We start from the raw sequence: 115,343 nt of genomic DNA, 5'->3' as shown, positions 1-115,343 counted from the left end.
CCATTACCTAGTTAAATGGGACAACACCTCTAGTTTTGAAATCGAAGGTAAAAAAGAACTGTTAGACTGCTCCACTTGTGCTTGTTCCATTGGAGGCAGAATATCAGTGATAAATCAGTTCAAAACTTTGTTGAAGAATAGAAACAAAAACAGTAATTATTCAAAGCAATTAATCCTCTACATTTGATTCTTTATTTAATCTCTTTGCTTTGCCAGACACAGTACAAAGAAATTTACAGGAATATGCAAATATCAATGGATTTTTGGAACGGATCATTCCATTTTTCCAGAAACATTTGTACAAGTCAGAAGAAGTATCTTTCGACTTTGTTGCAATAAAAAGCAAATTGTTATAATTTTGTTCCCTCTATTCTAATTCAATGAAAAATTTCAATCACATTATTGCAAGCTGTCTTCTTGTTTTCGTCATATCGTGTAAAACAGCAGCTCCGGTTTCAAAAACTTCTATTCAGGATGCACCTTATCACAACCTTGGGCGTGATGGAAAAATATATGCAGCGTTTTATCAGCAAAGGGCAGCAGAATATGAAGCACTTTGCCTGCAGGCATATAATATTGCAAAACTCCGTTTGGATGAAGCTTTGGCGCAAAAATCAGGAAAACCTTTAGCCATTATTTCAGATATTGACGAAACTTTCCTGGATAATTCATATTACGCGGTTGAGCGTGCAAAAATGGGTAAGGATTATGACCAAAAAACGTGGGAAGAATGGACAGCCAAAGGCATTGCCAAACCACTTACCGGTTCTCAGGAATTTTATCAGTATGCTGCAAGCAAGGGCATACAGGTTTTCTATGTGACTAACCGTATGGAGCAGGAGCGTACAGGAACGCTGAAAAACTTAAAACAATTCAATTTCCCTCTTCAAAATGACACGAACCTTATCCTTCGGTCAAAAGAAAGCAGTAAGGAAAACCGACGAAAAGATATTGCTAAAAATTATGACATCGTTTTGCTGTTAGGTGATAATCTTGCTGATTTCTCCGACCTGTTTGACAAAAAATCAGAAACGGAACGTTCTGCAGCAGTGAAAAATTCGGCAAAAGATTTTGGTAAAAAATTCATTATTATTCCGAATGTTGGTTACGGTGACTGGGAATCCTCATTCTATAACTACAAATACGATTATACCGAACAAAAGAAAGACTCTATGATGTATGATGCGGTGAAGACTACTCCTTAACATAAGATGATCTAGTATCATAAAGTGTTTCATCAGAATTCGCACAAGATCAAATATAAGAGTTAGAAAATAATCCTCTCAAGCTCACCAAAAACTCACAAAGTATTGTGAGTTTTTTATATCTTATCTCATCATACAGCAGACCTGAATCAAATTAAATCATGAAATACGGTTTTCCGCAGGCACTATTCAAAGAATTGATTTATTTTTGATAAAAAAAGGAAAAAGATCCATTCTTCAGTAATTTCCCTGATGGGAAAATAAGCAAAGTTTATGAAAATCCTCCACACCGCAGACTGGCATATTGGTCAGCTCTTTCACGAATATGACCGCACTTATGAACACCAGCAGTTTCTGGACTGGATGATACAGGTTTTGCAGACAGAGGAAATAGATGTTTTGCTCGTGAGCGGAGATATTTTTGATATTTCCAATCCGGCGGCAGCTTCGATAAAGATGTTTTATACATTCCTGAATCAGGCGACTAAAGCAAATCCCAATCTGCAGATCATTATTACAGCCGGCAATCACGACTCCGCCTCACGATTGGAAGCTCCAAAACCATTGCTGGAATCATCCAAAGTTCACATCATAGGATTGATAGAAAAAAATACTGAAGGCTGTGTAGACTATGAAAAACTAACAATTCCTATCGTGGACGGTTCCGGAGAGACTATAGCCTGGTGTCTTGCTATTCCTTTTCTACGAATGGGAGATTATCCTACTATACCGGACTGTACAAATCCTTATACTGAAGGAGTTGCTGCATTATACCAAGAAGCGTTTGAATATGCCCATCAGAAAAAGCAGGACGGGCAGCCCATTATTGCCATGGGGCATCTCCATACCAGTAATGCAGAAAAAACTGATATGGATGATTCGGAAAGACCTATTATGGGCGGTGTGGAATGTGTTTCTGCTTCAGCTTTTCATGAGGATATTAAATATGTGGCCCTGGGACATATCCACAAGGCACAACGAATCGGCGGTAAAGAGCACATCCGTTATTCCGGAAGTCCGCTACCCATGTCCTTTTCAGAGCTAGCCTATAAACATCAGGTCATCGTTTTTGAACTGAATGAGGAGATCAGCAACCTCAAATCCATAGAAATCCCGGTATTTGTTCCTCTTCAAAGAATTCCGGCAACCCATCAGCCCCTGCATGAAGTACTCGCTTTATTAGAACAGTTACCTGCAGCAGACAACGATTTAGAAACAACGCCTTACCTTAAAGTAAATGTGCTGCTCGAAAGTCCGGAACCGGGTTTACGCCACAAGATAGAAACCGCATTAATCGGTAAAAAAGTAAGGTTAGCAAAAATTGATTCAAAATATCCAGCTTCAAAAGAGAAAACCAACGAATTTATTACTCAGGAAAAACTGAATGAACTGCAGCCATTAGATGTATTTTCCAATATTTATCAATCCAGATACAATACCGAAGTTCCCGAAGAGATCCTGCGTTTGTTTCAGCAGGCTGCCCAGGAAGTAAACCAAAAAGAAGAATAAGATGAAGATCATAGCCATACGCACGAAAAACCTGGCCTCTCTGGAAGGAAATACGGAAATTGACTTTACAGCGGAACCTTTATCCTCTGCCGGAATTTTTGCCATTACAGGGGCTACAGGTGCCGGTAAATCGACTTTACTGGATGCTCTTTGCCTTGCATTGTATGGTAAAACACCCCGATATCTGCAGGCTAAAGAAATGGGGATAGAAATCTATGATGTTCAGGGAAGTACTATCAGCCAGGGAGATGTGCGTGGTATTCTCCGGGACGGGACCGCAGAGGGTCTTGCCGAAGTAGAATTTATAGGGATCGACGGTCAGCAATACCGCGCCACCTGGAGTGTAAGACGGGCCAGAAATAAGGCGGAGGGCAGCATACAATCCGATTCAGTGCTGTTAAAAAATATGACTTCCAATTTTGATATTCCAGGAAAAAAAGCGGAAACATATAAAGAAATAGAACGGCTGGTAGGATTGAATTTTGAACAGTTTACCCGTTCGGTTTTGCTAGCACAAGGTGATTTCACTGCTTTTATGAAAGCGAATAAGGATGAAAAATCTTCGCTGCTTGAAAAACTGACAGGTACTCATATTTACTCTGAAATTTCAAAAAAGATTTTTGAAAAATATAAGTATGAGGAACAGCAGCTGCGTGACCTCAACATTCGTAAGGAAGGAATCATTACTCTTAATGAAGAAGAAATAACTGCTCTGCAAACGGAACAGGCTCATCTGGAAGCTCAAATTACAGCACTGGACAAAGAGCTCGAAATTCTCACCAAAGAGATCAACTGGCATGAACAGCTGGCTGAATTACAGATCGGCCGGAATGAAGCCCAAATAAGCTTGCAACAGGCTACTGAAGTACAAACACAAGCCATCCAGCGTAAACAGAAACTGTTTCAGGCAGAACAGGCACAAAAAGCAAGAACCTGGACGGATGCTTTACGGTATACCCAAAAACAGCAGGCAGAGAAAATAAAAGCATTAGAAATAGTAAAAGAAAGTATTTTAAAACTTCATCTGAAACAAGAAGGACTTGAAAAAGAATTGCTTGCTTCGGAAGAAGAACTTTTAGCCAAAAACAAACTGCTGAATGATGCTCTTCCTCTATTGGAGGAGGCTAAAAAGCTGGAAACCCTGCTTTCTGAAAAAACAGTTCAGCTCACAAAAGCTAAGGAAGAATTTGAAAATGCCTCTGCAAAAAACAGCATGCATCAGCAAACTTTAACGGATCAAAAAACGAAATTATCAACTCTTTCAGCAGACATAAAAATACTTGAAGACTGGAAAAAAGACAATTCAGACCGCAGTGCTATTGCTGAAAACAGGGATGTGATCATCTCTAAGCTTCAGGATGCCCAAAAGCTGCTGGATTCTTTACTGGCATCTGCAACAATTTCTGAAGAATTGCAGCAAAAAATCAAGTCTAAGGAAGCTGAAAAAACAGGTTTAGAGGTCAGTCTGAAATCGTATCAGAAAGAATGGGAAGCCCTAAAAAGCAAGTATGATGTTCAATCAAAGGAGCTTCTTTTACTCCCAATAGAAGCTTTACAGCTGGATAAATCCAACACTGATCAGGCAGTACATCGTACCATCCAGGCACAGGCTCACTGGCAGTTGCTGTACAGTCTTCTGACGGATTTCAAGGCTTTAGAGCAAAAACAGATACAGGATCAGACGGATTATCAATCCAAACAGGAGAATTTTAACCAAATCACTGAAAGATTATCGATAGAAAATACACAAAAAGAAACGTCTGCAAAGCTATTGCAGCAGGCCCGTCTGGCAGCTTCTGAGAATGTAGAAATGCTTAGAGAAGGACTTGTTGATCACGAACCCTGCCCTGTATGTGGAAGTGAAAATCATCCTTACGCCTTACACAATCCGCAACTCGAAAATGTTCTGTCTACCCTGGAAACTACACATCAAGCGAATGAAAATACTCATGTAACCACATTGCGACTTCACAGCAGTTTAAACCAGGAATGTAAAAGTCTTCAGCAGACCATCCAAAAACAACAGGAAGACCTCAACAGTAAGCGTGCGAGCATTGATCTTAAAAAACAGGAATGGGAAAAGTTTGATATAGCCCAAATCATCAGCAATATTCCGGATTCTGAGAAAGCAGAACAGATGGAGAAACAGCTTCAGGAGCTTACCCTCAAACAAAATGATCTGCAAAACAAAATACAGGAGCATTCCAAACAGAAATTACAGCTGGAAGCAGATAAAACAAAACTGGAAGAATTAAAGGAACATATTGACAGTATTACTAATCAAATAAAGGATAATACGAATGCCCTAACTTTATACCTCGAGCAGCAAACTGCCACGATAAAGGAACAGGAAAGAGGATCATCGGCTCTTGGCGAAATTGAAAAAATGCTTAGTCCATATTTTGTAAGTCCGGACTGGATGGAAAAATGGAAAGCAGCTCCTGCTCCGTTCATCGACCGTATTAGTACATTTTCTAAAAAATGGAAAGAAAGCATTGAAGAACTGGAGCGTCATAACCGTCAGCATGATATTATTTCTGCTACGGTGAAAGAACTTGAGACTCAAGCTGAAAATATGGGGAAAGATGTTGCTGAAAAAGCAGAGCACTACAATTCTCAACATAAAACATATCAGGAACTGCAGGATCAGCGAAAGATGATCTTTGAAGGGAAAGCAGCAGCAGATATTGAGCTGCAATTCAAAAAAGAAGTTACGGAAGTACAGCAAAAAGTTGAAACCTTTACAACTGAAAAACAGCAATTAAGCATTGACAGCACCAAAGCAAATACCCAAAAAGATGAACTGCTGGCAGCATTAACCACTTTAGAAAATGATGCATTAGGTGCTGTGAATACAATACAGAAATGGCTTGATGATTACAACCAGAAGTATCATCAACATTTAACCCAGGACGAACTCTACCAATTACTTTCGCTCAGCAGCGACTGGATCGATACGGAACGAACTGCATTACAAACCATTGACGAAGAAGTAACTAAAGCAGCCTCTATCCATAAGGAAAGAACCCAGCTTTTAGAATCACACAAGCAAAAAGTCATTTCCGAAAGGTCTTTATCTGATCTTACGGAATTACACCGTACCACAAAATCTGATACTGAAGAAAGAAAACGCATCAAAGGGGAAATCAACTTTAAACTTCAGCAGGATGAAGCTAATAAAGGGAAAATCGGTGATTTGCTGAAAAGCATCACCGCGCAGTTATCGATTACGGAAAACTGGGGCAAGCTCAATGATATCATAGGTTCCGCCGATGGTAAAAAGTTCCGGCAAATCGCCCAGGAATATACACTGGACGCCTTATTAGGATATGCGAATATTCATCTCGAAATACTGACCAACCGATATACTATTGAACGTATTCCTTCTACGCTTGGACTTCAGGTCGTGGATCAGGATATGGGCGGTGAAGTGCGAACCGTATATTCACTTTCGGGCGGAGAGTCTTTCCTGATCTCTCTGGCATTGGCTTTAGGACTTGCTTCCCTTTCTTCCAGCCGTATGAAGGTAGAATCTTTATTTATCGATGAAGGTTTTGGCTCTTTAGATCCGGCTACGCTCAATATCGCTATGGACGCGCTGGAAAGACTTCATAATCAGGGACGGAAAGTTGGGGTAATTTCTCATGTTCAGGAAATGACCGAACGTATCCCGGTGCAGATCAGGGTAAGCAAAATGGCTAGTGGAAGAAGTAAAGTGGAAGTTGTAGGGAATTATTAATCATTGGCTTTCGTAACATATTATCGTGTTGAATAACATTTTTGACAGAATGGAATATTCCATCATCTCTTTTAGATTCAAAAGTGATTGAAAAATCTTCTTAACGGGTAAAATAATAGCGTTTGCCTGCATTTTCAATCATTACGGTATCTCTTTTCTTCGTCGATTTTAATTCTTTATTAAATATATAAGGTTCTTCTGATGTCATAGAGATTTCACCGTACGCAGTGGAAAACACTTTATATTTCTTTTCTTTTACATGGTTTAATTTTACAGTCAAATATGTTTTTTTATCTATGAAACTATGCAGGACGCCCACCTTTGCACGGATAGTGTCAGACCCATCAATCAAGTCATAGTATTCACGGTAAGAATCGTTGTCGCTACCGACCAGTTTATACATTACGAATGAGCTCGCAGGGCACGAGCACAACAGCATACAGCTTCCTATAAACAAGACAATTTTCAAACTTTTTTTCATAGAGATCGGTTATTATTTTTTAATCATCTTATAAAAATAAAAAAACCGCTATAAATATACAGCGGTTTTCAAATTATACTTTAAAAATTTTATTTCAGTTGATAAGAGCTTCCATTCCATAGATAGGTTTTGGAAGACCGTTTCTTCTTTTCTCTGTCACGGTCGTCTCTTTCCATTTCCTCCATTTTAAAGATAAAAGCATTGGGAATTCCTCCTTTATCATTGGGAAATATGAATTCTTCACTGTGATAATAGACATCTGCATCCCCTACATTCATCAATTGAGGAAGGGCAATCATTTTTTTATCTTTAAAAAGAACATACTGGCTATACCCCGCAATACCGCAGGCCTCACCGGAAACTGTCGCTCTGAGGGTCATTTCAACATTCTGCAGTTTATGATTGCTTTCTATGACGAAACTTCCAAAGCTAAGTTCTTCGCCTCTTCCGGTATCAAAGGAAACCTCATCGATCAGCGTATTTCCTTCTAGCACTTTTATCGCAGCAATATTTTGTTGAAAACTTTCATTGAATTTTTTATCTTTCCGATCAATTGTTTTTGTCAGTCCGAAAAGGAAATCATATCCGTTTTTATTCCGGTAGCCTACACAAAGATTGGCGCCCCAGACATAACCTTCAGATGTTAAATCTCCTTTTTGGTAAGAAACCTTGTACCAGTTGGCCCGTCTTTCTCCTAACTTCAAAATAGTTTCATCCTGTTTTAGAACCAGCACCTGCTGATTGGTTTGTAAAGAATCAAGGATTTGGGAATTCACATTCGGTTCCTTTCTTACTCTGGTCCAATCGGTAAAAATCTTCTGTGTCTTATTTTCTTCAAAATTAAAAACTCCGTTAGAATAAGCCATTTCCTCTTCCTGTGCCGAAAAAAACTGCAGCATGCATATAAAAAGAACAGTCAGTAAAGCTCTCATATCTGTAGTTTTGTTGATTATTTTTCCAGCAGTAAGCTTACCCACTCTTCACGCTGTAATTGTTTTTTCAACTCCAGACCGCTTTCTTTGCATACTTCCAGAATATCATCCACATCAAAGAAACATAATCCGGAAAGCAATAGTTGTCCACCAGCATTTAAAACAGAAACATAGGTCGGAATATCAGAGATTAAAATATTTCGGTTGATATTCGCCAAAATAATATCAAAATTTTCTTTTCCTAAGTTTTCAGCAGTACCCAGCTCAATATCTAATGACACATTGTTTCTTCCTGCATTTTCTTTTGAGTTTTCAACAGACCATTCATCAATATCAATAGCTTTAACATCTCCTGCGCCCTGCTGTTTTGCATAAATCGCCAGTACGGATGTTCCACATCCCATATCCAGGACTTTTTTACCGTTAAAATCAATATCCATCATCTGCTGGATCATCAAATGGGTCGTTGGATGATGCCCTGTCCCGAAAGACATTTTAGGTTGGATCACAATTTCGTGCATTCCCGGAACGGATTCATGAAATTCTGCTCTGATCAGTACTTTATCATCAATATTGATTGGAGAGAAATTCTTTTCCCATTCTTCATTCCAGTTGATGTTCGGCATTTCCTGGAATGAATATTCAATTTTCACATTTTCATTTTCAAAAATCGAAAGGGCTTTAAGCTCATCTTCTTTGAATAAGTCCTTCTGGATATAGCCTAAAATTCCCTCAATTTCTTCTGTAAAACTGTCAAAACCGATTTCGATAAGCTCTGCCATTAATATATCACTCCAAGGTTGCTGTGGAGAAACCTTAAAATTGAATTCTAAATAATTTTGCATGTGAATAATTTGTTGCAAAAATAAGGAAAAGCGGACTAAAGCCCGCTTTCATTCTTGTAAAAGTTAGTGTAAATGTTACGGATTCGTAGAGAAAATAGAAGCATTCGCTATTAAAGCTCTTCTGTTCATTTTCAGGATATCTCTTACCCATTCTGCAAAATCTTCCGGCTGAAGAACTTTGTCCGGGTTTCCGTCTGTAAGTCCTCCCTGAATACTCATATCGGAAGCAATGGTACTTGGCGTTAAGGTGATAACACGGATGTTTTGTTTTCTCCATTCTGCCATCATCGACTGTGATAAGGAAACCACCGCCGCTTTTGAAGCTGCATATGCAGACATATTCGGACCGCCTTTTAATCCTGCTGTTGAGGAAACATTCACAATATCTCCTTCTCCTTTTGCTTTCATGAATGGATATACTGCTTTTGCAGCATAATACACTCCGAAAAGGTTGGTTTTAATCACCTGCTCCCATGTTTCAGAAGACATTTCTTCAATGCTTCCAAAATCTCCTATTCCTGCGTTATTGATCAGGATATCTACGCCGCCCAATTCTTCTCCCAGAGATTCAATTCCTTTTTTTACTTCAGCTTCATCATCAACGTTAAATACAGCATATACTGCATTCACACCCAGGTTTTTGATCTCTTCGACCGTGTGTTTAAGGTTTTCTTCGTTCCTTCCTGTTATCGCGATATGGACTCCTTCATTAGCCAATGCCAACGCTACTGCTTTACCAAGACCTCTTCCACCACCTGTTACAATGGCATTTTTTCCGCTTATATTCATAATGATTGTTCTTTTTTCGTGGTACAAATTTACGAAAGAACATTTTTATAGTGGGTGGAAATTCCGTATTTAATAGTTTTTTAATGATTGAATGAATTTGACTTTTTGGTTCAAATTTTTATAACCACAGATTTCTCTGATTTACACAGATGAATATGTTAATCGTTTGCACATGATGCTTATTAAAAACCGAGATTGCTTCGTTCCTCGCAATGACAGGGGCGTGATATCTATATACGTCTGTAAAAAAAGTCTGCCCCCTTTCTAAAGAGGCAGACTTTGGGTATTGGTTGTGAATTTAAAAAAAAAACGTTATTTATTTTTTAACTGATCAGGAATATTGGTTGTGATAAAGCCTATTCCCTGCTTTTTCAGTGCTTCGTAAACCGGAAGATCATTTACCGTCCATGAGTTGGTGATCAGACCCAATGCTTTTGCTTCAGCGATCCAGGTTGGATTTTTCTCAAAAATACTGTAGTGGTAGTCTAATCCATCCAGTCCTTCACTTTTAATCTGTGCCGGAGACAATTCCCCGTTCAGGTACTGAACTTTAAATTTAGGCTCCACTCTTTTAATCTCTTTGCAGATATGTAAGCTGAATGAAATGAATTCACTCTGAGATTCCAGCTTCATGTCTTTGATCATTTTGATGGTTTTCTGAACGATCTCGCTTTCTTTTTCCTGAGATTTAATCGGCTTAACTTCTACAATAAGTTTTACAGAAGGATCTTTTTTGCCTTGTTTTAAATAGTCTTTTAGGGTAGGAAAGTTCTCACCGTTTGATAATTTTAATTTTTCCAGGTCTTTAAAATTGGTTTCAGAGATTTCCATGTCTCCGTGGTGTTCATCATGATTGATCACTAAAACACCATCTTTAGTCATCCTTACATCGAATTCTGATCCATAAATTTTTAATTTCTGGGCATTTTCCAATGACTTAATCGAATTTTCCGTTGTAGGAGGCTGCGTTTGCCAATAGCCTCTGTGTGCGATAATCTGGGTTTGTGCCTTCATGAGTACTGTACTTAAAACTGCTAACCCTAAGATAAAATTTTTCATAATAATTTAGATAATTAAAATATAAAAGTCTTGCGACCGTTTGATAAAGGTACTATTTAATTGTTAAAAGCTATACTTTGCTCCAATCTGAATCTGATAAGGATTCCCTGATAAAGGGGCTAAACCATTGGCATTTTTCACATATTCAAACTGTTTGGTATCCTGATTGAATTTTGTGACTCTGTACAACGCTACGTTACCGTATGATTTGTTAACCCCCCATTCTTTATTAAGAAGGTTGGCCACGTTGAAGATATCTACAGAAAGTTCAAATGCTCCTATTTTATCAAATTTGATTTTTTTCGCGACACGTACATCCCAAACTCCGTAGAATCCGTTTTTGCCACCGTTACGTTCTGCAATTTTATTGTTATAATCCGTGATATAATCTTTTAAAGCTTTACCTACATCCGGATCGCTAAGCAGCGCCTGTGTAAGATTCGGGAAGATATAGGCTAAATCGTTGGAATCCACAAAATCTCCATTGACGTTCCCTCCTGTTGTTAAAGAGAAACGTGTTCCTCCAATCCCTGAATATCGAAGTCCTACAGTAAATCCTGCAATGGTAGGCGAGTTTCCGTAAAGCACTACTTTATTTCTGAACTGGCTGTCAGAATAGCTCATTCTTAAATCTCTCGGATCACTCTGAACCGGAGTAGAAAGGGTTGCAGAGTTTGCTACATTTCCGTTGTATGAAGTATTGTCTTTGATATCAGACCACGTATAACTTGCTGTGATTTCCCCATCTTTCCAATATCTGTAACTCGTGTCCACTACAAATGAATATTGATTCACTTTACCATCACTCACCAATTCCAGTACTCTTCCAAAGTTTTTATTAATTCTGCCTTCTTTCCAATCGATACTCACACTTTTATTAGCATCATTATTGATGATCGTAGATGCGGGTACATACACCCCTCTTCCTCCTTCATTAGCCAACGTGAAATACGGGTTGGCCACCATGTTTCTGTCGTAGTAGAAGTAATTATTTCTTCCCAATGCCATATATCCTGCGATTCCGGCTCTGAATCTTTCATTAAAGAAGTGAGTATACGATATATTCGCTTTATAAACGATTGGAATCTTTGCATCTTTTCCTGTGTAATTGATGGTCGGAATCTGATATTGTGAAAGGGTAGGAACCGTTCCGTAATCATTTCTGTACCCAGGGAAATCAGGAGTCAGTCCAATTTTACCGGGGTTCACATCTACTGTTGCCAAATGTTTCCCGTCAAAAACAAGGTTATTAATCACCATATAATTGTTGATATCGGAAGAGAATACTCCCGCACCAAATTTTAAGAAATCTTTATTTCCTTCATTGATATTCCAGTCAAACTGAAATCTCGGCTGAATCACAAAAGATTTGATCTGATTATCGGTTCTGATCCCCATTTCGTCAAAAAGCTTTTGATTGAATTCAGCTTTCGGGTATCCTCCGTAATCAAGTCTTAATCCGGCCATAAAGTCAAGACCTTTTGCTATTTTAGCTTGAAGCTGTCCATATACTCCTGCATTCCAGATACTGGATTTTACAGACGGATCATCCATCAAAGGCACTTCTCTGTAAAATCGGTAAGGGGTAAGATTGGCAAAATTCGTCATCCCCTGAAACTGAAATCTTCCGTTCACTTCACTTCCGTAAATCGATTTGGATCTGGTATACATCAGGTCTGCTCCAAACGTATATTTAATTTTGTCTGTGTTGTAGTATAAATTATCTACTACCTGGAATACATTATTTCGGAAACCTTCCTGACCAAAACGATGTCCTCCGATCTGGATATTGGTAGCTCCAACACTGGATAGAACCCCTTCAACCACAGCTCTTGGTACAGGTTTACCCAATTCATTATTCTGATAACTGTCCTGGAAAGTGTATAAATACTGTGCTTTTAATTCATTCGTGATGTTTGACTTCACATTCGTTCTTAATGTTAAGAGTAGGCTGTTATCCAGGTTTTTATCATTCCCGTAAGATTCGAAGAAATTAATCGCCGTATTATCTACCAATCCGTTTTTATTCAGATCATACGTGAAATTATTTCTTAACGTCAATAAGTTTTTTTCGTTGATCTGCCAGTCCAAACGAAGGAACCCAGCATCTGAATTTCTTACTTTATCAAAACTTCCAAACTGCGGAGTATTTCCTACCCCATATTTTGATCTTGCAATATCTAAAAACTGATTAAGCGTCTGCGTGGTTGTATTAAGTCTTTTCTCATCATCTGTAGATTTGATATCTGCAATCTGCAACGGTCTTGAATCTAACTGGTGATCCCAGGCTACAAAGAAGTGTAATTTATTTTTAATGATCGGACCTCCTAATGAAAATCCAAACTGAGAAGTAGAGAAATCGTTCTGTCTTTTGTTTCCTCTGATATCATACGGACTGGAAAGCCAGTTGGTTCTTAAATATTCCCAGGCGCTTCCTGAAAATTTATTCGTTCCGGATTTGGTCACCGCACTTACGGTACCCCCACCGCTTCTTCCCAGTGTGACATCATACTGGTTGGTGGTGATTTTAAATTCACGTACGGCTTCAATGGAAATAGAAAAAGGCGCCCCACTTCTGCTGGTGGTAGACCCTGCTGATGTGGGATTTTTTGCAGTCATCCCGTCAATCGTAAAGTTGGTAGAAGAACCTAACTGCCCGGATAAATTACCTCCTTTTCCACTTAGAGGAGACAATTCTGTAAGGTTGGCAAAATTTCTTCCGTTCACGGGAAGCATACTGATGTTTTTGGCAGAAATAGCGGTTGCTGCTCCCAGGTTTCCGATCTTATTTTTCAGATTTCCGGTTACCACTACTTCGTCAATAAGTTTTGCTCCATTTCCCAAACTTACGTTTACAGTTACCTGATCTCCAAAGTTGACATTATATCCTTCTTTTTTCTCATCATTTACCATCACCGTGTAAGGCCCGCCAAGAGGAATTTCTTTGAAAATATATTCTCCTTTTGAGTTGGTTTCAGTCTCGGTTTTGAAGCCTGTAGACTCATTCACAATCGTTACTTTCACTTTTTCCTGGGCCGTGCTTCCCAAACCGGTCACTTTTCCGACAATGGATGCCTGAGTGGTCTGTGCATAAGCCATCGTCCCAAGTCCTAAAAACAATAATCCCAATACAATCTTTACTTTTTTCATTTTCTTCAAATTAGCTTGGCAAAGGTATCCAGACATTGAGTGTTTGCTATTTAAGAGAATTTTAACAATTATTGAATTAAATGCAAACGTTATGTTAACGTATTGTCAATATCAATTTTATCTTCTGTTGAATCAATTCATTAAAGGGTATTACGTGTTTTTAATGTTCTGGAAATATTTAATTCTCTTATTTTTTAAATGGAATTACTTTAACTATTTTTGCTAAAAAGATAGAAAAGCAATGTCTGAAAACATTCAACAAAAGATAGAAAAGCTTCGTGAAGAGCTCCATCAGCATAACTACAATTATTATATCCTGGATGAAGCCAGCATTTCAGACTTCGAGTTTGATACGCTGTTGAAAGAGCTGCAGGAACTTGAAGCACAGTATCCTGAATTTCATGACGACAACTCTCCTACGCTGCGTGTAGGAGGTGCTGTTACCAAAAATTTCCCTACCATTCAGCATAAGTTCAGAATGTATTCTCTGGATAATTCTTATGACTTTGAGGATCTTGAAGACTGGGAGAAAAGAATTATCAAAACCATTGATGATCCTGTAGAGTTTGTTGCTGAGCTGAAATATGACGGTGCTTCTATTTCTATCTTGTATGAAAACGGAAAACTGGTACAGGCTGTTACCCGAGGGGACGGTTTTCAGGGGGATGAAATTACGCCTAATGTGCGTACCATTTCAGATATTCCTTTAACTCTAAAAGGAGATTTTCCGTCTCATTTTTTCATGCGTGGTGAGATTTATCTTACCAGAAAAAATTTCGATAAACTTAATAAACTTCGTGAGGAGGAAGGTTTGGATCCGTTCATGAATCCAAGAAATACCGCCAGTGGAAGTTTAAAAATGCAGGACAGCGCGGAGGTAAGAAAACGTTCCCTGTCATCTGTGTTATATCAGTACATTTCAGAGGAGGTTCCGGCAGAAACGCATTGGGAACTCCTTCAGAAAGCTCAGGGGTGGGGTTTTAAGACTTCCCAGCAGGCGAAACTTTGCCGCACACTGGATGAGGTAAAGGAATTCATCAGTTTTTGGGATGTGGAACGTCATAATCTCCCTTTTGAGATTGACGGAATCGTTTTGAAAGTAAATTCTTTACAACAACAGAGACAGCTTGGATATACGGCAAAATCACCGCGTTGGGCCATGGCTTATAAGTTTAAAGCTGAAAAGGTGGAAACTGAGCTGAAAAGTGTTTCTTACCAGGTAGGAAGAACCGGAGCCATCACACCTGTCGCCAATCTGAAACCCGTTCTGCTAGCCGGAACAATTGTAAAAAGAGCTTCCCTGCATAATGAAGATATCATCAAAAAACTGGGTTTACATGAACATGATTTTGTGTTTGTGGAAAAAGGAGGTGAAATTATTCCCAAAATAGTTGATGTCAATAAAGAAAAACGAACTTCTGACAGTAAAGCAATCGAATACATCAAAAACTGCCCGGAATGTGGAACAGAGCTCGTAAAAATCATAGATCAGGCGATCCATTTCTGTCCAAATGAATTGCACTGTCCACCTCAGGTTGTAGGAAGAATGATTCATTATGTTTCAAGAAAGGCTTTAAATATCGATAATCTGGGAAGCGAGACAATTGAACAGCTGTACCGTGAAAAACTGATTGAAAATCCAGCCGATTTTTATACGTTGACCAAAGAACAGATCCTTCCATTGGAAAGAATGGCAGAAAAATCTGCTCAAAATATTATTTCAGGAATTGAAAAATCCAAGGAAATTCCTTTCGAAAAAGTACTGTACGGAATTGGGATCAAACATGTGGGAGAAACGGTTGCGAAGAAACTGGTTAAAAATTTCGCAACGATTGATGAGCTGAAAGAGGCCACTGTAGAAGAACTCTGCCAGGTGGAAGATATCGGAGCTAAAATTGCCTTCAGTATTGTTGAATTCTTTAAAAATTCTGAAAATATTTTAATGATTGAACGTCTGAAATCTTATGGAGTTCAACTGGAAAAAGGAGAAAGCACGAATGAAGTTTTATCCAATGTTCTGGAAGGAAAAACCTTCCTTTTCACCGGAAAACTATCGCTGTTTACCAGAGAATCAGCGGAAGAAATGGTGGAAAAACATGGCGGAAAGAATATTTCTGCGGTTTCTAAAAACCTTAATTTCCTTGTGGTGGGTGAAAAAGCCGGAAGCAAACTGAAAAAAGCACAGGATATCGGAACGATTGAAATCCTTGATGAGCAGCAGTTTCTGGATCTGATAGAAAAGCAGTAAAAAAGTCCGAAATCTGAGATTAATAAATACATGCAGGCTGTGAAAATTTCACAGCCCTTTTTTGTTTGAATATTCAATTATCAATTTTAATATTCAATACAAAATCAAAAATTAATTAAACATATCACAACAATACAAGGCTTAAATCCCAAAATACAAGCTTAAAATTAAATATCTTTAATAATAATTATTTTTTGTACATTTAGCAAAACTAAATATCACTAAACCATGAAAAACATTTACTTTTTTGTGCTATTCTTAGCACATCTTGCATTAAATGCGCAGAATATAACCATTCCTGACGCGCATTTTAAAGCTAAATTACTTTCCGCTAGCCCTACCAACGAGGTTGCCCAAAACCTCAGCGGCGCCTGGACTACCATTGATACCAATAATGATGGGGAAATACAGGTTTCGGAGGCAGCTAACATTAGTGACATCTCTATTTATAATCCCGGTATTTCTACCTATTACATTCAGTCTATTGAAGGAGTGAAATCATTTCCCAATCTAAAATATCTTACGGTATCAGATTGTCCGCTGCTTACTTCCGTAGATGTCAGCGGAATGCCCAAACTGGCTCTGGTAAATTTCGACAATAATGTAACCATGTCTTCTGCCAATTTTACGGGATGTCCCATCCTTGAAAACATCAGTGTGAGAAATGCCAATATTGTTCACCTTGATATTTCCAATCTTCCAAAAATGAATAATTTAAACTGTAGCAGCGGAAAAATACAGACCATTAATTATTCAGGAAGTAGCACTATAAAGTATTTATCTTGTGATTACAATGAGATGACCAGTATCGATGTAAGTTCACTGCCTGATCTTTACAGGTTCAGTATTATCGGAAATTCATTAACAAGCCTAAATGTAAGCAACCGTACCCAGCTTGAAAGACTTTCATGCTCGGCCAATCAGCTTACTTCAATTAATCTTCAAAATACTCCGAAACTTGAATATATTGAGGCAAGTTATAATAACTTATCTGGCCTTGATCTCAGTCAGAGTCCGAAATTAAACTATTTAAGGATTATCAATAACCAAATCACCACTATTAATTTTTCAGCAGTTCCTTTATTGAAAACCTTGATGATCAGTGATAACCTATTGACTTCAGCAGATATATCCAATAATCCACTGCTTGTCTATCCCAATTTTCAGAATAATAATCTGGAGACTTTGTTCTTGAAAAACAATAAAGTTCAAAGTCTCAACTACGCAAACAACCCGAATATTCATTATATATGCTGCGATGATGCTGAAATGAGCCAGATCATAAGCAGTAATACCGGTTATGGTTACAACAATGTAACAGTTAATTCCTATTGTTCATTCACACCCGGCGGGACTTTTTATACGGTTCAGGGAACTACAAAATATGACAGCAATGCCAACGGATGTGATGTTAATGACATCAGTAAGGCATTTCAGAAATTCACTATCGTTGGGTCTGGAACTACAGGAAGTATCATCGCTGACGCTTCAGGATCATATTCAATTCCTGTACAGGCAGGCTCTCATATCATCACACCGATTCTTGAAAACCCAACTTATTTCAATATTTCACCTACAGGATTCACAGCCAATTTCCCAGCACAAGCAAGTCCGATGAACCAAAATTTTTGTCTTATTGCAAATGGTACGCATAATGATCTGGAAATTATAACTATTCCGGTGACACAGGCTGCACCAGGCTTTAATAGCAAATACAAAATTATTTATAAAAACAAAGGAACAACAACACAGTCTGGAACAATTGTACTGAATTTTGATGATAATGTGATGGATTATCTTAATTCAACCACTGCTCCAACTTCACAGGCTACAGGTGCTTTAGATTGGAATTTTATCAGTCTCCTTCCTTTTGAAACGAGAGAAATCACCGTAACCTTTACATTGAATACCCCAACACAGGTTCCCCCTTTGCAGGGAGGCGATATTCTGCAGTATACGACTCAAATCAATGGTGCAGTCGATGAAACACCTGCGGACAATACATTTGTTCTGAATCAAACATTGGTTAATTCTTTTGATCCCAATGATAAAACATGTCTGGAAGGAACAACCATCAGCCAGACTCAGATCGGAGACTATGTTCATTATCTGATCAGGTTTGAAAACACAGGAAGCGCCAATGCTCAAAATATTGTGGTAAAAGATGTAATTGATGCTGCAAAATTTGATGTGGCTACCTTAAGACCGCTGGATGCCAGCCATAATTTTGTAACAAGAGTGACGAACAATAATGTGGTAGAATTTATTTTTGAGAATATCCAGCTGCCATTTGATGATGCCCACAATGATGGATATATTTCTTTCAAAATCAAAACAAAATCTATCTTAACCCCTGGTGACAGTTTCAGCAATACGGCTAATATCTATTTTGATTATAATGCTCCAATCATCACGAATACTTACACCACAACAGTAAGAGGGGTATTGGCTACCTCAGAAACCAAGACAAATAAAGATCAGCTGAGTGTTTATCCCAATCCTGTACAGGAAGTATTGTATATCAAATCAAAAGACGCAGTGACAAGAGCTGAAATATATGATGCAACCGGAAGGATTATAAAGACTTCCGCAGTAAAAGACAATGCTCTATCAGTTTCAGAACTGGCAAAAGGAAACTATATCATCAAATTATTTACGAAAGATGAAGCAACTGCACAGAAATTTATAAAGAAATAATAGTATTTCCCAATAGTAAAAGAGACTGTCCTGTAATATGACAGTCTCTTTTTTATTTTACGAACCAGATAAGTAATATCTCATTTCTCTATTCCCCATTAAACATTTTCAAAAGATGATCTACTGCACCTTCAGCATGTATCAGATTGGTATTATCCAGTGTAGCTGCTGTCATTTCTGAAGCTCGTTTAAGCATATTTTTTTCATACTGTTTAAGGGCTTCTTTGATGGTCCTGAATTTTTGATCTGCTAAACATTCAGCGAGCTCAAAGGCATCCTGCATGGCCATATTTACCCCTTCTCCTGCATACGGAGGCATTACATGGGCAGCATCCCCAAGCAGGGTAAGATCCGATTGTGTTTCCCAAGCCTGATCAAGCGGATAATAGTATTGCGGCCGTGGAATGATTACAACGTTTTCACTTTCAAATAATTCATTCCACCGTTTGTCCCAAGTATGAAATTCATTTTTAAACCATTCAAAAACCTGTTCTTTTTTACTAAAATCAATTCCTGATTCCCGCACCCAGTTTTCATCTACATTACAACCCGTATAAAAAGTGAGCGTTCCGTCTCCTTTTATACTGAGCAATAATGATTTACTTTCATCCAATGCAAATATTTTACCTCCGTTAGCCCATTTAAAAATCTCCAGAGCATTGATTTCTGCATTCGCAATATTACCCTCAACCATCGTTACGCCGGAATAGACAGGTTGTATCCCGGTAAGATAAGAGCGTATTTTTGAACGCGCTCCTTCTGCTCCGATTACGAGATCTGCATAATAAGATTTATTGTTTTTACAATGCAAGAGCCAGCCGTTATCTTTCTTTTCCATGGAAATAAAATGACTGTCCCACACTACAGTGTCCGGCTGCAAAGATTCTAAAAGTATTTTCCGAAGCGGAGATCTGTCAATTTCCGGTCGGTCTTCAGAATGGGAATTCAGCAAAGAATGTTCATCCAAATACACTTTAAAATCTTTATCCAGAATCTTCAGCTTTCCTGCATCGGGACGATAATTGGCGGTAAATCCTTCCATCAGGCCTGCTCTTCTCAGTGCTTCAAGTCCGGATTCCTCATGAAGATCCAATGTCGCTCCCTGAACTCTTACATTTTTATGGGCATCACGTTCATATACTTTCACATCTGCACCTTTCATCTGCAGTAATCTGGCAAGGGTAAGTCCTCCAGGCCCGCCTCCTACGATTGCAATTTTTTTATGTTCTATTACCATAATGTTGAAATTATGGGACAAAATTACTTTTTAGGCAGCACGGAAAATTGTATAAATCGGTCGTTTTTATTTTGATTGAGTTCTTTAGGCAGAAAACCTGAGAGTTTTTTTATTTCTTTAATGAAATGGGACTGGTCGCTGAAGTTCTGTTCCGGAAATAATTTTCCTTCTTTAATGTGTCCGAAAGAGGCTCTGAAACGGAGAATTCCACAATAGGATTTTAAGGAAATCCCAAACTGTTTATTGAAATAACGGTTGATCTGTCTTTCGCTCCAGATGACTTTTTCAGATAATTCTTTTACACTGAGCGCACCTCTTGATGAATAAATCAATTGGAAAAGCTTACGTTTTCTTTCATCCATTTTTTGAATCAGAAACTGTTCCTGAATTTTTTCTGATGCTTTTTGACAAAATTTATCAAAATCATTAAAATCCTCAACAGAAAAACCCCAGAAATCAGAAGGGAGATTCTTCGCTCCATTTACAAGATCTGAAACCGATTCATGGAGGATATATTCTGCAGCCAGTACATTGAAACTCACCGCAAAAATTTTAGTCTTTTCAGCAAGAATAATCTGCTCGGGATGGGTGCCAATTCCTAATAAAACAATATGAAACGGATCTCTATCCGACTGGGAAAAGATTACATCTATCCTGCCGTCGGGGAGCAATACTACTTCTTTATCACCTGAAGGATTATCCAGCATCCAGAAGCTTTCGATGAAATCTGAAAGTAATCTATTGGGTTGCTCGCTCCTGTAAACAAGATCTTCCACAATAATAATTTTAATTGAAAACCAATATCGTATAAGGTTCGTTAGGCAGGTCTTTTTTCGGGGAAACCAATCTGATTCTGGATTTTTGTTTTACATAATCGATATAAGTCTCACCACCGAATATTTTACCGGTACCGGATGGTTTATACCCTACCTTTTTTACGGTTTCCTCATATTGGTCGTATTCCTTTTTATCCTTAAACTCCAGCTGGATCATATTTTGGGAAGGATCATTTTTATATTCGAACTTTCCGATTTTATATTGAAAATCCGGACTGTCGTATTCATTCAGAAGGAATTCATTACTTTCTGTTTTGTCGTAGAAAGTGTAATCCTGCTTTTTAATTTCCTGTTTAAAAGTGGACATATCAACCGTATTGAATTTCTGAAGCTCTTCAATTGTAAAATGCTGCCCAAAACACATCATATACGATGTACTACTTAATAAAACCGTTAAAAATAATCTAAACCTCATCATGAATTATGTTTGTCTTTTTGAATTTTGGTGACTCTGGAAAATCCAAATCACTTTTCATTCAGCCATTCTTCAATATCCTGATTGGCTTTATCTTCCGTAAGATACACTGCATTTTTACAGTCTTCTCCAGCCTGGAAAACCCGGTCATCATAAGAAGTATGAGAAACAGAATCGTGCTGATTCTGAGGCATTTCAACATCTAAAAAGTTATGGATTTCCGCAATAATCCTGGGATCCTGCAATTGAGTAATTCGGTTTAATAAATCAGTTTTTAATTCTGATGTTTTCATCGTGGGTGAATTTATTCTAAATATAGAAAATTGTATTGGAAATCAGCTTAATTTTACCGCTGAAATACTATAAATAATTTTTTACAGCTTCTGCTGTTCCTTTATTGTATTGATATAATCGCTTAACTGATCACTTTTAATCTCAATATCCGCAGGAATTCCTTTTCCCACTTCCTTATATAGGTATTTGGTACGGTCGATTAATGTTCCGGTAGTAAGTACCAGAAAAGCGTTATCCGGCAGCCTGAAATCAGAATTGTCAGACGTTAATCCCGTCGTATTACATCCGACAATTTTAACGTTTTTCTGTCCTCTGAAACTTGCCACTACAAATTCTCCGGAACTTGCTGTTACTTTGTTCGTTAAAATATAGATTGGTTTGTTTTTATTTTTGATCACAATATCCGGAACCGGGATCGCATCTATTTTCCGTTTTCCGAAATAGATTCCATCTTTTTTGCTGTTAAAAAAGCTTATATCTCCTGCACTATCGCTGGAGCCAGAGGTATTATCACGATCTAAAAAAGGCCGGATTGCTTTTAACATGGGCGAAAACATTCCTCCTTCATTATTTCTAAGATCGATAATCCATAATTTGGGATTACTTTGATCCAGTTTTTTTACTTTATCATAAAATGTCTGTACATATTCATTCCAGTCATCCTGGTTAAGATTTCCGATGGCAGGTACTGTTATATATGCCATTGTATGATCAATCAGGCTGTCTTTTGGATACGGAAACGGAGCTCCTACCTCTTTAAATCTTTTCAAATAATCCACAATAACTTCAGGCTCGTACAGTTTGGAATGATGATCTCCTAAGTTCCCAAGAATATCCCTGATGATGGGATACGTTTCCCTTACCGTCTTTTTTTCGCCGGCCTGCTTCAGATATTTTTTTCGTATTGTCGTCCAGTCGATTGTTTTTTTATTCACGGAATTTTGCTCCATCAGCTGAATGGCTTTTTCAACATAGGAAACAGGGGTTTCCTGAGAGAGAAGTCTGCCTGTAAAAAGAAATAAACTGAATACTACGGTTATTAGAATTCTTTTCATAAAATCATTGTTTTTAAAGAATCTAAAAGTAGCTATAATATATGAAAGTTAAATTTATTAATTTAAAACCATTGAAAAGTGCTTGTTTTTGATTATTTACAGTCAGACAACAAGTATTAATGTACTCTGAAAGCTTCAGAAATACCCAACATTATTATATTTGAGATTTTACTTGAATAAAAATGCACTGCTTTCATAGATTCTTAGGGACATATTGATAAAGCCCAAAGATAATTTTTTGTTTTTAAACCGATGATACAGGCAGTATGAAATAAAAAGTACTTCCTTGATTTAAGGAACTCTCAACTCCAATTTCTCCGTGCTGCTTTTCAATAAAGTTTTTTGAAATCGCCAGCCCAAGCCCGGTTCCGTTCTGGTGCTCCCCGGGAACCTGAAAATAGCGGTCGAAGATCTGACGGTGGTATTTTTCATCAATTCCGCTTCCTGTGTCTGAAATACTGAATTTCACAAATGAATCCTTTTTTTCAACCACAATCCTGATTTTTTCATCCTGAAAAGAATGTTTGACAGCATTACTCAGGAAATTATTCATCACCCAGACTGTTTTGTCAAAATCAGCTGCAATAAGATCATTATCCTCCAATTGATAGTCTGCCTGGATAGAAATATTTTTCTGTTCCGCTAATTTTTCTACATTTTTTATCGCAGTCTGTACGATGTTTTTGGGCGAGCAGCTTTCAATATTCAGACGGATATTTCCTGTTTCAACCTGTGAAAGATTTAGCAGTTCTCCTGTAATATCCAACAACCGCTGTCCATCTTCATTAATACTTTTCAGCAATTCTTGCTGCTGGTCGTTCAGTGCTCCGAATTTTTGATTTCCTAATAACTGGACACCCATTTTTATAGCAGAAATCGGAGTTTTCAGTTCATGGGAAATGGTGGCAATAAAATTAGTTTTTGCAAAATCCAGTTCTTTAAAAGGCGTGATATTTCGTAAAAGGATTACTTTTCCAATATATTTTTTTTCCTTCTCACCCGTTTTTGTAATGTTGATCGGAACAATTTCCTGTTCAAAATAATTCTCTTTGTTATCGCTCACAATTTTAATCGGTTCTTTTACCGGATGATCAATGTTTTTGAGAAGTTCTCTTATTAAATCATTATTAACAGCCACTTCATGAGCAGTTTTCCCAATGATTTCTTCCTTCCGTAGATTGGTGATCTTCAAGGCTTCATCATTGATCATGTAGATAAAATGATTTTCATCAAGGCCAATTACAGCATCATGCATATTGTTAACCAATGTTTCGATCCTTTTTTTATCCATCAACTGGGTAGAAAGGGTGCTGCTTTCGTATTCCTGGAGTTTTTCTGCCATCACATTGAAAGAAGAAGCAAGATCGTTGAATTCCTCACTGCCTTTGAAATGAACCCTTTGATTATAATTCTTATCTGCAATCTGTTTAATACTGAATGTCAACTGGTTGATTGGTTCAGCAATCGTCTGTGGCAAATTAAACAGCAAAATAAAAGCAATTAAAAAACAGACCGTTCCTAAGCTTACAATCCAAAAAGTGGCATTCTCCGCAGTAATGATCGCAATATCACTTTTTCGTTCAATCCCTTTCATATTCAGAGACATGATCCTTACGAGATCTTCGCGGATCAGTTTTTCTTTTTCATGTGTAGGCTCCTGGATATAGCTGTTAAAATGCAGGTCTAAATTCTGGGTAACTTCTTTTTCACCAAATTCGGTGAGATTTTTTTCCTGCAGCGCATTATTTTTTCTAAAATCTGCTATCGCAACCGTACTGTCTGTTCCTATTTTATCTAAGGCAAGCAGCATATTTTTAGAAAACTCCAAACTGTTGTAGTTAGCGGTAAGAATCTTCTCCGTATCTGATTTCAGTTTATTGATATAGACAGAGCCGATTACTGAAAGCAGCACAATCAGGAAAAATAAGAGGCCTACGCCTAAGGTGAGTTTTGTTTTAAGTTTCATCACTTTTAAGATAAAATAATAATATCAATCTGTCTTTCGTTCAACCGGTTCATTAAGGTATAAATCCAGCTGTACCCGGAGATGCGCTGCCAGAACTTAGAATGGGGTTTTCCAATACAGACCGTTGTTATATTATGTTCAACCACATAGTCCAGAATTCCTTTGTGGACGCTGTTTTCTTTGATCCGCACAACCTTCGCCCCCAATTCCTGTGCTAAATTAAAATTATTAATCAAATACCGCTGTTTATCAAGGGCTATTTTTTCAGGATTCTCCGAAGACCTCTGAATGTACAGCACCGTCCACGGACTGTTATAATAGCTTGCCAGACGGGCGGTTTTACGGATGATATTTTTTGCTATTTTCTCATTGCTGCTGATGCAGGCCAGAAATTTTACAGGCTTAAAATTTTCGGTTTTAATCTCTGTCTCTACCTTTTTTTCAACATGAGTTGCCACTTCTTTTAAAGCCAGCTCACGGAGCTGCAGAATATGTCCGCTCTGGAAAAAATTTGCCAATGCGGTCTGGATTTTCTCTTTTTTATAAATTTTCCCCTCTTTAAGCCTGGTGAGAAGCTCATCGGCTGTTAAATCTATATTCACCACCTCATCAGCAAGAGCCAGGATTTTATCCGGTACTCGTTCTGTAACTTCAATCCCGGTGATTTTTTTCACTTCTTCATTCAGACTTTCAATATGCTGAATATTCATCGCACTGATGACATTGATCCCATTATCCAGAATCTCCAGCACATCCTGCCATCTTTTTTTATTTTTTGAACCTTCCACATTCGTGTGGGCAAGCTCGTCTACCAAAACAACTTCCGGATGCTCATTGATAATACTCTGAACATCCATTTCTTCAAGGTTTTTCCCTTTATAAAAAACGGATCTTCTGGCAATCTCAGGAATTCCGTCCACCAATGCCACTGTTTCTTCCCTTCCGTGGGTTTCGATATAACCGATCTTTACATCAATGCCGTTTCGCAGCAAAGCATGAGCTTCCTGAAGCATACGGAACGTTTTTCCGACACCGGCACTCATCCCGATATAGATTTTAAATTTTCCTTTCCGGGATTTCTGGATCAGTTCTAAAAAATGCTTTGCTGATGACATTGGTTTTATTCTTTTTAATTGTATTTTACCCTGAAACATTTCAGATTTTTAAAACTTTGGAGGTTAGGTTTATTTTTTTTAAAACCACAAAAGTCACAAAAGAGGTCTGTAAAATTTAAAACCACTTTAGTTTATTTAAGTTTAAATGTTTGAAAACAAAGGTACACGTAAGCAAAAACTTTGTGATCTTGTGGTTTACATTGCTGCAACCACAGATTTCTCGGATTTACACAGATGATTATGTTATATTCGCTTACATCTTATTTAGCCTGCTGTTATAATGAATAAAGAATCTTTTATTTTTTTTTAAACTTATTTGATCTTTAATGAACTTCTATTCACAGATCTATTCAACTTATGTGCTAAAAACTTTGTGCCTTTTGTGGTTTATAATATACTTTTTACATGATATTCTAAAACCACGCAGCAAGGCTGGTCGTGATAAAAAAGTTTCCCTGCTTCATCTGATCATTTTTCACGAAAATGGCATCCTTAGAAGTAAATCCTCTCGCCTCTGTACGGAATACCACATTTTTCATTACGGCATAATCAACATTGAAAGAATATCCAAAAGTCTGAAACCCATTCGGTGTTTTTGTACTGATGATCACTCCGTTTTTATCATCGTAATATTCCAGTCTTCCTGCTAGAGCCCATCGGCTGTCTAATTGATATTTCATCAAAACATTCGGGCTGTACCAGATATTATACTGGTCGCTGCCTTTTAATTTCTGTTCTGCTCCGATATCCAAACCTACAATGGTGGAAAATCGATCCGTCAGTTGAAAAGTCCCATATAAATCATGGAAATACCGCATTCTTTTTTCTTCTTTTGTTTTGTCATTCCCTATAAAAGAACTGCTGTTCAGGGTAATCTTATCATTCGGTTTATAGGTTAGCTGGTGTCCGAAAGACATACTTTGATTCCCTTCTGTTTTGGCAATCCGCTGCCATCCGTTTAGGAGGAGTGCACTCAGAAACCATTTTCCATTATCTGAAGTGTAGGAAATCTTTGCTCCCGTTTCAAAATACGGGGAATTTTCGGCCGCCAAACTTCTGGTAAGGTTGTAATTATCTTTTCCGATAGCACTTTCCCAACCGATATGGGAAGGCATTATCCCTGCATCGATCCATAGATTTTTAGTTTTGGAGATCTTAATTCCTATATTCGCCTCATTTACATATTGTAATCCATTTTGTTCTGCAGCCATATTATCCTGGGCATACGCACCGGCCATCAGCGCAAAATTCGCCCGGAGGTTTTCATCTTGGTAGGCTGCTTTTACCAAGCCAAGGTTTAGATTCACTTCATTATGTCTGTTATAAGAGTATAAAAAATTTTGACGGAGATGATTACCCGGCTCATCAAAATCATAGGTGTAAAAAAGCTCTGCATACGCAGAAAAAGTAAATTTATGATTTGTTTTTAATGAATCTGAAGACTGAGCTTTTGGAAGAAAAATCCCCAACATGATCCCAACAATGATGTATTTTTTCATAATAAATTTCGGTTATTTTAACTGGTCCAGCGCTATGTTCAATTGCAGTACATTCACTTTGGCAGGACCAAAAAGTTCTATAAGAGGTTTTGAAGTATGGGATGCAATAAGCTGTTCTACTTTTTCTTCTGAAAGGCTTCTCTCTTTCGCAATTCTTTTTGCCTGGTACAAAGCGCCTGCCTCAGAAATATCCGGATCTAATCCGCTTCCGCTTGCGGTAACCAATTCTACGGGAACTTCAGTACCGCTCATTTCCGGATGCTGCATTTTTAAGGTATCTATTCTCTTTTGTACGAGGTCCAGGTATTCTTTATTGCTGGGTCCTTTGTTGCTTCCTCCGCTTCCTGCGGCATTATAATCCACGTTAGATGGTCTGCCGTGGAAATATTTTGGAGATTTAAAATCCTGGCCGATATTGGCATAAAATTTTTGCCCGTTATGGGTAATGATTTCAGCATTTCCCTGGGTTGGTAATACTTTTGATCCGGCATACACAACGAACAGATAAACACCTACAACAGCCAGCATAACAAGGGTCAGCCTGAATGCTGATACAATATAATTTTTCATTTTTTTAATTTTAAAAGAATAAACTGATGAATAAATCGATGAGTTTTATTCCAATGAAAGGAACAATAACTCCTCCTAAACCATAGATCAACAGGTTTCTTCTCAACAGTGCACTTGCACCAATCGGTTTGTAAGCAACCCCTTTTAGCGCCAGCGGAATCAGGAAAGGAATAATAATCGCATTAAAAATAATAGCTGATAAAATGGCCGATTCCGGACTATGGAGATTCATGATATTCAGTTTCTGAAGCGCGGGAACAAACGTGATGAACAGTGCGGGAATAATGGCAAAATATTTGGCAACGTCATTCGCAATACTGAATGTAGTAAGCGTTCCTCGGGTCATCAGCAATTGTTTTCCAATCTCAACGATTTCAATAAGCTTCGTAGGATCATTATCCAGATCCACCATGTTTCCTGCTTCTTTAGCAGCCTGTGTTCCGCTGTTCATCGCTACCCCTACATCGGCCTGTGCAAGAGCCGGAGCATCATTCGTACCATCACCCATCATCGCCACAAGTTTTCCTTCCTGCTGCTCTTTCTTGATGTAATTCATTTTATCTTCGGGTTTGGCTTCCGCAATAAAATCATCTACTCCTGCTTTTTCAGCGATAAATTTGGCGGTTAGAGGGTTGTCACCTGTTACCATTACGGTTTTAACACCCATTTTTCTCAACCTTTGGAAACGCTCCTGAATTCCGGTTTTTATAATATCCTGAAGTTCAATAACGCCCCATACTTTTTCATTCACAGAAACCACTAACGGGGTTCCTCCATTTTGGGATATCTGGGTCACAGCCTCCTGAGTTTCCTGCGGGAAAGTATTTCCGGCTTTCTCAGTTAATTTTTTAATGGTGTCATAAGCTCCTTTTCTTATCCTTGTGTCTTCAAAATCGATTCCTGAGGTTCTGGTTTCAGCTGAAAAATCAATGTATGCAGGATTGGGAACAAGCAGATCTTCTGATTTAAGCTGGCTGAGTTCTATAATGGATTTTCCTTCCGGAGTTTCATCGGCTACTGAACTTAGGGCAGAAGCTCTAATGAAATCATCCATTTTGATATTTTCCGAAGGGTGAAACTGTGTTGCTTTACGGTTTCCGATGGTAATTGTTCCGGTTTTATCCAAAAGCAATACATCAATATCTCCGGCAGTTTCAACGGCTTTCCCGCTTTTGGTGATGACATTGGCTCTCAATGCTCTGTCCATTCCCGCAATTCCGATTGCAGACAGCAAACCTCCAATCGTTGTCGGGATCAAACAAACGAAAAGTGATATAAACGACGCAATAGTGATGGGGGTCTGCGCATAATCTGCAAAAGGTTTTAAGGTAACAGTAACGATCACAAACGTAAGGGTAAATCCTGCCAACAGGATCGTTAAAGCAATCTCATTCGGTGTTTTCTGTCTTGAAGCTCCTTCTACAAGGGCGATCATTTTATCCAGAAAAGATTCTCCGGGTTTTGTGGTTACTTTTACTTTTATTCTGTCGGAAAGCACTTTGGTACCGCCGGTTACAGAACTTTTATCCCCACCAGACTCTCTGATGACAGGAGCACTTTCTCCGGTAATGGCAGACTCATCAATGGTTGCCAGTCCTTCGATGATTTCTCCGTCCATCGGGATCTGATCTCCGGTTTCACAAAGGAAGATATCACCCAGTTTCATTTCGGCAGACATCTTTAATGTGGTTTCTACCTGAAATCCGGGTTTATTATCCACCACTAATTTGGCAGGAGTTTCTTCACGGGTTTTTCTCAGGGTATCTGCCTGCGCTTTTCCTCTTGCTTCTGCAATAGCTTCTGCAAAATTGGCAAACAAAACGGTGAAAAATAAAATGATAAATACTAAAAAGTTATAGGCAAAGCTTCCCTGCGACGTATCGCCGGACAGACTGAAAAGACTTACTATTAACATCACCACAGTTCCTACTTCTACCAGAAACATGACGGGATTTTTAAACATAATTTTCGGATTCAGCTTTACAAAAGACTGTTTGACAGCTTCGTTGACCAAATCTCTTTGAAATAATGTCTGTGACTGATTTTTCATTTTTTGAATGAGTTTAATTTTTAATTTTTTAAACGTAAAAAGGGATCGTGAATAGCACTTTTCTTTTTAATGGTTTAAGCAATTTTTATGAGTTATTTAGAAAAATATTGAAGCTGTTCTGCAATCGGACCTAATGTAAGCGCCGGGAAGAAAGAGAGGGCAGCAATAAGGAGAATAACGGCCAGCGTCATAAATCCAAAAGTTGCCGTATCCGTTTTCAGCGTTCCTGAACTCTCCGGAATATATTTTTTCTGGGCCAGTAAACCTGCAATAGCAACAGGACCGATAATCGGGATGAATCTTGACAATAAAAGAACAATTCCTGTAGAGATATTCCACCACGGGGTATTGTCACCCAATCCTTCGAAACCGGAACCGTTGTTGGCTGAAGAAGATGTAAATTCATACAGCATTTCACTGAATCCGTGGAATCCCGGGTTGTTTAGGGTTTTAGCTCCCAATTCAGGCATATAAGCGGTTAAAGCTGTTCCTACCAGAATTAAAAAAGGATGGAATAAAGCAACAATCATGGCTATTTTCATCTCTTTGGCTTCGATCTTTTTGCCTAAAAACTCCGGTGTCCTTCCTACCATCAATCCGCTAATAAAAACTGCCAGAATGATGAAGATGAAGTAATTCAGGATTCCCACTCCGCAGCCGCCGTAAAAGCAGTTGATCATCATCGCAAGAAGCTGGTTCATCCCAGAAAGAGGCATTGTGCTATCATGCATCGCGTTGACTGATCCTGTAGAGATGACAGTGGTGGCAATACTCCAATATCCTGAAGCAGCACTTCCAAACCGGATTTCTTTACCTTCCATGGCACCCAGATGGCTGTCTGCTCCCATCTGTGTAATCAAAGGGTTTCCATTGGATTCATTTATGATATTGGGAACTGCAAGGGCAAGGAAACCAATCGTCATAACGACAAATATGGTCCAGGAAAGTTTTCTTTTTTTCAGGTAAAATCCTAACGCAAAAACCATCGCAAACGGAATGATCATTTGGGTGACCATCTCGGTCATATTGGTCATATAGTTTGGATTTTCAAGCGGATGGGCAGAGTTGGCTCCAAAAAATCCACCACCGTTGGTTCCTAAATGTTTGATTGCTACGAATGCGGCAACAGGACCTCTGGAAACATCAGATTTATGGCCTTCCAGTGTCGTGATGTGATCTTTTCCTTCAAAAGTCATGGGAGTACCATTCGCAGAAAGGATAAAAGCCACCACAATACTGATCGGAACCAGGATTCTGATCATAGATTTAGTGAAAAAGTCATAAAAATTCCCCAGTTCGGTGGTTGTTTTATCTTTAAATGCTTTGAAAAGCACAGCCATAGCAGCCATTCCCGTTGCTGCGGTTACAAACTGCAGAAACATTAAGTAGAGCTGGCTTAAATAACTTACTCCTGTCTCACCGGAATAGTGCTGCAAATTACAGTTGACTAAAAATGATATGGCGGTATTAAAAGCAAGGTCAGGTGACATATCAAGGTTTCCATCAGGATTTAAAGGAAGCCAGGACTGATTTAACAGGATAAAAAATCCGATAACAAACCAGACCAGATTGATCGTCAGCATCGCAGACATATTCTGCTTCCAGGTCATCTGACGGTTGGGATTGATTCCTGAAATTTTGTAAATAATATTTTCAACAGGCTGAAAAACCGAATCTAAGAAGGTCTTTTTATACCCGTACACATTAGCGATATATTTACCTAAAAATAAACCAATTACTAATGTGATGACGAACATCGCTATGATGCCTAAAATTTCTGTATTCATGAGGGTTTAAAATTTTTCAGGTTTTATTAAAACATAACAGATATACACAAAGGCAAGGATGGAAAGGAAAAATAAACTCCACATAATTTATATTGTATCAAAAAATTCAACAGATTTATATAAAAGCCAAAACATCACTGCTACAAGCAGGATTAAACATATAAGCATCATATCTTTATAATTAAGGTTAATAGAGTGAACAGGACATACGATACGATCAGCAGGCTGAATCCTGCATGCTTCCGTTTTTTGAATGCATTTCTTGAAGTTGTCATTTTAAAATATTTTATTTAAACTCTATATGCCAAAAGAAAGTCCACTTCATTAAAGATAGAAACAACATACTGTTAATGAATAAATTACACAATTATCACAACAAGTATAAAAATACAAAAGCCTATCAAAATGATAGGCTCGTTATTAAAATGATAAGATGTATTTTATCTTAGTTCATATTCTTCCAGTTTGCGGTACAGCGTGGCAATGCCGATCTCCAGCAGTCTTGCAGCTTCTGCTTTGTTGCCCTTCGTGTATTGCAATACTTCTTGAATATGCTCCTTTTCCAGAGATTTGATGCTTAAAGAGTCTTTTTCAGCCGTTATTTTCTCAGAATATACAGGAAGGCTTTTAGCATCTAATGTATTGTTATCCATTAAAATGAGGCTTCTTTCTATGGTATTTCTCAACTCCCGGATGTTACCTTTCCAGTTGTTTTTTTCTAATATTTTATAATATTCCGTACTTACCTCAACAGAGGTTAAATGCAATTTTTGAGAAAAAATATCAATAAAGTTTTTAGCAAGTATTTTCAGATCTTCTTTTCTTTCTCTAAGCGGCGGAAGATTGATCTCAAAAACATTGAGTCTGAAGTAAAGATCTTCCCTGAAATGCCCCTGCTGGATTTCTTCTTCCAGGTTTCTGTTGGTAGCAGCAATCAATCTGAAATCGGATTTTGAAACCTTCGTCTCCCCCATTTTCATGAATTCTTTGGTCTCTAACACACGGAGAAGTTTTGCCTGCAGCTCGATCGGCATTTCTCCGATTTCATCTAAAAATAAGGTTCCGCCATCGGCTTCTTCTATCAATCCTTTTTTATCCTTCACAGCTCCTGTAAAAGATCCCTGCTTATGTCCGAAAAGTTCGCTTTCCAGAATTTCCTTGCTGAATGCGGAACAGTTGATGGCAACGAAATGATGTTTCCGTCTTTCACTTCCTTCATGGAGCGCATTGGCAAACACTTCCTTTCCGGTTCCTGTTTCACCTGTCAGAAGAACTGTAGCATCTGTCAATGCTACTTTTTCGGCCAGTTTTTTAGCCTGAAGAATGGCTGGAGAGTTTCCAATAATCTGATTGAAACCTTTCTGAGTACTGCCTTTTTGAATATACTTCGATTTGTTATCTTTTGCTTTTTCCAGCGCTTTGTATACGAGAGGAATGATCTTCTCGTTATCATCACCTTTGACCAGATAATCATAAGCGCCATTTTTCATGGCCTGGACAGCATCGGTAATATTCCCGAAAGCCGTCATCAGTATAATTTCCTGTAAAGGATATTTGGTTTTGATAGACTTCACCAGATCAACTCCAAAAGCATCGGGAAGACGGACATCGCTTAACACAACATCAAAGTCATACTGCTCCAGCATCGTCATAGCTGAGCGGGCTGTAGAAGCTTCTTTTACGTTAAAATTTTCTTGGGAAAGAATCATTCCTAATAGTTTCAGGAGCTTGATCTCATCATCGATGATCAGAATGTTTCCGGACATGGTATATTTTTTTGGAAAACCTGATGCAAACTTATATCATTTTACGCCTGCAACAAAATGATTATTCCTTTATTTTTTATGTCCTTTTAACTTGAAGCAAAAGGTATTCATGTTTTTTAAGTTTAAATGATTACATATAAGTTAAGTTCATATAATTTAAAAAATCAAAGATTTATTCATCGTGGGAACAAAATATGCTTAATGAGCATTGCATACAGTCCTTTACCATAATCATCTGTGCAAATCTGAGAAATCTGTGGTCCTGAAATTATAAAGAAATCCTGTTCACTGAAAATTCTAAAATATTTGCGAATCTGTCATGGTTCTTCGGACATCAGAAATGCCTTTGAATATGTATTCACTTTTTCAAATCATTACTATAGATTGAATAGTAAGAAAATCATAAAACATTCTTTTTTGATTCCTTACATTTGTATGGCATTCTGGATTGTAAAGAATGAAATGAGTTTATATATGATTGACAAAAAATATAAGGAGACAATACATACTGATAAAAACAACTACGAATACCTTACCATCATCCACGACGAAAATAATGTAAGAATTTACACGTTAAAAAACAGTCTGAAGGTTTTTCTTGCCCAAAATTTTGATGCCCCAAGGATACAGACCTACATTCCTGTAAAGACTGGAAGCAATAATGATCCGGCTGACAACACGGGTTTAGCTCATTATCTTGAACACATGATGTTTAAAGGTACTTCCAGAATGGGAACCCAAAACTGGGAGAAAGAAAAAGTGCTGATCGAACAGATTGAAGCACTCTATGAGCAGCATAAAGAAGAACAGGATCCTGAAAAAAAGAAAGAGATCTACAACAAAATAGACGAGATTTCTCAGGAAGCAAGTCAATATGCGATTGCCAATGAATATGATAAGGTGATTTCTTCTTTAGGCGCCACCGGAACCAATGCCCATACGTGGTTTGATGAAACGGTTTACAAAAACAATATCCCCAACAATGAGCTTGAAAAATGGCTGAAAGTGGAGAAAGAAAGATTTTCAGAGATTGTATTACGTCTGTTTCATACGGAACTGGAGTCTGTGTATGAGGAATTCAACAGAGCGCAGGATAATGATGCCAGACTGGTAAGCTATGAATTGATGGATGCTCTTTTTCCAACCCATCCTAACGGGCAGCAGACTACACTTGGAAAGCCTGAGCATCTTAAAAACCCTTCGATGAAGGCTATTCATAAATATTTTGACGAATATTATGTTCCCAATAATTATGCAATGGTATTGGTGGGAGATCTGGATTTTGAGGAGTCTATACAGCTTATTGACCAGTATTTCGGAAACCTGCCTTATAAAGAAATTCCGAAGAAAACACCAATTATTGAAAGCCCTATTACGGAAATCGTTGCAAGAACAGTACACAGCCCAACAACTCCAAGGGTTCAGCTGGCATGGCGAACGGAGAGCTACGGATCAAAAGAAGCAATACTAGCCGATATTACCGCCAATATTTTAAGCAACAGAGGGGAAGCCGGATTATTGGATCTTCATATTAACCAGACTCAAAAAATGCTTTGGGCGCAGGCTTTTTCTGTAGGATTAAAAGAATACGGATACTTTTCAATTGTGGCCGTTCCCAAAGAAGCCCAGACCATGGATGAAGCGAAAGAAATGGTTCTGGAACAGATCAAACTGGTAAAAAAAGGAGATTTTCCGGACTGGATGCTCCCTGCTATTATCAATGATTTCAAACTTCAGAGAATGAAAGCTCTTGAAACAGCGGAAGGCCTGGCCACCAACCTTTATGATACGTATATCAAAGGAAGAAGCTGGGAAGAGGAATTGAATGAAATGGATGAATATGCCACTTTTACCAAAGAAGATATCATCAATTTTGCAAATACTTTTTTCAAGAATAATTATGTAATTGTTTATAAGGAAAAAGGGATTAATGATAAATTATTAAGGGTAGAAAATCCGGGCATCACTCCTATTAAAATCAACCGTGATGCGCAGTCTGAGTTTTTACAGGAAGTCCTGTCTGAAAAAACAGAAGAGATCATCATCCCGGAATTCATCGATTATGACAAAGAAATAACGAAAGACATTGTTAAAGATAAGCAGCTGAGTTTCGTTAAAAACAGATACAACAATCTTGCACAGGTTTATTTCATTTTTCCTTTTGGAAGTGATCATGACAGGGAATTGGGACTTTCAACACAGGTTCTGCAGTATCTGGGAACGGAGAAGTTTTCTCCTGAGGATTTGAAGCAAGAATTCTTTAAAATTGGGGTAAGCAATGATTTCAAAACAACGAACAATCAACTTTTGATCTCATTAAGCGGATTGGAGGAAAATCTTGAAAAGGGAATCGAGCTGCTTCAGCACTGGATGTACAATGTGATGCCTGATCAGGAAATCTACAATCAGTTTGTAGAAACCATTCTGGAAAACCGGGAAGCGGTGAAAAAAGACAAAAACCGCATCATGACCGCCTTGACCAACTATACGAAATTGGGCAAATTTTCGCGTTTCACTGATGTTATTTCTACGGAAGAACTTACCAGCAGCCGTGTAGAAGTTTTCACAGACCGAATGAAAACCCTGTTAAAATATCCTTACCAACTGTTTTTCTATGGAAGAAATTTTGAAGATTTCAAAGGATATATCAGTAAATATGTGGAAACTGAAAGTCTTGAAATCCCTGAACCGAAAAAATATCCAGAGCCGGAGACTACAGGAAATGTATATTTTACAGACTACGACATGGTCCAGGTGGAAATGAGCAAAATCGGGAAAGGGAATGAAGTAAATCCCCGGAACTTTGGAAAAGTAAATGTTTTTAATGAATATTTCGGAAGAGGACTGTCGTCTATCGTCTTTCAGGAAATTCGTGAAAGTAAGAGTCTTGCCTATTCTGCCTATGTTTCTTATGCGGCCAATTCAGAATCGGGACACCCGGATTATGTAACGACGTATATTGGAACCCAGCCTGATAAGCTTCAGATTGCCGTCGATACCATGACGGAACTGATGAATGAGATGCCGGAAGTACCTATCCAGTTTGAGAATGCCAAATATGCAGCCCTGAAACAGATCGCGTCAGCCAGAATTACCAGAACCAATATATTTTTCAATACATTAAGACTGAAAAAGCTGGGTATTTATCATGATTTCAGGAAAGACATCTATGAGCAGATCCAAAGTCTGAATTTTGAAGATATCAAACAGTTTTACCAGACAGAAATCAAGCCTGTACATTTTAATACGGCCATTATCGGAAAAAAAGAAAACCTTGATATGGATGCTGTACGAAAAATGGGACCTTTTACAGAAGTAAGTCTGAAAGATATTTTCGGACATTAACTGATAAATCATTTATAAAATAAAAATTCGAGAACTGTTTCTCGAATTTTTTATTGATATCTGGAGAAAGAATCTTTCAGGATTTCTTTTGCGTTTTTTTCTATATTCTGATAGGAATAAAAGCCATAAATCGTATCAAAAGGTATGTCCTCAAAACGCCCCTGAATTCTTCTAATTTCATTCAGCGGAAGCGGAATCCTGTTGGGATAACTTCTCATCACCGCAAAATGTTTTAAAGAAGGAGACAGATACATGGTATCACCGATGAGTAATGTCCCTTTTTCACTCATCCATGGAATTTCAATGATACTGCTGCCATCAAAATGTCCGCCTATGTTGTGAAGCCGTAAGCTGTCCCAAAGTTCCTTTGTATCATCAGTCCAGTATTCTACGGAATTTCCACCGTTCATTACCCATTTCTGATCTTTTTCGTGGATTAAAATGTTGCAGCTGAAGGTTTCTGCCCACATTTTCATGATCGAATAGTAATGTGGATGTGAAATTGCAATGCTCTTTAATCCGCCTTTTGATTTAATAAACTCGATTACTCCTTCATCAAGTAAGGGAATACAGTCCCACATTATATTCCCGTTTTCAGAAATGATAAACAGTGCCCGCTGTCCTATAGAAAACCTGGGATTTACCGTAAATTCATAGAGATTATCATTTATTTTATTGATTTTTACACTGTGCTTTTCCAGAAGTTTTTCATGGGTAGTCCAAGATTGTCCGCTCTGAGGAACAGACTGTCTTTCATCTTCACAGATGATACAACTATTTTCAGTGTAATTTTCAGGATACTGTGTACCGCATTCTGCACACATTTTAAGAGTGTTGCTTTTCATAAAAATGTTTTATCTAAAATTACATAGATAAATACACCTATAAATTATTTTTTCAATAGAAACCATCTATATACAACGCCATGAAAATTTTCTCTGTTTTCAATGTCTAAACTTATTTATTGTGGAAATACAGCTGAAACATTCTGGATAATCTATCTGTAAACACAGACATTGAAGTACAGACTTTAAGAAATAAAAAAGAATCTATTTACATGGAACCGGAGAACAATGTAAATAGATTCTAAAAGATATGATTTAAAATTAAGGTAAGAATATATAATTTTACAGGCTCTATTGCCTACTTATTTTGCTGTCATTCTGAATGTAACGAAGTGAAATGAAGAATCTAATCTATAAAAGAGATTCCTCCTTCGTCGGAATGACATTACATGTAAAATTGTATATAATAGCCCTAATTACTTTATAATTTTCATCTCATCGATCAGCCATTTTGAATCGGCAAATTTATCAATGATGAAAAGGATATATTTGGTATCCACCATAATATTTCGGCTGAAACGCGGATCGTAATTGATATCACTCATCGTTCCCTCCCACTGTCTGTCGAAGTTCAGTCCTACCAAATTTCCGTTGGCATCCAGCGCCGGGCTTCCGGAGTTTCCACCTGTTGTATGGTTGGTAGCGGTAAATCCTACCGGAACATCACCTGTTTTGTCTTTATAGATTCCATAATCTTTCTTGTTGTAAAGATCGATCAGTTTTTTAGGAACATCAAATTCATAATCTCCCGGAACATATTTTTCAATAACTCCGGCTAAATGGGTTTGATACCCGTATGAAACTGCATCTCTAGGGGTAGAACCTTTTACTTTTCCATAGGTTACACGAAGAGTGGAATTGGCATCCGGGAAGAATTTACGGTCTTTATCTGTTTCCATCTGCTGTGCCATAAATTTCTTCTGCAAAGCATCTATCTTCGTCTGAAGAGCGGTAAACTGCGGATCAGCAATCTTCATATACGTTTCTTTCATGGAAACATACAGCTGATAAACAGGATCTTTCTTTAAGGTTTTTATTAATTTATCCTGATTAGAGAATGCTTTATCGATATCCGCGGTCAGAGAAGTTCCGTTTACATTGGTTCTTCCCGAAATGATAGAGTTTTTAGACATGTCTTCTATCACAGTAATATTCTGGGTTTCATTTTTATATTTATCAAATCCTGAAGGTAAAAACTGAGGAAGCGTTTTATTAGCATATAAAGCCAGTAATTTTGCAGTTACCTTAGCATCCAGTTCTGCACTGTAATCTTTGTAGAATGTCGTGAGTTTAGTTTTTAACGTTGTCAGCTCTTTTTCGTCCATTCTTCCGGCTTCTACAGAGGCTATATAATCGTAATAGTCACCTGCAAGCTTTAAGGTTTCTGCATTTTTAATAACTTCAGTGAAGTAAGCATTATTTAAAGCATAAGGTGCCTGATCATTATACAATTTATATAATTGGTCTAATGTCGATTTGATTTCATGATTTTTAGCCACCAGAGATCCTTCATACATTACTTTTTTCTCAACAGCATTGGATTTCTTCAATCCTTCTACTTCACCAATCCATTTTTTCCAGTAATTGGCTACTGATGCATATTTTGAAGCATATTTGATGCGTGTTTCGCTATCAGTACGCATTTTTTCGTCCAGTGTCTTCAGGGCTACCTCACGTACTGCAATTCTGGCAGGATCAATATCCGTCATGATCTTTTCTACTCCAACGGCAGGAAGATATTCTGTAGTTTTCCCCGGAAATCCGAATACAAAGGTGAAATCATTTTCTGTTTTATCCTTTATGGAAACCGGAAGATAATGTTTCGGAACGAAAGGAATATTGTCTTTTGAATATTCTGCAGGCTTATTGTTTTTGTCTGCATAAATTCTGAACATCGAAAAATCTCCGGTATGTCTTGGCCAAACCCAGTTGTCCGTATCACTTCCAAATTTCCCTATGCTCTGTGGCGGAGCTCCTACCAGACGAATATCTTTGTAGGTTTCAATGGTGTATGCATAATACTTGTTTCCATAGTACATCGGCTTTACGATAATCGACTGGAAAGGTTCTGTTTTCTGAGAATTTTTATAAATCTCAATATTTTTATTGATCTTTTTAGTCAGCTCAGGTTCCGTAAGGATTTCTGTGCCTTCTAAAATCTGATTACTAACTTCTTTGATATCAACAATAAAATCTACTTTCACTCCTGGATTAGGAAGTTCTCCTTCGGGATTTTTTGCCCAAAAACCATTCGATAAAAGGTCATTCTGCACTGTTGAATGGGCCTGAATCTGGCTGTAACCACAGTGGTGGTTGGTTAATAATAATCCTTTAGGCGAGATGATCTCTGCGGTACAACCGCCGTTAAACTGTACAACCGCATCTTTAATGCTTGGTTTCTGAGTGTTATAGATGTCTTTGGCAGAAATCTTCATTCCCAGGTCCTTCATTTCCTTTTCATTCAGCTCTGTAGGGATCCACATTCCTCCATATTGTTGTGCAAATGCCATGGCAGCCGGCAAAAGAAATACAGATAAAAGCATCTTTTTTGTCATAATCAAAATTTTGCTCCAATTTACAAAGAATATTAACATAAGTCCTTATGAAAGCCCATCGAAAATCGGGTTTTTACAATATTATGTACCGGAACAGAGGGAATTGAGAGATCGATTTGAGAAACAAGAATAAAGAGCAAAGAAACGAGATACAAGATACAAGATGCCAGACATCGGACATCAGACATCAGACATCAGACATCAGACTATTAACAGAGCCGTACAGGCTAAACACCAAATACCAAACACTAAAAACACTCAACCAATCCACTGGCTTAATTTTTGTTTCCTAATTGTCAGCCTGAAATTAATTAACATCACAAAATATTTGATTATGATAAAAAGCAAAATGTTTATTGCAGGAATTGCAGCTGCCGCATTTCTGTCTTCATGTACATCCAAAGAACAAGCTCCCGGCATAACTTCCGTTTCAAAACCGGATTCTACAGGAATGCAGACTGCATCTTCTGATACTTTATCAAAGGATAAAACAGTCGCTACCGGCGATAATTCTGAAAATTCACTGGACTGGAACGGAACTTATGAAGCAGTAGTTCCTTGTGCAGACTGCCCGGGTATTAAGACTTCCCTGACTCTGAATAAAGATAAAACTTTCAGTATTGCGGAAGAATATATCGACAGAAAATCCAAAAACCAGGATAAAGGTACTTTTGAATGGGATGCTACAGGCAGCTTTATTACTTTAAAAGGCAAAAGTGCCAAATACAAATATAAAGTAGGCGAAAACAAACTGATACAGCTTGATATGGACGGGAAAGAAATTGACGGTCCTAACAAAGATCTGTATGTTTTCAAGAAAAAATAAAGGCTCAGTCCTTTATTTTTTTATTTTAAAACTGATAAGCCGTTATTTTCGGATCACTGATCAGGCTCCTCATTAACGCTTCATGATTTTTATTTTCTCCTGTAAGTCTCCAGCGGATGGTTAAGCTGCCCTGTGTATACTGCTGGCCTATCATCATATACCTGAGATGGTGCTCTTTAAATTTAGCTTCGCAGTGACTGACATCTCCGGCATTGGATACGGATATCCTGTATTCTCTGATTTTGTGATGGTTGTCTATAAAATTCTGGAGATAGGTAAGGGAACTTAAGATAAAAAGGACGAGTGCTGTCCCCAGCATGGATAAATATACATACCCTGAACCTACCGCCATTCCTATTGATGCAGTAGCCCATATGGTGGTAGCGGTGGTAATTCCCTCAATTTTATTATCTCCTTTAAAGATTACTCCCGCGCCTAAAAAACCTATTCCTGTAATGATATTGGCTGCCAAACGATCCGGATTTCCCACTCCTATTTTGATAGAAAGAATGGTAAAAAGACAGGATCCGAAACACACTAAAATAAAGGTACGCAGCCCTGCGGATTTATTTCGGTATTCGCGTTCTGCACCGATCAGCAGGCCTAAGAATACGGAAATAACGATCAATAAAAGCTCATTCTGAACGGCGTAATGATCCTGTAAAAAATTCATTATATACATTTTAATCTTGAAATAAAATTACAACAAAAAATGTTATTCTATTTCTTTAGATGTTATGACTCTTAAAAAAGATCTTCGTTCCAGGCTAAAACCTTTATTAAACCTATCCGTTCTGCTTTTATCTAATCAAAAAACTTTCGTAATATTACAGTCTGAACAGCATAAAGAATAACTACGATGGTTCCTCTATTTTTTGCCACGAAGGAGAAATTCAGGGAGTGGCTGGAGCATAATCACCTTACCGAAAAAGAAGTAGTGGTAGGTTTCTATAAAAAAGGAAGCGGAAAACCATCAATGAACTGGTCTGAATCTGTAGATCAGGCGTTGTGTTTTGGATGGATAGACAGCACACGACGTTCTATAGATGATGAAAGCTATTCTAACCGGTTCACCCCTCGAAAACCCTCCAGCATCTGGAGTGCCATCAACATTAAAAAAGTTGAAGATCTCATGGAAGCTGGATTAATGAGACCTGAAGGCCAAAAAGCATTTGATCTGAGAAAAAAGGAAAAAACGGGGATCTATTCGCACGAAAAAGAAACCATTGCTCTTGATCCTGTTTATGAAGAACAGTTTAAAGCAGATCAAAAAGCCTGGAATTTTTTTGAAAAGCAGGCTCCTTCCTACCAAAAGATAGTGATCCATTGGATTGTGAGTACCAAACAGGAAAAAACCAGGATATCAAGGCTGGAAAAAGCCATTAGCGAAAGCGCGTCAGAAAAAAGGTTAACATTATAGAACCCCAAAATAACAGAAAATTAAAAAATAATATCAATACAGTTTTAGCATGGAGAAAGAAATTTTACATTTATGGATAGGAAGTTTTAGAAACGAGGAGGATTTTGATGATTTCATCGAAGAGGACGAAAGCTATTATATGGAAGAAGAGGATGATGGTCACTATGTTTCAAAATTTGCGGAATCTCAGGACACTCCGTGGATCGATTATGATTTTCTGGAAGCAGGTTTTGAGGATGGAAACAGAAGTCTCTACGAAAAGTTTGCCGATTATTCGTTTGCTGACCAATGGCTTCCGGCCGCGCAGAGAAGAATTAATGAACTTGATCTGAGTGTTGATATTAATGCTGTCGTTTTTGTAGGTAAAAAAGCAGTGCAACATCCTGTTACGGTGGAAGATGATTTCTTTTCATTATTCTACCTTGGTGAATTTGAATATGAAATCTAATATATTTAGGAGCTAAAAACTTTTATTGTTATTAATAAATGTTGGCTATCTCATTGAATTCCGGTGCAATGAATACTAATTTTATCATTCATTGCACCGGAAATCAGAAACAAATTACGCATAAAGATGATTTCCTTAAAGCCATAAAACCATCTATTGCGCAACGCCCTTCCTCATGATCATTTTAAATAAAAACATCACTTCTATTCCATGAATATTAACATAAACAACGGACAAGGTATTATCCGGATCATTGCATCCGGTATGGTTGAATGTTTAATGATACAAAGACCTGCTTTGGCAATCTGGCCTGATTTCCAGGGAAGTATCGGCGAATATTTTTCGGCTTCGGCTCATACCCAGGAAGAGAAAAAAAACTTTACTAATACCATTGATCACTTTCTGCTGCAGGGCAGCGAAGATCAAATTCTAAGCAGTATCCCTGATTTTATGGATCTTTTTGCCAATGGCGACTATGAAATCCGTTTTGGAGATATTGACCTGCAGAAAACAAAATTCCACAAATACCATATCTTTCACTATGACGGGGATCCTTCAAAAAAGGTATTCTATGGCAGTCTTTATCCTTATAGTGAATATGAAATATTTTACACCCTTCATTACAACCAGATTAATACAGATCGCGTGGACTTTTATAAGAAAATGATACAGGATGGTGCACGGCCAAAAGCTATTGTTTTCAGCAATCCCAAAAGTTTGCGTCACTATGTATTGGACGGACATCATAAAATAGAAGCCTATACTGCCCTTGGAATAGATGTTCCCACAGTTTTTATCACGACTGAAAACATCGAATCTATTTCTATTCCGGAAATGATGGATCTTATCTATCCTTTGCTGACGAATCATGAATTTGAACATCTCATTTCTATCAATCTGCCTGAATCATTAGATTTTTTAGCTAAACCTGAACTGACAGCTGTCATTGACAGAATCCTTCAGAATGAAAAAAAGATCAGTTATTACCTTAACCCTGTCTTTGTAAAATATAAAAATACAGCATGGCTGGATGAAAGGATGGACAATCTTAAAAAGAACATCCATCTATCCCAGCAAGGTGTCAAAATGTATGAATGTTCACTTCAAATGCACGTTAGGTGGAATCAAATTATAGTGACTCATGAAGCTGAAATCAACCACTGGATTAAAAATCTGATCATTCATTATCGTTCTCAGGATGAATAATGTTGAAATATCTGATTGATTATAAGAATAATAAAAAAACAATATTCCTTTTTACAATAGTAAAGCTTTTGAAAAAAACACAATTTCCCTCAATACAATCTATTTCCAAGTGGTTAAAAAGAAGCCTGCTAACTTTAGTTATTCTATTCCCGGCTACTTTTATGGAACTCTACTGGTCGATGGGACAACTGTCGGACCATACTTCCAGCAGCTGTTTAGAATGCAGTTTCTTTGAGGATGCATTTTTAATAGCATTGATGACCGGGATATTTTTAACGCTGCTGTTTTCTCTGCTTTCTTTAATTAAAAACCTTTTTATCAAAGCAGCTGCAAGCTTCATCATCATAGCTTCCGTATGGTTTTTCTGGAACTATACTCTGTTTGTTGAAAGAGAATCTTCCTGGAGCACGTATCTTTTCAGGGAAGAACTTTATATTACGGCTTACTTATCTTTTTTACCGGTTATTATCCTGAGCTGTGTTTCTATTTTCCTTCTCTATTTCCGCGAAATAAAAACTACATTTGTAAAAACCACCATATAAATACCCTTGAAAAAAATTATTACTTTATTCGTTGTATGCTTTCTTACAGCCTATTCATGTCATAAAAATGAAACAAATGGATCGCATCCAAAAACTGATACGATTACCAATACAACCACACCACAGACTCCACCAATCCAGGAGGCCGCGGAACAGATTTCCGGATTCCCGGCAACGGGTAAAAAAGCTTCTGATTTTGTTTCTGGTAGTTATGAAATACAATACGAAGCAGAAGGGGATCTCAACCAGGACGGACTTCCCGATCTGGCACTGGTAGTAAGAAAAAAAGCAGACACCTTAGCTGGCCGTACGATTTTAGTGATCTTAAAAAATCCCGATACCACCTACAAACTGGATAAAGTTTCAACAAAGGCGTTTCCTGATGAATACAATGGTGATGGCTACAAAATGCATGATCCGGAAGACATCAGCATCGAAAAAGGAGAACTCCATATCAATTTATACGACATCGGGCCTAACGGAAATCTGTTCTGTACATTTAAATACCTCAACAATACTCTTGTCCTTACTTACATTGAAACCTACAATATGGGAGCAGGAAGCCATCAGGCTTTGTATTATGAACCTATGAAAGGTAAATTTGTACAGGAAGTTACCCATACCATGGAAGAAGATGCGCCTACAACTTCTAAAACATTCTATCTGAAAAAAGAAAATTACCGGTTTGAAAGTGCTTCTCCGGACAACATTATACGGAAGGTTTACGGTTCTGTAGATGTTGAATAATCATTTTATCCCGTTTTTAAGCCTTTGAAAATTACACAAAAGGGTAATTGACTGAAAACTTATATTTTATAACCTTTGTTATGTATTCATGATGAATATATTATACAATTTATAATCTATAAAACTTACAGCCATGAAAACTTTTGAAACAAAACAGAAAAATGCAACACAAAGCAGTAATTTAGTAATGAAAAATCTGCTTTTCACAATCTTATTTTTACTAATTAATTCTTTTTCATTTGGCCAAGCCTCTGATGCTATACCACTCATTGGAGAAACCAAAAAAGTAGTGATTACAGTCTGCAGAATTGATGTAGGCTGGAACGGAAAAAAAGGGATCAACAATATATATGCAGCACCAAGTGGCTGGCAGATCTTAGAATTTAAACCTATCATAGTATCTAAAAGGCAGCGTGCAAGCTATACATTTGATCAGACTCCATCTAACACAGCCATATTAAATACTTCAACTATTGACAGCAAGTTCAGTGAGCTACAGGAAATGGCAGCTCAGGCAGGTAAGAAAGACAAATACGAAGGTAAAATCAATCAAATGAGAAATGATTATGAAAAATATTATAAGAAAATTGTCACCACACATTCACAAATTACAACTACAGGTTCTGTAAGGGGAAATAATGAAACACTTTCCAGAAAGCCCGGAAGGCTTTATTTAGACTTGGAAATAACTCTTGTTTATTATCCGGACAATGAAGAACAGTTCCAACGCTCAATAGAGGTGATAAAAGAAATGATTAAGAATGACCAATAAGATATCACACAAATTATGAAGATAAGAAGACTAAAACTAGTCTTCTTTTTTAGTCTTTAATATCTTTATTAAGTCAATTGTTATACTATTGTATTGGCAAAAAATAACATTTTGTTAAATAACCTTTATAAAAAAAACTCCGCCCAAGGGCGGAAGTTTATATTTTTACATAAAGAAATATGGAAACCAGAATTAATGTGCTTCCAGCCAGTTCTTCCCTACTCCAACTTCTACCAGTAATGGAACTTGTGTTTCGAGTGCTCTTTCCATTTCGGTTTTGATCAGTTTTGAAGCAGCTTCCACCTCATCAGCAGGAGCTTCAAAAATCAACTCGTCATGTACCTGAAGGAGCATTTTTGTTTTAAGATTCTGTGCATCCAGTTCTTTATCAATTTTAATCATCGCCAGCTTCACAACATCCGCAGCACTTCCCTGAACAGGAGCATTTACGGCATTCCTTTCTGCATGTCCCCGTACTACGAAATTATTGGAATTGATATCTTTTAAATGACGCTTTCTTCCTAAGATAGTTTCTACATAGCCTTGTTCACGGGCTTTGCTCACCTGGGCAGCCATATATTCTTTTAATTTCGGATAGGTTTCGAAATAAGCTTCGATCATCTGTTTGGCTTCTGTTCTGGACATTCCGGTCTGTTCTGCCAGAGCAAAAGCGCCCTGACCATAAATGATTCCGAAGTTAACCGTTTTAGCCTGTCCTCTCTGGGTTTTAGAAACTTCTTCCAACGGAATTTTAAATAGTTTTGCAGCAGTAGATGCATGAATATCTTCACCATCCTGGAAAGCTTTGATCATATTTTCTTCTCCTGAAATTTCAGCGATCAGACGAAGTTCGATCTGCGAGTAATCGGCAGAAATGATCTTTTTACCTTCTCCCGAAACAAAAGCTCCACGGATCTGCTGACCTCTCAGTGTTCTGATCGGAATGTTCTGCAGATTGGGGTTCACACTTGCCAAACGGCCTGTTGCGGCTGTTGTCTGTGAGAAATTGGTATGCACACGGCTGTCTGACTTATCAATCTGTGAAGGCAATGCATCTACATACGTTGATTTCAGCTTCTGATAAGTTCTGTATTCCAGGATATGCTTGATGATCTCGTGTTTGGACGACAGCTTCTGAAGAACATCTTCCGAAGTCGCGTATTGTCCGGTTTTGGTTTTTTTAGCTTTAGGATCCAGCTGCATTTTTTCAAACAGGATTTCACCTAACTGCTTGGGTGAATTCATATTGAATTCTTCTCCGGAAATTTCAAATATTTTTGATTCCAGCTGTCTGAGATCATTTTCAAGATCGATACTTTCCTGGGCCAGCCATTTTTCATCCAGAGAAATTCCTTCCAGCTCCATTTTAGCCAATACCTCCATCAGAGGCATTTCTATATTGAAGAAGAGGTCTTCTAAATTTTCTATTTTTAGTTGCGGGGCAAACAATTCGTATAGCTGAAAAGTGATATCAGCATCTTCTGCTGCATAATCGGTCTGTGTTCTTAGATCAGCATCTCTAAACGTCCCCCGGTTTTTTCCTTTTTTCCCGATGATTGTCTCAATGGAAACCGGTTTATAATTTAAATACACTTCTGAAAGATAATCCATTCCGTGCCTTCCGTCCGGATTCAGCAGGTAGTGGGCAATCATGGTGTCGAACATTGCTCCTTTTACGGTAATGTCATATTGTTTCAGGATTTTATAATCGAATTTTAAATTGTGGGCAATTTTCAGAAGGTCTTCTTTTTCGAAAAACGGTCTGAAAATTTCAAGCGTCTGCAACACTTCGCCCTTATCTTCTGAAAGAGGAATATAGTACGCGAGTCCTTTTTTATAAGAAAAGCTCATTCCTACCAGCTCAGCTTCCAATTCATTTAAGGAAGTGGTTTCGGTATCAAAACAGACTGCTTTTTGCTTCAGTAAATTATTAACCAAGATCTTCTGAGCCCTGGGATTATCTACAAACTGATACAGATGGTCGTTCTGTTCAATGGTTGATTTTGTAGAAGTTGCCTGATCCAGTTCTTCAAAGTTGGCAAAAAGGTCCAGCTGCATGGTTTTTCCTTTGATCTCCGTTGCGGTTGGAGTTTGGATGACCTCCACTTCACTTACTACGACTGTTTCTTTCGTCACCGCAAAGGCTCTGTAAAGATTTTCGTATAATCTGTTGAATTCTATTTCGTCAAAAACTTCTTTTGCTTTCTGAAAATCCGGAGTTTCAAGGTCATATTGTTCCTGATGAAATTCTACAGGGGCATCGCAAATAATGGTTGCTAATTTTTTAGATAAAATACCGCGTTCTGCCGAAGCTTCTATTTTTTCTTTAAGTTTTCCTTTTAGCTGATGTGTATTGGCCAGCAGATTTTCAATGCTTCCATATTCTTTCAGGAATTTCATTGCTGTTTTTTCTCCAACACCCTCCAATCCGGGAATATTGTCTACCGCATCTCCCATCATTGCCAGGAAATCAATCACCTGCTTAGGATCTTCAATCTCGTATTTTGCTTTTACTTCTTCTACGCCGAGAATTTCTATATCCCCTCCTTTTAATCCCGGTTTATAGATTTTAATATGCTCGGTCACCAATTGGGCAAAATCTTTATCCGGAGTAACCATGAATGTGGTATATCCTTCTTTTTCTGCTTTACAGGCAATGGTTCCTATAACATCATCCGCTTCATAGCCTTCTACTCCTAAAATAGGAATATGCATGGCTTCCAAAATTTTATGAATATAAGGAATGGCAATTTTGATGGCTTCCGGAGTTTCACTTCTGTTGGCTTTATAGGCTGCGAAATCATCTGTTCTTACACTTGCTTTTCCAACATCAAAGACTACTGCCAGATGGGATGGTTTTTCTCTCCTGATCAATTCAATCAAAGAATTGGTAAAACCAAAAATAGCAGAAGTATCCAATCCTTTGCTGGTAAGTCTAGGGTTTCTGATCAATGCATAATATCCTCTAAAGATCATCGCATAAGCATCGATGAGAAACAACCTTTTGTCTTGTGTTGCGTCCATATTTTCTATAATGAACAAAGATAAGAAAATAGGAATATTTCTGTTCTACATTTTGGGTTGAGAATCATAATGAAATGCATTTAGTTACAAAAAGCCATTAACAGGAGGCTACGGTTCTTTGCTGCTGATTATAATTTCTTTCTACATTACAGGAAACTTTCTTTTCTCTTGACGATTACTCTGCATCATCAGATAAAATAGAATCGTTCAACATATTCAGTCATTCTTTAATAAATGGCAGTTTCACCCATAAAAAAACAGAATAGTGTACTTGGGTGAGTATACTATTCTGTACCAATTTATTTTTACTAAGATGATGATTTCGAGATTTATTTACCTGGCCACATTCCTTCATAAGGAGCTGTTCCGTAGGTAATTTTTTCTGCGCTTATGATAAAGCTGATCAGCATATTATTGCTGTCGATTGCATCAAAGTCTACTTCATGCTGAATAACGTATCCGTTTTCCCAGTCCAACGTAATTAAAGTTCCTTCTTCGTGAGATTTATTGAATGTTATTTCTCCTTTTGTAGGTTTGTATTTTCCATTTAATAAACTTTCCAGGATATCTGATTTTTCAGTCGCTTCTACGGTAAGTTTAATGATTGCATTGGAAGGATCGGATGCTACTCTGCCTGAAACATCGGTAGATCTTGAAACGCTGTAATTCAGCTTTAATAATTTCTGTCCTTCTCCGCCATTGAATTTTAAGATTCCTCTTGAATTTGCTGCCATAATGGTAAATTTAATCGTTAATATTTTGTGATTTGGTGATTGATTCTTTAGCAAATATAGACCCCTTATTTGTCCTGTAAAAGTTTTACGATACAATTCTCAGTTTTTGTAGTAGTTCTACGATTTGTTGTAGTAATTCTACGACTTTAGATTTAAAAATATTCACAATTAATTAAAAATCAATATATTATAAACAATTAACAGGTGTTTAAAATACTCCATTTTTACACCAGACTGAGAAATACTAAGATATTTTAATCTGCTTTTTATTTCGTAACGGATCATGTATTGAAATATATATTCAAGAAAATTTCAGCCCTTTATTTTTCTGAAAGTTATACTTCAAAAAAATAGTGCACCTTAACGGATGCACTATTATACTAATTCATGGTACTAGGGATTGTACTTAGTTATTACGCTGTAGGCCACATTCCTTCATAAGGAGCAGTACCGTAATTGATTTTTTCAGCGCTTATGATAAAGCTGATCAGCATATTGTTGCTGTCGATTGCATCGAAATCTACTTCGTGCTGAATAACATATCCGTTTTCCCAGTTCAAAGTAATCAATGTTCCTTCTTCGTGAGATTTATTGAAAGTTACTTCTCCTTTTGTAGGCTTATATTTTCCATTTAATAAACTTTCCAGAATATCTGATTTCTCAGTAGCTTCTACGGTAAGTTTAATGATTGCATTGGAAGGGTCTGATGCTACTCTTCCTGATACATCAGTAGATCTTGAAACACTGTAGTTCAGCTTTAATAATTTCTGTCCTTCTCCGCCGTTGAATTTTAAGATTCCTCTTGAATTTGCTGCCATAATTGTAAATTTTAATCGTTACTGTTGTATAGTTTGGTGATTTATTCTTTAGCAAATATAGACGCCTTACCTGTCCTGTAAAAGTTTTAGAATACAATTCTCAGTTTTTGTAGTAGTTCTACGATTTCGTGTAGTAATTCTACTACTTTGGATTAAAATTTATATTATAAATAATTGTAAAGCAAAATATTACATTACAGAAAATTTAAATTATTTTACACTTACAAGAAAAATAATAATTTTCCTATTTTTCATTTTCTATTTCTGTCCATTCAATTTGTTTATCTTCCTTAACGATTTCTCCTGTTTTTGCATTCACTTTTGCTTCCAAGAAATACCACGACCTGTTTTGTTTATCATGTGTAGGATCTGTTTTGTATCCAAAATAATAGTACCCATTCTCAAAATAGTAAAAAAGTATATCTAATTCTTTAAATTCATTTTCATTATGATATTTGAGAAATAACATTTTCGCTTGATCAAATGTTACTTCTGATGAATTCTGCACTTCTATAAATTCTGTTGTATTCTCAAAAATTCTCATATCTTTTTGTTTTTTCTCTTTACATGAAACAATTAAAAAAGCTACCAAAAATAATATCCGTATATTCATATTCTATCCTTTAAAATCTTTTGATTCTTCTTTTATAATTTTATTTTTAGCAAGTGCACTTGCATGCTTTTTAGAAGTACTTACAAATGATTTTAAATCTTCTAATAAGCCCGCAGGAGCTTGCGTTGTATCAGGAATCCAATTTTTACCTCCTAAAAGCTGAGTTATCTTAAAAGGAAAAGCCTGCTGAATTGCTGTTTTAACAGCAGTTGTACATTGTTCACCCGTCCAAGGAAATACACTATATACTTTTAAGTGTTTGTATCTTTCCTCCCACCATATAATCATTTTATGAGCTTCACTTTCTTTAACATAAAATTCTATTGTATGCACTTCTCCATAAATTCCTGTTAATTGCCATTTTAATTTAATATAATCCAAAACCTGATTTAATTTAACATCAGTTGGTTTAATTCCTAATTTTTTTGCCACATTTTCGCCCCACCAAGGACGACCAGGAGAATCCATGTATGATGGACTAGCTAAATAAACGTCATCATCTTTATCTCCATCTTTATTAAAATCTACATCATAGTCTTTTTCAGAATATGTTCCTGGTCTATTATCTGGTCCATAATCAAAATACCGTTCTCCAATAGACATTGCAGAATGCCCAGCTAATCCCAAACTATTTACGGCCATTGTTTGTGCTTCATCCCACTGTTTTCCCCAAGCAGCTTTTGCAGCCTTGCCAAATGTATAATGTGAATGCGGAAGTTCAACTATTACCGTTATCAACACTTCTTTCTCATACAAAATAAGATAATCCCATGTATTTACCGGAAGATCCAGCTGCTCGTTTTTGTAGGTGCATTCCACAAACATTTCTAATTCATTTCCTTCAAGAGATTCGTTAAGCAATGCGCGGCTTGCTTCTCCCGTCGTCCATTCTACATATCCTTTACCACCCTTTATCGTTATGGTAGTGGATTCTTTTCCGGTATCTTTATCGGTAAGTTCCAGCTTATCATTCATCCATTTCAGATTATCCCATTCATAAACGGTGAAGTTCACTTTTTCACCATCCTTGATGTTCTGGGTCTGAATATGAAACCGAATGGTATCACCGATCACCGCTTCTTTAATAGGTTGATCTTTGGCATCCGTCCACCAACCTTTTATAAAAAATTTCCCAGCCGGAGGCTGATCCGGTTTTCCATGATTGGTTGTACTGGCCTTGAATGCATTATTTTCTCCGGCACTCATGGCTAAAGTATCATAGAAACCCGTAAAGTTCTCTTCCACTAATGTAGAAGAACCTCCTAATGCTATTCTTGTGATGGTTCCGCCAGCCATAATTAGTGAGATTTAGAGTTTTGTCCGCTGTTGTTATTAAATTCTCCCTGAGTATGCCAGTTGTTATTCCCTTGTACTGCTACTTCTTTAGTCTGGGCATTTTCTTTCATTTCTTTTGCCCTGGATTTTCTCTCACCTTGTGCTACTTCCATAATATTGGCCGCCATCAGACTGTAATCCAATACAGCATTCTGCGTCATCATTCCTCCTGCTACGCTGGTATGGTTCATTCCGGCACCTTCCGTAATATTCATTCCTGCATTGGATGTAATATTTTCACTCGCCGTAATATTGATATTTTTAGCATTGATATTGATCGTTTCCGGAGCCGTAATATTAATATTGCTTCCCGTAGTATCCAGGTGGATCTCGTTTCCGGATTTATCGGTGATGATGATGCTTTCATCTTCAGTAAAAACAATTCGGTGTCCGCTTCTGGTCTGGATGGATTTCACTCTGTTGTCTGCACCGCCTCCCAGGCCTACTCCCCCATGGAACATTCCGCCCATAACGAAAGGTCTGTCGGGGTGGCTGTGAACAAAATTCACCATCACCTGATCACCTACTTCAGGAACGGCTACATAGCCTCTGTTTTGGGTGATCTGATCGGTTCCTCCGGCGTCTGGACTCATTACACGAACATAGTGAGTCATATCATTTGTCTGCCAATCAAATCTCACCTGTACTCTTCCCTGTCCTTCCGGATCAGCATTGGAAACTACGGTTGCCATCTGAGATTCTGCCTTAGGCATTGTGAAATCCGGTCTCGGAAGAAATCCGGTATCAGCAGCAATAGCTTCAAATGTTCCTGAATAATGTCCTATCGTATCGATTTCGTGGGTAGTTTCCGTTACCATGATTCGGGTAAAATAAGACGTTTCATTGGAATCCTGCTTTCTCATCTGGATATCAACAATACATCCCGGATGTAGAAAAGGTACAGTAGTAGAACCTTCCACTGAAAACACATTGACGGCAGCACTTCCTGCCACACTTCGCTGCGAATGTTCTATATCGAGATGGGTAGCTCCTTTTATTGGTGCAACCTGTAATGCCGGTGTTTTAAAAATTTTATCATTATGTCCATAAGCCGTTTTTGCAAGATCGCCTACATGACTGATTGGTGTTGCTCCTGAGATCAGTTTTTCATTTTTACTGCTGTTGTAGCCGTAAAACTGCGGTTTGGTGTGTACTGCTTTCAGTTCAACTCTAATGTCGTTGGCATTGCTTCCATAAATCAGCCGTATAGGTTTGTTCTGTGGCGGAAGCTTGCCGAAATGAAGTACTTCACCATCATAATAAAACTGTTCCCCATAGGCTTCTGCCATTCTTGCCAAATAATTGTAATGGGTCTCATCGTACTGACTGCTGTAGATGATCTGCGAATAGTCATTGGTATCAATTCTTACATCAAAACGGCTACTGTCGATACCTTGTTTAATGACTTCTTCTGCAATTATTCCCATATTGACAGGCTGGGTACCTCCAAAACTTTGAATATGCGGTGCCCCATCCAGTAGAATAGTCGGGCTATACCCGGAAAGCACAATATTTCCAAGACTCATTTTTTCCTGACTGAAACCCACCTTGGTGATGATGCCCACAAAGTTTCTTTCCGGACTGTTTTCAACATCTTTATAGGAAATAACAGCGGTAAGGCGTTTTCCAAGAAATTTATTAGCTTCTTCCAGGGTGTGGGTCTGCCGGTCTCCCAAGGCATCATGCGCCAGTGTAAGCGTAAATTCATGGTGACGCTGTGCGCTCTGTTTGAGTTTAAAATGCTTGTAATATTTGATTACTTTTCCTTCTACTACTAAAGAAAGCTTCACCAGACGGTTGATTCCGGTGTGATGACTTTCTGAAACGCCGTCAGCATTTTGTGCCGGACGAAACGAAGGGGCTTTCGGTATATTTTGTGATTCTGTTTTCATATTCTCTGTGTTTGGATAGGTTAAATAATCTCTTAGTGTGTGGTGTGGTATTTTGTGGTGTTATCTTGCTTGTTTTATCGAACGGGAAAGTATTTTATTTTTTCTTAAAAGAAAATCAGGCATCAAATCCATCGGGAGATAGAAAGTACTTTCTCCTTTTTTCTCAAGCTCCTGTTCAATACCGGGATTCCATGCCAGTATTTTATCTACATCTACCTTAAGTTCTTCGGCAATGATATTGAGGTTAAACCCGGCATTGATATCCGTTTCCGAAAGGGATTCATCATTTTTTCGATTTCCACCTTCGGTAAAGAAAACGGTGTTCATACGCGAGCTGTTATAGTTGCTCAGAACGCTTGGCAGTTCTCCTGTGGCATAGCACGCGTTAAGGTATTTTTTTACGTGATTGATGGTTTCTCCGGGAAGATATTTGTAAAACTCATGATACTGAGACGAGCCTGCAGCCTGCATGGCTTTGGCGATATTCCCTTCTCCGCAATTATAGGCGGCCACTACGGTAACCCAGTTATTATATTTCTTATAGAGGTTGGCAAGAGAGATCACTGCTGTTTTTGTACTTTTATACAAATCATTACGGTTTTGTTCTGAAAGCCCATATTGGTTGGCATGTGCGGTCATAAACTGCCAAACCCCTACTGCTCCTGCTCCCGAAGTGATGTTTCTGTTAAAATGAGATTCAATTAAAGCCAGATTTCTCAGATGCCTTGGCAGCCCTTTTTGAACAAGGCTGTATTCTATAAAATCAACAATATCTTTATTAGCATTAATGATACTTTTGTATTTCCGGACACTTCCTTCTGAGGTATCCGAAGCTTCAAGAAACTGGGCATTCGCAAAAGTGACAGTTCCCATCAACAATAATCCTGTCAGGATATTTTTGAAAATAATTTTCATTTCCATTGGTTTATATTTAACAGTGAAAAGTTCATTCGCTGGTGGCCAATTCGCTTTTCACTTTTATATTACTCTACTTTCCAGCTTAGCTGTTCTTCTTCTGTATTCCAGTCTACCGAAATGGTCTGTCCGGCTTTTACTTCTTCCCTCACAATCATTTTGGAAATCGGTCTTGCAAGCTGTGCACGGATAACTCCCGAAATCTGTCTTGCCCCATATTTACTGCTGAATCCTCCCAATGCAAGATTTTTAACCGCTTCATCAGTTATTTTAAGGACAATCCCCAATCTCGTCAGTGAAGTGTGAAGTGATTTCAATTGGATGTTAAAGATTCTTTCTGCAATGGATTCTGTGATAGGTGCAAAAGGAATAATTTCCGTGATTCTGGCTAAAAATTCAGGCCTGAATCTTCCTGAATTAGACATAATCTGCATTAGTGAGGAGGACACAGGTACTTTTCCTTCTTCAAACTGTTTTACAATTTCCTCACTTCCGATATTGGAGGTGAATAAGATCAGAGCATTGCTGAAATCTCCTTCTTTACCGAGTTTATCATGCACTTTTCCTTCGTCCATGATCTGTAGAAACACATCAAAAACAGAATGGTGTGCTTTTTCAATTTCATCAAATAAAACTACGGTATAAGGTTGCTGTCTTATTTTGTTGACCAGCATTCCCCCTTCTTCATAGCCTACGTATCCCGGAGGCGCTCCGTATAACAATGCAGCAGAATGTTCTTCTTTAAATTCAGACATATCAAACCGTACCATTGCTTTTTCATCGTTGAAAAGAAGCTCTGCCATTGATTTCGCCAATTCTGTTTTTCCGGTACCGGTAGGGCCCAGAAGAAAGAATGATCCGATAGGCTGTCCGGGTTTATTAAGACCACTTCGGTTTTCAACAATGGCATCGGAAAGGATTTTTAAAGCGTGATCCTGGCCCACTACTCTATTCAGGAGAAGGGTTTCCATATTCAGGAGCTTTTCTTTTTCCTGAGCCTGGATCTTACCGATAGGAATATTGGTTTTTGCGGCCATCACGGCTGCCAGTTCCAGGCGGTCTACTTTTTCTCTTTTCTTTGAGGCATGCTGTACGAGTTCTGCATAGGTTTCTTCAATAATTTTCTGAATTTCCTCAACCGGCATTGAATTGTCGATCTGTGGCTGCTCACTCAGTGAACCCCATAAAATCGGACTGATTTTATCTCTCAGTAAGTTATAATTCCAGATCAGTTCATCGGCTTTGTCTTTTTCATCCAAATATTCTTCTTTGAGAATGGTTTCATAGATTTCTTTCCAGCTTTCAAGTTCTTTTTCAGAGAGTTCATCCAGCATTTTGATCGCTGCCATTGTTCTGTCTAACAAATCAATCGCCGCATCCGGTAATTTTTTCCCTTTTGCATATCTTTTTGCTAAACGCACACATTCTGGAAGCGCGGTTTTTTCCACTTCAATGCCGTGGTGTTTTTTATAGCCGTCTAAAAGAACATCGATCATTTTAACACATGTTTTTTCATCTGGCTCATGAACTGTCAACACTTCGAAACGTCTGTTAAAAGCCTGTTCCGGCTCGATGATTTTTCTGTATTCTTCCTGAGTGGTTGCACCGATTACGGTAATTTCACCTCTCGCCAATTCAGGTTTCAAAAGATTGGCAACGTTTCCGATGCTTCCTTTTGGATCCAGCAGGGTGTGAATTTCATCTATAAAAAGTATTGCTTTTTCAATTTTTTTGCATTCGTTGATGACCTTTTTCAGACGGTCTTCAATTTCTCCTTTATAAGAAGTTCCGGCAAGTAAAGCGCCAGTGTCGAGTTCTAAAAGGGTGCCGTTTTTAAGCATGTCAGGCACATTTCCTTTTATAATTTCAGTAGCAAAACCTTCTACCAATGCTGTTTTTCCTACACCGGGCTCACCGATGATAATGACATTCGGTTTGCTTCTTCGGCACAGGATTTCAACGAGCATCCTGAGTTCCTTGTCACGGCCTATAATATTCTCCAGATCGCCTTTTCTGGCCTGCGCAGTTCTGTCTACACAATAGCTTTTAATTGATGGAAATGATGAATCCGAGAAATCAGACCCATTTGAAAAGAGTGAAGCAAATTCACCATCTTCAGATGCATTGAACGGATTATCTTTTCTATATAAATTAAATATCTCGTGTTCTCTGAGCGGCAGGGATTTCAGTTGCTGCAATGAGAAAGCAACCTGCGGTTTTACAATAGCTGTCAGGATACAGATCGGAGTAATTTCGTCCAACCCCAATTTTAATCTTATATCATCAGCTTCTTCGATAATGGTATCCACGGCATCATCTTCTTTTATATCATCCGGAAGATGGGTGGTTTTAGGATAATCTTCAATGCGGACATCGGCCCATTCGTAGAAATATCCGGGGTCTTTATCTATATTTTTCAGAAATTCATTAAGCCCGATATCTTTATGCATTAAAGCCTGCAGAATATGCGGACCGCCATACGCGGCATTATAATTTTCCTTAGCGATCGACTGAGCAATGTGAAATAATTGTTTTACTGTCTCGTTGGTTACTAGTACTCCCATTTTAAAATTTTTCTCAAAAATTAATAATATATCTGATATTGGTGTATTTTCAGAATTCTGTCTTTTGTTATATTTTAAACAACATGATGATCTATAATCATATAAGATTTTATGTATACTAAGATATTAGTTTTTTTCCAATAATGTAAAGTATGTCTTTCAAATGTGACATAGTCTCTTTTTTGTCATAAAAAAGTGAATCGGAAACAGATATATTTTTTTCCTAATGGTAAAAAAAGACCGTCTTTTTTAGGGGACAGTCTTTTTTTATGAATGTTGATGATGTGTAGCGTATTACTACATATTTGGCCAGATTCCATCATAAGCAGAATTACCATAATTGATTTTTTCTGCACTTACCACAAAACTGATCAGCATACTGTTTTCATCTACCGCATCGAAATCCACTTCGTGCTGAATTACGTATCCGTTTTCCCAGCTTAGAGTGATTAATGTTCCTTCTTCATGAGATTTGTTGAAAGTAATTTCACCTGTAGTAGGCTTGTACTTTCCGTTGAGTAAACTTTCTAGAATGTCTGATTTTTCTGTAGCTTCTATGGTAAGCTTGATGAGTGCATTTGAAGGATCTGATGCTACACGTCCTGATACGTCAGTAGATCTTGATACGCTGTAATTCAGCTTTAATAATTTTTGTCCTTCGCTTCCGTTGAATTTTAAAATTCCTCTTGAATTTGCTGCCATGATAATAAATTTTAATCGTTATTATTATTTTGTTATTTGATGATTTCTATAGCAAATATAAAACGCGTTTTTTTTTCTCAAAAGCTTTTGAATATAAATTTTAAAATTTGTCGTAATTCTACGATTTGATGTCGTAATTCTACGATTATTGATTTTTAAAAACGATATAAAACACTCAATAACAACAATTTAAAATAATTCATCAACTGCAATTCTTGTGGTATATTTTACCCCAAAACGGAAAACAGAATATTTTATCCAGGCCTTTTTTATCATTCCATCTTCCAGAGTTATGGTATATGTTCCGTCATATTCTACAAGATCCGGAGCTTCTGATTTTGACAGATTCAACAGAAGATCTACCTCATCCGTGTAGTCTTCATCTTCGATAGTCTGTTGGATGATTACCGGGATATTTTCATCAGAAATTGATTGCCGGAAGTAGGATTTTCCATTTTTAAAGTCATTTCTTAGGCCCGCGAAATAAATCCTCAGGAACGTGTCTTGCTTCATCCGTTCGCTAAACAGTTTTTCATCGGATATGACATATTCAAAATCCTCAATATATCTGGATGCATAGGGGTCAGGGAAAAGATCGGCCAGTCTTTCTTTAGCTTTTCCGAAATTTTTAATGACTCCTGGTAAAAGGCTGATGTTGAGAATTTCACCTTTTGAATCTGTTGTGATCTGAAAAGGATGTAAGGATTGAATGCATTCGATGGCCAGACCGGACATCTTGCTCTCATTGTCAGTATAAAAATCTTCTTTCGAAAGATGAAAAATGTGAGTATCGAGATCCTTTTTCACCCATTGTAAAGTGATGCTGTACGCAATATCACTGCTTTTACTGTCGCCTTTTTCTTTTTCGTGAGTTTCTGTGATGGTAACACGGTATTTTCTTTCTTTATGTTCCGGAACAAAAGTAATCTCAGGATTCAGCGCAACTTTTTTGAAAGGTGCATCGTTTCTGCTGTTGTATTCCCGGATTTTATCCATTTCGGGGATTAACAGTTTTTTCCTTGGAATTAATTGATCATAAATATAATCTTCTTTTGCACAATACCGGTTGTGGTATTCTTTCAGGTATTGGGGGTTCTCAAGGTGTATTTCTTCAGCAATGCTTTCCAGCGTTTCTCCGGAAATGATGAAATGGATGATCATAGTTCAGTGTTAGTTTGGGCAGCAATCAATTTAGATCAATTTTCACTATTAATCTTTTTATTTGGTATAAATCTGTAGTACACTACTTTCTTGTGAATTCTAAATATTTATCTTCACATTGTGTGAAGTTTTCATATTCATTCATAGAATTTCCATAGTTCTGCACGGTGATTTTATCGTCAGCAAACCTCCCGCCCATCTTTCCCATTCCGATGGTGGTACTGCCGTCATCATTGATGGAGGTTTCTGCTTTTCCGGAAAGAATTATTTTGGTTTTATCGTAGATTTTGAATGTAAGCTTATGGTTAACTTCAGCAATGACAATGGAAAATCTTCCGTTTTCACAGTTTTCCGCTACAAACCGGCCTTCTATCTTGTTGACATTCTTTTGTGTTGCGTCAGTTTTAGAAGATACCGTTTGGCTATCTGGAACCGTTGTTTCCGTATTACTTTGTTGAAAAGATGCAGCGTTGTTTACGGAATCTTTTGGTGCCTTATTCTGGACAGCAGTAATGTTTGTGCTTTTTTTCGGCTGGGCGTTTGTATTTTTCTTACATGACATCAGGCAAACTGCCGATACCATTACCAGACTGAGAATATTTTTTCTACTCATAAACGCTTTATTTTTCATTTTAAATATACTCAAAAAAGCCGGACGAATAAGGGTTGTCCAGCTCATCTTTTTAGATTTTGGAGATGCTGCCATCTGCCTGTATTTTATATTTTCTGATGGTTTTCTTTTTGAAATCACTGTAATTCACCTCATAGATATCCACGGTAAGGTCTTCATTCACGGAAAACGACTGATAGGTTTTATTTTCCGGCATTGCATAGCCTACTGATTCCTGTGATACGATCTGATTTCCTCTAATGACAACCATTTCTTCGGAACTGGAGTCTCCGTCAAAACAAATAATATAAATTTTAAGGTTATTTTTCTGGCTGGAATGTAGTTGAAAAATCCTTTCGGGGGTACCTTCCAGCTTTGAAGACAGTTGAGTCATCAGCTCTCTGGATTTTCCTTCGTTCAGAAGCGGATATCTTTCAGCACATTCGGAACCTCCTTTTTGGATGCATAAAGTGGTGTATTTTTCAAAATCAAAAGGCAGGGCAACGAGTTCTGTACCGGCGTTTCCGGTTACAGATGCCATATTGGTTACAGCCTCGCTTCCCGTTGTAGTTCTTTCCAACACAGATTTTGTCTTGGACCTTTCTGTACAGCAGATCAGGAAAGCAAAAATGAATATAAAATGAGTTTTATAATACATGAATTCTGTTATTTGTTTTTAACCGTTTACTTTTATTAAACAGCAGATATTTTATTTCCCCTGTAAGGCTTTAAGCCTTGTTTCGGCAGCTTTTAGAACTTTAACATAAGCAACGTCCACCATCTTATTTCCTTCTTTCTTTTTGACATAATACCGTATGCCGCTTAGTCCGCTCATTTTTTGAACATTATACCAATTGGTTTCCTCAAATGCATCGCCGGCAAGGGCTATGAATCTTGTATAGCCTTCAATTGCCTTGGCTTTATCTTTGGTACAGCCTGATTTATCCAGATCAGGATCATGCCACAATCCCCAGGCAAAGGAACCTCTTTTATCGTTATACGCCTTGCTGTCTTTAAAGATGAAATCATCCGTCTTTTTATCATCTTTATCTTTACAGGACGCATAGAGATTTTCATAGGCTTTTTTGAAATACTTCAGACGGTCGTTATAACCGTTTAATCCACCATTGATGATCCTAGTAATGTAAATTAAATCATTAACATCTGCATTTTCATTGATTTTTTTAAGCTCTGTCCAGTACCATCCTGCCGATCTTACACTGTAAGGCAAAGCTTCCAGTTTCTTTTTATTATCTAATGATGAAGTGAAATCCTGGTTTTCATAATCTCCATATCTTTTGTAATTGCCGGCACCCGTCAGCTGGATAAGTCCTCTTCCTTTATAGCCTCCGTATGCAGTATCTGCAACATTTAGCTCAGCCGTATATTTAAAGTTTCCGGATTCGTGGATCAGCTGTGCCAGGAAATGAGATTTTCTGAGACAGGTATTGATTTTATAATCCGTCATGGTTTTATTCAGTGCTTCAAGATACGTTTTGGCTTTATCTTTAGCCACTCCAATCGATACAAGCACTTCTTCTGTAAGATCTTTTGTACAGTAGCAGGTTCCGGGTTTATTGGCCACCGGTTTTTGTGCCTGGAATCCGCTTAAACATTCGCATACTTTGGTTTGTCCAAGTTCTTTGGCGAGTTGTACAATGCTTTTTCCATTAAGTTCTGTAGCACTTTTGCAGAAATATTTATCGTCAAGGTATTCTGTACTGAATTCCCTTACGTCCATATGGATCCAGCTGAATGTATGGTCATACCTGGGATTTTTGTTTTTATCATACAGCAGATCAATAGGTTCTATCGAGAATTTATCTTTATCGGGCCATTCTTTTTGAGCTCCAAGGTATTTAACGAAGATGTTATCCCTCATATCCCTCAATTCTTTAAGGTTTTTATCCTGTGCACCTCTTATCGCCCAAGTTCCTTTACTGAACTGCATGTCTATTGCTTTACCCTGATGATTGGTCGTTGTATAGTTCTTAAAACGGCATCGGTATCCGGAGCTGAAGGAGTCTATCGTATAGGTTTTCTGAAGACTGAAATAATACTGCAGCGCTTTGAATCCAAATAAAAGTGACCTGTGAAGGCCAGGATATTCATATTTATGGAACGCCTCTGTTTTCGTAGTCGATTTATAGGTTCCTTTTCCGGTACCGTCACCAAAACCTTTGCAGTTATTGGTTTCTTTCGTTCCTCTGAGTTTACTGGTTGCTTCTTTTCCTTTTGTGCCGCAAGAGCATTTAATCTGTCCCCAAAAGGTGCTGCTGATATCAAATTTTGTAGAAAAATCATCAATGGCCCGCAGAACATTTCCACAAATCTTCCCTGTTTCAGGAACTTTCATATAATCTTTCTGGAATTGCTTGATCATTTTTTCCGTTCTGTCCGTAAATACATCTGTAGGAACATTCCCTCCAAAACCGGAAAGACGGATGTTAACTTCTCTGATGAGTTCGCTTTTATCTCCTTTTTTAATGCAGTATTTCCCGCCACAATCTACTGTATTCTCCTGGTCATTTACTTTAGTGGTTGCTTTACCGTCTGGTTTCTGAGGAGTTGGAGTCTGTTTAGGCTTTACCGTTCCGCTGGATTCTCCCCAATCCCAAAGTTCCTTGAACCAGTCGACTGCCTGATCTACCATTCCTTTTTCTTTGTTGGAAGGCTGCTTTTGTGCTGCTGGAGAGTCTTTAGCTTTCGGAGGGGTTTTTCCTGGGGCTGGAGACGGTGATGCCGGAGTTTTGGGCTGTACAGGAGGTTTATATTCAGGATTTTGAACGTTTACGTTGTCTGATGCGTGTTTTTTATCTGTATAATATTCTACAGTGACGTAAAATTCAAGTTCTTTATCCATTTCTCCTTTGGCCGCTTTTTGCACCATAGCTTTTGTCAGCAGAAATTCTACACTCGCCACGCCATTTGTACCTACTGTCCCTTCTTTTTTATCAACAAAAAGATTGCTACCATTGTGGCCTTCTCCTTTGGCATCATCTTCCCAGAGGGTAAACAGCAGTTTTTCACCGGCAAGATTTACACATTGGGCCTTGGCCACGAGTTTTTCCATGTAGCTGAAAACGGTCCCTTTTGTATCATCTACATACAGCAGTTCTACTTTATTAATTTTCGGAACAGCAGTTGGCTGAGGGGTAATATCTATCGTGGTTAATCCTTCTCCTTCAGGTTCATTAAGATAGGCCTCCAAACGGTAGGTATGTTTATAGGAAACTTCACCAAAGGTAAATGTTCCGTCGCCCTTTTTCTTGATATTGGTGGTAGTAAAACTTCCGTTAGAACGCTTTTTAAATAACTCCCAGGTAACCATTGCGGGATTTTTTTTCTCTTCAGGGGTACCGGGATACCATTCTGTAACGGTATAAACTGTCTTCTCGCCTACTTTGGGAGAAGGGTTTCCGGATATTTTTGAAACTCCTTGTTTTGTTGGCATCGTAGAAAATTTTAACAGTTAATAAGCGTCGATTTCACTTTCCTCGACAGATTCTTTAAAGTCATCCATTTTCACCAGAGGATTGATATGCTGTACCGTTTTACTGTCCGTATTCTGCACATTCTTCTTGCTCATCTGTCCGCGCTGCCCGTGATCCTTTATCGTAATTTTCCCGCCTGTTGTACACTGAAGCTCGGAAGCTTCCGTCACACAGCTTTTTCCCATGACTTTTACTTTTTCATAGGTTTTCTGCCACTTTCCTGCCGGAGCATAGGCACACGGCAAATATCCTCCTGCCGTTGGCTTAAGCTTGCATTTTCCAAAACTGGGACCTGGAGGATCAAATTGCAGATCATCTTCTGTTACGGCAAGATATTCTGCACTGCCTTCCGCATCATTCCAGTAGTGCTGTTGATGTGCCGTTACTTTATGCTTGGGAAACTGGTCGCCCTGATTACATTGGGACTTACCCTTTTGAACGACAAAATATTTGCCGTCCTGAGATGATGATTGATTTGACATACTTCATGATTTGGGTAATATCAAAGATAAAAAATTTCCTGTAATACATAAAAAAAGCAGAAATAAATTTCTGCTTTCTAGTATTATAAGTTGTTAATGTTTAGTATATTCCGGTTCTTCAACTGGCATCATCGTTGGCATAAAGTACTCGTTCAGCCAATAGAAAGTCTGTCCGTTTTGCTGGATTTTCACCGCTGGATCATTTCTATGGTTCAGCATTCTGTCTGCTAATACTTTGTAATATTTGAAATACGTTCTTACGGTTTCTTTATTAACGATTTTAGATTTTTTCCAGCCTTTCAGCTTGTATTTAGACATGGTTTCCTCTTCGGAATTATCAAAACCTGTACTCATTCCTACCGAATAAGACATTGGAAGCTCATACAATTCCGATTTATCCAGAAATTTGATCGTAGGATTGTATTTTTTCAAAATACTTACATATTCCTTGATCGCTGCTGACTGGCTGAAGCTTACTTTTTCAGCATCGGTTTTTTGATAAATTTCGGTGTAGAATGCTTTAAGATTATCATATTCTACTTCAGAAATCAGGATTCCCTTTTCAATACCCGGTTTATAATCTTTCAAATCTTTTGGAATATAACCTTTTACCAGGAATGGGTTTCCATAGTTTATCAACTGGGCAGCAATTCCTGCCGGTACAGGGTTGGTAAGACCCGGATACAGATATTTGTATTTCATATCTACATCTGTTCTTCCCGCTCCTACTGTAGAATGGAAATATTCATTCAATGATTTATCAATAGTCTGGTTATCTAAAGTCACCTGAGCAATCAGGCTGTCCACCGATTTTTTCAGATATCCTGGTGTTGCAATATCACCTTTTTTAGGAAATATTACAAATCCCTGGGACATACTTTGCTTCGGGTAATCTAATGAGAAGAATCCGGCATCACCTTCTATCAGGCTGAAATTATTTTTTGTAAGGACATCGCTCTGGTTGATGATCTTTTGCTTCTTAAGTTCAGCAATGTTCTTAGCGGTGTTGGTCACAATATTTTCTGCCATTAGCACAAAATCATTGTAAGTATCTGATGATCTTGCACTGGTTTGGAACATGATTAACCTGGCTTGTGCCTGGGTAAGTGAACTGATCACACTGTACATATTTCCGCTTTGATTGGCTGATGTTCCTACGGTGATCACGATATTCGTTTCGTCCGGAACATTGGAAAGAAGATTTCCTGCTGCGGCAAGGGCCTCGCCTACCGGCTGATACCCATTGTTGCTTGGACAGTTCATCTCATTGGTTTTTTCGTCTATAAATTTGGTGATCTTACTGTAATCCGTACTCAAATTGGAAACGGAAACATTGCTGCCACATGAATTATTTTTATATAATACCACTCCATATTTCACATTATTAAAATAAGAAGGTTTTTCAAATCTAAGCTGAAGATCCTGCAATAAAGACTTTACAATAGGAGAATACGGAGCATTTTGTGCGCTTACATCGAGTGCGAAAACAATATTAATCGCTTTATCTTTTTCGGTGATTTCTCTATAGCGGTCAAACTTGATTTTCTCTCCTAAAACATTGAATATATAATTATTGCTGTAATCTAGTATATTCGTAAAATATTTTGTTTTGGAATCTGGTGTCTGAGCCTCATTTAAAGCTAAATTTACCGGATAAATATTTTCCAGCGGTGTTCTTTTATTAACATCAGTAAGGAGAATCGCTGTTTTATTTTCTGCATCGGCTCCTCCCGGATACCCTTCATGTATTCCTAATGTTGTTTCTGTAACTCCGGTATTGTTTTTCAATTTTATGGCAGAACGTTCCCCCCATGCAGACACTACATTGGAGCTCACCCAGCCATACAGACTCGTGCTGATACTATCCATATCAATTGATGGTTTCTTACCTACCAAAAATCTTTTGTTGTTTTCGGCCTGTTTGTAGACGTATACCATCTGTCCGTTCGGAATTTTAACATTGGCGGTTTCTATAAGACTTGGTGAATTAAACACCATGATAGAATCGTTTTTGTAATACCGGTCTGAGCTTCTGATCACTTCACTGTTGCTCGGAACAACTGCTACTCTTATAGGATATCCTGTTTTTTCGCTTTTTAAAGAATTGTTCCACAGAAGAAGGTCTGATTCGGGAATCCAGCCGTATGTTTTGATAGACTTTGATGAAACTTTTTTCATTAAGGCATCCGGAATATACTCGGCAACTTTTACCATTCCGTCTCTATGTTTTAAAACCATTAAAGGTTCCAGAAACTTAACTTCTTTATATGATTTCTCATCATTTTTATCAAGATAAGCCGTATTTCTTGAGCGGTCTGAAACCACAATCCACGGAGTAGCTTTTTTCGGATATCCATTTACGACAGGTGAATTATCTACCTGACCGTACTGTGCAGGTTCAGGTGTTCTTTTCGACGGTAGTTTTACCTGACAGCTCGTCAGTAAAACCGAAAGACCAATATAATATGCTGCTAGAGGAAATTTATTTTTCATCCTATTTTTCTTTTATGAGTGGTGTGCATCCAGGGGTACTGAATGATATTATTTACTTTGGTTTATATCAACTTTGGTAACACAGTTTTGTTTGTCATCAAAATTAACTTTTACAGTTTGAATGACCGTATTCTTGTCAAACTGAAGTCCTGCGCAATACATGTAAAAATTGTTCGTTTTGCTATCGTTCACTTTTACGACTGTATTTTCGTTGTTACAGAGATAGGTTCTCAGCAGATAGTTATAATTCATATTGAAATTATTACCGTTAGCAATCTGCTGCAAACGATATTTAAAATCATTATCAATTCTTGCATAAGAATCTTCTACAGATACTTCTTCTTCCTGCAAAGCATCGTAAGCGGGAAGAATTTTGATACGGTGATAAACAGGATCCTGACTTTCTTCAGTATATAATGTCACTAAATAATCTCCGGGCTTTTTATAAGAATAAATTGCCATCTTATCTTTGGAATCTGTATTTCCGGTTTCCCCGAACTTCCATGAAAACTTTGTTGCATCGGAAATCGCACGGAACTGTACGTTTTCATTCTGCATCGCCTGCGTCTGAGCATCAATTGTTGTTGTAATTTTTGCGGAATCTTTTGCCTTCGGAAGTCCTCTTGCGGATACCATTACCGGGAAGGATTTTGTGTATTTGTTATCAACAATTAAGCTTACCTGATAGTAACCAGGCTTGTCATAAAAGTGGATACCACTGTTTTTATCAGAGGTTCTGCCATCCCCGAAATTCCATCTTTTTGTCTTCGCAAATTGGGTTTTATCTTCAAATAAAAGCGTATCTCCAACTAACAGCGTAGACGGGTAAACAACCCCAACAATATCATCAGCAGAATGGATCACCTTTTTTTGAAGCCACAATGCTACAAGCGCTGCTATCAGCAGAGCTGCAATAACACCAATAATAATGTTTTTTTTGTTCTTTTGAAAATAATTCATAGTTAATAATTGTGATGTGTTTTGTTTTCTTATATTCTGATTTGATTACTGCGTCCTTGATTTTAATACATTTTCCCGCTGAAAAAGCCGGGTTTGCTTATCTTTAAATCCAATCCTGCAATCTTCCACCTGCTTTTCAAACTTTTTAATATCTTCTGTCGTTGAAGAAATGACCTTCTTATCATCAAAATACATTTTATAGAATTTAGCAATCTGCGGATAAGCATCTTTTCGGACATCAGTAATATCATTTTTTGCATTAAAATAATTCTGCAGATCATTGATACCAAGTTCGATATTGTCTTCTACAAATGGCTCAGGAGCCACATCTGTAATCCTGGTGATCATGGAATAGGTACTATCCATAATAGGCAGAACAAGCTTCTGATGCTGTTCAAATTTTGATTTCTGCTCCAGATTTTGAATGCCCCGTACATCTTCATCAGAAAACGGTGAATCATACCCTTTTAAAAAGAGTATTCCTAAAAATATCATTGCTGCAAAAAGCATCAGTATTAAATAAAAAAACTGATAATGCTTTTCTTTTTTAGATAGTGTAACGTGTCCCTGCATATGTTTTTATTTTCTTCGGCCTCCTGTAAATTTTCTTGTAGGATCAATCTTAAGTTCCTTATTCACAACGTTTGACTTGTTCATGCATTCATTAAGATCCCTTATGGCAATATTTTTCCTGTATTTTACACTACTTATATTACTTTTCAGGGTAAGCATCGTTTCAATCTGCTTCATCAAAACAGCGTAATGCTTAAAACTTCCGGAACTGTCTTTGCCCATAATGTTATTAGCATCTCTTAAGTTATCTATAATATTGGTTCTGAGGAAAATTTCGTTATCCACCTTATCGGTACTAAGCTGGTTCATTCGTTCATAGATATTATCCACATGCTGCTTCAGAGCATCGCTCCGGTCGATGAGATCTTTATACGCTTCGGATTCTCTCCTGATTCCTTCCCGCTGGGTATCATAACTTTTAAAAAAGAACAATACACACACAAAGGTGACTACCGATAAAACGGCAAAAGACAGAATAAACTTCCAAATGCCTACTCTGACGTCAGACTTGTTTAATTTTTTCTCCCTGTTTGAAGACATATGTTTGTGATTTGTTTGGCCAGTGAAAATATAAAAAAAAAATTTTATGTACAATAAGTATTTTCCCCCTGTATTTATCCGGGAAATATTGTTGTGTTATTAATTAATTTAAGATTAACTTTCACATTCATAAGTTTTTCATAAATTAGGCCTCTAAATTTTATAATATCCTACACCAAATCGATATTAAAAATGAATAAGATATTAACTAATACTGTGCGGTTTTCGATTGCAGACAGTGATTTTTATTTTAAAAAGATCATGGTCAAGACGCTGTTGGAAAATCCTTTTTATATGCTTCTTAATGACTGTAACAACGGGCATGAGCTTGTTAACAGAATTTACAGAAGACAGGAAGATGTCTTCGTAATTGAGCTCTTTATGCCGGTATTAAGTGGAATTGAAGCAATAAAATACATCAGACAAAGCAATACGGAAACCCCTATCGTTACCTATTCTGGAACCTATCAGGAAGATATGGCCGAGATTCTTTCAAAAATACCCAATATCTATTACTGCGAGAAAAAAAGCAGCATTATTAAAGATATTATTAAAGGTAAAATAGCTGCCGACACCTTCGATTATGAAGTATATTCCAAAGAATGGGAACAGCAGCCGCTTGCCGTTATGGAGTATATGGACCGACAGAAAAAAAGCCAAGAAGAGCTGTCTCCAACTGAAATCCAGCTGATGAAATTCTGCTATGAAGGCTTCAGTAACAAGGAGATCGGAGAAAAACTGAGTCTAAGCACACGAACAATTGATACCTATATCAACAGGCTTACAGAAAAGCTGGGATTGAAGACAAAACTCCACCTCATCCGCTTCTGTGTAGAAAATGGCTATTACAATTCCAGCATGTAACCTTATCGTAATGTAATCTTAATATAGATTAAATACTAAAATCTCAACTGTTTAAACAAAAATTTTTTGCGACTAATTTGCTAGTATTCAATTTTTTTAACTAAATTTGCACACCTAAAATTTAAAATTAAAAAAGGAAATGACAAAGGCAGAATTGGTAAACACCATCTCAAATAAGTTGGGAACAGAAAAGAATGAAACACAGAAAGTTGTAGAAGCTTTTATGCAGGAGATCAGGACTTCTATGTATAATGGGGATAACGTTTATCTAAGAGGTTTTGGATCTTTTATCATTAAAACACGTGCTGCTAAAACAGGAAGAAATATTTCTAAGAACACTGCAATTGAGATTCCTGCTCACAACATTCCTGCTTTCAAACCTTCAAAATCATTTGTAGAGAAAGTAAAAACAAAGGTCGCAGTAAAATAAAACATTAACTGAATATTAACTAGTTACTAAAAAATTTAAAATTATGCCAAGCGGAAAGAAAAGAAAAAGACACAAGGTTGCAACACACAAGAGAAAGAAAAGAAGAAGAGCGAACAGACATAAGAAAAAGTAATCTCTTTTTCTCGAGATTTACAATATAATAATATAGTTGGTAGCTTTATTTTTTTAAAGTTTACCGACTATATTTTTGTTTGCAACTATAAGATTTCGTGGAAATAATAACATGTTTTTAATTTATTATTAATAAAATATGATGGCTTTAATTCTAAATCCTTACATTTAAAATATTTTTAATTTGATAAAAAACATGCCAATTCCCTATAATCTTAACAATTTTATCTTAATAACAAAATGAAGAAAGAACTAATAGTTTCGCATGAAGATGATCTTACAAAGATTGCACTACTGGAAGACGGAAGACTATGTGAACTTCATGAGCAAGAGGACAAAAGCGATTTTATAGTTGGAGATCTGTTTATAGGAAGAGTAAAAAAACTGGCTCCCAACCTGAATGCTGCATTCGTTAATATCGGATATGACAAGGATGCATTTCTACATTACCAGGACCTGGGCCCGCAATATCTTACATACAAGAAGTTTTTAAAAGACACTATTTCTAAAAAACAAAGCACTTCAAGCTTAAAAAATTTCGAGATACAACCCGAAATAGACAAAAATGGAACGGTAGAAAAGGTGATCGCAAAAGATGATCTGGTTCTACTACAAATCACCAAAGAGCCGATTTCAACCAAAGGACCGAGGATTTCAACTCAGGTTTCTTTGACAGGACGTTTTTTGGTCTTAATTCCTTTCGACAATAAGGTTTCAATTTCTAAAAAAATCAGAACTTCTGAGGAAAAAGAAAGACTGAAAACCCTTATTGAAAGCATCAAGCCTGAGGGTTTCGGTGTGATCATAAGAACGGTTGCCGAAGGAAAAAAAGTTGCAGACCTGCATAACGACATGAATCAGCTGATTCAGAAATGGGAAACAACTTTTAACAATATCCAGAGAAATAAAGTTCCGTCTAAAGTTTTAAGCGAAGAAGATAAAGCTTCAGCTATTTTAAGAGACAATTTCAACCAGGATTTCGTGAATATCTTCTGCGACGACGAGCAGATGGTAACTGAAATGAAAAATTATGTAGAAGTAATTGCCCCGGAAAGAAAGAATATTGTCCAGTTTTACGATTCCCATATTCCACTTCTGGAATATTACAACGTCGAAAAACAGCTTAAACAGAGTTTTGGAAAACACGTTAACATTCCAAGCTCGAAAGGTGCCTACCTTGTTATTGAACACACAGAAGCACTACACGTAGTCGATGTGAATTCTGGTAATAATATCACTACCGGAAATACTGCCAATAAAGAACACGCTCTGAATGTGAACAAAATGGCAGCCACAGAAATCGCCAGACAGCTGCGTCTCCGCGATATGGGAGGAATAATCGTGATTGATTTTATCGACATGACCAACCCGGATCACAGGAGAAATCTGTTCGAACATCTAAAAGAGGAAATGAGTCGCGACAAAGCTCGCCATAAGATTCTGCCTCCAAGTAAATTTGGACTGATCCAGATTACCAGACAAAGAAACCGTCCGGAAAAACAGATCGAGACCAAAGAAGAAAACCCGAACAAAGACGGAGAAATTGTAGCTCCAATTGTGATCGTGGAAAGGATGGAAGAAACCATCAGAAATATCATGCAAAAGGATAAAGGAAAAATTTACCTGCATGTACACCCATTCGTGGAAGCTTACCTTACTAAGGGAATTAAAAGCATCCAGATGAAATGGTTTATCAAGTATAAAAAATGGGTAACCATTATCCCAAGGGATTCTTTTAAATACTTAGAATACAAAATTTACAATTCTAAAAAAGAAGAAGTATCAGGATATTCTAATTAAAACAAAATTTAAAGCCTCTAGTTTTCTGGAGGCTTTTTCTATTTCTGTAGAAAAGATTTCCCTACTTTTAACCCATACTTTTTTTACAATTAAATTATTTCAATCCAAATGAGCAAAGAACATCATTACAAAACTACCATCCAATGGACCGGAAATAAAGGCACAGGAACTAGCGGGTACAGAGATTACGAGAGAAGCCATACCATTGCTGTCGATCATAAACCTGTTATGGAAGGTTCTTCCGATCCGGCCTTTCGTGGTGATAAGACAAAACACAATCCTGAAGATTTATTCTTATCTTCTCTCTCTTCCTGCCACATGCTCTGGTATCTGCATTTTTGTTCTGAAGCAGGCATTATTGTCGTAGACTATCAGGATACTGCAACAGGGATTATGACGGAAACACCCAATGGCAGTGGGCATTTCACACAGGTTATTTTACATCCAACCGTTACAGTAACAGATGAGTCTATGGTGGTAAAAGCCAGGGAACTTCACCATAAGGCCAATCAATTTTGTTTCATTGCAAACTCCGTAAATTTCCCGGTACAACATATCCCTACTGTGTTAGTTAAATAAATTACACATCAGAAATAAAAGCTGTATAACCTGCTTAAATACTAGACTTTAATAGAAATAACTCTAAAATATTTAAACACAACTCCATAAAAAGAGAATTATTTACAAAATAATCAATAAAAAATACATTTTATTATTCATTTATATCGTATAATTCATTATTAATTGCTAATTAATGCCAAAATGTAAAGTTTTTTTTATATTTTTATATAACCAAAACTAACCATGATGAAACCAAGATTAACTATTTTTGATGAACCTATGCTGTATACAGAAGGATTATCAAAACTTCTTTCTCAAAGTAAAATTTTTAATACAATTAATATTTGTAATTCTTTCGAAACGCTTTCTAAGCAGCTGCAGGAAGAGGCTCCTGAAATCCTGATGATAAGTTCCAATATGCTGATGCTTACGGATCTTTACAAATCTATAGAAAATATTACCGCCGAAAACAAAGACATCAAAATCATCATTATCGGCAATAGCTATGATGTAATTGATATCAGAAAGCTTTTTAACAAAGGAATAAAGAGCTACCTCGATAAAAACAGCCGGTATGATGAGTTCATGAAATCCATCCAGGCATTGCTTTTAAATGAAATCTATATCTGCAATCACGCCAAAGAGAGCATGATCCATTTTTTAAGCAATGAACAGGAAAAAGCAAATTCTCATATTAAAGATCCGCTCACAAGGCGGGAAATGGAAATTCTGAGGCTGATATGCGATGGATTAAGCAGCAAAGATATCTCGGAAAAACTTTTTATAAGCATCAATACCGTAGAAACCCACCGTAAAAGGATCCTTTTAAAGCTCAATGTAAAAAACTCCGTAGGCGTCGTGAAATACGCACTTGAAAATCATATTATTGATTAAGAAAAAAATCCAAACCTGAAGGTTTGGATTTTTTTTGTACACTGTAAAAAGTAAAGTGTATTAATGGTGATGACTGTTGAAGCAACAAATTTACTGATCCTTAAGTCTTTTTTTGTACAATGTAAAACGTACAATGTATTCATGATGATAATGGTTGAGGCGACAAGTCTTCTGATACTTAAAGTAGTATTTTTCAAAATCACCAACTAGACCTATAAACTGTCTACACTATACACTATACACTATACACTATACACTATACACTATACACTATACACTATACACTATACACTATACACCGTCAGCCATAAACCAACAACCATCAGCTATCTATTCATAATCCGGCATTTCTGCATTATTGAAGAGAACTGCTCTGGAAAGGTCTGTCATAGAACTGTTGAGATCTATGGTCATCACGTTTTTCTGAGAAATATTATCATTTGAAGTATTCATGAAAATAACCTGTGCATTATTGGGTGAAAATCTGGGGTCCAGGTCGTTTGTTCCCAATGGTTTTTCGCTTTCCAAAGAAATATCATACACTGCATTGCTTACCAGATTATAGACAAAAATATGGGAATCCAGCTGACGGTAATTGCCGCTGCTATCCTGATAACCGGACATATCCCGTGTATAGAGAAGAAGCTGTCCATCAACAGAAAAATTCAATCCTCCGCTTGCTCCGGCAACTCCAGTCACCACTGTCTTTAAGACAGTCCCAATCATATCAATAACATAGATCTTTGTATTGTATCCACTGAAATCATTGGTTTTTAAAGCGATTTTGCTTCCATCGTAACTCCAGTCACATTCTGAGATCATACTTCCGTCTGGTGTCGTATACACAAGATTAAGACCGCTTCCATCTTTATTAATTCTGTATAATTTATTGAAATTAGAATATAAAAGTTCCTGTCCATTGGTACTCCATGCAAAATCCATTTCATAATTATTAAATCCGGCAGCAGGTACTGTGGTCACTTTAAAAGGATTTGAACCATCAGGGTTTGCAGTATACAGATGCGTGCTTCCGCCTTCGGTTCTCAGGAATGCAATTAAGCCAGCATTGTTATTTTTCCTTGGGCGCCAGCTGTTGTAGGATGAATTGGTGAACTGAAAATTATTTCCCTGAGCATCACTTGAAATGATTACAAAATTACCGTCCTGTTTTTGTACATAGTGATAACGGTTTGTAGGAACGGTATTGGTCGTGAATTTACCAATAGCACTTAAAACTGGCGGGTGAATGTCGTCCGAAACAGACACCTGCCAGAAGTAACTAACACCAAACTTCAGATTTGAGAGTGTATAATGATTCACTTTCAAATCATTCACCTGAATCACATTAGTATCCAGATTATTTTTAATTGTCAAACTATATTTTAATACATCTGCCGTATCCGGATCGGTGGACGTCCAGGTAAGCTCTACATTCAAAGGCTGGTTGACTGCATTATCTACCGGACTCAGCAATTGCGGCGCTGTGGGCGGAGAGTTTAACGACGTATCGTCATCCATCTCAAAAACCACGGTTACCAGCTGATTTTGATTTTGCAGATTAACCCCCTGAAAAGTCGTGATATACCCTGATAATTCTGCTTTTACAGAATAGTTTCCTACAGGCATATTAGAAATTTCAAAGGTTCCGTCAGTCCCACTGAAAACGGTTTGGGTGGTGGGTGCTGTAAAAATTTTCACATTGGGAATCGGCACATTGGTGCCTCTTTTCACTACTTTTCCTTTCAATATTCCTGTTTGAGCCTGATCTGTAAGTTCTTCATTACATGAAAACAGGCAAAAATAAAGAATGAATATGCTGATAATTTTTAGTAAAGTTTTCATAGTGTTTGTTTTTATTTTTTTCCAATATAAAAGTTGACTCCCAACGCAAACCGTATCGACTGATCTTTATGTTTTCCCTTGATCAATCCTTCCCAGTCGTCTTTAAAACCTATATCATACTGAGATGAAACCCTCAGAGCGACATTATTGTCGATCATATATTCAAGGCCGCCTCCTACCTGACCTTTATATTGGGGACTCTCTTTTGAAAACATAGCCCCCAAGCCTCCATACAGATATGGACTGAATTTATATCTTGGAAAAAGAAGGTATTCCAGATTGATCTCCGGAACGTAATAGCTCTTTTTCGCAATATTTTTATTTTCTAAGGTGAAATAGTTGCCGTTCAATTCAAGATTAAAGCTTGGGCTTAAAAAATATTTAACACCCACCTTTCCGCCCACGTTCATGGTAGTCCCCACATAATCATCTTTTACTTTCTGCCCTTCCACATTGGCAAATACAGAGAGTTTCTGTCTGTAATTTTCAGGCATCCTGTCTCCTATGGTTCTGTTCATATTTTTATCCTGTTCTCTGGTATATTCATCGATAAGAGATTGATAATCGGTGGTGCCTTCCACTGCTTTTCCCCAGATCTTATCCTGAATCCCTTCCACAATTAAAGATTTCACCGCTTTTTCTATAGCTTCGGTTACGGCAAGCTGTACAGGTTCATTCTGGGTAAGCCCTATTTCGGCTTCCAAAAGTCTTTCGGTATCTATATACCTGAAAAAACTTCCGTTAACGCTCGTTGAAAGTATGGTTTTGGAGGTGTAAACGGTTTTCAGAATTTCCCCGTTTAAGGTAGAAACCGCACGAAGGTAGATGGTAATTCTGTCTTGGCGGTATTGGGTAGAGGCGCCGATGCCAAAATATCTTGCTCCCAGCCCGCCAGTCATCACATTGCTGTCATAAGAAATCACGCCTCCTTCCAGAAGAATTCCGGCATATAAAAGCGGTGGCAGCGACTGGCTGGTTTTATCGGCATCTTTTAAATATTCCTGCCGTGTGGAGCGAATGATCTGTCTTTCATTCAAAAGATTTGCTATATTTTCTCTTTCAATAGGAACAAACCACCTGCTGTCTTCTAATGCTTTGATCAGAATCGTGGTGGTTCCCTGCGGTACGGCTGTGCTCCAGTTATTACCGTTTTCAGAGGGTTTGTACTGGCCGGTCTGATCCCGGAATTTATAAACTCCTATAACTACTTTTTCTTTGGGAAGGGGGAGGTTTTTCAATTCTGTGGTATAGGAGGTGTTCTCCCCCATCGTAGATTTTTGGGGATCTGAAGGCAGTCCCAACAATGAGCTGCACGCCTGCATGATACATAAAAAGGCGGCACAGAAAAAAATTCTGGTGTAAATGTAAGCTCTCATGGTAAGTTTAGTTTTTAGTTACTTTTTTTATTTTGGAATTACGATCTCGGACTGATCACCAGTACTGGTATCCAAAATATTAATTAAAAGTCCTTGAGCAGTTGTGGTAATCTGCAGGTATAGTGATCCAAAAAGATAATTTCCGGGTTGTACACTGCCTTGTCCAAACTGATCTTCAAACAACTTTCTCGACAGTTCGCTCAACACCTGACGATTGATGCTTTGGCTGAAGCTGTCCAAGGAGTTGGCATTCCCCAATAGATTGCTGTAATCTTTTTTTTCATCAAACTGATTTTGGGCATTTGCCGAGCTTAAAAGCCACTGATAATTGAAGGTATCTCCTCCAAATGCAGGATTTACAGGCTTATAAACCAACTGCTGGGCTTTTCCGCAGAATATGCCCGCAATAAAGGTGAAAATGATTATAAAAGTTTTCATAACGGACGTTTTTAGTAGATGAATTCATTTTTTATAAGGTTTTTTCTGGCATTAAATTCTTTGATATATTTCAGGCTGCCGGCAAGCTGTTCTTTCAGATAATCTTCACTGGGATTGGTCATAAAGCTGTAAATCACTTTATCTTCTATTTCAATATTGATCTGGCTGCTGGTACCCCGAACGGGAAGTTCTGAAATGGTAACCGGAGCATTCGATTTGTCCGGAAGCTGGCTGTACTGCATGTAAAACAGGTCATAAAAATCTTTTCCTATTTTACTTTTCGTTTCATCAATGGTCAGCCCTTTTAATTCAAATACAGCATCTTCTTCTACCCTGCCTGCTTTCTTTTTAAACCAGTCATTATTAAATTCAAGGCTGTCTTTAGCCACAAGCTTCTGGGTTTCCTCGTCTTTGATGTACAGAAAGGCTTTCAGGGCATCTTTTTTATCAAGATTTACACTGATTTCCGACAATACTTTTACCTCATTGGGATTGATTGAAAATTTTCCGCTCTGACGGTTATTGGAAAGATTACCCGCCCCACCTTTTTTAATGGAAACCAACAGGTAATTAAGTTCTTTGTAGATGGCTGTATTGTTGGTAACAGTAGCTTTCAGTTTCATCTGATTTTCCACCGTACTGTGTTCAATTTTAGCAATAACCTTCTTGTCTTCCTGTCCGTAACTCATTACAAACAGGAAGATAAAAAAGGTACACGGATTCAAATACAGATTTTTCATCATTTATGTTTTTAGTAATTCCTCATGAAAACGGTTTTATTATCTCCTTTTACAGTTACCTGCATTCCGTCAGATACGCTGTTGCTTCCGGTAATATCAATAATATTGTTATTTCCCTGGGTGGTAACGGCTGTTTTGGTTTCTGTATCCGTAAAAGAATTAATAAAAAAAAGAGTGTTGTAATCTCCAAGCTGCCGTACTGAAATATCCGTTTTTTCATTAAGAGAAAGAGCTGCTTTATTGAAATCCCCCACCTGAATAATGTTGGAGTAGAAAGCATCAGATCCATTATTTTGGATCGCAATCGCTGCAAGTGCATTATTACTGTTGATATGCTCCCAATCAACCTGCTGTGATTTGAAAGACTGCAGTATGAAAAGTGTACAAACACTCAGTCCTAATTTAAACATGGCATTAATTTTAGATAAGATGTCGATAGAGAATCGGAAAAAAACACCCAGGCAGTATGCATGAAACTCATGGTTTCCGGGTATATTCTGCATGGTAAGCCTAAAAAGGAGAAACCAGAACAGTCTCTCCTTTTAATACTGACATTCATAATACGGCTTATACCTCTATTAGTTCGACTGATTGATAGTCATAGAGTTTCCGTTACCGATCTGAGTTCCTACATGAACATGGGAATCACCGGTTTGGGTTACCCAGGTAAAATTACTGTTACCCATCTGAACATCTACTGCCGTATTGGAATTTCCTAACTGAATTTGGTATAATTGGTTATTATTCCCAGCCTGTGCTCCCATGGATGTATTATCATCACCAATCTGAACGGCGGCGGCTATGTTGCCATTACCCACCTGATCATTGGATGCACTGTTGTCATTTCCATCCTGATATTGTACCAGGAAGTTTGAATTCCCAACCTGAAGACCAGTTGCTTCATTTCTTCTGCCTAATTGAACCTGAGCAGCAGTATTATTGTCGCCCCATTGGATCGCTGAAGCATCATTTCTTCTGCCATCCTGGTATTGAACCACTGCGTTGCTGTTACCCAACTGTACGGATGATACCTCATTTCTTCTTCCTATCTGAGTTTGGTCCGTAGTGTTGAATGTTCCCAACTGCCAGGTTACTGCAGAGTTTCTGTTTCCCTGTTGGCTTACGTTATTAGAGTTTGCCAATCCTGTTTGATCTACATCAATAGAGTTTCTGTTTCCAACACTTTCAGCAGTATTGACATTCAGGATTCCTACCTGGTCAATGTCTGCGGTGTTGCGATTTCCATCCTGTGTTAAAGAATTAATGTTCAAAAGACCTGTTTGGTCTACTGTAGCAACGTTTAAGTTTCCAAGTTGGGCAGTCATATCAATATTTGACTGAGCGAACCCAAAACTCATAGCCATTAGTGTAAACACACCTGTAATAAAGCTTTTCATCTTAGTATAAATTAATTGGTTAATAGTCTTACAAAGGTATATTCTAAAGCAAAGTGAAAAACCACTGCAAAAGTGTAAATTTTAAAAATCACTAATTACAGTTCCTTACGTCATTATTTCCCGGTGGCCGAGAATCACCGGCTTCAGTTACGTATAAATACGGAATAGGATGATCTTACCAATCCCTCACAATGATGGTTAATTAATGTTAAGGGGTATTCTTTTCTTCAATTTATATTGCTAAATTTGAGCTATGGAAAGTTTTGGAAAAGATTTATTGAGGAAAATAAAAAACGTAGAGTTACCCGGGACCAATGCCCACGGTGTATTTTCTCCGCCTTCACGTCCCGTTTTCAGCTATGATGAGGTTTTGGCAAAAAATCCAAAGTTTGCTGCAGTGAATATTGTTTTATATTTAAAAGACAACGAATGGTATTTCCCACTGATCCAACGCACCATCAATGAGCATGACAGACACAGCGGACAGATATCCCTTCCGGGTGGGAAACGCGAGGAAACGGATAGAGATTTTGCTGAAACTGCCGTTCGGGAAACTTCAGAAGAAATCGGAATAGAAAAACATTATCTGCGAGTAATCCGGGAAATGTCTCCGATTTATGTTCCCCCAAGTAATTTCTATGTATATCCTTACATTTCATATACTAAAAAGAACCCGCTTTTCGTTTTGCAGGAAAGTGAAGCGGTAGATACCATTGAGTTTCCGATCACTTCATTTTTGAATCTCCCCGACAATCCCGAAATTATGGCACTTCCAAGTGCAGGCGGGCATGAAGTACCGGTGATTAATTTCAACGGATACATCATCTGGGGGGCCACAGCAATGATATTAAGCGAATTCAGCCAGTTGCTGAAAAAAATGTAACTTTGCGAAACCGTGTTTAATTGAAAAATGGCGAAGAAAAATATTTTCACCGATGCATTCGGAACACCTTATTTATTAAAAAGGTTAATAATTTTTATTTTAGGAATTGTATCCTATAGAAGGTTCAATGGTTTTAATAAATTGAAGATAACCGGTACGGAACACCTGGTGGATCTTCCGGATTCCAATGTCCTTTTTGTGTGTAACCATCAAACCTATTTTGCTGATGTAGCCGCTATGTATCATGCATTTTGCGCGGTAAACAACGGCTATTTAAATACCATAAAAAACCCGATCTACCTCCTCAACCCTAAGATTGACTTTTATTATGTTGCAGCTGAAGAAACCATGAACAAAGGGATTCTTCCAAAGATTTTTAAAATTGCAGGTGCTGTAACCGTAAAGAGAACCTGGAGAGCGGAAGGACAGAATGTGAACAGAATGGTAGACCTTACCGAGGTAGACAATATTATGAAAGCCTTAGACAATGGCTGGGTAGCTACTTTCCCTCAAGGAACTACGTCGGCATTTGCACAAGGAAGAAGAGGAACTGCCAAATTAGTCAAAAACCAGCGTCCTATTGTGATTCCCATTAAGATCAATGGATTCCGTAGAGCGTTTGACAAAAAAGGGCTCCGTGTAAAGGTAACAGGCGTAAAACCTACCATGGAATTTAAAGCACCTCTGGATATCGATTATGACAATGAAAAAGCACCAGAAATTTTGTTGAAGATTATGACAGCTATTGAGCAAACTGAAGATTTCAACCTATTACACCAATATGATGAAGAATTAAAAGCTAAAAAATTAGAAAAAAAAGATTCAGATAATTAAAGCATTTAAAGTATGAAAGGAATAATAGGAATTTTATTCGCAGTCATCGTATTAGTTTCATGTAACAGCCAGAAAGTATATTCAGATTTTGATATTAGTTATGCTAAAAGCGGAGGTATAGCACCCGTTTATGAAAATTTATTGATAAAGGGCAATAGTGCACATTATTCGTTTGAAGGACAGGGCAAGAAATACAAACAGGATTTTAAAGTTTCTGATGAAGATTTAAAAAAACTGGATCATGTGCTTTCTCAAAATAACTTCAGAAGAATACAGGAAGATCATAAAAAGTTGTACGACAATGTATCGACTTCAATTAATATAAAGAAAGGGACTAATGAAGGCAGCAAGACAGATGCCAGCATGATTATGCCCAATTTCAAGACCAACTGGAACAATATACTCACTGCTTTTCAGGAGATTATTAATAACAATGTTAAAAAACAGTAAATAAGTTGAAAACCCATTTTATTGCAATCGGCGGAAGCGCCATGCATAATCTTGCTATTGCGCTAAAAGACAAAGGATATCAGGTTACAGGTTCAGATGATGCTATTTTTGAACCCTCTAAATCCAGACTCGAAAAGAAAGGAATCCTTCCCGCCGAAATGGGCTGGTTCCCTGAAAAAATAACTTCTGATATTGATGCTGTCATACTTGGTATGCATGCTCATCAGGACAATCCTGAATTAGCCAAAGCCAAGGAAATGGGTCTGAAAATATATTCTTATCCCGAATTTCTTTACGAACAATCTAAAACAAAAACCCGTGTGGTCATTGCCGGGTCTCATGGTAAAACCACTATTACTTCCATGATCCTGCACGTCCTTAATTTCCATCAAAAAGATGTAGATTATATGGTAGGTGCACAGCTTGAAGGTTTCGACTGCATGGTAAAGCTTACCCAGGATAATGATTTTATGGTACTGGAAGGTGATGAGTACCTTTCCTCTCCTATTGATCTTCGATCTAAATTTTTACTTTACCAGCCCAACATTGCTTTAATGAGCGGTATTGCATGGGATCATATCAATGTGTTTAAGACGTTTGATGATTATATTGAGCAGTTCAGGAAATTTACAGCAAGCATTACTCCCGGTGGTGTTCTCGTATATAACGAAGAAGACGCTGAGGTGGTAAAAGTGGTGGAAAGTGCTGAAAACTATTTCAGAAAAATACCGTACAAAACCCCTGAATACGAAATCACCAATGGAAAAGTTTTCTTAAAAACAGAAATGGGCGATATTCCGCTTTCTGTTTTTGGAGCTCATAATTTGCTGAACCTGGAAGGTGCCCGTCATATATGCCGTCAGTTGGGGATTATGGATGAGGATTTCTATGATGCCATTATGAGTTTTAAGGGTGCTTCGAAACGTCTGGAAAAAGTAGAAAGAGAAGATAAGGGAACGCTTTATAAAGATTTTGCCCATGCTCCAAGTAAGGTAAAGGCAGCTGTAAAAGCTTTTTGTGAGCAGTTTAAAAAGGAAACGAAATATGGTTTCCTGGAACTTCATACCTATTCAAGTCTGAATCCCGTATTTTTAGAGCAATATGACCATGCTATGGATGGTTTGGACGAAGCGGTGGTTTTCTATTCTGAAGATGCTTTAAGGATCAAAAGAATGGATCCTATTTCTCCTGATTTGATTAAAGAAAAGTTTAAAAATGAAAAATTAAAAGTATTTACCAACGCTGAAGAACTTCATGCCTATTGGGAAACTTTAGATAAGACCCAAGGTGTTTTTCTGATGATGAGTTCAGGGAACTTCGGCGGTCTGGATTTAACGAAATAATATCGTAATACATAAAAAACACCTTCAAATGAAGGTGTTTTTTTATTTTAAGCCCATAAGATCAGCTTAATGTATGTGAATTTATATCTTAAATATCTGCCACTACATTCAGCATTTTCTCTTCCCAGTCAGGATCTTTCGGATCAAAGAATAATCTTTTTCCTGTATCTAAAGAACGTACGGTATTCATTTCATCTTCTGATAATTCAAAATCAAAAACATTGAAATTTTCCTCAATTCTTGAAGGCGTTACAGATTTTGGAATCACAACAAATCCTTCCTGCAGATGCCATCTTAAAATGACCTGCGGCACTGTTTTATGATACTTTTCTGCAATAGCTTTTAATGCTATATTATTCAGGAGTTCTTCATTTCCGTTTCCAAGCGGGCTCCACGGCTGGGTGATGATATTATGTTCCCTGTTATACACCTGAAGTTCTTTTTGCTGAAAAACAGGATGCAGTTCGATCTGGTTGATAACAGGAGCAACTGTTGAATGGGCTTTTAATTCCTCCAGTTTTTCCACCGGAAAATTACATACGCCAATTGCTTTGACTTTTCCTTCATGATATAACTCTTCCATAGCTTTCCAGGATCCTAAGAAATCTCCGTAAGGCCAGTGTATAAGATACATATCCAGATAATCAAGCTGTAATCTGTCCAGTGTTTTTTGAAATGCTGCCTTTGTTTTTTCATATCCGCTGTCCTGAACCCAAACTTTTGAAGTAATAAACAGATCATCTCTGTTTACCCCACTGTTTTGGATCGCTTTCCCCACTCCTACTTCATTTTGATAAATAGCGGCAGTATCTATCATTCTGTATCCCGTTTGGATGGCCTTTACTACCGTATCCTCACATACTTTCTGATCCTCAATCTGCCATACTCCAAAACCTAACGCAGGAATATCAATTCCATTATTTAACTGTACCACCGGTTGTCCTGTATACGTTTTTTGATGCATATTTTTTTATTTAAATTATATAATACAATGTAAACAAATTTCCAATAATAAATTGAAATTAATCATTAATTATGGAATTAAAAAAAAGATCATCATCATAGTTTTTAACCATTATAATAAGGCTTTATCACTAGATATTCTTTTTTCCTTGTCAATATATGGTTCCTATTTTTTTAAAACAACTTTATCCCTTATTTTTGTAAAAAATGTGAATTATGTCTCATTATATCAGGATAGCTCATGCAGAAGACTACCCCAAAATTATGGAAGTTTGGGAGTCTGCTGTACTCGCTACCCACGATTTTCTTGCTGAAGAAGATTTTACGTATTTTAAAAAAGTTATTCCCAGGGATTATCTTCCCAATCTGGAAGTGTATCTGATAGAAGATGATCAGGAGGTGAAAGGTTTTGCCGCTGTGGCAGAAGGCAATTTAGAAATGCTGTTCATTCATAATAATGCCCGGGGAAAAGGCTACGGCAAGGAATTATATCGTTTCATGAAAGAAAAAACAGGTTTAACGAAAGTAGATGTTAATGAACAGAATCCTCAGGCAATCGGATTTTACGAAAAAATGGGGTTCAGGCAGACAGGAAGGTCAGAAACAGACGGTTCCGGGAAAGAATATCCTATCATTCATATGAGTTTGTAATATGGATCATTTAACATTCAGAAGAATCGGGCCTGATGATGAAATTCCTTACGAATTGCTTCTGCTGGCTGACGAAACGGTAGAAGCTATCAACCAATACATCTTTACCTCTGAAGTGTATATATTAAATAAGGGAGATCAGGACATCGCTGTTATGGCTCTTCATGAAAACAGCACCACAGAAATAGAATTAAAAAATATCGCCGTTACCGAAAGCTGCCGAAATAAAGGAATCGGAAGTATTCTGATCGATAAAGCAAAAGAACTGGCAACAGAAAAACAGTACACTTCTCTATTGGTCGGGACTTCAGATACAGGACTCCAGCAAATCAGGTTTTATGAAAAAAATGGTTTCGTTAAAAAAGGAATCCGCAAAGATTTTTTCATTGAAAATTATCCATTTCCGATATATGAAAATGGAATGCAGATGCGGGATATGGTGATCTTAGAGTTTTTGATTATACGTGAACGTTAGCATCATCAGCTTTACCCATCATCTGTCTGAATAATCCCTTGATATGCCCGATTTCAGATTGATAACTGGTATTCTTACGGCATCCGAAATACAGGGTATTTTCCAGCATTTTATTTCCTTTCCAGATCAGTTGGATATCTCCTTTTTCAATTTCATCTTTACATAAAAAATCCGGAACCACAGCCAGCCCGGTTCCTCCTTTCAGGCAACGGATGATAGAATTCATGTTAGGAACAATATAATTGGGACGGAAATTGGGCTTATGTCCGAAATTAAGGATCCAGAACTGAAAAAGATGCTCCATATCGCCCGTAGTTCCATACCATTTCTCCTGCTTCAGCCATTCTTCAATCTGATCGGTGTCTTTGGTTTTTACTGCTTTTTTAAAGCTGGCTACATCCACATCTTTTCCGCCTACCAAAATGATTTGCTCAGATGAAAAAGCTTCATGCAGAATATTGGGCGAAACCCCTTTCTTAGGAGTAATGATAAGATCAAGAATTCCTTTGTCCAGCTGATCCAGCATTTCAGGATACTCTCCAAAACTAATAATCAGGTTAAAAGGTAAGGTGGAAACATACTGCTCCAACGTGGTCTGAAAAGTTTCAAAGCACATTCCTATGCTTATCGTCGGCGTATGTTTTTCCGTAGATTTCTGGAAATTTTTCTCTACATCTTCAAGCTTTGTCAACGGTTCGGAAACTGCATTAAACAAAACCTTTCCTCTTTCTGTAGGAATCATTTTCCGTCCTGTCCTGTCAAACAATTTATATCCTACATAGGCTTCCAGAGAGCTTAAATGAAGACTAACCCCCGGCTGTGAAATAAACAGCGTATCTGCCGCACCCGTTAAGGTTCCGGTTTTGTAGATCGCTTTAAAAGTTCGGTACCATTCTAAATTAACCATTCCTTTAATATTATTATTGTTTTACAAAAGTACAAAATAATCAGAATACTGATACTTTTTCATTTCGTAAAAAAGAAGCATAATACTTCGGAATGCCGCTTAGCTCAATCTGCTGGGCTGTTTCTTCAAGGGGATATTCAATCTGAACAATTTCCGGAATTATTTTTTCTTCATCCATTGTTATAATAACATACGAAGCCAAGCGGTTCTCTTCTTTAGAACGTCCTACCGATCCGCAATTTACCGCCCATCTGTCGTTATCAAACCTTTTTTTAAAAGATAAATGAGTATGCCCCATCATCACAAGATCCGATTGAGATTGTTGTAAAATGTCTGTAAAAACCTCATCATTTTCAGATTCGTACAAATAGGTTTCATTGCTTTCCAGCCCGGAATGGACTAATTGAATATTCCAGTGTTTCCTTCCAATTTTATAGTTTAATTTTAAATGAAAAGGCAGCTCAGCCAGATATTTTTTGTTATCCTGCGTGATAGACTTTTTAGAATGGTCTATGGCAATAAACCTTGCATTCGTTTCTTCTTCAGAATGCTTGCTTAAAGGAATTACAGGAAAATCAAAAGCAATTCTTTCATCATGATTTCCCATGATACACGGAATATTCAGATTTCTTATTCTTTCGATCACCTCATTGCCCCAAGGAGCAAAATCAACCAGATCACCTAAACAGAACTTTTGTTGGATTCCTCTTTGTTCAATATCTTCCAGCACTGCTTCCAAGGCAGGAAGATTCCCATGTACATCACTGAAAATTGCAATTTTTATCATACTCCATTAAAAATTTCTACACAAAGTTACAGGAGAACGATGATAAAAAGACTCAGCATCAATATGATATTTAACCAATTTTCAATAAATCAATACTATCACAATTCTGATACTTTAGTATAATTTACATTATTTTCATTATACCAAAACTGAAGGTAACTTTGCAGAGTTAAATATAAACAATCATAAAACAATGAAAAAAGTATTAATCATCAACGGCGGACAAAACTTCGGACATTCCGGGGGAAAATATAATCAAACCATTGCAGACAATACCCTGGAAGTATTAAAACAATTTGATAATGTAGAAGTAAAAATCACCAATATCAACGAAGGATATGATAAAAATGAAGAAGTTCAGAAATTTGTTTGGGCAGACGTTATCATTTACCATACGCCGATCTGGTGGTTCCAGCTTCCGAATGGGTTCAAAAAATATATTGATGAAGTCTTTACAGCAGGACATGCTAAAGGAATTTATATGAGCGACGGAAGATCAGCAGATAATCCGAAGATCAACTACGGAACAGGAGGAATGCTGGGCGGAAGAAAATATATGGTAACCACAAGCTGGAATGCTCCCGAAACAGCCTTCACGCTTCCCGGAGAGTTTTTTAATGAAACGAGTGTAGATAACGGACCTTTATTCGGGTTCCATAGAATGAATGCCTTTGTTTCTTTACAAAAAATGGAAAGTTTTCATTTCCACGATGTAGAGAAAAATGCCAACATAGAACGTGACATGAAGCTTTACAGAGAGCATCTTACAACAGTTTTTAAAGAACAATTAAAACATCAGTTAGCGTAATGAAAATTTACCTTACAGCAATAATCAAGGCCAAAGTAGAACACCAGACTGAAGTATTGGAAGTTCTCCAGAATATGGTGAAAGAAACCCAAAAAGAAGAAGCATGCGAACTGTACAGCCTTCACCAGGGAATTGATGATAAAAACCAGTTTATCTTTTATGAAATCTGGAAAAACGAAGAAGGATTAGCCCTGCACAACCAGCAGCCATATATTCAGGCTTTTGGAGCTTTGATTGACGAAAAACTACAGGAAAAACCCCAACTCTACACGACTCATATACTATCCATATGAAAAAATTAACGTTTTTAGTGCTTGCTCTCTTTACGATAGGATTTGTTCAGGCACAAAAAAATACCACTATGAAAAAGAAAATTTTATTCGTCGTTACCAGTCACGATAAGAAAGGTGATACAGGTGAAAGCACCGGTTATTATCTGGGAGAAGTTTCTCATCCTTGGGAAGTGCTGCATAATGCAGGCTATGAAATAGATTTCACCAGTCCTAAAGGCGGTACCCCTCCGGTAGATGGCTTTGATCTTAAAGATCCGGTAAACAAGGAATTCTGGGAGAACACAGAATATAAAAATAAGATAGACCACTCACTGCAGCCATCACAGGTAAATCCAGCAAATTACACTGCTATTTTCTATGCTGGCGGACACGGAGCTATGTGGGATTTCGCAGACAATGCAGAACTAGCCGGAATTGCTTCAAAAATTTACGAGAACGGTGGTATTGTTGCTGCAGTTTGTCACGGACCGGCTGGTTTGGTTAATATTAAACTAAACAACGGCCAGTATCTGGTGGATGGCAAAAAGATTAATGCATTTACCAATGAAGAGGAAGCTGAAGTGAAGTTAACGAATATTGTGCCTTTCCTTTTAGAAAATAAATTAAAAGAAAGAGGAGCAAAATTTGAAAAATCAGGGCTTTGGCAGAATCATGTAGTGAGTGATCAGAGAGTGATCACGGGGCAAAATCCACAGTCGGCAAAAAGTGTTGGCGAGGCGATTTTAAAAGAATTAAAGAATAAATAACATTAATTTTTCAACCACAAAAGATTCGAAAATTTTTCGCCGGTCCATAGTTGGCATGTTTGTCATTCAGAACAGAACGAAGTGGAGTGAAGAATCTATCGTATGAATAGAGATTCTTCCTTCGTCAGAATGACAAACTAAACGGAATTTTTTTAATCATATAGAATTTAAAATGTAAAACTTTTGTGGTTAAACGAATTCAAAAAATTAAAACAAAAAATGGAATATAGAACATTAGGAAATACTAATCTGGAAGTTTCAGTGATTACACACGGAGCATTCGCGATCGGTGGAAATATGTGGGGTGGGAATGAAAAACAAGATTCTATAAACTCAATTCATGCCTCTCTTGACCACGGGGTAACCTCAATCGATACCGCACCATTCTATGGATTTGGATTGAGCGAAGAAATGATCGGTGAAGCGATTAAAGGCAGAGATCGTTCAAAAATACAGATACTGACTAAATTCGGTTTGGTCTGGGACGGAAGTAATCACGGGAAAGGTGAATTTTTCTTCGATGCAGAAGAAAATGGACAAAAAATTCCGGTATATAAATATGCTTCCCGACAAAGTATCATCAAAGAAGTGGAGGAAAGCCTTCAAAGACTGGGAACAGATTATATTGATCTTTTACAGATTCACTGGCCGGACGGTACAACTCCAATCAGCGAAACGATGGAAGCCCTGGATCTATTGATTCAGCAAGGGAAAATCCGCGCTGCAGGAGTAAGCAACTACAGCATTGAACAAATACAGGAAGCTAACAAAACGTTGAAAATAGCAAGCAATCAGGTTTCTTACAGTATGCTGAACCAAGCCATCGAACAGGATCTGGTTCCTTATTCATTGGAAAATAATTCAGGAATTATCGTCTACAGCCCCATGGAAAGAGGACTTTTAACCGGTAAATATTTTAAAGAAACCCAATTAAAGGATAACGATCATAGAAACGGTTATTTTTCCCAGTTTGATTTACAAAAAGTAAAAACATTCTTAGAAAAAATTGAACCTATTGCTCAGGAAAAAGGCGCTACCCTATCACAGCTGGTATTACGCTGGACTTCCTTACAACCGGCAATCACCGTAGTATTGGCAGGCGCAAGAAACGCCCAGCAAGCTATTGAAAATGCGAAAGCCATGTCTTTCGGTCTTTCCGAGGAAGAAATGAATCTCATCAATACAGCATTGAAAGAGATTTAGTTCCCAAAAACTCATGGTAACATTCTTCTATTATCGAAGAATGTTGCTTTTCTCTACAATTCTCAACACCATACATTACTGAAAAATGAAAAATCTGACCCAAACATTCGGATTGGCAATCCTATTGGTTCTTAACAGCATAACTGCAAAAGCACAAACCCAATCGATTAATCCTGAAGATAAATCCTGGTATCCTTCTCCATATGGCGCCCAGGATGAAATTGGAGCAGCCAATTTATTAACTCCTGAAATAGTACAACAGGCACTTTCTCTGGTAAAAAAAGGAAAAACCCTTTCCCTGGCAGTTCCTATCGACAAAAATCTGCCTGCTTTTCGTCACAGAAGTTTTAATTTATACAATATCCAGCCTGGTGAACAAGCCGGGAAAAGCATAGGTCCTAATAAATTTACCTTTAATGATGAGCTGGTGAACGGCTGGACAGGGGTTGGAACACAGCTTAACGGCATCGGCCACATTGGCATCGACAATGTGTATTACAATGGAAATAAAGCTGCTGATTTCGTAACCGTAGAAGGTGTGAAAAAATTAGGCATAGAAAAAACGCCACCATTTGTGACCCGCGGTGTGGTTTTAGACATGACCGCTCATTACGGAAAAGCGATCGTTCCCGGCGGAACTGAATTTACTGTAAAGGATATTACAGCAGTGCTGAAAAAACAGGGAATCAGTTTAAGAAAAGGTGATATTGTTTTATTCAATACCGGATGGCTGGAACTGATCGGCAAGGATAATAAGCAGTTCCTAGAAGTGGAACCCGGCATCGGAATGGAAGCCGCCCAATGGCTGGCGGACCAGGGAATTGTTGCTTTTGGCGGTGATACCTGGGCTTCTGAAGTATATCCGAATCCAAAAAGCAAGGAAGAATTCCCGATCAATCAGTTTATGCTGGCTAAAAAAGGAATTTATAATCTCGAACTGATCGACACCCGCCCATTGGTGAAAGAAAAAGTATGGGAATTTATGTTTGTTCTGGGACAACCTTTGTATGTAGGTTCCACCCAGGTCAATGTAAATCCTGTGGCCATTTATTAAAGTCAATTCAGATTATAACAATTTATATTTAACATTTTCTAAGTAAGGAAAAAGGGCCCTTCAATGTTGAAGAGCGCTTTTTATATTCCGTTGTATTAGTTTTTAGGTACCTGCAGATGAGTGCTTATCCCAATTCTGTTCCATGCATTGATGGCTATAACCGCCATGATAATCTGTGCAATCTGGCTTTCATCAAAGAATTGTGTTGCTTTTTGGTACGTTTCTTCCGTTAATCCTTTTTGGCTGATCAAAGTAATCTCCTCTGTCATCGCCAAAAGTACCTGTTCTTCTGCAGTATAGAAGTCTGCAGCCTCTCTCCATGCATTTAAAAGAAAAATACGCTGTGGAGTTTCCCCATATTTTACAGCATCCTTCGTGTGCATATCCAGACAGAATGCACAACCGTTGATCTGAGAAGCTCTGATCTTGATTAATTCTTTCTGGATAGGGTTTAAAGAAATCGTCTGAAGATATCCTTCTAATCCCAACATTGCTTTGTAAGCGGCAGCATCTGTGGTTGCCATATTAAATCTTGCGCTCATTATGATATATTATTTTTAATTAGTTGATCGATACTTATTGAATATTTTGACTGTACAGCCAGTAAAAATGCACCCGCACTTCCCATCCATACTGAATAATCAAGAGGAACTTTAATTCCTAAAGCAACCGTCATGGATAAGGCGAAAGTTAATAACAGAAAACCGGTACCATAGGCTGCTATTTTAGTTTTGTATCCTATTAAAAGCAATACAGGAAAAAGGATTTCTAAAAAAGTGGCACCATACGCTGAAATCCTGCTGAGACTTTCCGGTAAAAAGAAGGTAAGCTGCCGGGTATACTTCTCAAAATTCTCCCAGTTTCCCCAGGCTGAATTTTTCCCCCAGCACCCAAAACGGTCAGCAACTGCAGAAAGCATGGTTACCGCAATAGTAAGCCTTAAAAATAGCTGTGGAAACTGAACTTTTTGATCTGTCATGATATTGGTATTGAATTACATGACAAAATTGAGCATTATAAATGGTAAAAATCTTAAACTGGTTTAAGAACGTAATTTCGCCCTTATTTCACTCAGGTATTCCGGAGTAAACCCTAAAAAAGAAGCAATGAGATATTGTGGAATTCTCTGTATGAACCAAGGATATAATGTACTGAAATGCACATAATACTCTTCCTTTGTCATTTCATAAATATAACGGATTCTTTTCTCAGCAGCAGCATAGGCCGTTTGATAAACCATTCTGAAATAGCGCTCCATAATAGGATGCTTTTCCAGTAAAAGCTCGTGAGATTGAAAATCGATGGCTAAAATTCTGGAATTTTCCACAGACTGAATATTAAAGCTTGATTTTATCTGTTTTTCATATGCAAAAGTATCAGCAATCCACCAGTTTTCTATGGCAAATTCTGTAGTTTGCTCTACTCCTTTTTCATTGACAAAAAACTTTCTCAGGCATCCTTCTAAAACAAAATATTTACATGTACAGACATCACCTTCAAGCATCAGATTTTCTTTCTTTCTCACATGTACAACCTGAAAAAAAGAAAAGATAGAAGCATATTCTTCCTCACTTAAGGTAATAAATTTATCGAGATGCGCTTTGAAACTATTCATTTTGCAATTTAGTATTCAAACTTAACTTTATTTTTTTAGTTTTACAATCTCAAAAACAATAAATAATGGAAATCGTTGCAAAAATTTTAATCGCTTTAGTCGCAATAGAACACATCTACATTCTCTGGATGGAGATGTTTGCCTGGGAAACAAAAGGCAAAGAAGTTTTCAAAGCTGCACTACCTCCGGAAATGTTCAAACCTACCAAAGGATTAGCAGCTAATCAGGGACTTTACAATGGATTTCTTGCTGCCGGATTAGTATGGTCTTTCCTCATTGAAGATCCGAAATGGCAAACCAATGTGGCTTTATTTTTCTTAAGCTGTGTTGTAATTGCCGGAATTTATGGTGCTGTCTCTGCAACAAAAAAAATATTCTTTGTTCAGGCACTACCTGCTATTTTAGCAATTATTGCAGTGCTGTTAAAATAATTTTCTCGCTACTTAAAATTAATTACCTATCCCCTTATTCTTATATCTGATTATACTAAATATTGACCTGAATATTCAGTTCTATGATCCGGCTTAAGACCAGCTTCTTAAGCCCTAAAATTCCATTTAATATAAAATTCGTAAATTTGCACCATCATAAGAAATTGATGTACAGCTTTTTTAAAGCTGGTCTGCATTTTGATGCAATGTAGAAATTCAAGTTGTTCAGTACACATACTTTTAATTACTTCATCAGTAATTAAATTTTTTAAGTCTGTAAAAAGATTCATTTCTTTTTTGCATGATGCGCTCTTTTTCTAGAGTATAATCTATCAGAATATTTAAAAACATAACATCAGACATCAGTCTTTTGTATGTGTTTTTATTTTTTGTAATGGGGTTTTAATTATTAAAACTCTTATCGGCTATGTTGTACTGTGATCAACAGAACACCTTAGATTAAACGTATAATCAAGGCATTTATTAATTGAAAAATCTTACTATGGATATAATTGAAAACAGTAGAAAAGTAAAACTTAAAGTTGAAGATCTGACTATTATTTTCGGGAAGCACAAAGAAAAAGCACAGGAACTTCTGGACCAGGGCTTTTCCAAGAAAGAAATTCTCGAAAAAACGGGTTGTACAGTGGGAATCAACAAAGCTAATTTTGAAATCTATGAAGGAGAATTCTTTGTAATTATGGGATTATCCGGAAGTGGTAAATCTACGTTGCTGCGATGTCTTAACAGATTGAATGAGCCCACCTCAGGAAAAGTATACATCAATGATGATAATATCACCGTTAAAAATAACAAAGACCTGCTGGAAGTAAGAAGAACGGAGATGAGTATGGTTTTTCAAAAGTTTGGATTACTCCCTCATCATACCGTTTTAAGCAATGCCGCTTTCGGACTGGAAATCCGGGGAGAAGATAAAAAATCCCGGGAAGAAAAAGCACAAAAAGCCCTCGATATTGTTGGCTTAAATGGTTTTGAAAACCAGTTTCCGTCACAACTTTCCGGAGGAATGCAGCAAAGAGTCGGATTGGCAAGAGCATTAGCCAACGATCCTGAAGTCCTGCTTATGGATGAAGCCTTCTCTGCACTGGATCCCCTTATAAAATCTGAAATGCAGGATCAGATGCTTGAATTACAGGCTACCCTTCAAAAAACCATTGTCTTCATTACCCATGATCTGGATGAGGCCATTAAAATTGGTGACCGTATCGTGATCATGAAAGATGGGGTAATAGAACAGATGGGAACTGCTGAAGATATTTTAACCAATCCTGCAAGCGATTATGTGAAAGCTTTTGTGGAAAAAGTGGACCGTAAAACCATCATCACCGCCAAATCGCTGATGTTCGACAAACCTACCGTAGTGCGTTTTAGAAAAGACGGTCCGGAAGGTGCCCTACGAAAAATGAGAGCGACAGGTTTCGATACGTTACCTGTAGTAGACTTTCAAAATAAATTCCTGGGTTTTGTAACCCTTAATGAGGTAGTCCACATTGCAAAGAAAAAAGAGCCTACCGTAGAATCGGTTATCAACAGCAACGTTCCTTCAGTGTACAAAGATGCAACCGTAGAAGAAATGCTCCCGTTAATTTCAGGAAGTAAATCTTCTATCGCTGTTGTGGATGAAAACAATAAATTTTTAGGTCTCGTCACTCAGTTATCTCTGATTATAGAAGCTACCAAGTTTAACGAAGAAGAGATCATTGAATTAAAAGAAATCGCAAACAATCAATAAAATGAATAAAACTATAGATATAGGTCAATATGTAGAAACTGCAATCAATTGGCTGACAGAAAACGCAAAACCTTTATTTGATGTCATAAAAAATGTAGGAAACTCTTCTATTATGGGAATTGAATGGGCTTTAACCCATACTCCTTTTTATATTATCATTCTCCTTTTTACCTTACTTGCCTGGTGGAAAGCCGGAAAAGGGACTACCATCATGACGGTAACCGGGCTTACTTTAATATTTTTAATGGGACTATGGAGAGAAACCATGGAAACGCTGGCCCTTATTTTTGTGGCAACACTCACAGCCCTTGTTATTTCTGTTCCCTTGGGAATTTGGGCGGCTAAAAGTAAATTGGCTGCTAAAATTATCCGACCGTTACTGGATTTAATGCAGACAATGCCTGCCTTTGTTTACCTTATTCCTGCTGTATTATTTTTCAGCATTGGTAAAGTCCCGGGTGCTTTTGCAACGATTATTTTTGCAATGCCGCCGGCAGTTCGACTAACAACCTTAGGAATTGAGGCTGTTCCGAAAGATATTGTAGAAGCAGCACGTGCCTTTGGAGCCACCAACCGTCAGATTTTATTCAAAGTAGAACTTCCTTTAGCCATGAAAACTATTCTAGCAGGTATTAATCAAACCATATTGTTATCATTATCCATGGTCGTAATTGCCGGAATGATTGCCGCTGGTGGATTGGGTGAAAAAGTACTGGAAGGAATTAATAATCTGGATATCGGACTTGGGTTCGAAAGTGGTTTATCTGTAGTGATTTTAGCAATTGTCCTCGACAGGATTACTCAGGGATTTGTAAAGAAAAAACAGTAAAATGAAACAAATAAAATACCTATTATTTCCCATGGTAATCGTCATGTTCGCGCTGTTAAATTCATGTGGAAATATCAAAAATTCTAAATATATAACCATCGGAATGGTGGATGGCTGGGCCGAAGATGTTGCCATGACCCATGTTGCCAAAGCAATTCTGGATGAACAAGGCTATCATGTAATTATTCAGAAAGCTTCAACAGATATGATTCTGGCTTCTATGAATAACGAAGATACTGACCTTTTTATGGGAGTATGGCTTCCGTATACCCATGCTAAAAAAGTGTCCAAATTTCCGGAATTAATTCATATCGGAACCAATTATGAAAGTGGCCGTATCGGTCTGGTAGTTCCGGACTATCTACCCATTACATCAATAGATGAACTAAACCAGCATCAGGAACAATTCAGTCACAGAATCATTGGAATTGAAAAAGGAGCAGGACTGACATCCGCTACAGATAAAGCGATTATTGATTATAAGCTTAATTATCAGCAGATCAACTCCTCTACTATCGCCATGATTACTGAACTGCAAAATGCTATGCAGCGTAAACAATGGATTGTGGTCGCTGGATGGCAGCCCCACTGGATGTTTGGTAAAATGAAACTGAGGTTTCTGGAAGACCCAAAAAAAGTATTTGGGGAAGCAGAACAAATTAAAACGTACAGCAGAAAAAGTTTCGGTAAAGATCATCCCGAGCTGGTCGCTTTTTTTTCCAACATGCATTTTGATGATCAAACAATGACCGATCTTGTAACGAAAATGGAAGACAGTAAAAACAAAGAAGCCACTGCAAAGAAATGGGTGAAAGACCATTCCCTTTTAGTGAGATCATGGTTGGATAAAAATTAATTTTAATAATTTTCTCGCAGATTGAGTAAATTCAGTAGATTTTTTTAAAAGTACGATCTGCAAAATCAGCATAATCTGCGAGAGATCTTATATATACAAAAAACCTCAGTCCTTAACAGTCTGAGGTTTTTTATTGAGCAATCTATAGTTCAGATGAACTCATCGATTCTTTAATCTTTTCACGGTGAAGCAGTCCCCATTTCACCAGGGTTTCCGTCACTGGAAAAACAGATTTACCGTATTCCGTGACGGCATAGGTTACAGTAATCGGTTTTGTATCCTGAATGGTTCGGGTAATCAGCAGGTTTATTTCCAGTTCCTTTAATTCTTTACTGAGCATTTTTGCCGAAATCGAATCGATTCCCCGCTGGAGTTTTTTAAAATGAATATGCTGGTCGGTACGGTTCGTCAGATAACGCAAAATCATCAGTTTCCATTTCCCGCCTAACACATCCAGGCTGTCACGCATAGCAAACAATTCTTCGGTACACGTTGCTTCTCTTTCCTGTCCGTTTTCTATAATTTTTGTCATAATAGTTTCATTAAAGTAACCAGTTACCAAGAGTTAACTAGTAGCAAATATAAACCATTCAGTTTTTACATTTGTACTTCAAACTACCATTATGAAAGCAGTTATTCTCAATACAAATTTTCAACTGGAAAACGGTTTTGTTGAAAAACCTCATCCCAACAGCAATGAAGTTCTCATTCAGATAAAAGCCAGTGGTTTTAATCCCATCGACTATCAGATGCTTGAAAATGAACTCGAACGTAAACTCATGAGCTCACCTATTCTAGGTCGCGAATTATCCGGAATCATTGTGGAAATCGGTGATAAAGTCACTCATTTTACCGTTGGTGATGAAGTGTACTGCGGTTCCGGTTCCATGGGAAGCAACGGTTCTTATGCCGAATACATTACCGTTCCCGAATCTATCGTTGCCTTCAAACCCAGCAATATTTCCTTTGAACAGGCCGCAGCTATTCCATCCGTAGGGATGACAGCCCTTCAGATTTTTAACCGATTGTCATTAAATGAACACACAAATCTTTTAATTACCGGAGCCACCGGAGGCGTGGGATCTTTTTTAATTAAACTTCTGTTGGCAAATCATTACAACAAGATAACGGCAACCGTCGGGACTGAAGAAAACAGAAATATTCTATTAAAAATGGGACTCCCAAACCATCAGATCGTCAATTATAAAGAGGACAATCTGGTCGAAAACCTTCTAAAAGCAAATAACAACCTGCTCTTTGATATTGGAGTTGACCTGGTAGGAAATTATATGTCTGAAATTACGGCAGAAGTATTGAAAATGAACGGTTCCTACTTCGATGTCACCGCTCTAACCAATCCCGAATCCCGTGAAATGCTGTTCAATAAAGGAAATGTAATTGTCAACATTTCCAATTATACCCACAGTCTATCCAAAAATTACGTGTATTATAAAAACAGTCTGAACGAGATTTCAAGGCTCATTGAAAATAACATCATTGTTCCTCCAAAATACAAAACAGTGGGAAATCTCTCATTGGAAACTGTTCTTAAAGCACAATCTATGCTTAAAAATAATCAGACTCAAGGAAACAAATTAATTATGACTCATGAATAAAATACCAAGACGTATCATCACAGGAATTCAAAACGGAAAATCAACTATTATTGAAGATCAGCAGGTAGAAAATGCGGTGGAACACTTAAAAGGGCTGATCATTTCCGACATCTGGAATACTCAGCAAATGCCCGCCAGCTTAGATTGGGAACAACGAATTCCCAATACCGGATTTCCGCAGACTCCAAAGAATGGAACTTATTTCCGGTATGTTTCTATCCCGCCTGATAAAGATCTGGGCGTTGAATTCAAAGCGGGCGAACCTCATCCGATGATGCACCAGACGCCAACATTAGATTATATTATCATTCTTTCAGGAGAATTGTATTTAATTATGGAAGAAGGAGAAACCCTGTTAAAGCCAGGAGATATCGTTATTCAAAGAGGAACCAATCATGTGTGGAGCAACCGGTCTGATGAGCCTTGTATTCAGCTGGCTGTTTTAATAGATGCAGCTGAGGCTGAAAATTCAAAGATTGAAACATTGAAAGATTAAAAGATTAAAAGATTTAACCATAAAATAAATCTGCTCTATCTAATAGCTATTGATTTGAAGCAGAAATTTCCAACAGTTTCTGTTTCATTTTTTCAGGTTTAAAAATACCTTCATGGTAATACAATAGCTGTTGATCCTTATCCAGAAAAATCCACAGCGGATAAACGGGTTGGTTTTTATGCTGAGATAATGTTAAAGCCAGTTCATGAATCCCGGAATTTCCATTAGCCAGATAATGAAAATCTTTACCCTGAAAATGGATCGTATTTTTAGTCTTTTCTGCTTCAAATTGAATGACATAAAAATTTCCGTTAATCATTTTGATCAGTTCTTTATCTTTCTCTATCGCATGTTTTTCAATCTTACAGATCCCACACCAATCTGTATACACATGGATGATGACAGGTTTTTTATTTTGTATCGTTTCAAGCTCAGAAAAAGAGCCTGTCTTCATCTGTGACAGACAAAGACAAGGCACCCACATTAAAAATAAAATTAAGATTCTCATTTCAGAGTATATTTTACACCCAAAAACCCTCGGATTCTTTGCATCGGTGCATAACCGTATGTCGTATCGAAAGTATAATGATTGGGATTGTTTACAGGATCATCAACGTTTTTATCGAATGGATCAAAAGGCCTCATCAACGGATCTTTAGGCGTGAAGTTGAACAGGTTTTTAATCCCACAGTACACTTCAAACCCAGACTTGAAACTTTTAGAAACCTGAATATTGGCCAGGGAATACCAGGGAGAATATTCCGGACGGAAATCATTAGGCAATACGGGCAGTCTCATCGGACCATAGAACTGGCCTGTAAAATCCACGGTTAATGCATTCGGGAATTTATACGTCATACTGTAAGTTCCACTCCATTTAGGGGCATGCAGCTGGCGGATTTTTTCATTTTCACCCTCTAATTTCTGATATACATCAAGGTAGGTGACTCCCATATTGACACTTAAAGGAAACCCGAAACTGAAATCAATATTCATAGAAGCTCCCCTTGAAATTCCATATCCATGCAGGTTATCGTAAATGATCTTATCAGGATCCGTATCAAAATCGCCTACAATTTTGTTGCTGAAATAAGTATAGAACGCTGAAGCATCCAGATTCACAATCTGCTCACCCACAGGAATTTTCCAGATGTAATTCAGATTTCCATTGACCGATCTTTCAGGCTTTAAATTAGATTGAATGACTACTTCACGGGAACCCGTTAAGGCAGCATGGTCTTCCGTAAATAAATTCACTACCCGGAAACCTGTTCCGAAATTAAAACGCAACGTGTGATACGGATTCGGAGAAAATTTCCATGCCAGCCTCGGTGAATGAACGGAGTGATGGATCTTATCGTAATCAAATCTGTATCCCAGCAACAAAGTGTTTTTATCATTAATTTCCCACTGATCCTGGATAAAGGCGCCCCAGATCGGAGATTTCATCGGTTCATTGGTAATTCCGTCTGCAGCCATTGTTCCCGGCGTATTGTCATCATAAAATGTTCTTTTGAAGGTAATTCCCGCTATCAGATCGTGCTTTCCAAACTTTTTGTTCCAGTATGTCTGTGTAAAAGCCACTTTTTGGGTCGCATCAAACGGATTTGCACCATAAAATGAATTCTGATCGTGGAAATTATAGGAAAACTGAGTTACAATCTGTTCTTTCAAAGGCCATTGATAGACTCCGAATGCCTCTGCCCTGTTCGTATAGATGCTTTCACCATATACCTCATTGCTTCCACGGTAGCTTTTATTCCACTGCATTTCACCACCAAAACGGTCTTCATATAAATACCTCAGTGCAAAACTTGCCAGTCGGTTTTCTTTCCTTTGAAAATTCCATTTATTGAAAACAGAGATTCTTTTCTGCAGGGCAGCATCGGTAAAATTATCTTTATTCTGATCTATTTTTTCACTGAAATTAAAATAGTTTACACTTAGCAGAGAAGCTGCATTGTTGCCAGCCTTAAACTTGGTTGATACATCAAGGTTGTTTTCACCCCAGGAAGTGGTCATCAAATCTACACTGAATCTGGGAGCTGTGAGCGCATTTTTCGTAATAATATTAATCACTCCTCCCATTGCTTCAGAACCGTACAGTGAAGATGCCGGTCCTTTTACTACTTCAATTCTGTCTACCAGACTATTAGGGATTCCACTTAATCCGTATACGGTGGAAAGTGAGCTTACAATCGGCATTCCATCAATTAAGATCATCGTATAAGGCCCTTCCAAGCCGTTGATGTGGATATCTCCGGTATTGCAGACCGAACAGTTCAGCTGAGGTTTTACTCCGTTCACCATCGCAATGGCTTCAAAGATATTCGGCGTCGGATTTTTTTGGAAAAACTTTTGGCTGTAAATTTCTACAGCCACCGGGCTTTTGGATCTGCTGACCGGTTTTATTGTTCCTGTTATGACAATATCATCAATATCATTGGTGGTTACCTTTTTCTGTACAAAAGCTGCAGAATCATTTTTTTTGATGGTCTCTGTTTGTAAACTGTCTGCTTCCTGTGAGAAACACCTGCAGGATATAAAAATAAAAAATAGAGATATTTGTTTCATGAAATAATAATTGTTAGACAAAACTAACAATTATTTTCGAATTACAAAACTCCATAATAAATGTCCTTGAAAATTATTCGTCAAAAATTATTAAATTTGAGAAACATATAAAGGTAATCATGCGATATAATCAATCCGGGAATATCCCACCAAAAAGACATACGATTTTTAAATCTCCCGAAGATAAGTTCTACTATGAGCAGCTTTTCGGCACAGAAGGCTTTCATGGTATTTCTTCTTTACTCTATCATATTCACCGTCCAACACAGATAAAATCCATTGGAGAACCTAAAGATGTTACTCCGAAAATTGCTGTTGAGAAAAATGTTACTCCAAGAATGTTTAAAGGGATGAATGTAACACCGGAGGACGACTTTCTGGACAGCAGAAAAATCCTTCTGATGAATAGCGACCTGAAAATGGGATTGGCTAAACCAAGGCATTCTATGGATTATTTCTACAAAAATGCTGAATGCGATGAGCTTTTATTTGTTCATGAAGGAAGCGGAGTACTAAAAACATTTGTCGGAAACCTGGAATTTTCTACCGGAGATTATCTTATTATTCCAAGAGGTACAATTTATCAGGTTGAGCTAAAATCTGAAGGCACCGTATTTTTTGTATTGGAAAGCCACTCTCCTATCTACACTCCGAAAAGATACAGAAACGAATTCGGGCAGCTGCTTGAACATTCGCCATTCTGCGAGAGGGATATCGTTGCACCAACCTTTTTTGAACCGAAAGATGAAAAAGGAGAATTCTTAATTAAAGTAAAAAAAGAAAATCAGATCACCGATTTCATCTATGCAACGCATCCATTCGATGTCGTGGGATGGGACGGATATTTTTATCCTTATAAATTCAATATCAAAAACTTTGAACCGATTACCGGAAGAATTCACCAACCGCCTCCAGTTCATCAGAATTTTGAAGGACATAACTTTGTGGTGTGCTCATTCTGTGCAAGGATGTATGATTACCATCCGCTGGCTATTCCGGCTCCTTACAACCACTCCAATATCGACTCTGATGAAGTGCTGTTCTATACGGAAGGAGATTTCATGAGCCGTAATCACGTCGACCTGATGGACTTCAGCCTGCACCCGGGCGGTATCGTTCACGGACCTCATCCGGGAGCTATGGAAAGAAGTATCGGTAAAAAATTCACAGAAGAATACGCCGTAATGGTTGACCCTTTCCGCCCTCTGAAAATTACAGAAGAAGCGATGAAAGTGGAAGATCCTACCTACAAAACATCTTGGTTAGAGAGTGATGACCATTTTTGAGATCAACCACAAAAATAACAAGATGCTTTTGAAAGATTTAAAATCACTTAACTGATCATAAAAAACGGAATATTTCAAAATATTCCGTTTTTATTTTGAAGGATGTTTAATTCCTTATTTTAAGGAAATTAAAGTTCCAAAAATATTTTCTTCACTTCATTTCTAAATTCATCCTGACTCACCGATTTTCTCAAATTAAAATAGGCTTGAGCATCGGTTCCTGCGATATATTTCAGTTGGTCTTTCTCGTCAGTAACGGCCTCATATACAACAGCAGCAACCTGCTCAGGGGTTGAATAATTTTCTCGTCTTGCCGGATCTTGAAAAACACCTGCAATTTTTTCAAAAGTTTCGGCATATGCTTCATGTTGAGAAATATCCAAACTTCTGCCTGCAAAATCAGTTGTAATACCTCCGGGAGCTACAGTTTTAACTTTAATTCCAAAAGGTTCCAGTTCATAAGAAAGGCTTTCACTCCAACCCTCTACACCAAATTTTGCAGCATGATATACTGAGTTCATGGGCATTGTAACCGTTCCACCGATAGAAGTTGTGGTGATGAAAAGCCCTCTTCCTTTCGCACGAAAATGAGGAATAAAAGCTTTTGTAACACGCATCACGCCCAAAAGATTGGTATTGATATTTCTTACAATCTGCTCGTCGGTTGCCCCTTCAAAAGGACCGGCTAAACCGTAGCCTGCATTATTGAAAACCACATCTATGTCATAATTTGACGTTACTTCTGCTGCAACTTGCTCTATTTGAGCTAAATCTGTTACATCTAAAGCCATCAATTTTACATTGGGAAGTTTTTCTAATTCTTTTTCATTTTCAGGCTTACGCATGGTCGCAATAACCTGCCACCCTTTTTCAGCAAATAATTGTACTGCCGCCTTTCCTAATCCGGTTGAAGTTCCGGTAATAAAAATTGTTTTCATCTTTTTTAAAATATAATTGTTTTTATTATTTACATTCTGGAATGAATGTTCATTCCAGAATAATTTGAAAAATTTAGTCTTTTACAGCGTCCCAAACCATTTTCAACTGTTGTTCTAATTGATTTTCAGCATCTATATTGTTATTTCCCAATCTCCATCTTACAAAAGTAGTAATAGTGCCTCCCAAAAAATTAAGCATTGATTCTATTTCATACTTTTTAATGATGCCATCTTGTTGTCCTTTAATGATAAGTTCATATACCGGAAGTAATGCATTTTTTCCGATAATTTTTGTTTCTTCCTTTATTACTGGTGAATTTTGCATTTGGTCGATGAAAGTAAAACTCTCTGGAAATTTTAGATAGAATGTAACAAAAGAAGTATAATATCCTAAAAATTTAGACTTTACAGAAGCATCCGCAGGAATATTTTTTAGAGTTTGATTAATTTCGGATGTTTTTATATGCAGATAAATCGCATTGATTAAATCTTCTTTCGTAGCAAAATAATTATAAATGGTGCCCATTCCTGTACCTGCAGCCTTAGCAATAGCCGACATTGGTGTTGCCTGTATGCCACGTTCAACCAATAGTTTCATTGCCGCCATTATAATTTGCTCTCTCTTATCCACTGTACAAAAATAGAATATTGGAACGAATATTCCAAACAAATTTAACCTTTTAAAAATATGTTTACATATTAAAATGTTCGTTGAATTGGCAAATAATAAATCTGTGATACAAATGACTCCCGCTAATGCTATCTATTTAAATTAATTGAAACATGATAAATGTTTCTCAAAATTTAGACTCTATTAAAGTCAATATAAGCTATCTTTAAGTCACAGAAAATAGTAATTATAAAATTCAATATGTACAATTATATTAGCGCAGAAGAAGCCATTTATACAGTAAAAAGTGGAAATCGTATCTTTTTCCACGGAAGTGCATGTACTCCAAACTATTTGATTGATGAGTTGGCAAGACAATCCCACAGACTGCAAAATGTAGAAATGGTTTCCATTACTCAGCAAGGGAATATAGAAATTGCAAAACCAGAATATAAAGATAGTTTTTTTGTTAACTCGTTATTTGTTTCCACACCGGTAAGAAATGCAGTTAATTCCGAAAATGGAGATTATGTTCCTATTTTTTTAAGTGAAATTCCTATTTTATTCAGAAAAAATATTTTACCATTGGATGTTGCTTTAGTTACCGTTTCTCCTCCGGATAAACATGGATTTTGTACCCTGGGAACTTCTGTAGATGTTGCCAGAGCAGCAGTAGATACTGCAAAAATTGTTGTAGCCATTGTCAATCCTTTAATGCCCAGAACTCATGGAGACGGAATGATCCATATCAGTAAGATCCATAAGCTGGTATGGCATGAAGAGGAACTTCAGACCGTAGATTACGGGGCTAAAGTAGGCCCTGAAGAAATGCTGGTAGGGAAAAACGTAGCAGAGCTTATTGAAGACCGGTCAACCTTACAGATGGGAATCGGAACGATTCCTGATGCTGTTTTAAAATGTCTTACCAATCACAAAGATCTGGGCGTCCACACAGAAATGCTGAGTGACGGAGTGATTGATCTGATACAAAATGACGTTATCAACAATAAATATAAAGGCTACAATGATAACAAAACCATCACCAGCTTCTGCTTCGGGACAAAAAAACTGTATGATTACGTGGATGACAATACTGTTTTTGCCTTCAAAGATGTAAGTGATGTCAACTTCCCGATCAATATCATGAAGAATAAAAAAATGGTGGCGATTAATTCTGCGATTGAAATTGACCTTACAGGGCAGGTTTGTGCAGATTCCATCGGGACTATGCAGTACAGTGGCATCGGAGGACAGATGGATTTTATGAGAGGCGCCGCCCTAAGTGAAGACGGAAAACCCATCATTGCCATTACCTCCAGAACTAAAAAAGGAATATCCAGAATTGTTCCTTTTCTTAAACAGGGCGCAGGCGTGGTAACCACCAGAGGACATATTCATTATGTGGTTACAGAATACGGAACTGCTTACCTGTATGGCAAAAACCTTCGTCAGCGGGCACAGGAACTGATCAGCATCGCGCATCCGGATGACAGAGAAATGCTGGAAAAAGCCGCTTTTGAAAGGTTCAGGCATTAGACTATGATCATGAAGTTTTTTAGCGAATATGTTTTCTTTTTGATGAAATAAAACGTATTTTTAACTTAGCAGAAAGGAATCATGAAAAAGTCTTAAATTTTTGGCAGTATTTTTGATCAAACCCTTTCTAAAACATGGAAATTGAAGACGATATATAATTCGATACGAGAGGAGGTTACAAAGCATTCAAAGGTAAGAAATTCGGTTTTGGGAAATGTAAAAGAATGGAAAAGGAGCCATTATATTATTCTTTCCGAAATCATCAAAGAAGAATTATCCGAGTCTGAAGAGCTCAAGGGGAAGAAAAAATTTGAAATAGGCAATACCATATCTCACGTTACCCTGCAGCGTTTTTTTGAAAATGATTATCAGGACAAAACTCATAATGATCTACGTTTTTTAAAAACGCTGGATAAAATATGCATTTTTTTGGGCTATAGAGATCTCAATTCCTATATACAGTCTGTAAAAGAACTACGGAAGGAGAACCATCAGGAAAGCGACCAGGAATTTCTTACGCAGATTGTGTATAATTATTGTGCTACAGTTTTTGAGTTTTATAAAGAATTTCCCAACCATAAAACTTTACTTTTCAAAGACCTGGTATTTGATGACTCTCCCTTTTTAGAAAGAGCCTCACAGTTCAGCAAAGAATTATGTGACAGGGATTTTCAACTGGTAACAAAAAACAACCGATCAAATTATGAAGTTTTTGACATCCATCTGGTAACGGATGAACCCGATAAAAAAGTATTGGAATCTCAGGAATTCTGGAATCTGCTGTTTAAAGTAGGTGAAACAGGTGAAGAGCATTTTGTCAATCAGCTGAACACTCAAATATATTTTATCCGGAAAATTGATAACGTCTGGAAAATATGGGATAATTACAACCCTGATGCCGGAAGGTTAAATAAGAAAAATTAATCGATATATAAAATTGAAAGCCGTAGAAATCTACGGCTTTCAAAATTTCGAAATGTTTCCCCACTTGTCTTTTGTTATACAAATGTATATAACCACTTCGTGAAATAAAGAACTTAAATATACTTAAATGAACTCTTCTTTAATTTTATGTTAAGTATATTCAACGAATGGCTAGTAATATTTTCGTCATCTCTAAGATTTTTGTAATTTGCATACCATTAAAATAAAAGTAAAGAGAAAAATATGTCAACACTTACATTTGCCGAAAAAATTGCTCAAGCAGAGAATTTTTTGCCAATTAATGGTACAGATTACATTGAGTTTTATGTAGGAAATGCTAAACAGTCTGCTCATTTTTATAAAACCGCTTTCGGTTTTCAGTCTGTAGCATACGCCGGTCCTGAAACAGGAGTAAGAGACCGTGCATCTTATGTTCTTCAACAAGGAAAAATAAGATTGATCTTAACAACTGGTCTTACTTCCGAATCTCCAATCAGTGAACACGTAAAAAAACACGGTGATGGAGTAAAAGTTTTGGCACTTTGGGTAGATGATGCTTACCAGGCTTTCGAGGAAACAACAAAGAGAGGTGGAAAACCTTATTTGGAGCCTGTAACCTTAACTGATGAGCATGGTGAAGTAAAAATGTCCGGAATCTACACTTACGGAGAAACAGTTCACATGTTTATTGAAAGAAAAAATTACACAGGTCCTTTTATGCCTGGGTATCAGAAATCGGAAAGCACCTATCAGCCTGAAGAAACAGGTTTACTGTATGTAGACCACTGTGTAGGAAATGTAGGTTGGGACAGAATGATCCCTACTGTAGAATGGTATGAAAAAGTAATGGGGTTTGTAAACATCCTTTCTTTTGACGATAAACAGATCAACACAGAATATTCTGCTTTGATGTCTAAAGTAATGTCAAACGGAAACGGTTTTGCAAAATTTCCTATCAATGAGCCTGCAGAAGGTAAAAAGAAATCTCAGGTAGAAGAGTACCTTGATTTTTATGAAGGAGAAGGCGTACAGCACATCGCTGTGGCCACAAAAGATATTATCCATACGGTAACGGAATTAAAAAAACGTGGGGTAGAATTCCTTTCAGCGCCACCTGAAGCCTATTACAATATGGTTCCTGAAAGAGTTGGCCACATCGATGAAGACCTTAAGAAACTACAGGATCTTGGCATCTTAATTGATCATGATGAAGAAGGCTACCTTTTACAAATCTTTACGAAGCCTGTAGAAGACCGTCCTACCCTTTTCTTTGAAATCATTGAAAGACATGGTGCACAAAGCTTCGGAGCAGGAAACTTCAAAGCATTATTTGAAGCATTAGAGAGAGAGCAGGAGAAAAGAGGTAATCTCTAATTTACAATATAACTATTGGGTTTTGTCAGGATAATAAGTTCTGACAAAACTTTTTTTATAAAACACATGATATGAAAAAATTATTTATCGGAATTTTATTTTTTGGAGCATTGGGTGTAAAAGCACAATACGGATCAATGAATGAAATTCTCACTATCCTGGAAGAAAGAAAAGGCATTAATCAACATCTGGAAAATGTAAATATCGACAACAAGAAGTTTGTTTTCATTAAAGATTCGGATGATCATATAGAAAGGGATTTTATTATTATTAAAGGAAATAATGCCACTTATGTGGAAGTTTTTGATGATAAAGCAACCGGCGAAAGCAGTTCCAATGTTTTCACAGGCGATATTATCAGAAAAAAGAATATTGTTTCTTTACGGGCTGATATGCTTGAAAATAAAAAAGTTCCCCTTCCGGTCACCAAAACTTTACTGCTTACCAAGCAAAAAGATATTTTGTATCTTATTGATATCAATACCAAAGACCGGTGGATTGATGAAGCATCTTATTCTAATTCTAAAAAATAACAGTAAGAAAATGTTTGTCATTTCCTGTATAGTGAAAACTGTCCCAAATATTCAGTCTTTGTTCTGAAAGACGAAATAAATTTCAGGCATTGAACAGTACAACTTAACAGATTTATATTTAAATCTTAACTAAATTACAATCTTATGAAATCATTTGTAGAGTATTCCTCGAATTCAGATTTTTCTATACATAACATTCCTTTCGGAGTAGCCGTTTTTAATAAAGAATATATCGGATGCTGTACAAGAATCGGTGATCAGATTATTGATCTTGCGACCTTGTATGATCTTAGTTATTTTGAAGATATTGAAGGATTAGACGACAATATTTTCGAAGCGTATACCCTGAACGAATTTATCGAGCTGGGAAAACCAATAACCAATGCCGTACGTGCTAAAATTCAGGAATTATTACAGGAAGGGTCCATCTTGTCTAAAGATCAGAAAACCATCGAAGATGCTTTCTATGATTTGGATAAAGTGAAAATGATGATGCCTGTACACATCCCGAATTACACGGATTTTTACAGCAGCATCGAGCATGCAACGAATGTTGGAAAAATGTTCCGCGATCCGGCCAACGCATTATTACCTAACTGGAAACATTTACCGGTAGGATATCACGGAAGAGCATCCTCTATCGTAGTTTCCGGAACAGACATCAACCGTCCGAAAGGTCAGACAAAACCTGCAGATGCTGAAAAGCCAATTTTCGGACCTTCAAAACAACTGGATTTTGAATTGGAAATGGCATTCATCATCAACAAAAATACAGACATGGGAGAAAGCATTTCTACCCAGGAAGCTGAAGATGCTATTTTCGGAATGGTGGTTTTCAACGACTGGTCTGCAAGAGATATCCAATCTTGGGAATATGTTCCGCTAGGACCATTTTTAGGTAAAAACTTCGGTTCATCAATTTCACCATGGGTAGTGACTATTGAAGCGTTAGAACCTTTCAGAACGGCTTCTCCAATACAGGATCCTGAGGTATTAGACTATCTTAAATTTGATGGGGATAAAAATTATGACATCAATTTAGAAGTGTACTTACAGCCTGAAAACGGTGAAGAAAATCTGATTTCTGAAAGTAATTATAAATTCATGTACTGGAATATGGCTCAACAGCTGGCACATCACACAGTAAACGGATGTAATGTAGAAGTGGGCGACCTGTATGCAAGCGGTACCATCTCCGGAACCGATCCAAAATCTTTCGGTTCTATGCTGGAATTGACTTGGAGAGGCCAGAATCCTTTATCATTAAGCAACGGTCAGGAAAGAAAATTCATTGAGGATAACGATACCGTTACGATGAAAGCCTGGGCTGAAAAAGATGGAGTGAGAGTTGGTTTCGGTGAAGTTTCCGGTAAAATTATTCCTACAAAATAATCTTTAACCACTTAAGTTGATTAAGGTAAATAATAATGAAAAATAAAGTCACTTTAGTCTTATAAACACTAAAGTGACTTTTGTGGTTAACAAGAAAATATGAAAACAGTAATTCCATCCGAAATATCTGCCGTACAGCTTCAAACGATCATGCAGACCGCCGTGTCACCACGACCGATTGCTTTAGCTTCTACGATAGATAAAGACGGTAACCCTAATTTATCCCCGTTCAGTTTCTTTAATATGTTCAGTACGGTTCCCCCAATTTTGATCTTTTCGCCATCGAGAAGAGTTCGGGATAATACGACTAAACATACTCTGGAAAATGTTCAGGAAGTTCAGGAAGTTGTTATCGGAACCGTTAATTTCCCGATTGTACAGCAGATTTCCCTAGCCTCTACTGAATATGAAGGCGGAGTGAATGAATTTATCAAATCTGGTTTAACCATGAAAGATGCAGATCTGGTTAGACCTAAATTAATAGAAGAATGCCCCGTTAATTTCGAATGCAAAGTACTGGAAGTAAAACCTCTGGGAGATCAGGGTGGAGCAGGAAATTTAGTTATTTGTGAAGTTCAGAAAATCCATATCAGAGAAGAATATCTGAATGAAGAAGGAAATCTGGATCAGAAAAAACTGGATATGGTCGCCCGCTTAGGAAGCAACTGGTATTCGAGAAATAATGAAAACAATCTCTTTGAAGTTCCCAAACCATTGGTAACCAAAGGAATTGGTTTTGATCTTCTCCCAGATGCGATTAAATACAGCAAAGTCTTTACAGGAAATGATCTGGGAATGCTTGCGAACGTAGAAGTTTTACCTTCCGAACATTGTCATGAAGATGAAAATATTCATCAGAATGCTCAGAAATTATTACTGGAAAGTAAGATTGAAGAAGCCTGGAAGATTTTAATTAAATAAAAAATTTCAAGTTGCAATCAACATAAAAGGAGTGAAAAAATTTTTCACTCCTTTTTTATTTCTTAATAGAAAGCATTTAGTAACAGCATTGCCAACGTCCATTAGCATTCTTACTTTCTGTCCCAAAATTAGGAGCTGTACACGGTGGTACAATACATCTTCCTGAACCATCGCTCAGATAATTACTGTAACAGCCGCTTGCGCATATTAAAACCTTGTCTCCTCCCGCAATTTTCTTTTGCTCCTCTCTGCTTAATTTCTGTCCATTTTTTACGTTTGAATTTTTCATAATAATTTGATTTTTTGGTATTATTAGTTTTCACTAATCTATGAAAATAAATAAAATCAAACACAAAAAGATTAAAATTCAATACGTTAAAAGAAAATAACTACATTTTTTCTGTAATAAATTCAATACATTTTTCTGTAACTACATCCAGATCTTTTGGCAATTCATGTTCTTTCCAGGGTTCTTTTGCTCCAAAAGTATGATTGGCATTTTCCACTAAAAACAATTCTGAATTAGGGTGCAGCAAATGAAGATGTTCTGCACTTTTAACGCTTACACTTTCATCACTGGTTCCATGAACAATCAAAACATGGGCTTTTGCCATTTCAGTAGCTCTCTCCACATCAAAACGGTGGATATCTTTTTCAAAATCCTCATAGAACTGATAATAATGAGGCATTTCCTGCTTGGTCCTTCCGTTCACTACATAATATACTCCTTTTTGTTTCCAGTTTTCAAGTGCTTCATCCTTTGGGAAACGTTCTAAAGTATCAACGCTTGCCAATGTAATTAAGCCATTAATCCTCTCATCCTCGGCAGTAGTAATAATGGAAATCCCTCCTCCCCTGCTGTGACCGATCAGAACTATCTTTTGGCCATCAACTTTAGGATCCTGATAAAAATGGTCAATCACCACCTTCAGGTCAGACATTTCTTTAGAATAATTATTGTTTCCGAAAGCTTCCAGGTCCGCAAAATCATGAGGATTTTCAACGGTGGTTCCGTTATGGGAAAAATTAAACTTTACAAAGAAAAAACCGGCACGGGCAAATTTTTCCGCCATCAGATCCCAGGCACCCCAGTCTTTATACCCTTTATACCCATGAACAAATATAACCAGAGGTAATTTTTCGTCTGTTTCCGGATAATAGGCATCGGCGAGAAAATCTTTGGTTTCCGGGTTTGAAATGAGGATATTTTTATTTTTGGTGACTTCCATATTTTCTTTTTACTTAAAAATATTAAAATTTAGGGATAAACACAAAGTTATATTTTAAATCCAGTTATTTAAAACCTGATTAAAAATCTTAATTTTGCAGTATGTTGGATTTAAGAACGGTAACCGTAATGCGTTATATTCTGCCACTTCGCGAGGGAGGCTCACTTCCTGCGTTGGCAGAAGCTGATGACGATTTTAAATATGTCCTGAAATTCCGCGGTGCGGGTCATGGCGTAAAAATGCTGATCTCGGAACTGCTTGGCGGAAGGATCACAGAAGTTTTAGGACTGCAGATTCCCGAATTGGTTTTTGTGAATCTTGATGTTGATTTCGGAAGAACGGAAGCTGATGAGGAAATTCAGGATTTACTGAAATTTTCAGAAGGGCTGAATTTGGGACTGCATTATCTTTCAGGCTCTATTGCCTATGACCCGAGTATAACAATAGATCCGCTTTTAGCTTCAAAAATCGTTTGGCTGGACGCCTTTATCACCAATATCGACCGTACTTTTAAAAATACCAATCTTCTGATGTGGCATAAAGACTTGTGGGTAATCGATAATGGTGCGTCTTTTTATTTCCACCACTCCTGGCAGAACTTTGATACGGCGGCTAAAACGCCTTTTAAATATGTAAAAGACCACGTTCTCCTTCCGCAGGCTAAGATGCTTGATGAAGCAGATCAGTTCGCAAAAAAAGTATTGAATGACACTATTTTTAGGGAAATCGTTAATTTAATTCCTGAAGACTGGCTACACTGGAATGATGCCGATGAAACGCCTGAGGAGATCCGCGAGATCTATTTCCAGTTTTTGAAAACACGATTAGAAAATTCTCAAATCTTTGTAAACGAAGCCCAAAATGCAAGAGGATAAAATATACGAATACGCCGTAATACGTCTGGTGCCTAAGGTTGAGAGAGAAGAATTTTTCAATATCGGGCTGGTAATGTTTTCCAAAAAGGAAAAATTCATCCGGGTAGATTATTATTTATGTCCGGATAAATTCAGGCTGATGCACAGCAAACTGGATTATGAAGATATCATTCAAAATCTGGAAAGCTTTCAAAAAGTTGCACACGGTGCCAAAGATGGCGGACCGATTGCCCAACTGGAGATCCCGGAACGTTTCCGCTGGCTGACGGCTGTAAGAAGTTCCGTCGTACAAACTTCAAGACCCCATCCGGGAAAATCTAAAGATCTTGAAAAAACGTTTGGTAAACTTTTTGAGGAGTTAGTAAAATAGCTACTCTTTAAAAAATATCATATGAAATCATCATCAAACAGTATATCAATCTACAGGTTTTCAATAAACCTGTTTTTTGTTTTATTTTTAAGCCTATTCAATTTAAGTTTTTCTCAAAATATTATTGAGCCTAAAACTCCAAAAAGCATATTGCTTCCTGAAAAGGCAACCGTATCTGAAAATATTGTATACAAGACAGGTGAACATGGGAGTTCGCTAGCACTGGATATCTACCGGCCAAAAGATACTTCCTCCGAAAAACTTCCCGTTGTGATCTATGTGTATGGCGGGGGATGGGTAAAAGGGGATAAAATGATCCGCTCTGAAACTTATATTGAAGAGATGATTCTAAAACTGCTGGAAAAGAAATATGCCGTTGTAGCTATTAATTATACTTTACTGAATAAAGACACTCACTTTCCGCTTCCTTTGCAGGATACCAAAGATGCAGTACGATGGGTAAGAAAAAATGCAGAAAAATATAATTTTGACACCAATAATATTGGATTCTTCGGAGCTTCATCAGGTGCGCATCTTTCTATGATGGCAGCATATACTCCGGATAATGAATTCATAGGAAGCCCTGAGCTTTCGTCCTATTCTTCAAAAGTAAATTATGTTGTAGATAATTTCGGGCCGGCAGATCTTAATACGCTTCTTCACACCCGTACCGGTAAAATTCCTGTTTTCTTCATTGGATTGATTTTCACAAAGAAAATAATAACGTTAAGAGAAAACCTCATCGACGGAATTTCCGGGTATGATATTAAAAAAGACAAAAGAAAAGTAGTTCAGTATTTTAAAACGGTATCCCCTGTGGCTTATGCTGAAACTGGTGTCCCTACTTTGATTCTACAGGGAGATAAAGATAAAATCGTTCCCTTACAGCAGTCGAAAAAGCTCAGTAAAAAATTGACAAAAGCGAACATACAGAATTCTCTGATCATTGTAAAAGATGGAATTCATGGTTTTGGAACGACAGATAAAGCATATCTGGACGAACTTACCAATAAGATGGTGGATTTTATTGTTTCACAGCGAAAATAAATTATTAAACCTTTTAAAACTGGCAGTATTGATATACTGCCAGTTTTGTTTTACGATGATAATTTTATACATTTGTTTTGCTTTAGGGGTATTCTGAAAAAGAATTGAGAGAGTCCCTTTGAACCTGATACGGCTTACACCGACGTAGGGAAAAGCAAAAAGACATTCTTTTGCAATGGACTTTTGTTTTGGATTTTTTCCTAGAGCTATTTTTATTTTAATCAATAACAATGGAAAAAAAACTCTGGAAGCACATACAGCTTGTTAAACAAAATGCTCCTCTCGTACACAATATCACGAATTATGTAGTCATGAATACTACAGCTAACGCACTGTTAGCTGCTGGAGCTTCTCCGATCATGGCCCACGCAAAATCCGAAATTCAGGAGATGGTCAGCATTGCCCATTCCCTTGTCATCAATATGGGTACCCTTGATGAATACTGGGTAGAATCAATGTTGATGGCGGCAGAAACCGCCCATTCAACAAAAAAACCATGGGTACTGGATCCTGTAGGTGCCGGCGCAACTTCGTTCCGCGATCGTGTGGCAAGTCAGCTTTTAGCCTATCAGCCTACCGTCATCAGAGGGAATGCCTCTGAAATCATTGCGCTGGCCAAGGCTAATACAACTGCGACAAAAGGAGTCGACAGTACTGCACAAAGTAATGAAGCTATAGAAGCAGCAAAAACTCTTATTAATCAATACCATACTATGGTCTGCATTTCCGGTGAAACAGATATCATCATGGATGGCAGCCAGACTATTTTCCTTAAAAACGGACATCCTTTAATGACCAAAGTAACAGGTCTTGGGTGCTCTGCATCAGCATTAGTCGGTGCCTTTATTGGAGATACAGACAATACCATTGAAGCGGTAGCAGCTGCTATGTCATTGATTGGAATAGCAGGCGAAATCGCTGTTCAGGATAGCAACGGCCCAGGCAGTCTGCAGGTTAATCTTATCGATAAACTGTATACGATCTCTGAAGAAGAGTTTATGAGCCATTTAAAAATCGAAAGACGATGAGCGTGAAGCCTTTCCCTTACCAGCTCTACCTTGTTATTTCTGAAGCAGACTGCAAAGGACGAAACTTTCTGGAAGTTGCAGAGCTTGCCATTCTTGGAGGTGTAGACTGTATTCAGTTAAGAGAAAAAAATGATTCTAAAGCAGAATTTATTCATAAAGCAAGACAGCTGAAAGATATAACGGATCAATATAATGTCCCACTGATTATTAACGATAATCTTGAGGTGGCTCAACACATACAGGCAGCAGGTATCCACGTTGGAAATAAGGATGCAAAACCTGTTGATCTGAGAAAATTACCCTTCATGCAGGATCGGATTATTGGTTACTCTATTGAATATCTTTCTCAGCTTGAAAATGAACAAACCGCTGCAGCAGA

Annotated in this window: 107 protein-coding genes and 1 riboswitch (2 of these 108 running past the window's edge); of the genes, 48 read left to right on the top strand and 59 right to left on the bottom strand. The window is 37.6% G+C overall.

Going from position 1 to position 115,343, the window contains the following annotated elements:
* The 4 genes from IW15_RS23005 to IW15_RS08690 all read left to right on the top strand — a co-directional run.
* A protein-coding gene (locus IW15_RS23005; RefSeq protein ID WP_228384331.1) for a DUF4280 domain-containing protein crosses the window boundary here: on the top strand, positions 1 to 15 show its final stretch. It extends 102 nt beyond the left edge of the window; 15 of the gene's 117 nt are visible here — the last part of the coding sequence; the start codon falls outside the window, past its left edge; its stop codon occupies positions 13 to 15.
* 365 nt (positions 16 to 380) lie between these two features.
* A complete protein-coding gene (locus tag IW15_RS08700) occupies positions 381 to 1,205 on the top strand; it encodes a 5'-nucleotidase, lipoprotein e(P4) family (protein ID WP_034710634.1) in 825 nt (274 codons plus the stop codon).
* Positions 1,206 to 1,478: 273 nt separating this feature from the next.
* Positions 1,479 to 2,714, top strand: coding sequence for an exonuclease SbcCD subunit D (locus IW15_RS08695; protein WP_034710632.1), 1,236 nt, complete (start codon positions 1,479 to 1,481; stop codon positions 2,712 to 2,714).
* Between the two features lies 1 nt (position 2,715).
* Positions 2,716 to 6,453 carry an AAA family ATPase gene (locus IW15_RS08690; protein ID WP_034710631.1) on the top strand — a complete coding sequence of 1,246 codons (3,738 nt, stop codon included), beginning with the start codon at positions 2,716 to 2,718 and terminating at the stop codon, positions 6,451 to 6,453.
* A gap of 100 nt (positions 6,454 to 6,553) precedes the next feature.
* Here IW15_RS08690 and IW15_RS08685 read toward each other — a convergent pair whose 3' ends face one another.
* The 6 genes from IW15_RS08685 to IW15_RS08660 form a co-directional block, all read right to left on the bottom strand.
* Positions 6,554 to 6,934, bottom strand: coding sequence for a hypothetical protein (locus IW15_RS08685; RefSeq protein WP_131368529.1), 381 nt, complete (start codon positions 6,932 to 6,934; stop codon positions 6,554 to 6,556).
* Between the two features lie 89 nt (positions 6,935 to 7,023).
* The gene (locus IW15_RS08680; RefSeq protein ID WP_034711068.1) at positions 7,024 to 7,866 is read right to left on the bottom strand and encodes an SH3 domain-containing protein; all 843 of its coding nucleotides are present in this window, start codon (positions 7,864 to 7,866) and stop codon (positions 7,024 to 7,026) included.
* 17 nt (positions 7,867 to 7,883) lie between these two features.
* The gene (prmA, locus tag IW15_RS08675) at positions 7,884 to 8,711 is read right to left on the bottom strand and encodes a 50S ribosomal protein L11 methyltransferase (RefSeq protein WP_034710629.1); all 828 of its coding nucleotides are present in this window, start codon (positions 8,709 to 8,711) and stop codon (positions 7,884 to 7,886) included.
* Positions 8,712 to 8,786: 75 nt separating this feature from the next.
* Complete coding sequence (locus IW15_RS08670) at positions 8,787 to 9,500, bottom strand: 3-ketoacyl-ACP reductase (RefSeq protein WP_034710628.1); 714 nt, start codon at positions 9,498 to 9,500, stop codon at positions 8,787 to 8,789.
* 312 nt (positions 9,501 to 9,812) lie between these two features.
* A complete protein-coding gene (locus tag IW15_RS08665; RefSeq protein ID WP_034710627.1) occupies positions 9,813 to 10,559 on the bottom strand; it encodes a glycerophosphodiester phosphodiesterase family protein in 747 nt (248 codons plus the stop codon).
* Between the two features lie 63 nt (positions 10,560 to 10,622).
* Positions 10,623 to 13,709, bottom strand: coding sequence for a TonB-dependent receptor (locus IW15_RS08660; protein ID WP_034710626.1), 3,087 nt, complete (start codon positions 13,707 to 13,709; stop codon positions 10,623 to 10,625).
* 241 nt (positions 13,710 to 13,950) lie between these two features.
* On the opposite strand from IW15_RS08660, the gene ligA reads away from it, so the two are divergent.
* Together ligA and IW15_RS08650 are read left to right on the top strand one after the other, a co-directional pair.
* On the top strand, positions 13,951 to 15,957 hold the full coding sequence (gene ligA / locus IW15_RS08655; protein ID WP_034710625.1) for an NAD-dependent DNA ligase LigA: 2,007 nt from the start codon (positions 13,951 to 13,953) through the stop codon (positions 15,955 to 15,957).
* Between the two features lie 228 nt (positions 15,958 to 16,185).
* The gene (locus IW15_RS08650) at positions 16,186 to 18,654 is read left to right on the top strand and encodes a DUF7619 domain-containing protein (protein WP_034710623.1); all 2,469 of its coding nucleotides are present in this window, start codon (positions 16,186 to 16,188) and stop codon (positions 18,652 to 18,654) included.
* Between the two features lie 88 nt (positions 18,655 to 18,742).
* On the opposite strand, the gene IW15_RS08645 is transcribed toward IW15_RS08650, so the two are convergent.
* The 13 genes from IW15_RS08645 to IW15_RS08590 all read right to left on the bottom strand — a co-directional run bounded on the left by IW15_RS08645 (position 18,743) and on the right by IW15_RS08590 (position 33,244).
* Positions 18,743 to 19,891: an FAD-dependent oxidoreductase gene (locus tag IW15_RS08645; RefSeq protein ID WP_034710622.1), complete on the bottom strand. Its 1,149-nt coding sequence runs from the start codon at positions 19,889 to 19,891 to the stop codon at positions 18,743 to 18,745.
* Between the two features lie 23 nt (positions 19,892 to 19,914).
* The gene (locus IW15_RS08640; RefSeq protein WP_228384330.1) at positions 19,915 to 20,667 is read right to left on the bottom strand and encodes a DUF6597 domain-containing transcriptional factor; all 753 of its coding nucleotides are present in this window, start codon (positions 20,665 to 20,667) and stop codon (positions 19,915 to 19,917) included.
* Positions 20,668 to 20,677: 10 nt separating this feature from the next.
* A complete protein-coding gene (locus IW15_RS08635) occupies positions 20,678 to 21,145 on the bottom strand; it encodes a hypothetical protein (RefSeq protein WP_131368528.1) in 468 nt (155 codons plus the stop codon).
* A 47-nt stretch (positions 21,146 to 21,192) separates the two neighbouring features.
* Positions 21,193 to 21,435: a hypothetical protein gene (locus IW15_RS08630; protein WP_034710617.1), complete on the bottom strand. Its 243-nt coding sequence runs from the start codon at positions 21,433 to 21,435 to the stop codon at positions 21,193 to 21,195.
* Positions 21,436 to 21,516: 81 nt separating this feature from the next.
* Positions 21,517 to 22,491, bottom strand: a complete 975-nt coding sequence (locus IW15_RS08625) for a S41 family peptidase (protein ID WP_034710615.1) — start codon at positions 22,489 to 22,491, stop codon at positions 21,517 to 21,519.
* Between the two features lie 244 nt (positions 22,492 to 22,735).
* On the bottom strand, positions 22,736 to 24,457 hold the full coding sequence (locus tag IW15_RS08620) for an ATP-binding protein (RefSeq protein ID WP_034710613.1): 1,722 nt from the start codon (positions 24,455 to 24,457) through the stop codon (positions 22,736 to 22,738).
* Between the two features lie 5 nt (positions 24,458 to 24,462).
* Positions 24,463 to 25,572: a histidine kinase gene (locus IW15_RS08615; protein WP_034711067.1), complete on the bottom strand. Its 1,110-nt coding sequence runs from the start codon at positions 25,570 to 25,572 to the stop codon at positions 24,463 to 24,465.
* A 413-nt stretch (positions 25,573 to 25,985) separates the two neighbouring features.
* Entirely contained in the window at positions 25,986 to 27,071 is a 1,086-nt protein-coding gene (locus IW15_RS08610) for a porin (protein WP_034710612.1), read from the bottom strand.
* Between the two features lie 12 nt (positions 27,072 to 27,083).
* A complete protein-coding gene (gene kdpC, locus IW15_RS08605; RefSeq protein ID WP_034710611.1) occupies positions 27,084 to 27,641 on the bottom strand; it encodes a potassium-transporting ATPase subunit KdpC in 558 nt (185 codons plus the stop codon).
* Positions 27,642 to 27,651: 10 nt separating this feature from the next.
* Complete coding sequence (kdpB, locus tag IW15_RS08600) at positions 27,652 to 29,691, bottom strand: potassium-transporting ATPase subunit KdpB (RefSeq protein WP_034710610.1); 2,040 nt, start codon at positions 29,689 to 29,691, stop codon at positions 27,652 to 27,654.
* Between the two features lie 92 nt (positions 29,692 to 29,783).
* Complete coding sequence (kdpA, locus tag IW15_RS08595; protein ID WP_034710609.1) at positions 29,784 to 31,478, bottom strand: potassium-transporting ATPase subunit KdpA; 1,695 nt, start codon at positions 31,476 to 31,478, stop codon at positions 29,784 to 29,786.
* A 6-nt stretch (positions 31,479 to 31,484) separates the two neighbouring features.
* Entirely contained in the window at positions 31,485 to 31,562 is a 78-nt protein-coding gene (locus IW15_RS23205) for a potassium-transporting ATPase subunit F (RefSeq protein ID WP_077415921.1), read from the bottom strand.
* 356 nt (positions 31,563 to 31,918) lie between these two features.
* Positions 31,919 to 33,244, bottom strand: coding sequence for a sigma-54-dependent transcriptional regulator (locus IW15_RS08590; RefSeq protein ID WP_034710608.1), 1,326 nt, complete (start codon positions 33,242 to 33,244; stop codon positions 31,919 to 31,921).
* Between the two features lie 474 nt (positions 33,245 to 33,718).
* Here IW15_RS08590 and IW15_RS08585 point away from each other — a divergent pair, with 474 nt between their 5' ends.
* Positions 33,719 to 36,589 (top strand): M16 family metallopeptidase, encoded by a 2,871-nt coding sequence (locus IW15_RS08585; RefSeq protein ID WP_051881921.1) that lies wholly within the window; start codon positions 33,719 to 33,721, stop codon positions 36,587 to 36,589.
* A 50-nt stretch (positions 36,590 to 36,639) separates the two neighbouring features.
* Here IW15_RS08585 and IW15_RS08580 read toward each other — a convergent pair whose 3' ends face one another.
* On the bottom strand, positions 36,640 to 37,434 hold the full coding sequence (locus IW15_RS08580) for an MBL fold metallo-hydrolase (RefSeq protein ID WP_034710607.1): 795 nt from the start codon (positions 37,432 to 37,434) through the stop codon (positions 36,640 to 36,642).
* Positions 37,435 to 37,850: 416 nt separating this feature from the next.
* Positions 37,851 to 39,989 (bottom strand): S46 family peptidase, encoded by a 2,139-nt coding sequence (locus IW15_RS08575; RefSeq protein WP_084681387.1) that lies wholly within the window; start codon positions 39,987 to 39,989, stop codon positions 37,851 to 37,853.
* Between the two features lie 334 nt (positions 39,990 to 40,323).
* Here IW15_RS08575 and IW15_RS08570 point away from each other — a divergent pair, with 334 nt between their 5' ends.
* Positions 40,324 to 40,815: a copper resistance protein NlpE gene (locus IW15_RS08570; RefSeq protein ID WP_084681386.1), complete on the top strand. Its 492-nt coding sequence runs from the start codon at positions 40,324 to 40,326 to the stop codon at positions 40,813 to 40,815.
* Between the two features lie 25 nt (positions 40,816 to 40,840).
* Here the strand turns inward: IW15_RS08570 and IW15_RS08565 are convergent, their stop codons facing one another.
* A complete protein-coding gene (locus tag IW15_RS08565) occupies positions 40,841 to 41,488 on the bottom strand; it encodes an MgtC/SapB family protein (protein ID WP_034710606.1) in 648 nt (215 codons plus the stop codon).
* A 186-nt stretch (positions 41,489 to 41,674) separates the two neighbouring features.
* Between IW15_RS08565 and IW15_RS08560 the strand changes: the two genes are divergently transcribed.
* The 6 genes from IW15_RS08560 (at position 41,675) to IW15_RS08535 (ending at position 45,950) form a co-directional block, all read left to right on the top strand.
* Positions 41,675 to 42,235, top strand: coding sequence for a YdeI/OmpD-associated family protein (locus IW15_RS08560; protein WP_034710605.1), 561 nt, complete (start codon positions 41,675 to 41,677; stop codon positions 42,233 to 42,235).
* A 49-nt stretch (positions 42,236 to 42,284) separates the two neighbouring features.
* The gene (locus tag IW15_RS08555) at positions 42,285 to 42,683 is read left to right on the top strand and encodes an immunity 22 family protein (protein ID WP_034710604.1); all 399 of its coding nucleotides are present in this window, start codon (positions 42,285 to 42,287) and stop codon (positions 42,681 to 42,683) included.
* A gap of 210 nt (positions 42,684 to 42,893) precedes the next feature.
* On the top strand, positions 42,894 to 43,889 hold the full coding sequence (locus tag IW15_RS08550) for a hypothetical protein (RefSeq protein ID WP_034710603.1): 996 nt from the start codon (positions 42,894 to 42,896) through the stop codon (positions 43,887 to 43,889).
* A 68-nt stretch (positions 43,890 to 43,957) separates the two neighbouring features.
* Positions 43,958 to 44,431 (top strand): hypothetical protein, encoded by a 474-nt coding sequence (locus tag IW15_RS08545; RefSeq protein WP_228384329.1) that lies wholly within the window; start codon positions 43,958 to 43,960, stop codon positions 44,429 to 44,431.
* A 6-nt stretch (positions 44,432 to 44,437) separates the two neighbouring features.
* Positions 44,438 to 45,178 carry a LolA-like protein gene (locus IW15_RS08540; RefSeq protein WP_034710602.1) on the top strand — a complete coding sequence of 247 codons (741 nt, stop codon included), beginning with the start codon at positions 44,438 to 44,440 and terminating at the stop codon, positions 45,176 to 45,178.
* A 133-nt stretch (positions 45,179 to 45,311) separates the two neighbouring features.
* Positions 45,312 to 45,950: a hypothetical protein gene (locus IW15_RS08535; protein ID WP_034710601.1), complete on the top strand. Its 639-nt coding sequence runs from the start codon at positions 45,312 to 45,314 to the stop codon at positions 45,948 to 45,950.
* A gap of 192 nt (positions 45,951 to 46,142) precedes the next feature.
* Here IW15_RS08535 and polA read toward each other — a convergent pair whose 3' ends face one another.
* From polA to tssO, 18 genes are all read right to left on the bottom strand, one after another.
* On the bottom strand, positions 46,143 to 48,974 hold the full coding sequence (gene polA / locus IW15_RS08530) for a DNA polymerase I (protein WP_034710599.1): 2,832 nt from the start codon (positions 48,972 to 48,974) through the stop codon (positions 46,143 to 46,145).
* A gap of 329 nt (positions 48,975 to 49,303) precedes the next feature.
* Positions 49,304 to 49,708, bottom strand: coding sequence for a type VI secretion system tube protein TssD (gene tssD, locus IW15_RS08525; RefSeq protein WP_034710598.1), 405 nt, complete (start codon positions 49,706 to 49,708; stop codon positions 49,304 to 49,306).
* 413 nt (positions 49,709 to 50,121) lie between these two features.
* Positions 50,122 to 50,526, bottom strand: coding sequence for a type VI secretion system tube protein TssD (tssD, locus tag IW15_RS08520; protein WP_034710597.1), 405 nt, complete (start codon positions 50,524 to 50,526; stop codon positions 50,122 to 50,124).
* Between the two features lie 244 nt (positions 50,527 to 50,770).
* Positions 50,771 to 51,139 (bottom strand): hypothetical protein, encoded by a 369-nt coding sequence (locus tag IW15_RS08515; RefSeq protein WP_034710596.1) that lies wholly within the window; start codon positions 51,137 to 51,139, stop codon positions 50,771 to 50,773.
* A 3-nt stretch (positions 51,140 to 51,142) separates the two neighbouring features.
* On the bottom strand, positions 51,143 to 52,435 hold the full coding sequence (locus IW15_RS08510; RefSeq protein WP_034710595.1) for a hypothetical protein: 1,293 nt from the start codon (positions 52,433 to 52,435) through the stop codon (positions 51,143 to 51,145).
* 2 nt (positions 52,436 to 52,437) lie between these two features.
* The gene (locus IW15_RS08505) at positions 52,438 to 54,366 is read right to left on the bottom strand and encodes a type VI secretion system Vgr family protein (protein WP_034710594.1); all 1,929 of its coding nucleotides are present in this window, start codon (positions 54,364 to 54,366) and stop codon (positions 52,438 to 52,440) included.
* Between the two features lie 60 nt (positions 54,367 to 54,426).
* Positions 54,427 to 55,281 carry a lytic transglycosylase domain-containing protein gene (locus tag IW15_RS08500; RefSeq protein WP_051881915.1) on the bottom strand — a complete coding sequence of 285 codons (855 nt, stop codon included), beginning with the start codon at positions 55,279 to 55,281 and terminating at the stop codon, positions 54,427 to 54,429.
* Between the two features lie 68 nt (positions 55,282 to 55,349).
* Entirely contained in the window at positions 55,350 to 57,845 is a 2,496-nt protein-coding gene (locus IW15_RS08495) for an ATP-dependent Clp protease ATP-binding subunit (protein WP_034710593.1), read from the bottom strand.
* Positions 57,846 to 58,142: 297 nt separating this feature from the next.
* Positions 58,143 to 58,547, bottom strand: a complete 405-nt coding sequence (gene tssD, locus IW15_RS08490; RefSeq protein ID WP_034710591.1) for a type VI secretion system tube protein TssD — start codon at positions 58,545 to 58,547, stop codon at positions 58,143 to 58,145.
* 189 nt (positions 58,548 to 58,736) lie between these two features.
* Positions 58,737 to 59,708, bottom strand: coding sequence for a hypothetical protein (locus tag IW15_RS08485; RefSeq protein WP_034710590.1), 972 nt, complete (start codon positions 59,706 to 59,708; stop codon positions 58,737 to 58,739).
* A gap of 82 nt (positions 59,709 to 59,790) precedes the next feature.
* Entirely contained in the window at positions 59,791 to 60,414 is a 624-nt protein-coding gene (locus IW15_RS21955) for a hypothetical protein (RefSeq protein WP_131368527.1), read from the bottom strand.
* Entirely contained in the window at positions 60,392 to 60,976 is a 585-nt protein-coding gene (locus IW15_RS08475) for a hypothetical protein (RefSeq protein ID WP_034710589.1), read from the bottom strand. Before IW15_RS08475 ends, IW15_RS21955 begins: the two co-directional genes overlap by 23 nt.
* A gap of 51 nt (positions 60,977 to 61,027) precedes the next feature.
* The gene (locus tag IW15_RS21950; protein ID WP_051881863.1) at positions 61,028 to 63,772 is read right to left on the bottom strand and encodes a hypothetical protein; all 2,745 of its coding nucleotides are present in this window, start codon (positions 63,770 to 63,772) and stop codon (positions 61,028 to 61,030) included.
* Positions 63,773 to 63,790: 18 nt separating this feature from the next.
* Positions 63,791 to 64,294, bottom strand: coding sequence for a DUF4280 domain-containing protein (locus tag IW15_RS08460; RefSeq protein ID WP_034710587.1), 504 nt, complete (start codon positions 64,292 to 64,294; stop codon positions 63,791 to 63,793).
* A gap of 93 nt (positions 64,295 to 64,387) precedes the next feature.
* On the bottom strand, positions 64,388 to 66,787 hold the full coding sequence (gene tssR, locus IW15_RS08455; protein WP_034710585.1) for a type VI secretion system protein TssR domain-containing protein: 2,400 nt from the start codon (positions 66,785 to 66,787) through the stop codon (positions 64,388 to 64,390).
* Between the two features lie 48 nt (positions 66,788 to 66,835).
* Positions 66,836 to 67,747, bottom strand: coding sequence for a PKD domain-containing protein (locus tag IW15_RS08450; protein ID WP_034710584.1), 912 nt, complete (start codon positions 67,745 to 67,747; stop codon positions 66,836 to 66,838).
* A 45-nt stretch (positions 67,748 to 67,792) separates the two neighbouring features.
* Positions 67,793 to 68,320: a type VI secretion system transmembrane protein TssO gene (locus IW15_RS08445; protein WP_034710582.1), complete on the bottom strand. Its 528-nt coding sequence runs from the start codon at positions 68,318 to 68,320 to the stop codon at positions 67,793 to 67,795.
* Between the two features lie 6 nt (positions 68,321 to 68,326).
* On the bottom strand, positions 68,327 to 68,860 hold the full coding sequence (gene tssO, locus IW15_RS08440; protein ID WP_034710580.1) for a type VI secretion system TssO: 534 nt from the start codon (positions 68,858 to 68,860) through the stop codon (positions 68,327 to 68,329).
* Between the two features lie 192 nt (positions 68,861 to 69,052).
* Here tssO and IW15_RS08435 point away from each other — a divergent pair, with 192 nt between their 5' ends.
* The 5 genes from IW15_RS08435 to IW15_RS08415 all read left to right on the top strand — a co-directional run bounded on the left by IW15_RS08435 (position 69,053) and on the right by IW15_RS08415 (position 73,541).
* Complete coding sequence (locus IW15_RS08435) at positions 69,053 to 69,724, top strand: response regulator transcription factor (protein WP_034710579.1); 672 nt, start codon at positions 69,053 to 69,055, stop codon at positions 69,722 to 69,724.
* Between the two features lie 139 nt (positions 69,725 to 69,863).
* A complete protein-coding gene (locus IW15_RS08430) occupies positions 69,864 to 70,154 on the top strand; it encodes an HU family DNA-binding protein (RefSeq protein WP_002984212.1) in 291 nt (96 codons plus the stop codon).
* Between the two features lie 372 nt (positions 70,155 to 70,526).
* Positions 70,527 to 72,086, top strand: a complete 1,560-nt coding sequence (locus tag IW15_RS08425; protein WP_034710578.1) for an Rne/Rng family ribonuclease — start codon at positions 70,527 to 70,529, stop codon at positions 72,084 to 72,086.
* Between the two features lie 108 nt (positions 72,087 to 72,194).
* Complete coding sequence (locus IW15_RS08420) at positions 72,195 to 72,665, top strand: OsmC family protein (protein WP_034710577.1); 471 nt, start codon at positions 72,195 to 72,197, stop codon at positions 72,663 to 72,665.
* A gap of 228 nt (positions 72,666 to 72,893) precedes the next feature.
* Complete coding sequence (locus IW15_RS08415; RefSeq protein ID WP_034711058.1) at positions 72,894 to 73,541, top strand: response regulator transcription factor; 648 nt, start codon at positions 72,894 to 72,896, stop codon at positions 73,539 to 73,541.
* A 330-nt stretch (positions 73,542 to 73,871) separates the two neighbouring features.
* Here IW15_RS08415 and IW15_RS08410 read toward each other — a convergent pair whose 3' ends face one another.
* The 6 genes from IW15_RS08410 to IW15_RS08385 form a co-directional block, all read right to left on the bottom strand.
* The gene (locus tag IW15_RS08410) at positions 73,872 to 75,383 is read right to left on the bottom strand and encodes a carboxypeptidase-like regulatory domain-containing protein (RefSeq protein WP_034710576.1); all 1,512 of its coding nucleotides are present in this window, start codon (positions 75,381 to 75,383) and stop codon (positions 73,872 to 73,874) included.
* An 11-nt stretch (positions 75,384 to 75,394) separates the two neighbouring features.
* A complete protein-coding gene (locus tag IW15_RS08405) occupies positions 75,395 to 76,759 on the bottom strand; it encodes a CsgG/HfaB family protein (RefSeq protein WP_034710575.1) in 1,365 nt (454 codons plus the stop codon).
* Positions 76,760 to 76,786: 27 nt separating this feature from the next.
* The gene (locus IW15_RS08400) at positions 76,787 to 77,197 is read right to left on the bottom strand and encodes a curli production assembly/transport component CsgF (RefSeq protein ID WP_034710574.1); all 411 of its coding nucleotides are present in this window, start codon (positions 77,195 to 77,197) and stop codon (positions 76,787 to 76,789) included.
* An 11-nt stretch (positions 77,198 to 77,208) separates the two neighbouring features.
* Complete coding sequence (locus IW15_RS08395) at positions 77,209 to 77,937, bottom strand: curli production assembly/transport protein CsgE (protein WP_228384328.1); 729 nt, start codon at positions 77,935 to 77,937, stop codon at positions 77,209 to 77,211.
* An 11-nt stretch (positions 77,938 to 77,948) separates the two neighbouring features.
* Positions 77,949 to 78,440, bottom strand: a complete 492-nt coding sequence (locus IW15_RS08390) for a hypothetical protein (protein ID WP_228384327.1) — start codon at positions 78,438 to 78,440, stop codon at positions 77,949 to 77,951.
* A 75-nt stretch (positions 78,441 to 78,515) separates the two neighbouring features.
* Positions 78,516 to 79,334: a hypothetical protein gene (locus tag IW15_RS08385; RefSeq protein WP_034710573.1), complete on the bottom strand. Its 819-nt coding sequence runs from the start codon at positions 79,332 to 79,334 to the stop codon at positions 78,516 to 78,518.
* 253 nt (positions 79,335 to 79,587) lie between these two features.
* On the opposite strand from IW15_RS08385, the gene IW15_RS08380 reads away from it, so the two are divergent.
* From IW15_RS08380 to IW15_RS08365, 4 genes are read left to right on the top strand one after another with little or no spacing between them, the layout of a single operon-like run.
* Complete coding sequence (locus tag IW15_RS08380; protein WP_034710572.1) at positions 79,588 to 80,217, top strand: NUDIX hydrolase; 630 nt, start codon at positions 79,588 to 79,590, stop codon at positions 80,215 to 80,217.
* Positions 80,218 to 80,244: 27 nt separating this feature from the next.
* On the top strand, positions 80,245 to 81,051 hold the full coding sequence (locus IW15_RS08375; protein ID WP_034710571.1) for a lysophospholipid acyltransferase family protein: 807 nt from the start codon (positions 80,245 to 80,247) through the stop codon (positions 81,049 to 81,051).
* A 12-nt stretch (positions 81,052 to 81,063) separates the two neighbouring features.
* Positions 81,064 to 81,501 carry a hypothetical protein gene (locus IW15_RS08370; protein WP_034710570.1) on the top strand — a complete coding sequence of 146 codons (438 nt, stop codon included), beginning with the start codon at positions 81,064 to 81,066 and terminating at the stop codon, positions 81,499 to 81,501.
* A 5-nt stretch (positions 81,502 to 81,506) separates the two neighbouring features.
* Positions 81,507 to 82,844 carry a UDP-N-acetylmuramate--L-alanine ligase gene (locus IW15_RS08365; RefSeq protein WP_034710569.1) on the top strand — a complete coding sequence of 446 codons (1,338 nt, stop codon included), beginning with the start codon at positions 81,507 to 81,509 and terminating at the stop codon, positions 82,842 to 82,844.
* An 88-nt stretch (positions 82,845 to 82,932) separates the two neighbouring features.
* Here the strand turns inward: IW15_RS08365 and IW15_RS08360 are convergent, their stop codons facing one another.
* The gene (locus IW15_RS08360) at positions 82,933 to 83,808 is read right to left on the bottom strand and encodes an aldo/keto reductase (protein ID WP_034710567.1); all 876 of its coding nucleotides are present in this window, start codon (positions 83,806 to 83,808) and stop codon (positions 82,933 to 82,935) included.
* Positions 83,809 to 84,023: 215 nt separating this feature from the next.
* Between IW15_RS08360 and IW15_RS08355 the strand changes: the two genes are divergently transcribed.
* Both IW15_RS08355 and IW15_RS08350 read left to right on the top strand, forming a co-directional pair.
* Entirely contained in the window at positions 84,024 to 84,458 is a 435-nt protein-coding gene (locus IW15_RS08355) for a GNAT family N-acetyltransferase (protein WP_034710566.1), read from the top strand.
* Between the two features lies 1 nt (position 84,459).
* Positions 84,460 to 84,933, top strand: coding sequence for a GNAT family N-acetyltransferase (locus IW15_RS08350; RefSeq protein WP_051881859.1), 474 nt, complete (start codon positions 84,460 to 84,462; stop codon positions 84,931 to 84,933).
* On the opposite strand, the gene IW15_RS08345 is transcribed toward IW15_RS08350, so the two are convergent.
* Both IW15_RS08345 and IW15_RS08340 read right to left on the bottom strand, forming a co-directional pair.
* A complete protein-coding gene (locus IW15_RS08345) occupies positions 84,917 to 85,840 on the bottom strand; it encodes a LysR family transcriptional regulator (RefSeq protein WP_034710564.1) in 924 nt (307 codons plus the stop codon). The genes IW15_RS08350 and IW15_RS08345 overlap by 17 nt on opposite strands.
* 40 nt (positions 85,841 to 85,880) lie before the next feature.
* Complete coding sequence (locus tag IW15_RS08340) at positions 85,881 to 86,627, bottom strand: metallophosphoesterase family protein (RefSeq protein WP_034710562.1); 747 nt, start codon at positions 86,625 to 86,627, stop codon at positions 85,881 to 85,883.
* A 193-nt stretch (positions 86,628 to 86,820) separates the two neighbouring features.
* Between IW15_RS08340 and IW15_RS08335 the strand changes: the two genes are divergently transcribed.
* From IW15_RS08335 to IW15_RS08315, 5 genes are all read left to right on the top strand, one after another.
* Entirely contained in the window at positions 86,821 to 87,435 is a 615-nt protein-coding gene (locus IW15_RS08335; protein WP_034710561.1) for an NAD(P)H-dependent oxidoreductase, read from the top strand.
* Positions 87,435 to 87,728 (top strand): putative quinol monooxygenase, encoded by a 294-nt coding sequence (locus IW15_RS08330; protein ID WP_034710560.1) that lies wholly within the window; start codon positions 87,435 to 87,437, stop codon positions 87,726 to 87,728. Before IW15_RS08335 ends, IW15_RS08330 begins: the two co-directional genes overlap by 1 nt.
* Positions 87,725 to 88,474: a type 1 glutamine amidotransferase domain-containing protein gene (locus tag IW15_RS08325; protein ID WP_228384326.1), complete on the top strand. Its 750-nt coding sequence runs from the start codon at positions 87,725 to 87,727 to the stop codon at positions 88,472 to 88,474. The genes IW15_RS08330 and IW15_RS08325 overlap by 4 nt, the downstream gene beginning before the upstream one ends.
* A gap of 219 nt (positions 88,475 to 88,693) precedes the next feature.
* On the top strand, positions 88,694 to 89,677 hold the full coding sequence (locus tag IW15_RS08320) for an aldo/keto reductase (protein WP_034711053.1): 984 nt from the start codon (positions 88,694 to 88,696) through the stop codon (positions 89,675 to 89,677).
* A gap of 85 nt (positions 89,678 to 89,762) precedes the next feature.
* On the top strand, positions 89,763 to 90,731 hold the full coding sequence (locus IW15_RS08315; RefSeq protein WP_034710559.1) for a cyclase family protein: 969 nt from the start codon (positions 89,763 to 89,765) through the stop codon (positions 90,729 to 90,731).
* A gap of 95 nt (positions 90,732 to 90,826) precedes the next feature.
* Here IW15_RS08315 and IW15_RS08310 read toward each other — a convergent pair whose 3' ends face one another.
* The 3 genes from IW15_RS08310 to IW15_RS08300 form a co-directional block, all read right to left on the bottom strand.
* A complete protein-coding gene (locus IW15_RS08310) occupies positions 90,827 to 91,273 on the bottom strand; it encodes a carboxymuconolactone decarboxylase family protein (protein ID WP_034710557.1) in 447 nt (148 codons plus the stop codon).
* Positions 91,273 to 91,710, bottom strand: coding sequence for a DoxX family protein (locus tag IW15_RS08305; RefSeq protein WP_034710556.1), 438 nt, complete (start codon positions 91,708 to 91,710; stop codon positions 91,273 to 91,275). Before IW15_RS08305 ends, IW15_RS08310 begins: the two co-directional genes overlap by 1 nt.
* 63 nt (positions 91,711 to 91,773) lie before the next feature.
* A complete protein-coding gene (locus IW15_RS08300) occupies positions 91,774 to 92,346 on the bottom strand; it encodes a Crp/Fnr family transcriptional regulator (protein ID WP_034710555.1) in 573 nt (190 codons plus the stop codon).
* A gap of 65 nt (positions 92,347 to 92,411) precedes the next feature.
* On the opposite strand from IW15_RS08300, the gene IW15_RS08295 reads away from it, so the two are divergent.
* The 4 genes from IW15_RS08295 to IW15_RS08275 all read left to right on the top strand — a co-directional run bounded on the left by IW15_RS08295 (position 92,412) and on the right by IW15_RS08275 (position 96,215).
* Positions 92,412 to 92,777 (top strand): DUF1304 domain-containing protein, encoded by a 366-nt coding sequence (locus IW15_RS08295; RefSeq protein ID WP_034710554.1) that lies wholly within the window; start codon positions 92,412 to 92,414, stop codon positions 92,775 to 92,777.
* A 502-nt stretch (positions 92,778 to 93,279) separates the two neighbouring features.
* Positions 93,280 to 94,530, top strand: coding sequence for a quaternary amine ABC transporter ATP-binding protein (locus tag IW15_RS08285; protein ID WP_034710552.1), 1,251 nt, complete (start codon positions 93,280 to 93,282; stop codon positions 94,528 to 94,530).
* A 1-nt stretch (position 94,531) separates the two neighbouring features.
* Positions 94,532 to 95,359, top strand: a complete 828-nt coding sequence (locus tag IW15_RS08280) for an ABC transporter permease (RefSeq protein ID WP_034710551.1) — start codon at positions 94,532 to 94,534, stop codon at positions 95,357 to 95,359.
* A 1-nt stretch (position 95,360) separates the two neighbouring features.
* A complete protein-coding gene (locus IW15_RS08275; protein ID WP_034710550.1) occupies positions 95,361 to 96,215 on the top strand; it encodes a glycine betaine ABC transporter substrate-binding protein in 855 nt (284 codons plus the stop codon).
* A gap of 142 nt (positions 96,216 to 96,357) precedes the next feature.
* On the opposite strand, the gene IW15_RS08270 is transcribed toward IW15_RS08275, so the two are convergent.
* Positions 96,358 to 96,747 (bottom strand): winged helix-turn-helix transcriptional regulator, encoded by a 390-nt coding sequence (locus tag IW15_RS08270; protein WP_034710549.1) that lies wholly within the window; start codon positions 96,745 to 96,747, stop codon positions 96,358 to 96,360.
* Positions 96,748 to 96,838: 91 nt separating this feature from the next.
* Between IW15_RS08270 and IW15_RS08265 the strand changes: the two genes are divergently transcribed.
* Together IW15_RS08265 and IW15_RS08260 are read left to right on the top strand one after the other, a co-directional pair.
* Positions 96,839 to 97,831 (top strand): NADP-dependent oxidoreductase, encoded by a 993-nt coding sequence (locus IW15_RS08265; protein WP_034710548.1) that lies wholly within the window; start codon positions 96,839 to 96,841, stop codon positions 97,829 to 97,831.
* Entirely contained in the window at positions 97,824 to 98,327 is a 504-nt protein-coding gene (locus IW15_RS08260; protein WP_034710547.1) for a cupin domain-containing protein, read from the top strand. Before IW15_RS08265 ends, IW15_RS08260 begins: the two co-directional genes overlap by 8 nt.
* Positions 98,328 to 98,373: 46 nt before the next feature.
* On the opposite strand, the gene IW15_RS08255 is transcribed toward IW15_RS08260, so the two are convergent.
* Together IW15_RS08255 and IW15_RS08250 are read right to left on the bottom strand one after the other, a co-directional pair.
* Positions 98,374 to 98,835, bottom strand: a complete 462-nt coding sequence (locus tag IW15_RS08255; protein WP_034710546.1) for a thioredoxin fold domain-containing protein — start codon at positions 98,833 to 98,835, stop codon at positions 98,374 to 98,376.
* On the bottom strand, positions 98,832 to 100,901 hold the full coding sequence (locus tag IW15_RS08250; RefSeq protein ID WP_034710545.1) for a TonB-dependent receptor plug domain-containing protein: 2,070 nt from the start codon (positions 100,899 to 100,901) through the stop codon (positions 98,832 to 98,834). Before IW15_RS08250 ends, IW15_RS08255 begins: the two co-directional genes overlap by 4 nt.
* A gap of 119 nt (positions 100,902 to 101,020) precedes the next feature.
* Here IW15_RS08250 and IW15_RS08245 point away from each other — a divergent pair, with 119 nt between their 5' ends.
* Positions 101,021 to 102,187: a homogentisate 1,2-dioxygenase gene (locus IW15_RS08245; protein WP_034710543.1), complete on the top strand. Its 1,167-nt coding sequence runs from the start codon at positions 101,021 to 101,023 to the stop codon at positions 102,185 to 102,187.
* A gap of 128 nt (positions 102,188 to 102,315) precedes the next feature.
* Here the strand turns inward: IW15_RS08245 and IW15_RS08240 are convergent, their stop codons facing one another.
* Positions 102,316 to 103,125, bottom strand: a complete 810-nt coding sequence (locus IW15_RS08240) for an SDR family oxidoreductase (RefSeq protein ID WP_034710542.1) — start codon at positions 103,123 to 103,125, stop codon at positions 102,316 to 102,318.
* Between the two features lie 73 nt (positions 103,126 to 103,198).
* A complete protein-coding gene (locus IW15_RS08235; RefSeq protein ID WP_051881857.1) occupies positions 103,199 to 103,732 on the bottom strand; it encodes a TetR/AcrR family transcriptional regulator in 534 nt (177 codons plus the stop codon).
* Between the two features lie 264 nt (positions 103,733 to 103,996).
* Between IW15_RS08235 and IW15_RS08230 the strand changes: the two genes are divergently transcribed.
* The 6 genes from IW15_RS08230 to IW15_RS08205 all read left to right on the top strand — a co-directional run bounded on the left by IW15_RS08230 (position 103,997) and on the right by IW15_RS08205 (position 110,415).
* A complete protein-coding gene (locus tag IW15_RS08230; protein WP_034710539.1) occupies positions 103,997 to 105,271 on the top strand; it encodes an acetyl-CoA hydrolase/transferase family protein in 1,275 nt (424 codons plus the stop codon).
* A gap of 141 nt (positions 105,272 to 105,412) precedes the next feature.
* Entirely contained in the window at positions 105,413 to 106,195 is a 783-nt protein-coding gene (locus IW15_RS08225) for a hypothetical protein (RefSeq protein ID WP_034710538.1), read from the top strand.
* A gap of 243 nt (positions 106,196 to 106,438) precedes the next feature.
* Positions 106,439 to 107,569, top strand: coding sequence for a 4-hydroxyphenylpyruvate dioxygenase (gene hppD / locus IW15_RS08220; RefSeq protein WP_034710537.1), 1,131 nt, complete (start codon positions 106,439 to 106,441; stop codon positions 107,567 to 107,569).
* Between the two features lie 71 nt (positions 107,570 to 107,640).
* The gene (locus tag IW15_RS08215) at positions 107,641 to 108,102 is read left to right on the top strand and encodes a hypothetical protein (RefSeq protein ID WP_034710536.1); all 462 of its coding nucleotides are present in this window, start codon (positions 107,641 to 107,643) and stop codon (positions 108,100 to 108,102) included.
* 144 nt (positions 108,103 to 108,246) lie between these two features.
* Positions 108,247 to 109,494: a fumarylacetoacetase gene (fahA, locus tag IW15_RS08210; RefSeq protein ID WP_034710534.1), complete on the top strand. Its 1,248-nt coding sequence runs from the start codon at positions 108,247 to 108,249 to the stop codon at positions 109,492 to 109,494.
* A 99-nt stretch (positions 109,495 to 109,593) separates the two neighbouring features.
* Complete coding sequence (locus IW15_RS08205) at positions 109,594 to 110,415, top strand: flavin reductase family protein (RefSeq protein WP_034710533.1); 822 nt, start codon at positions 109,594 to 109,596, stop codon at positions 110,413 to 110,415.
* A 76-nt stretch (positions 110,416 to 110,491) separates the two neighbouring features.
* Here the strand turns inward: IW15_RS08205 and IW15_RS22595 are convergent, their stop codons facing one another.
* Both IW15_RS22595 and IW15_RS08200 read right to left on the bottom strand, forming a co-directional pair.
* Positions 110,492 to 110,704, bottom strand: coding sequence for a hypothetical protein (locus IW15_RS22595; protein WP_131368526.1), 213 nt, complete (start codon positions 110,702 to 110,704; stop codon positions 110,492 to 110,494).
* Positions 110,705 to 110,804: 100 nt separating this feature from the next.
* On the bottom strand, positions 110,805 to 111,644 hold the full coding sequence (locus tag IW15_RS08200; protein WP_034710532.1) for an alpha/beta hydrolase family protein: 840 nt from the start codon (positions 111,642 to 111,644) through the stop codon (positions 110,805 to 110,807).
* 101 nt (positions 111,645 to 111,745) lie between these two features.
* Between IW15_RS08200 and IW15_RS08195 the strand changes: the two genes are divergently transcribed.
* The 5 genes from IW15_RS08195 to thiE all read left to right on the top strand — a co-directional run.
* Positions 111,746 to 112,519 carry a HipA family kinase gene (locus IW15_RS08195; RefSeq protein ID WP_034710531.1) on the top strand — a complete coding sequence of 258 codons (774 nt, stop codon included), beginning with the start codon at positions 111,746 to 111,748 and terminating at the stop codon, positions 112,517 to 112,519.
* On the top strand, positions 112,506 to 112,889 hold the full coding sequence (locus tag IW15_RS08190) for a DUF3037 domain-containing protein (RefSeq protein ID WP_034710530.1): 384 nt from the start codon (positions 112,506 to 112,508) through the stop codon (positions 112,887 to 112,889). Before IW15_RS08195 ends, IW15_RS08190 begins: the two co-directional genes overlap by 14 nt.
* A 21-nt stretch (positions 112,890 to 112,910) precedes the next feature.
* Complete coding sequence (locus IW15_RS08185) at positions 112,911 to 113,936, top strand: alpha/beta hydrolase (protein ID WP_034710529.1); 1,026 nt, start codon at positions 112,911 to 112,913, stop codon at positions 113,934 to 113,936.
* 74 nt (positions 113,937 to 114,010) lie between these two features.
* Positions 114,011 to 114,104: riboswitch (TPP riboswitch) on the top strand.
* Positions 114,105 to 114,166: 62 nt separating this feature from the next.
* Positions 114,167 to 114,964, top strand: a complete 798-nt coding sequence (gene thiM / locus IW15_RS08175) for a hydroxyethylthiazole kinase (RefSeq protein WP_185097418.1) — start codon at positions 114,167 to 114,169, stop codon at positions 114,962 to 114,964.
* Positions 114,961 to 115,343, top strand: partial view of a thiamine phosphate synthase gene (thiE, locus tag IW15_RS08170; RefSeq protein ID WP_034710526.1) — the 5' portion only. The gene runs 253 nt beyond the window's last position; only the first 383 of its 636 coding nucleotides appear in the window; the start codon lies at positions 114,961 to 114,963; its stop codon lies off the right edge, out of view. Before thiM ends, thiE begins: the two co-directional genes overlap by 4 nt.

This window comes from Chryseobacterium soli (assembly GCF_000737705.1).
GTDB lineage: Bacteria > Bacteroidota > Bacteroidia > Flavobacteriales > Weeksellaceae > Chryseobacterium > Chryseobacterium soli.
This window is presented reverse-complemented; position numbering and strand designations above follow the sequence as displayed.

What these genes read in the sequence shown, in the direction of transcription:
- IW15_RS08700 (WP_034710634.1), top strand. Translation starts at nt 381, where the DNA reads ATGAAAAATTTCAATCACATTATTGCAAGCTGTCTTCTTGTTTTCGTC.
- IW15_RS08695 (WP_034710632.1), top strand. Translation starts at nt 1,479, where the DNA reads ATGAAAATCCTCCACACCGCAGACTGGCATATTGGTCAGCTCTTTCAC.
- IW15_RS08690 (WP_034710631.1), top strand. Translation starts at nt 2,716, where the DNA reads ATGAAGATCATAGCCATACGCACGAAAAACCTGGCCTCTCTGGAAGGA.
- IW15_RS08685 (WP_131368529.1), bottom strand. Translation starts at nt 6,934, where the DNA reads ATGAAAAAAAGTTTGAAAATTGTCTTGTTTATAGGAAGCTGTATGCTG.
- IW15_RS08680 (WP_034711068.1), bottom strand. Translation starts at nt 7,866, where the DNA reads ATGAGAGCTTTACTGACTGTTCTTTTTATATGCATGCTGCAGTTTTTT.
- prmA (WP_034710629.1), bottom strand. Translation starts at nt 8,711, where the DNA reads ATGCAAAATTATTTAGAATTCAATTTTAAGGTTTCTCCACAGCAACCT.
- IW15_RS08670 (WP_034710628.1), bottom strand. Translation starts at nt 9,500, where the DNA reads ATGAATATAAGCGGAAAAAATGCCATTGTAACAGGTGGTGGAAGAGGT.
- IW15_RS08665 (WP_034710627.1), bottom strand. Translation starts at nt 10,559, where the DNA reads ATGAAAAATTTTATCTTAGGGTTAGCAGTTTTAAGTACAGTACTCATG.
- IW15_RS08660 (WP_034710626.1), bottom strand. Translation starts at nt 13,709, where the DNA reads ATGAAAAAAGTAAAGATTGTATTGGGATTATTGTTTTTAGGACTTGGG.
- ligA (WP_034710625.1), top strand. Translation starts at nt 13,951, where the DNA reads ATGTCTGAAAACATTCAACAAAAGATAGAAAAGCTTCGTGAAGAGCTC.
- IW15_RS08650 (WP_034710623.1), top strand. Translation starts at nt 16,186, where the DNA reads ATGAAAAACATTTACTTTTTTGTGCTATTCTTAGCACATCTTGCATTA.
- IW15_RS08645 (WP_034710622.1), bottom strand. Translation starts at nt 19,891, where the DNA reads ATGGTAATAGAACATAAAAAAATTGCAATCGTAGGAGGCGGGCCTGGA.
- IW15_RS08635 (WP_131368528.1), bottom strand. Translation starts at nt 21,145, where the DNA reads ATGATGAGGTTTAGATTATTTTTAACGGTTTTATTAAGTAGTACATCG.
- IW15_RS08630 (WP_034710617.1), bottom strand. Translation starts at nt 21,435, where the DNA reads ATGAAAACATCAGAATTAAAAACTGATTTATTAAACCGAATTACTCAA.
- IW15_RS08625 (WP_034710615.1), bottom strand. Translation starts at nt 22,491, where the DNA reads ATGAAAAGAATTCTAATAACCGTAGTATTCAGTTTATTTCTTTTTACA.
- IW15_RS08620 (WP_034710613.1), bottom strand. Translation starts at nt 24,457, where the DNA reads ATGAAACTTAAAACAAAACTCACCTTAGGCGTAGGCCTCTTATTTTTC.
- IW15_RS08615 (WP_034711067.1), bottom strand. Translation starts at nt 25,572, where the DNA reads ATGTCATCAGCAAAGCATTTTTTAGAACTGATCCAGAAATCCCGGAAA.
- IW15_RS08610 (WP_034710612.1), bottom strand. Translation starts at nt 27,071, where the DNA reads ATGAAAAAATACATCATTGTTGGGATCATGTTGGGGATTTTTCTTCCA.
- kdpC (WP_034710611.1), bottom strand. Translation starts at nt 27,641, where the DNA reads ATGAAAAATTATATTGTATCAGCATTCAGGCTGACCCTTGTTATGCTG.
- kdpB (WP_034710610.1), bottom strand. Translation starts at nt 29,691, where the DNA reads ATGAAAAATCAGTCACAGACATTATTTCAAAGAGATTTGGTCAACGAA.
- kdpA (WP_034710609.1), bottom strand. Translation starts at nt 31,478, where the DNA reads ATGAATACAGAAATTTTAGGCATCATAGCGATGTTCGTCATCACATTA.
- IW15_RS23205 (WP_077415921.1), bottom strand. Translation starts at nt 31,562, where the DNA reads ATGTGGAGTTTATTTTTCCTTTCCATCCTTGCCTTTGTGTATATCTGT.
- IW15_RS08590 (WP_034710608.1), bottom strand. Translation starts at nt 33,244, where the DNA reads ATGTCCGGAAACATTCTGATCATCGATGATGAGATCAAGCTCCTGAAA.
- IW15_RS08585 (WP_051881921.1), top strand. Translation starts at nt 33,719, where the DNA reads ATGATTGACAAAAAATATAAGGAGACAATACATACTGATAAAAACAAC.
- IW15_RS08580 (WP_034710607.1), bottom strand. Translation starts at nt 37,434, where the DNA reads ATGAAAAGCAACACTCTTAAAATGTGTGCAGAATGCGGTACACAGTAT.
- IW15_RS08575 (WP_084681387.1), bottom strand. Translation starts at nt 39,989, where the DNA reads ATGACAAAAAAGATGCTTTTATCTGTATTTCTTTTGCCGGCTGCCATG.
- IW15_RS08570 (WP_084681386.1), top strand. Translation starts at nt 40,324, where the DNA reads ATGATAAAAAGCAAAATGTTTATTGCAGGAATTGCAGCTGCCGCATTT.
- IW15_RS08565 (WP_034710606.1), bottom strand. Translation starts at nt 41,488, where the DNA reads ATGAATTTTTTACAGGATCATTACGCCGTTCAGAATGAGCTTTTATTG.
- IW15_RS08560 (WP_034710605.1), top strand. Translation starts at nt 41,675, where the DNA reads ATGGTTCCTCTATTTTTTGCCACGAAGGAGAAATTCAGGGAGTGGCTG.
- IW15_RS08555 (WP_034710604.1), top strand. Translation starts at nt 42,285, where the DNA reads ATGGAGAAAGAAATTTTACATTTATGGATAGGAAGTTTTAGAAACGAG.
- IW15_RS08550 (WP_034710603.1), top strand. Translation starts at nt 42,894, where the DNA reads ATGAATATTAACATAAACAACGGACAAGGTATTATCCGGATCATTGCA.
- IW15_RS08535 (WP_034710601.1), top strand. Translation starts at nt 45,312, where the DNA reads ATGAAAACTTTTGAAACAAAACAGAAAAATGCAACACAAAGCAGTAAT.
- polA (WP_034710599.1), bottom strand. Translation starts at nt 48,974, where the DNA reads ATGGACGCAACACAAGACAAAAGGTTGTTTCTCATCGATGCTTATGCG.
- tssD (WP_034710598.1), bottom strand. Translation starts at nt 49,708, where the DNA reads ATGGCAGCAAATTCAAGAGGAATCTTAAAATTCAATGGCGGAGAAGGA.
- tssD (WP_034710597.1), bottom strand. Translation starts at nt 50,526, where the DNA reads ATGGCAGCAAATTCAAGAGGAATCTTAAAATTCAACGGCGGAGAAGGA.
- IW15_RS08515 (WP_034710596.1), bottom strand. Translation starts at nt 51,139, where the DNA reads ATGAATATACGGATATTATTTTTGGTAGCTTTTTTAATTGTTTCATGT.
- IW15_RS08510 (WP_034710595.1), bottom strand. Translation starts at nt 52,435, where the DNA reads ATGGCTGGCGGAACCATCACAAGAATAGCATTAGGAGGTTCTTCTACA.
- IW15_RS08505 (WP_034710594.1), bottom strand. Translation starts at nt 54,366, where the DNA reads ATGAAAACAGAATCACAAAATATACCGAAAGCCCCTTCGTTTCGTCCG.
- IW15_RS08500 (WP_051881915.1), bottom strand. Translation starts at nt 55,281, where the DNA reads ATGAAAATTATTTTCAAAAATATCCTGACAGGATTATTGTTGATGGGA.
- IW15_RS08495 (WP_034710593.1), bottom strand. Translation starts at nt 57,845, where the DNA reads ATGGGAGTACTAGTAACCAACGAGACAGTAAAACAATTATTTCACATT.
- tssD (WP_034710591.1), bottom strand. Translation starts at nt 58,547, where the DNA reads ATGGCAGCAAATTCAAGAGGAATTTTAAAATTCAACGGAAGCGAAGGA.
- IW15_RS08485 (WP_034710590.1), bottom strand. Translation starts at nt 59,708, where the DNA reads ATGATCATCCATTTCATCATTTCCGGAGAAACGCTGGAAAGCATTGCT.
- IW15_RS21955 (WP_131368527.1), bottom strand. Translation starts at nt 60,414, where the DNA reads ATGGCAGCATCTCCAAAATCTAAAAAGATGAGCTGGACAACCCTTATT.
- IW15_RS08475 (WP_034710589.1), bottom strand. Translation starts at nt 60,976, where the DNA reads ATGTATTATAAAACTCATTTTATATTCATTTTTGCTTTCCTGATCTGC.
- IW15_RS21950 (WP_051881863.1), bottom strand. Translation starts at nt 63,772, where the DNA reads ATGCCAACAAAACAAGGAGTTTCAAAAATATCCGGAAACCCTTCTCCC.
- IW15_RS08460 (WP_034710587.1), bottom strand. Translation starts at nt 64,294, where the DNA reads ATGTCAAATCAATCATCATCTCAGGACGGCAAATATTTTGTCGTTCAA.
- tssR (WP_034710585.1), bottom strand. Translation starts at nt 66,787, where the DNA reads ATGAAAAATAAATTTCCTCTAGCAGCATATTATATTGGTCTTTCGGTT.
- IW15_RS08450 (WP_034710584.1), bottom strand. Translation starts at nt 67,747, where the DNA reads ATGAATTATTTTCAAAAGAACAAAAAAAACATTATTATTGGTGTTATT.
- IW15_RS08445 (WP_034710582.1), bottom strand. Translation starts at nt 68,320, where the DNA reads ATGCAGGGACACGTTACACTATCTAAAAAAGAAAAGCATTATCAGTTT.
- tssO (WP_034710580.1), bottom strand. Translation starts at nt 68,860, where the DNA reads ATGTCTTCAAACAGGGAGAAAAAATTAAACAAGTCTGACGTCAGAGTA.
- IW15_RS08435 (WP_034710579.1), top strand. Translation starts at nt 69,053, where the DNA reads ATGAATAAGATATTAACTAATACTGTGCGGTTTTCGATTGCAGACAGT.
- IW15_RS08430 (WP_002984212.1), top strand. Translation starts at nt 69,864, where the DNA reads ATGACAAAGGCAGAATTGGTAAACACCATCTCAAATAAGTTGGGAACA.
- IW15_RS08425 (WP_034710578.1), top strand. Translation starts at nt 70,527, where the DNA reads ATGAAGAAAGAACTAATAGTTTCGCATGAAGATGATCTTACAAAGATT.
- IW15_RS08420 (WP_034710577.1), top strand. Translation starts at nt 72,195, where the DNA reads ATGAGCAAAGAACATCATTACAAAACTACCATCCAATGGACCGGAAAT.
- IW15_RS08415 (WP_034711058.1), top strand. Translation starts at nt 72,894, where the DNA reads ATGAAACCAAGATTAACTATTTTTGATGAACCTATGCTGTATACAGAA.
- IW15_RS08410 (WP_034710576.1), bottom strand. Translation starts at nt 75,383, where the DNA reads ATGAAAACTTTACTAAAAATTATCAGCATATTCATTCTTTATTTTTGC.
- IW15_RS08405 (WP_034710575.1), bottom strand. Translation starts at nt 76,759, where the DNA reads ATGAGAGCTTACATTTACACCAGAATTTTTTTCTGTGCCGCCTTTTTA.
- IW15_RS08400 (WP_034710574.1), bottom strand. Translation starts at nt 77,197, where the DNA reads ATGAAAACTTTTATAATCATTTTCACCTTTATTGCGGGCATATTCTGC.
- IW15_RS08395 (WP_228384328.1), bottom strand. Translation starts at nt 77,937, where the DNA reads ATGAAAAATCTGTATTTGAATCCGTGTACCTTTTTTATCTTCCTGTTT.
- IW15_RS08390 (WP_228384327.1), bottom strand. Translation starts at nt 78,440, where the DNA reads ATGCAGAATATACCCGGAAACCATGAGTTTCATGCATACTGCCTGGGT.
- IW15_RS08385 (WP_034710573.1), bottom strand. Translation starts at nt 79,334, where the DNA reads ATGAAAAGCTTTATTACAGGTGTGTTTACACTAATGGCTATGAGTTTT.
- IW15_RS08380 (WP_034710572.1), top strand. Translation starts at nt 79,588, where the DNA reads ATGGAAAGTTTTGGAAAAGATTTATTGAGGAAAATAAAAAACGTAGAG.
- IW15_RS08375 (WP_034710571.1), top strand. Translation starts at nt 80,245, where the DNA reads ATGGCGAAGAAAAATATTTTCACCGATGCATTCGGAACACCTTATTTA.
- IW15_RS08370 (WP_034710570.1), top strand. Translation starts at nt 81,064, where the DNA reads ATGAAAGGAATAATAGGAATTTTATTCGCAGTCATCGTATTAGTTTCA.
- IW15_RS08360 (WP_034710567.1), bottom strand. Translation starts at nt 83,808, where the DNA reads ATGCATCAAAAAACGTATACAGGACAACCGGTGGTACAGTTAAATAAT.
- IW15_RS08355 (WP_034710566.1), top strand. Translation starts at nt 84,024, where the DNA reads ATGTCTCATTATATCAGGATAGCTCATGCAGAAGACTACCCCAAAATT.
- IW15_RS08350 (WP_051881859.1), top strand. Translation starts at nt 84,460, where the DNA reads ATGGATCATTTAACATTCAGAAGAATCGGGCCTGATGATGAAATTCCT.
- IW15_RS08345 (WP_034710564.1), bottom strand. Translation starts at nt 85,840, where the DNA reads ATGGTTAATTTAGAATGGTACCGAACTTTTAAAGCGATCTACAAAACC.
- IW15_RS08340 (WP_034710562.1), bottom strand. Translation starts at nt 86,627, where the DNA reads ATGATAAAAATTGCAATTTTCAGTGATGTACATGGGAATCTTCCTGCC.
- IW15_RS08335 (WP_034710561.1), top strand. Translation starts at nt 86,821, where the DNA reads ATGAAAAAAGTATTAATCATCAACGGCGGACAAAACTTCGGACATTCC.
- IW15_RS08330 (WP_034710560.1), top strand. Translation starts at nt 87,435, where the DNA reads ATGAAAATTTACCTTACAGCAATAATCAAGGCCAAAGTAGAACACCAG.
- IW15_RS08325 (WP_228384326.1), top strand. Translation starts at nt 87,725, where the DNA reads ATGAAAAAATTAACGTTTTTAGTGCTTGCTCTCTTTACGATAGGATTT.
- IW15_RS08320 (WP_034711053.1), top strand. Translation starts at nt 88,694, where the DNA reads ATGGAATATAGAACATTAGGAAATACTAATCTGGAAGTTTCAGTGATT.
- IW15_RS08315 (WP_034710559.1), top strand. Translation starts at nt 89,763, where the DNA reads ATGAAAAATCTGACCCAAACATTCGGATTGGCAATCCTATTGGTTCTT.
- IW15_RS08310 (WP_034710557.1), bottom strand. Translation starts at nt 91,273, where the DNA reads ATGAGCGCAAGATTTAATATGGCAACCACAGATGCTGCCGCTTACAAA.
- IW15_RS08305 (WP_034710556.1), bottom strand. Translation starts at nt 91,710, where the DNA reads ATGACAGATCAAAAAGTTCAGTTTCCACAGCTATTTTTAAGGCTTACT.
- IW15_RS08300 (WP_034710555.1), bottom strand. Translation starts at nt 92,346, where the DNA reads ATGAATAGTTTCAAAGCGCATCTCGATAAATTTATTACCTTAAGTGAG.
- IW15_RS08295 (WP_034710554.1), top strand. Translation starts at nt 92,412, where the DNA reads ATGGAAATCGTTGCAAAAATTTTAATCGCTTTAGTCGCAATAGAACAC.
- IW15_RS08285 (WP_034710552.1), top strand. Translation starts at nt 93,280, where the DNA reads ATGGATATAATTGAAAACAGTAGAAAAGTAAAACTTAAAGTTGAAGAT.
- IW15_RS08280 (WP_034710551.1), top strand. Translation starts at nt 94,532, where the DNA reads ATGAATAAAACTATAGATATAGGTCAATATGTAGAAACTGCAATCAAT.
- IW15_RS08275 (WP_034710550.1), top strand. Translation starts at nt 95,361, where the DNA reads ATGAAACAAATAAAATACCTATTATTTCCCATGGTAATCGTCATGTTC.
- IW15_RS08270 (WP_034710549.1), bottom strand. Translation starts at nt 96,747, where the DNA reads ATGACAAAAATTATAGAAAACGGACAGGAAAGAGAAGCAACGTGTACC.
- IW15_RS08265 (WP_034710548.1), top strand. Translation starts at nt 96,839, where the DNA reads ATGAAAGCAGTTATTCTCAATACAAATTTTCAACTGGAAAACGGTTTT.
- IW15_RS08260 (WP_034710547.1), top strand. Translation starts at nt 97,824, where the DNA reads ATGAATAAAATACCAAGACGTATCATCACAGGAATTCAAAACGGAAAA.
- IW15_RS08255 (WP_034710546.1), bottom strand. Translation starts at nt 98,835, where the DNA reads ATGAGAATCTTAATTTTATTTTTAATGTGGGTGCCTTGTCTTTGTCTG.
- IW15_RS08250 (WP_034710545.1), bottom strand. Translation starts at nt 100,901, where the DNA reads ATGAAACAAATATCTCTATTTTTTATTTTTATATCCTGCAGGTGTTTC.
- IW15_RS08245 (WP_034710543.1), top strand. Translation starts at nt 101,021, where the DNA reads ATGCGATATAATCAATCCGGGAATATCCCACCAAAAAGACATACGATT.
- IW15_RS08240 (WP_034710542.1), bottom strand. Translation starts at nt 103,125, where the DNA reads ATGAAAACAATTTTTATTACCGGAACTTCAACCGGATTAGGAAAGGCG.
- IW15_RS08235 (WP_051881857.1), bottom strand. Translation starts at nt 103,732, where the DNA reads ATGGCGGCAATGAAACTATTGGTTGAACGTGGCATACAGGCAACACCA.
- IW15_RS08230 (WP_034710539.1), top strand. Translation starts at nt 103,997, where the DNA reads ATGTACAATTATATTAGCGCAGAAGAAGCCATTTATACAGTAAAAAGT.
- hppD (WP_034710537.1), top strand. Translation starts at nt 106,439, where the DNA reads ATGTCAACACTTACATTTGCCGAAAAAATTGCTCAAGCAGAGAATTTT.
- IW15_RS08215 (WP_034710536.1), top strand. Translation starts at nt 107,641, where the DNA reads ATGAAAAAATTATTTATCGGAATTTTATTTTTTGGAGCATTGGGTGTA.
- fahA (WP_034710534.1), top strand. Translation starts at nt 108,247, where the DNA reads ATGAAATCATTTGTAGAGTATTCCTCGAATTCAGATTTTTCTATACAT.
- IW15_RS08205 (WP_034710533.1), top strand. Translation starts at nt 109,594, where the DNA reads ATGAAAACAGTAATTCCATCCGAAATATCTGCCGTACAGCTTCAAACG.
- IW15_RS22595 (WP_131368526.1), bottom strand. Translation starts at nt 110,704, where the DNA reads ATGAAAAATTCAAACGTAAAAAATGGACAGAAATTAAGCAGAGAGGAG.
- IW15_RS08200 (WP_034710532.1), bottom strand. Translation starts at nt 111,644, where the DNA reads ATGGAAGTCACCAAAAATAAAAATATCCTCATTTCAAACCCGGAAACC.
- IW15_RS08195 (WP_034710531.1), top strand. Translation starts at nt 111,746, where the DNA reads ATGTTGGATTTAAGAACGGTAACCGTAATGCGTTATATTCTGCCACTT.
- IW15_RS08190 (WP_034710530.1), top strand. Translation starts at nt 112,506, where the DNA reads ATGCAAGAGGATAAAATATACGAATACGCCGTAATACGTCTGGTGCCT.
- IW15_RS08185 (WP_034710529.1), top strand. Translation starts at nt 112,911, where the DNA reads ATGAAATCATCATCAAACAGTATATCAATCTACAGGTTTTCAATAAAC.
- thiM (WP_185097418.1), top strand. Translation starts at nt 114,167, where the DNA reads ATGGAAAAAAAACTCTGGAAGCACATACAGCTTGTTAAACAAAATGCT.